Consider the following 115,343-nt stretch of genomic DNA (forward strand, 5'->3'; position numbering starts at 1 on the left):
TTCACAAGCTTGAGAAAGGCTTTATAATTTGTCGCATTCTATCAGATTTAAACAGGAAAATTTTATGAATATTGCAGAATTTCACCAAAATATAGAACAAATTTGGCAAAAAATTGAAGAAGAATTGGAAAATCAAGGTGCAGATGTAGATTGCGAAACGCAAGGTTCTGTATTTACAATCACTTTTGATAATCACACTAAAATAGTGATTAACAAACAAGAGCCACTGCTTGAGCTTTGGATTGCAAGTAAATTAGGCGGTTTCCATTTTGCATTTAAAAATGGCGACTGGGTGTCTAATGATGGAAAACGTTTTTGGGATTGTTTCGTTGAGGCCTGTGCTGCACATGGCGAGAACGTGCAGTTCTAAAATGCAGGATTCTCCTTTACCATCAAAAACAATAGAAAAACCGACCGCACTTTCTGTTTTGAAATCGGTTTTTGGTTATCAATCTTTCCGTAAAGGGCAGGAAGAAGTGATCAATGCCGCTTTAAACGGACAAGATGCTTTGGTGGTAATGGCAACGGGGAATGGTAAATCGCTTTGTTACCAAATTCCCGCCCTTTGTTTTGAGGGTTTAACGTTAGTGATTTCTCCGCTGATTTCTTTGATGAAGGATCAAGTGGATCAGCTGCAAGCTAATGGAATTGAGGCGGATTTTCTTAATTCTAGTCAGACTTTAGAACAGCAGCAACAAGTACAAAATAAGCTTATTTCTGGGCAACTTAAACTGCTTTATGTGTCGCCAGAAAAAGTGATGACGAACAGTTTCTTTCAACTTATTTCTTATAGTAAAGTCAGCTTTATTGCAATTGATGAAGCACACTGTATTTCTCAATGGGGGCATGATTTTCGCCCTGAATATACCCAGCTTGGCGGTTTAAAAGCGAGTTTCCCTGATGCGCCGATTATGGCACTTACGGCAACGGCAGATTACGCAACTCGTCAAGATATTTTGACACATCTTAATCTAGAAAATCCGCATAAATATATTGGTAGTTTTGATCGACCAAACATTCGTTATACCTTGGAAGAAAAATATAAACCAATGGAGCAATTGACACGTTTTGTGTTGGCTCAAAAGGGCAAGAGTGGGATTATTTATTGCAACAGTCGAAACAAGGTTGAGCGAATTGCGGAAAGTTTACGCAATAAAGGTGTCTCTGCTGCTGCTTATCACGCGGGAATGGAAACGGCACGGCGTGATCGTGTGCAACAGGATTTTCAGCGTGATAATGTGCAAGTAGTAGTCGCAACCATTGCTTTTGGAATGGGGATTAATAAATCCAATGTGCGGTTTGTTGCCCATTTTGATTTGCCTCGTAGCATTGAATCTTATTATCAAGAAACAGGTCGGGCAGGACGTGATGATTTACCTGCTGAGGCGGTTTTGTTTTATGAACCAGCGGATTACGCTTGGTTACAAAAAATTCTTTTAGAAAAACCAGAAACGCCACAGCGTCAGATTGAGCAGCATAAATTAGAAGCTATTGGAGAATTTGCAGAAAGCCAGACTTGTCGCCGTTTAGTTCTTCTCAATTATTTTGGTGAGCATCGACAAACACCATGCAATAACTGTGATATATGCCTTGATCCTCCTAAAAAATATGATGGATTAGTCGATGCGCAAAAAGTAATGTCTACTATTTATCGAGTGGGGCAATGTTTCGGTGCGCATTATGTGATAGTGGTGTTGCGTGGAATGCATAATCAGAAAATTATTGAACGCCAGCACGATAAACTTTCAGTGTATGGTATCGGAAAAGATAAAAGCAAAGAGCATTGGCAGTCCGTCATTCGCCAGCTTATTCATTTGGGTTTTGTGCAACAGGTCATCAGTGAATTAAATCCAACGTTGCAGCTTACCGAAAGTGCGAAAGTGATTTTGAAAGGCGAAGAACCGTTAGAATTGGCAATGCCTCGTATTTCTTCAATCAGTAAAATTGTCCGTAATCCACAACGCCAAAGTGTTGCAAATTACGATAAGGATTTATTTGCACGCTTGCGTTTCTTACGCAAACAAATTGCCGATAAAGAAAATATTCCGCCATACATTGTCTTTAATGATGCGACGTTGCAAGAAATGGCACAATATATGCCAACGAACAATATTGAAATGTTGCAAATTAATGGCGTGGGTTCAATTAAATTAGAACGCTTTGGGCTGCCTTTTATTAAACTTATTCAAGAACATAAGGCAATTTTGGCGAATGCGTAAAATAATGACTAAGTGTTAAAAGTGCGGTTAAAAATGACCGCACTTTTTGTTATACTTGCGCCAATTTTTTCAGTTCTTAGAATTTAAGGTTAAACAATGCGTACAAGTCAATATTTATTCTCCACCCTTAAAGAAACGCCAAATGATGCTCAGGTCGTGAGCCACCAATTAATGTTGCGTGCAGGTATGATTCGCCCAATGGCATCAGGTTTATATAACTGGTTACCGACGGGTATTCGCGTATTGAAAAAAGTAGAAAAGATTATTCGTGAAGAGATGAACAAAGGTGGTGCAATTGAGGTATTAATGCCTGTTGTGCAACCTGCGGAATTATGGGAAGAGTCTGGTCGCTGGGAGCAATATGGCCCTGAGCTTCTTCGTTTTGAAGACCGCGGAAACCGTAACTTTGTGTTAGGCCCAACCCACGAGGAAGTGATTACAGATTTAATACGCCGAGAAGTTTCTTCATATAAACAGCTTCCACTTAACTTATATCAAATTCAAACGAAATTCCGTGATGAAGTGCGTCCTCGTTTTGGGGTAATGCGTTCGCGTGAATTTATTATGAAAGATGCGTATTCTTTCCACACTACCCAAGAAAGTTTACAAGCAACCTATGATGTGATGTATCAAGTGTACAGTAAAATTTTTAACCGATTAGGCTTAGATTTCCGTGCGGTACAAGCGGATACGGGTTCTATTGGTGGTTCTGCTTCTCATGAGTTCCAAGTGTTAGCTTCAAGCGGTGAAGATGATGTTGTGTTCTCAACAGAATCGGATTTTGCAGCGAATATTGAGCTTGCTGAAGCGGTAGCCATCGGTGAGCGTCAAGTGCCAACTGCAGAAATGACATTGGTTGATACGCCAAATGCGAAAACTATCAATGAGCTTATAGAACAATTCAATCTGCCGATTGAAAAAACCGTGAAAACCTTGATTGTGAAAGGTGCAGATGAAAACCAACCGCTTGTTGCCTTGATTATTCGTGGCGATCACGAATTAAACGAAATCAAAGCACAAAAACACCCGTTAGTAGCAGATCCTCTTGAGTTTGCGGACGAAACTGAAATTAAAGCGAAAATTGGTGCGAGCGTGGGATCGTTAGGCGCGGTAAATCTTAATATTCCTGCAATTATTGACCGCACTGTGACGTTAATGTCTGATTTTAGTTGTGGTGCGAATATCGATGGAAAACATTACTTCAATGTGAACTGGGAACGCGATGTTGCAATGCCAGAAGTTTTTGATTTACGCAACGTAGTGGAGGGCGATCCAAGTCCAGATGGTAAAGGCACGCTTCAAATCAAACGTGGTATTGAAGTGGGACATATTTTCCAATTGGGCAAAAAATACTCTGAAGCGATGAAAGCGACCGTTCAAGGCGAAGACGGTAAACCACTTGTGATGACAATGGGTTGTTACGGTATTGGCGTAACTCGTGTGGTGGCTTCAGCAATTGAACAGCATCATGATGATCGCGGTATCATCTGGCCATCAGACGAAATCGCCCCATTCACTGTAGCGATTGTGCCGATGAATATGCACAAATCTGAAAGCGTACAAAAATACGCTGAAGAACTTTACCGCACTTTACAATCACAAGGCGTTGATGTGATTTTTGATGATCGTAAAGAACGCCCAGGCGTGATGTTTGCCGATATGGAACTTATCGGTGTGCCGCATATGGTAATAATCGGCGAGAAAAACCTAGACAATGGAGAGATTGAATACAAAAACCGCCGTACGGGTAAAAAAGAAATGATTAGTAAAGATCAGCTGCTCAGTGTTTTAAATGAAAAGTTAGGTAATCTCTAATCAGCATTTTATTTTGTATATTGTGACAAAAGAGCGGCTAGAAATAGCCGCTTTTTTGTTGATTTAATTTATATTGAAAAGAGTTTAATCCAAACTAAATGCTCGAATATAAGGAAGTTTTCCTTTTTCTAGCATTTCTTGAATGCCACTTTGATGGTCATTGCTGCCTAAACCTCTTAATTCTAAGGTTATGCCAATGCTATTATCATAAATAATTTCATTACGTGTTTGGTTTTGGTGGTTTGTGACATTGCGTTTTACACCAACACCTGCAGCCCAACAGCAACTGTTATATTGAATGCCTAGATATTGTTCTACAGGTTTGTTTAAAGCCAAATCTTGATAATAGCGTCCTACTACAGCCCAATTATTGGCAATTTCCCAGCCTACAACCAATCCCACTTGTTGGATATCTTGTTGATAAGCGTTAGCCGATTTACCCAAGTTTTGGTCAATATATTCTTGGTTAGAGTATCGATAATTTAACTGAATTAAATTATTTTTTTCAGGATTATATTCTAGTGATGTATTCGCTAATGATGTTGAATTGGTATGGGTATCAAATTGATAGCTACCACGCCAATGCCATTTATCACTAATTTTCCAATTAGATTCTAATGCCCAAGCAGATGATGAAGTCGGGGTTTTATTTGCTGGGTTTTCATCAATACGAGAATTACTTAAGTAATAAATTTGACCGGCTGATAAATTAAAGCGTTCTTCGCCATCAATATCATAAAAATGCGTTGTACCACCCAAGGTAACTTGATTCGCCGATGAAATTCGGTCTAAACCACTATAACGGTGATCGCGGAATAGCGAATAGTAATCTTGTTGTACTAATGCTGAGTCGTAACCAAATCCTAAATATTCATTATTAAGTGTTGAACCAATATTGCTTTGATTTCGGTAAGGACGATATAAATACTGTACGTGCGGTTCAAAAGTTTGTGTATAGTCTTTTAAGAACTTTGTATCACGCACTAATACGCTTTGTAAATCAACTTTAAATTGTGGAATAACTCGATTTACAGTTTTTTGTACGTCCTCTGCATTTTTTCCTGAACCTTTTTTCTGCTCGTAGCGAGTCGCATAAAGTTTCGTTTCAATATTCAAACTGCCGTATTTATTTGACATTAAAGAATTTAGGCTAGGCTCTGCATGGAAACGCCATGCAGTTGGCATCAATTCACTGTCATTATCAAAACGAACTGCTTGTGAATGTAATTTGAAATTTAACCATCCATTCGCCAAATCATATTTGTGATAGTTGAAATCTAATTGTGGTACTGCACGGTAAGGGCCGATGTTTACAATATCATCAAAAATTTGGAACTGACGTGCGGAAAGAGAAAAATTATAATTGGGTTGGTAATAGGCTATACGAGCATATTGGTTCGCATAACCATCTGTACTGCGTCCATAAATAGAATCAAAATCGTTGAAATAACGTTTATCGCTTACTCGGGTGTAATCAATATTTAGACGCCAATTTTGTAAAAAGCTAGAATTGTGATTCCAATAGAACAAATGACGTTTTCGATTATCACTAGCATATTCAGAGTAACGATCCTTACCTAAATATTCTCCTGCCACTTTACCTTCACCAATAGAGGTTAAATAGCGAAATTCCCCATTTGCTTGCCAACCACGGCGAGACATATATTTCGGGGTAAAAGTAAGATCATAATTAGGAGCGATATTCCAATAAATTGGTTGTGCATACCAAAGACCATCTCGGCTAGATGTTCCCGCGCTTGGAATCAATAAACCAGAACGACGACGATCTCCAATGGGTAATTGTAAGTAAGGGGTATAAAAGACGGGAACGCCATGCACTTTGAAACGAGCATGCCACATTTCAGCATATTCTTCTTTCACGTATTGACGGATTTCTGACGCATCTACTGCCCAAGCATTGTCACCGTGCAAACATGACGTAAAGGTGGCATTTTTCATTACTCGATAATTATTACTTAGCGTTATATTATCAGCTTTACCACGTCCTTGACGACCGACAAATTCATATTCTGAATTTGTTAAATTGCCATCGTGACTATCTAAATTAAATTCCGCATCTTTACCCAACATATTGATCTGATTATCTTTATAATCAAATCCATTGCGGACATAAGCCATACGCAAAGGCGTTGGCTGGTTTCCAGATTGTTTTACCTGCACAGATTGTGCTAACAAATGGCGATTGCCTTGTTTCAAATCTACATTACCTTGATAGGTAGCATCATTTGGCTGATTAATTTCTGCATTATCCGCTTCAATATATACAGGCAGAGAATTCACATCACCCGTCACGACTTCACCTCTAAATTTTGGCACGCCCATTAAACATTGTTCATGCAAATCCGCCAAACTTTGTTGGCTATAAAGTGCGGTCAAAATAGCAAGTGAAATTAAAGTGTGTTTTTTATTCATCGTCTTGTTTTAATTTGTCAGAAAATTGGTCAGATTATACTGGAAAAAGCGCAAGGCGAGTAATATTTTTCAAGAAGCGATTAATAGAATATCCACTGGATTATAATTAAATTTTTTGTCTATTGAACCATCAATACGCCAAGACAGCCCATATCTTCTAACATTAAATTCGATACTCCAAATAAGAATGGGTAGTTGCCAGAAGATACTTGATCAAATTTCACTAAAATTTGAGTTTTGTTTTTTACCCAAACTGTATCTTTCCAAGCTAATTCTTCTGCTTGAAATTGATGTTCTCCTTGGCTTTCCACCACAAATTTGGCACCTTGAATAGTAAATCCAACAGGTAAACTTGCATTTAAAATCCAGCGTTCAATGGTGCCTTTACGAGCCATAACATCAACCTTGCGTGGGTCAAAACGTCTTTGGTTTATTAAACCGTTTGTGACATCAATATTAAATTCTCGAGTTTGTGCAACGGCTTGTTGTAACATTGCTGGCGCATCCGTTTCGAAAGTTAGATTCGGTTGTTTATTAAATGCTGACATTTCTCCCTTGGCACGCAATTCAAGGACGGTGTTATCTGCCAGTTCATCGCCTGAGAACAACATATTTTTAATTTTGTCGTACAAGCTACGTTTACTTCCGCTAATGAGAGATACGTTGTCAATTTCATTCATATTAACGAGTATTTCTGCACGTTCTCCTGGAGAGAGAACCAAAGATTTGACCGATTTAGCTTTTGGTAAGAAACCTAAATCTTGTGCAATAAGCAGCATTTCTTGATCATTATCCAAGCGTAAATCATAAGCGCGAGCTAATGAAGCATTTAGCAAACGTAAACGAATCCAACCCCGTGCGACATCTAAATATGGTGCTTCAATACCATTCACTAATAAGCGATTGCCTACAAAGTGCGGTTGATTTTGTTTGAATAATTGGAGGCCATCATTGTTAAATTCCATATCTTGTAAAATCAATGGAATGTCATCTACGCCGTATTTATTGGGAAGATTCGCTTTTAGGCTTTGTTCATCTTCAATTAACCACATTCCAACTAAGCCACGATAGGTTTGATAGGCGGAGTTAGCTAATGTCGCAGAACGATACCAACAGCTTGCTGCGGGCTGTTCAATAGGCACGATGGGTGCCCAAGACTCGCCTTTTTTGAGAACTCGAGCTGCCCCGCCAAACAGTTCGCCTGATGCTTGTAAACCTTGAATAGATAAAGCAACTGATTGTGGCAAATTGTTATGATAGTTAAGTTTGGCAAAGCTACCTGATTTGATTTTAATGGTAGGGCCAAGATAATTACCGTTGAATCCCCATACTGTGACATTGTGTGAGCCATCTAACGGATAATTCATTTCCTGCATTGTTAATACAATCGGGCGACCTCGGCGAACTTCAATTAGTGGCGGCACAACTAGTTTTTCACGGCTTGCCGCTAACAATGGTGCGGGCACTGTGGAAAGTGCGGTAGAAATCGCAGCTGTTTTTAATAATTGACGGCGGGAAAGGCGTGGCATTTTAGTTTCCTTTTGCTATCTCTTCATCAAGTTCGGCAATGCGTTTTTCCATTAGATCATGACAATAAGCCGCAAGATCTCGAACATTGTCTTTGGTATAGCCTGAAACATCAATCGGCTCCATTATTTCGCAAATCACTTTGCCATTATCCCAACGATTTAAATTAATTTTGTTATGGGTGGTTGAACACACCACTGGAATAATCGGTACACCTGCTGAAATTGCCGCATGAAATGCACCCGTTTTAAAGGGTAATAAACTGCGGCCACGACTGCGAGTGCCTTCTGGGAACATCCAAATAGATAAATTATCTTCATTAATTCTTTGTGCGAGTTGCGACATTGTACTGTGTGCTTTTGTGCGGTTTTCTCTATCCAAGAAAATATTGCCCGTTACCCAATATAAAATGCCGAAGAAGGGGATCCAAATTAAACTTTTTTTACCCACGCTTACTGTACGAGGTTGCACCATATAAGAGATTGTCACCATATCATAATTATTTTGATGATTACCGATATAAATGGCACGGCCAATCTGCTCTTGATTTTGAGGAACACGATGTTCTACTTTTAAGCCAAAAAGTGGATATAAGCGTCCAAACCAACGTGCAACAATGCCTACGTTGCTTGGATTTTTAAAGCGGATAAAAGAATAAATCGTACCCAGTATACAAATTAGAATACAGCAGATTAATACGAGGAAAATTCGAAGTAGTTTTAACATAAGGATGCCCTATACAAAATTTCGTTAAAGTATAGCAAATTCGATCTCAATATGTGCTAATCTAAACAAAAATCGTGGAATTTTTATGAAACATAGCTATTTTATTTCTGATTTGCATTTAAGCGAAACTCAGCCAGAATTGACCGCACTTTTTGTCGATTTTATGCAGAATCTTGCACCACAGGCTGAACGGCTTTACATTTTGGGTGATCTTTTTGATTTTTGGATTGGTGATGACGAGCAGTCTACATTGATTCAACAAGTTAAAGATTTAATTAAGTCTGTAAGTAATCAAGGTGTGCAATGTTATTTTCAGCACGGCAACCGTGATTTCTTGATTGGCGAACGTTTTGCGAAAGATACAGGTGTTCAGCTTTTTCCTGATTATCAATTAATCACACTTTATGATAAAAAAATCTTACTTTGTCATGGCGATACGCTTTGTATTGATGACGTGGCTTATCAACAATTTCGCCGTAGAGTTCATCAAAAATGGCTGCAGCGTTTGTTTTTGTGCTTGCCATTAAAAGTGCGGCTGAAAATTGCGGAGAAAATTCGGGCAAAGAGTAATCAAGATAAACAAGCCAAATCGCAGGAAATTATGGATATAAATCAAGCCTTCACGACAGAAAAAGTACAAGAGTTTGGAGTGAATTTATTAATTCACGGACACACACACCGTGAGGCGATTCATCAACAAGCAGGATTTACCCGAATTGTATTAGGGGATTGGCGAAAAAATTATGCATCAATTTTAAAAATGGATGAAAGCGGAGAATTTGGTTTTATTAAAGATTAGAAGTGCGGTAAAGCAAAAACTCGTTATTTTACTTAATGATACTAGAATAATATTTATCCATAAAATCGCACCTAAAAGCTGGCGGATAAGCCCAACTTTTAGATACAGATAAAAAAGTGCGGTTAATTTAGGATTAGTTTTCTTTCGGTAAGCGAAGCAATGCGTAAATTAATCCTCCCCACAATAAGGTAAGGGCTATGATCATCATAATAATTGCGCCAGTAGTCATTTTATTCTCCTTTAGTTTCATCAATCGTTAATTTGGTTTCGCTTTTCCATTTTAAGCGAGAAAGGAAGAATGCCACGACAAGTAAGCTAATCGACATCCCCCAACCAAAGGTGTTTACAAACCAGTTTGGATAACCTTCGTAACCTTCAGAGAAGACTTTTGCCCCTTCACTGAAAAGCATAAATGCTAAAACACCACTCGTTAATACAATGCATAAACGCCAGAAGAAACCCACTTTGAAAGATGACGTTTCGTTTAAGTGATTACCCAATAAACCGAGTTTTTCATTTGCCACAATCGCAATTAAAGAAGCAAATGCTACGGCAACGATACCGAAATAGTTCACGAATTTATCGAACACATCTAACATTGGTAAGCCTGTTGTCGTGCCGAATAAGATGACAGAAACTAGCATCATTGGTACACCCACGATGAATGTTACTTTCCCACGGCTAATACGAATTTTATCCTGAATTGCAGAGATAATAACTTCAATTACTGAGATGAATGAAGTCAATGCGGCAAAGGTTAATGAACCGAAGAACAATACACCTAATACTTCACCAAATGGTGCTTTGTTGATGATTGTTGGGAACGCAAAAAATGCTAAACCAATTCCGCCTTTTGCTACTTCGCTGACTTCTTGACCTTGCGCCGTTGCAATAAAACCTAATGCTGCAAATACGCCGATACCCGCTAACACTTCAAAGCTACTGTTAGCAAAACCTACAACCAAGCCACTTCCCGTTAAATCGGATTCTTTTTTAAGATAAGAGGCGTAAGTTACCATAATCCCAAAGCCGATAGAAAGAGAGAAGAAGATTTGTCCATAAGCGGCAATCCACACACTCGGGTTGGATAATTTTGTCCAATCTGGTGTAAATAACGCATCTAAACCTTTTGCTGCACCTGGTAAGAATAAGGAATAAATCACAAGTGCCATAAACATCACAACAAGCACTGGCATTAATATAGAGGATACCTTAGCAATTCCTTTTTGGACGCCCATAGAAAGTACGCCTAAGGCAACAATCCACATCGCAATTAATGGGGCGGTTACCATACCAACAAATTCAAAGCTGATACCGTTTTTAATATCGCCCATTTTTAAAAATTCGCCGATGAAGAAATCGATTGGTTTATCGCCCCACGCGCCAGTGAAAGAAAAGTAAGTGTAGCTGGCTGCCCAGCCTAATACTACAGCGTAGTATAATCCGATGATGACATTTACCATCATTTGCCACCAGCCAAACACTTCAAAGTGCGAGCTAAAACGACGATAAGAAAGTGGCGCGCCACCACGATGACGGTGACCAATTGCATAATCTAAGAATAAAAGAGGAATCCCTGCGGTTAATAATGCAATAAGGTAAGGGATAATAAATGCGCCACCGCCATTTTCATAAGTGGTGTAAGGAAAACGCCAAATATTACCAAGACCGACGGCAGAACCAATTGCTGCCAGAATAAATGCACGACGACCAGAAAAAGTCTCACGCTTTTGTGCTTTTGGGGCTGAGTGAGCCATAAATTATCCTATGTAAAAAAATGAAAAGAGTTTCAATATAATGAAATCTAATCATCAGTCAATAAATAAGCCAAAAGAGCGGTAAAAATTAATGAATTTTTTAATAAAAAGAACATAAAACATTCAAAGCAAGCCAATTTTCACCGCACTTTTTTCGTTTTTTTTCGCGCCAAGCCCTACCAATGACTCGAAATTTCGCTACAATGCTGAACTTATCCCAAAATAAAAACAACAGGAAACAAACACAATGACAGGTGCACAACTCATCATGGAGTGCCTGAAAGCACACCATGTCACGACTCTTTTCGGCTATCCAGGCGGTGCAATCATGCCAACCTACGATGCCCTTTATGATGCAGGTTTAGATGCAATTAATCCAAATGATGATGTGTATATGGGAATGATTGGTATGCATGGTACAAAAGCTGCTAATTTTGCCGTGCAAGAAAGCGATTTATTACTTGTATGCGGTGCGCGTTTTGACGACCGTGTAACTGGTAAACTCGATACTTTTGCGCCTCATGCTAAAGTGATTCATTGTGATATTGATGCAGCAGAAATCCATAAATTACGCCGTGCAGATGTTGCATTACAAGGGGATTTAATCCAAGCACTAAATGCACTCAAACAAGATCTTGATATTGAACCTTGGCGTGAACAAATCAGAAATTTCAAAGCAAAATTAGATTTCACTTATGTTGAAAATCAAGGCAATCGCCTGATTGATCCTTGGGCATTACTCAACAGCCTATCTAATCGAAAACTAAATAATGCGGCACTCAACCGATTATTAAACAGTAAAACAGCCTATTTATTACAAGTATGTATTCCACCTGATGAATGTGTATGGCCACTTGTGCCACCGGATGCATGTAACGCGGATATGGTAGAGGATATGAATTAATGAATGAATATAAACTTGAACTCGTCGCTCGCCATCGTCCTGAAGTACTAGAACGCATTTTACGCGTAGCACGCCACCGCGGATTTACCGTTACAACAATGGACATGACACTCATTGAAACCCAAGTGCGGTTAAAAATCACTGTAAAATCTGACCGCACTTTTGATCTATTAGTGAATCAATTGGCAAAATTGCCAGATGTAAACGAAATAAAATAAGAATTAAGTGCAAGGCATTGCACGCTACTCTAACAAAATTTTACTCGGAGAGATTATTTATGCCAAAACTACGTTCAGCGACTAGTACACAAGGTCGTAATATGGCAGGCGCACGTGCCTTATGGCGTGCAACAGGAATGAAAGAAAATGACTTTGGTAAACCGATTATTGCGGTGGTGAACTCTTTCACTCAGTTCGTACCTGGGCATGTGCATTTAAAAGATATGGGACAGCTTGTTGCCGCAGAAATTGAAAAAGCAGGCGGCGTAGCAAAAGAATTTAACACCATTGCGGTGGATGATGGTATCGCGATGGGACACGGTGGAATGCTTTATTCTTTACCAAGCCGTGATTTAATTGCTGATAGCGTGGAATATATGGTCAATGCGCACTGTGCTGATGCGATGGTATGTATTTCCAACTGTGACAAAATCACTCCGGGAATGTTGATGGCAGCAATGCGCTTAAACATTCCAACTATCTTCGTTTCAGGCGGACCAATGGAGGCTGGCAAAACTAAACTTTCTGATCAATTAATCCGCTTAGATTTAGTTGATGCGATGATTGAGGCAGCCGATCCAAATGTGTCAGATGAACGTATTGATGCCATTGAACGTAGCGCTTGCCCAACTTGTGGTTCATGCTCAGGTATGTTTACCGCCAATTCCATGAACTGCTTAACTGAAGCCTTAGGTTTATCTTTACCAGGCAATGGTTCTATGTTGGCGACCCATGCTGACCGTAAAGAATTATTCTTAAAAGCAGGGCGTCAAATTGTTGAGCTTTGCAAACGTTATTACGAACAAGATGATGTAAGCGTATTGCCTCGTTCAATCGGTACTTTTAAAGCCTTTGAAAATGCTATGAGCTTAGATATCGCGATGGGTGGTTCAAGTAATACTGTTTTACACTTATTAGCGGCAGCACAAGAAGCAGGCGTAGATTTTAAAATGGAAGATATTGACCGTTTATCGCGCAAAGTGCCTTGTTTAAGCAAAATTGCACCAAACACCAATAAATACCATATGGAAGACGTACACCGTGCAGGCGGCATTATGGGATTGTTGGGTGAATTAGATCGCGCTGGATTAATTCATAAAAATACACACACCGTGCTTGGAATGAGTATGGGGGAACAACTAGACCAATACGATATTATTCGCAATCAAGATGAAGAATTACATAAATTCTTCCGTGCAGGCCCTGCTGGTATCCGTACAACTCAAGCATTCTCACAAGATTGCCGCTGGGATAGCGTCGATAATGATCGTGTAAACGGTTGTATTCGCAATAAAGAAAATGCGATTTCACAAGAAGGTGGCTTAGCCGTATTATTCGGTAATCTCGCTGAAGATGGATGTATCGTTAAAACCGCAGGCGTAGATGAATCTATTTGGAAATTCACAGGCACTGCAATCGTATTTGAAAGCCAAGAAGATGCGGTTGCAGGCATTTTGGGTGGCAAAGTTAAAGAAGGTCATATCGTTGTTATCCGTTACGAAGGCCCTAAAGGTGGACCTGGTATGCAAGAAATGTTATATCCAACCAGCTACTTAAAATCGATGGGCTTAGGTAAAAAATGTGCTTTATTAACGGATGGCCGTTTCTCTGGTGGTACATCAGGCTTGTCTATTGGACACGCTTCGCCAGAAGCTGCCTCTGGCGGTGCAATAGGCTTAGTACGCGATGGCGATATTATCAACATTGACATTCCAAACCGTGCAATTAACTTAGAAATCAGTAATGAAGAACTCGCAGCACGCAGAGCTGAACAAGATCAAAAAGGTTGGCAGCCTGCTAACCGTGAACGTGAAGTATCTTTCGCATTGAAAGTATTCGGTCACTTTGCCACCTCAGCGGACAAAGGTGCGGTACGCGATAAAACATTATTAAAATAATTTAACGGTTCCCCTTCCTTCATAAGAGGGGGATAAAACAAAGGAAAAACTAACCGCACTTCATCATCAAAACAAACACTATGAAAAACCTACTCACCAATTCTCAACCTTCTCAATCAGATTATATCAATGCCATTGTTAAACTTGGTTCACGCGTATATGAAGCAGCGCAAGTGACCCCTTTACAAAAAATGGGAAAACTTTCTGAACGACTGCACAATAATATCTGGGTCAAGCGCGAAGATCGTCAGCCAGTAAATAGCTTTAAACTACGCGGTGCTTACGCAATGATTTCTAGCCTTTCAGCAGAACAAAAAGCAGCAGGCGTAATAGCGGCATCTGCAGGTAACCATGCGCAAGGCGTGGCATTATCAGCGAAACAATTAGGCTTAAAAGCATTAATTGTTATGCCACAAAACACCCCAAGCATTAAAGTGGATGCAGTGCGTGGATTTGGTGGCGAAGTGTTGCTACACGGAGTTAATTTTGATGAAGCGAAAGCAAAAGCGATTGAGCTTTCAAAAGAAAAAAATATGACATTTATTCCTCCATTCGATCATCCATTAGTGATCGCTGGACAAGGCACTTTAGCGATGGAAATGCTACAACAAGTGGCAGATTTGGATTATGTGTTTGTACAAGTCGGCGGCGGCGGTTTAGCTGCAGGTGTGGCAATTTTGCTTAAGCAATTTATGCCAGAAATTAAAATCATCGGTGTAGAATCAAAGGATTCTGCATGCTTAAAAGCGGCTCTTGATAAAGGCGAACCAACAGATTTAACTCACGTTGGATTATTTGCCGATGGCGTTGCCGTAAAACGCATTGGCGACGAAACATTCCGCCTATGCCAACAATATCTTGATGATATGGTATTGGTCGATAGTGATGAAGTGTGTGCAGCAATGAAAGATTTGTTTGAGAACGTTCGTGCTGTTGCAGAACCATCTGGTGCATTAGGTTTAGCCGGTTTGAAAAAATATGCGAAACAAAACCATATTGAAGGCAAAAATATGGCGGCAATTTTGTCTGGCGCAAACTTGAATTTCCACACATTACGTTATGTATCTGAACGTTGTGAAATTGGCGAAAACCGAGAAGCTTTATTAGCCGTGAGCATGCCTGAACAACCCGGTAGTTTCTTAAAATTTGCTTATGTATTAGGTAACCGAGCTGTAACCGAATTCAGTTATCGTTGTGCAGATGATAAACGTGCTTGCGTGTTTGTTGGGGTAAGAACGACAAATGAGCAAGAAAAAGCAGATATTATTGCAGACCTCACTAAAAATGGTTTTGATGTTGAGGATATGTCTGATGATGATATTGCGAAAACGCATGTTCGCTATTTAATGGGTGGTCGTGCAGCCAATGATAATGAACGCTTATATACGTTCGAATTCCCAGAGCAAAAAGGTGCGTTATTAAAATTCTTGGAAACCTTGCAAAATCGTTGGAATATTTCATTATTCCATTATCGTGCCCACGGTGCGGACTATGGAAATATCCTTGCTGGTTTCCAAATTGAAGAACACGAACAAGCAGAATTTGAACAGACACTTGCCCAACTCAATTATGTTTTTGAAGATGTAACAGAAAGCAAATCTTATCGTTATTTCTTACGTTAATCTTATAAAAAAGGCGTGATATTTTTCACGCCTTTGTATTATTCAAACTCTAATTCCACCGCACTTTCGCCAAGTAAATTCACCAATTCCGTCAGAATTTCATCTGTTGGAATAATTGACCATTGCACGCCCAAACGTAACAACGCACGACCTTTCGGACTTTGATAATACACGTTAATCGGCAAGGTTCCACCACTCACTGGCTCAAGTAATGCTTTAAGTTGTTTAATGAAACTTGGTGTAATTTGATGCTCAGAAAGACTAATAGCTAAGGATTTGACATAACGAGAACGTGCTTCGTCTAAGGTCATTAACTCTCGCACCGCCATTTTTAATCCGCCAGAAAAATCATCAAAGCTCACTTGCCCTGATGCAACCACAACGGTATCTTTTTGTAACTTCTCACCAAATTGCTCTAGGCTTTCGCCAAATAATGTTAAATCTAAGCGACCAGAACGATCGTCTAATGTGGCAATGCCTAAGCGATTGCCTTTTTTTGTGATTGCAATTCGTGATGAGACCAATAATCCCGCCACAGTGCTAATTTGTCCACGGCGATTTGGTGCAAGATCTTTCAACCTTGTCGATGTGTAATGGGAAAGTTCTTTCAAATAACGGCTAACAGGATGGCTGCTTAAATAAAGCCCCAAGGTTTCTCGTTCGCCATCAAGAATTTGTTTTTCAGTGTAAGGTGGTGTATTAGCATAGGCATTTTCCACTTCTTCATGGGTTTCAGTCAGCACACCGAACATATCCGTTTGTCCCATTGCTTCATCTTTCGCATGCTGATCGGACGCTCTAAGCGCATCTTCTAAATTCTTAGAAAGTGCGGCGCGATGTGGGCCTAATTTATCAAAGGCACCCGACATAATTAGGCTTTCAAAGGTGCGGCGGTTAATTTTTTTCAAATCTACACGAGCGCATAAATCGAATAAATCTTTGAAAATACCCCCTTCATTTCTTGCCGTCACAAGTGCTTCAATCGGGCCTTCTCCTACCCCTTTAATCGCACCAATACCATACACAATTTCGCCTTGTTCATTGACGCTAAAATGATGTTTACCAATATTAATATCGGGAGGTGTCACTTTTAAGCCCATACGTAAACATTCGTCGTACAACCCTACGATTTTATCCGTATTATCCATTTCAGATGTCATCACTGCAGCCATAAATTCCGCAGGGAAATGGGTTTTGAGCCAAAGGGTTTGGTAAGATACCAAGGCATAAGCCGCAGAGTGAGATTTATTAAAACCATAGCCAGCAAATTTTTCCACCAAGTCGAAAATCTTCATAGATAGCTCGCCATCAACACCGTTTTTCTCAGCCCCCTCTTTAAATACAGAACGCTGTTTTGCCATTTCTTCTGGTTTCTTTTTACCCATCGCACGGCGTAATAAGTCAGCCCCACCCAAGGTATAGCCAGCCAATACCTGTGCAATTTGCATCACTTGTTCTTGATACAAAATAATGCCGTAAGTCGGCTCAAGAATAGGTTTCAAACTTGCATGTTGATATTTTGCGTCAGGGTAAGATACTTCTTCTCGCCCGTGTTTACGGTCGATAAAGTTATCTACCATGCCCGATTGCAACGGGCCAGGACGGAACAATGCCACCAATGCAATAATATCTTCAAAACAGTCTGGCTGCAGACGTTTGATCAAATCTTTCATACCACGCGATTCCAGCTGGAATACTGCTGTGGTTTCGGCACGTTTAAGTAATTCAAAAGATTCAGGATCATCAAGTGGAATGGCGGCAATATCTACTCGAGGCTTGCCTTCACGCACCATACGAACATTAATCATATCCAATGCCCATTTTATGATGGTGAGAGTACGCAAGCCTAAGAAGTCGAATTTCACAAGCCCCGCATATTCCACATCATTTTTATCAAAGTGAGTAACTGGATGTAAGCCTTCATTATCACAATAGAGTGGTGAAAAATCAGTAATTAAGGTTGGCGAAATGACCACGCCACCTGCATGTTTACCTGCATTACGGGTCACGCCTTCCAGTTTACGTGCCATATCAATCAACGCTTGCACTTCTTCATCACTATCGTAAGCAGTCTGTAATTGCGGCTCGGCTTCAAATGCTTTGGCAAGGGTCATACCTGGATCTGGCGGAATCAATTTCGAAATACGATCAACGAAACCATACGGATGCCCCAGCACTCGCCCTACATCTCGAATAACCGCTTTCGCCGCCATTGTACCAAAGGTAATAATTTGTGATACCGCTCCACGACCATAGGTTTCAGTAACGTGTTCAATCACGCGATCGCGACCATCCATACAGAAATCCACGTCGAAATCGGGCATAGACACACGTTCTGGATTTAAGAAACGTTCAAAAAGCAAATCAAACTCTAGCGGATCTAAATCCGTAATTTTCAGGGCATAAGCCACTAATGAACCCGCACCAGAACCACGACCTGGACCTACTGGAATATCGTTATCCTTAGACCATTGAATAAATTCCATTACGATTAAGAAATAACCTGGGAACCCCATTTGGTTAATTACATCTAGCTCAACTTGCAAGCGTTCATCATATTTTGGTCGTTTTTCTAACCGCACTTTTTCATCAGGGAATAAAAAAGCTAAACGTTCTTCCAAGCCCCCTTTGGATTTTTGTACTAAGAAATCTTCTGTACTTAAATCGCCAGTTGGGAATTGAGGTAAGAAATATTGACCAAGACGCAAAGTGACACTACAACGTTGCGCAATTAATAAAGTATTTTCAAGAGCGGAAGGAATGTCAGCAAACAGCTTACACATTTCGTCTTCGCTGCGGAAATATTGCTGTGAGGTATAATATTTCGGACGTTTAGGATCGTCTAAAGTATAGCCATCGTGAATTGCTACGCGAATTTCGTGGGCTTCAAAATCCTCTGCATTCAAAAACATCACATCATTAGTTGCGACCAGTGGTAAATTACAACGTTCTGCTAATTTCAAAGCCGCTTGAATATAACGTTCTTCATTGGGGCGACCTGTACGACTTAATGCCAAATAAAAATGATCGGCAAAAAATTCTTGATAAAAAGCGACCGCACTTTCAATTTCGGCTACGTTTTCTTTCAACAATTTTTTACCCACATCGCCTTGCATTCCCCCTGATAAAATAATCACGCCCTCACGATGTTCAATTAACCAATCTTGATCAATATAAGGTAAATCGTTATAACCTCGTTGATAAGCCTTTGATAACAATAAAGTAATATTTTTATAGCCTTCATTATTTTTAGCCAGCAAAGTAAGATCAAAGTATTCATCGCCACATAATGGGCTTTTTACTTTTACATCAGCCCCGATAATAGGCTTCATACCCGAAGAAAGCATTTCGCCATAAAAACGTACCACACCACAAAAATTAGTAAAATCCGTTAATCCCATCGCGACCATTTCATTAGCTGCACAGGCTTTCACTAAAGGTTTCACTTTGACAATACTGTCAATCATCGAAAAATCTGTGTGCGTGCGAAGATGGACGAAACGAGGTTGGGATGACATTGAAAATCCTTAAAGTGCGGTTAAATTTTGCCGTAAATATTGGGGCGATATTATAGCGAATTTTTCAAACAAATTCCTACGATACAAATAGCGTTTCCAAATTAGCTCGGATAACCGATTGCGTGAATAAAAAATGTTAAGTAGATCAAAAAATTGATAATTAGCCGTTTTCATTTTGTTAGATTTCCGCTAGTCTAAGGGCGATTTTTTTATTTATTTCAACGAATAAGGGTAACGCTATGACAACACTTTTTGAGGTTGCACAACATTGGTTAAACCAAGATCCTGACGCAGAAACTCGTGCAGAATTAATCGCACTTTTAGATGCAGCAAAAGGCGGAGATAAAGCGGCAGAAGCAGAATTACATGCGCGTTTTGATGGTCGTTTACAATTTGGTACGGCAGGTTTACGTGGCCGTTTGCAAGCTGGCTCAATGGGGATGAACCGAGTTTTAGTTTCTCAAGCTGCTGGTGGTTTAGCGGAATATTTAAAAGGTTACGATAAAGAACCATCTATCGTAATTGGTTATGATGGTCGTAAAAACTCTGATGTATTTGCTCGTGACACGGCTGAAATTATGGCGGGTGCAGGCGTAAAAGCTTATTTATTACCTCGCAAATTACCGACTCCAGTTTTAGCTTATGCGATCCAATATTTTGATACCACTGCTGGTGTAATGGTAACAGCAAGCCATAACCCACCAGAAGATAACGGCTATAAAGTGTATTTAGGTAAAGCAAATGGCGGTGGTCAAATTGTTTCGCCTGCGGATAAAGAAATTGCCGCATTAATTGATAAAGTTGCGGCTGGCAATATCCAAGATTTACCACGTAGCGATAATTATGTGGTGTTAAATGATGAAGTGGTAGATGCGTACATTGCAAAAACTGCATCATTAGCTAAAGAGCCAGCTTGCGACATTAACTATGTTTATACCGCTATGCACGGTGTTGGCTATGAAGTTTTAAGTAAAACACTAGCAAAAGCAGGCTTACCACAACCTCACGTAGTAGCAGATCAAGTTTGGCCAGATGGCACATTCCCAACCGTGAATTTCCCAAATCCAGAAGAAAAAGGTGCGTTAGATTTAGCAATTAAAGTGGCAAAAGAAAAGAATGCTGAATTTATCATTGCTAATGACCCAGATGCAGACCGTTTAGCCGTTGCGGTGCCTGATACGCAAGGCAACTGGAAATCACTACACGGCAACGTAGTAGGCTGTTTCTTAGGTTGGTACTTAGCAAAACAATATCAAGGTAAACAAGGCACATTGGCTTGCTCGCTTGTTTCTTCTCCAGCACTTGCTGAAATTGCGAAAAAATATGGTTTCCAATCAGAAGAAACCTTAACTGGTTTCAAATATATCGGTAAAGTATCTGGCTTATTGTTTGGTTTTGAAGAAGCATTAGGCTATTTAGTTGATCCAGACAAAGTACGTGATAAAGACGGTATTTCTGCGGCAATCGTGTTCTTAGATCTTGTGCGTCACTTGAAAAAACAAGGCAAAACTTTAGCAGATTATGCTGATGAATTTACCAAAGAATTTGGTGCTTATGTGAGTGGACAAATCTCTATTCGAGTAAGTGATCTTTCAGAAATCGGAAAATTAATGACCGCACTTCGTAACAATCCACCAGCAGAAATCGCTGGCGTAAAAGTGGCACAATTTATCGACCATACTAAAACAGATCGTCAAAGCGATATCCTTGTATTCAACTTGGAAAATGGCGGACGCTTAATTGCTCGTCCTTCAGGTACTGAGCCAAAAATTAAATTCTACTTGGATGCACGCGGTAAAGATCCAAAAGATGCAGATCGCGTATTAGCAGAATTTGATGAAGGTGTTCGTCACATTCTTCGCCAAGATGCTTATGGCAAACAAGCTTGCTAATTAATCGCTTCTAAAAATAAAACGCACTTTGTAGAAAGTGCGTTTTTATTACTAACTTTTTTAGGTTAATCAAGCGTCTTTCTATTTTAATAAGGAATTATCGAGTGCCAAATCTTCATTTTTATTTACCCCTATACCACGTGCGATAACATTTTTGGCAATTTCGTGTGCATCTTCTAAGGAATGTTCCGTATAGCTTCCGCATTGATAGATATTTAATTCGGGAATAGCGGTTTGATCTTGTACACCTAAAACATCTTGCATTGAAGCTAACCAAGCCTCAGACACTTGCTGTTCATTTGGTGTGCCAATCAAAGACATATAAAATCCAGTACGACATCCCATCGGAGAAATATCAATAATTTCTATGCTATCGCCATTTAAGTGATCACGCATAAATCCAGCAAACAAATGTTCAAGTGTATGAATACCTCTTGGGGAAAGAATTTCTTTGTTTGGAATACAAAAACGTAAATCAAAAACAGTAATATTATCGCCTTTTGGCGTGCGCATCGTTTTTGCAATGCGTACTGCAGGCGCGTTCATTTTTGTGTGATCCACTTTAAAACTATCAAGTAATGGCATAAATTTTCCTTGTAAATCAGTTGGTTAAGAAATAATTTGAATAAATATTTCTTTTTTACAAATTTTAATGAACTTTATAGTAAGGTTCATTGTCTTATAGAACAAGCAACTTGCAGTTGTTTTAATAAAATTGGTTCCTTAGGTTATTGCCCCACATTTATTGTGGGGTTTCTTTTATACAAAAATTTTTATTTTGAACATTTTTAAAAAACTTTGAACTTTCTTATAAAGGCTTAGTCTTATAGTGCAAGCAACTTGCAGTTGTTTTAATAAAATTGGTTCCTTAGGTTATTTTCCCCACATTTATTGTGGGGTTTTTTCTTGCGCATTTTATAATAAGAATGGCGTACTAAAAAATAATAACGCAACATAACGAACCATTTTTCCCAAAAAGATAAAGAGGCTACTCGCTACAAAATTTAATCTTAACCAACCAGCTATGGCACAAAATAAATCGCCAATGACAGGTAGCCAGCTCAAAAGTAAAGCAATCGCCCCATAACGCCGTAGCTGATTTATTGCCCATAAAGTGCGGTAATTTTTGGGATCGAATTTTGGTATCCATCGCCCAATCCCGTAAGTAGTTAAACTCCCCAATCCATTGCCAAGCGTGGCGAAAAAAACGAGTGCCAATATATCTGTACTAAATAAAGATCCCAACACTAATTTAGGTACAGCAAGCGCAACAAATATAACTTCTGAATTACCTGGTAATACTGTTGCACTCAAAAACGCGCTGATAAACATAAGGCATAAGCTATTAGCCTGCCAAAAATCAGTACTAAAAAATGAAAAAATATCCATTATCTTGGCGAAATAATTTCTCGCGTGCGAACATCAAACACATCCATCCCCGCATTTAACCCCGCTTGCACGCCTAAATCCGCATCTTCAAATACGATACAACGACTTGGATTTGCTTGAATTAATTCAGCACAGCGTAAAAAGGTTTCTGGGTGCGGTTTATGCTCTTTTACATCGTTTGCACTGACAATGGCATTAAAGTAAGGTGCAATAGCCAGTTTATCCATCAACATATCAATAATTTTACGGTGTGAGCCAGAACCTAGAGCCATTGGCTTTTTCTGATGAAAATATTTAACAATTTCAAAGGTTGGTAATAACTTTGATTGAGTTGGTATAAGTTGATAAGACAACTCACGTTTTGCAGCAAGTACATCCTCAATTCTATCTAATGGCATATTCGCCGCTTTCATCATTTCCCCTGCAATAGTTTTAACCGTCGCCCCACCGAAGTTATACATAATTTGGCAATCAAATTCATAGCCAAATCGCTCTCCCACCATCGTCCAAGCCTGTGCATGCACGGGCATTGTATCAATTAAAGTTCCATCCATATCAAAAATCAATCCTTCATATGGATTGAACATTTTGTAATCTAACATTTTTACATCCTTACAAGTTTTTTACCATTTTGCTACAAAACTGTGATCTATGCACTGTTTTATTTTAGTAAAGTGCGGTAAATTAATGAACAAATTTTGAACTAACAAAAACAAATGCGGTTATTTAAGCAATTAGAACGTTGGAAAATTCGCAAGCAAATAAATCAATCTATTATTGATGTGATATTTCGTTTACGAGCTCGTTTAGCCAATTACTGGCAAGCGGATGTGAATACGCCTCAAGTGGATTTTATGCTGCTGCATATTGCTTGCAGTTTAGGTCGGATAGAACGGGGAGGTTGCGTTTCTCCGCTTTATTCAGAAATGCTAGAAGAAATTCAAAGTGCGGTCATTTTTCCACAAGTTTTAGCTATTCATCAAGATTTACTCAAATTAATGCCATTTTCCATTCCTGAAGCAGAACAAACTTATTTTTTAGTGAACATTCATTCTTTGGTTCTTGAACAGAAGCAATTGAAGTCTTTGAAATGAATTATGCGGATGCTTATTCAATTTATGGTATAAAAATGGAGATTGATTTAGTAAATAATCCATCAAGTTACTAAAAACATTAAGGAAATCTACCGCACTTTTAAGTAAAATAGCGCAATTTTCCAAAGAGATAATAAATATGAAAGCCAAATTAGTCAGTTTACTTGTGCAAGCAAATATAAAAATAAGCGATCAACAAATTCAGCAGTTGATTGATCTGGTCAATTTACTCAATAAATGGAATAAAGCTTATAATTTGACGTCGGTTCGTGATCCACAAGAAATGTTAGTCAAACATATTTTAGATAGTCTTGTAGTAAGTCCTTATTTACAAGGTGATCGTTTTATTGATGTGGGAACTGGCCCAGGTTTGCCAGGCCTGCCTTTAGCTATTATTAATCCTTCCAAACAATTTGTTCTTCTTGATAGTTTAGGTAAGCGTATCAGCTTTATTAGAAATGCTATACGTGAGCTTAGACTTACTAATGCAACCCCTGTTTTAAGTAGAGTAGAAGAATATCAACCTGAAGATAAATTTGATGGTGTACTCAGTCGTGCTTTTGCTTCACTAAAAGATATGACAGATTGGTGTCATCATTTACCAAAAGAAAATGGATATTTTTATGCATTAAAAGGGATTTATCAGGAAGATGAAATTAATGAATTGAATAAAAAATATACTATTCAAAAAGTGATTGAATTATCTGTTCCAGAGCTTATAGGCGAACGACATTTAATCGTTTTACGTTAAATAGTTACAATTTAGTAAAAAATTTCTAAAAGTGTGATTTAGTTAACGTTTTTCAGTGCTTTTTAAGTTGAATCTAATTTGATCAAATGTATAATTAGAGCGTTTTAAGGTTTTAAAAATGTCGAGAATTGTACAACAAGCGAAAGTTCAGTATCAAAAAGCTATTTTTATTGAAATAGTCATTATGCTGCTATTGGCTTGTTTTTTTGCTTTATGGCAAATGAAAAGTGCGTTTGATTTTTTATTCGGATTTCTTTCGGCATTAATTCCTTTCGGTGTTTTTGTGTATGTGGTTTTTTATAGAAAACAACATTTAGCCACAAAATTGACCGCACTTTATAAAGGAGAAGCAATAAAATTTGTTTTAACCGTTGTTTTTATTAGTATTTCATTTAAATACTTTTCGGTTACAAATTTTATTATTTTTTTTAGTGGTTTTTTTATTGCATTAATGTTGAATAATTTAGTTCCATTTTTGCTTCGCCGAATTTGATTTTTATACTTGTACTAAGGGTTTATTATGTCTGGACAAACAACATCGGAATACATTAGCCACCATTTATCCTTTCTCAAAACAGGGGATGGGTTTTGGAATGTTCATATAGATACGTTGTTCTTTTCTATTCTTGCTGCGGTTATTTTCCTATTTGTTTTTTCTCGAGTAGGGAAAAAAGCAACAACTGGCGTTCCAGGAAAAATGCAATGCTTAGTTGAAATTGTAGTGGAATGGGTTAATGGAATCGTGAAAGAAAATTTTCATGGTCCACGTAACGTAGTTGCGCCACTTGCATTAACCATTTTCTGTTGGGTATTCATCATGAATGCTATCGACTTAATTCCTGTTGATTTCTTACCTCAATTTGCAGGTTTGTTCGGTATTCATTATCTTCGTGCAGTGCCGACAGCAGATATTAGCGCAACTTTGGGTATGTCCATTTGTGTTTTCTTTTTAATTCTTTTCTACACAATAAAATCTAAAGGATTCAAAGGTTTAGTTAAAGAATATACGCTTCATCCATTCAACCATTGGGCGTTTATTCCTGTTAACTTTATTCTTGAAACGGTGACTTTATTGGCTAAACCAATTTCACTCGCATTCCGTTTGTTTGGTAACATGTATGCAGGGGAATTGATCTTTATTCTTATCGCTGTGATGTATTCCGCTAATATGGCCATTGCAGCATTAGGGATTCCGTTACATCTTGCTTGGGCTATTTTCCATATTTTGGTTATTACCTTGCAGGCTTTCATCTTTATGATGTTGACGGTTGTTTATTTAAGTATTGCTTATAATAAAGCAGATCATTAATCATTTTTTATTAACTGGCTCTAGGGCTAAAACTTAACTTCTATTGGAGAAAATTATGGAAACTGTAATTACAGCTACAATCATCGGTGCATCAATTCTTCTTGCATTTGCTGCATTAGGTACTGCAATTGGCTTTGCTATTCTAGGTGGTAAATTCTTAGAATCATCAGCTCGCCAACCAGAATTAGCATCTAGCTTACAAACTAAAATGTTTATCGTGGCTGGTCTTTTAGATGCGATTGCAATGATTGCTGTTGGTATTTCATTACTTTTCATTTTCGCAAACCCATTCATCGGTTTATTACACTAATCACCTTATTTGCTTATCAACGTAAAACAAGCATAGTAAGGAGGACGTTGTGAATTTAAATGCAACATTGATTGGTCAACTTATCGCATTCGCACTTTTCGTGTGGTTTTGCATGAAGTTTGTTTGGCCACCAATTATTAATGCGATTGAAACACGTCAAAGCCAAATTGCGAACGCTTTAGCGTCAGCTGAAGCAGCTAAAAAAGAGCAAGCAGATACGAAAAATCTTGTTGAACAAGAACTTTCAGCTGCAAAAGTACAAGCTCAAGACATTTTAGATGCTGCGAATAAACGTCGCAATGAAGTATTAGACGAAGTGAAGGCAGAAGCCGAAGAACTAAAAGCAAAAATTATTGCTCAAGGTTATGCAGAAGTAGAAGCAGAACGTAAACGTGTTCAAGAAGAATTGCGTCTTAAAGTGGCTTCATTGGCAGTGGCTGGTGCTGAGAAAATTGTGGGTCGTTCTATTGATGAAGCGGCAAACAATGACATTATTGATAAATTAGTTGCAGAGTTATAAGAGGCTTAGCTTATGTCAGAATTAACTACAATAGCTCGCCCTTATGCAAAAGCTGCATTCGACTTTGCCATTGAACAAAGTGCGGTGGAAAAATGGACTGAAATGTTAGGTTTTGCTGCAGCCGTAGCTGAAGATGAAACGGTAAAAGCTTACTTAAGTAGTTCTCTTTCTGCACAGAAATTAGCTGATACAGTAATTTCTATTTGTGGCGAACAATTGGATCAATATGGGCAAAATCTTATTCGGTTAATGGCTGAAAATAAGCGTTTGAGTGCTATTCCTGCGGTGTTTGAAGAATTTAAACATCATGTAGAGGAGCACCAAGCTATTGCAGAAGTTGAAGTAACCTCTGCGCAACCATTGAATGCAACACAAATCGAAAAAATTGCAGCTGCAATGGAAAAAAGATTAGCTCGCAAAGTGAAATTAAATTGCAACGTGGATAATGCACTGATTGCTGGTGTGATTATTCGTACTGAAGACTTTGTGATTGATGGAAGTAGCCGTGGGCAACTTACTCGTCTCGCAAATGAGTTGCAATTATAAGAGGAATACAAGATGCAACTAAATTCAACTGAAATTAGTGAATTGATTAAAAAACGCATCGCTCAATTCGACGTGGTCAGTGAAGCGCGTAATACAGGGACAATTGTTTCTGTAAGCGATGGTATTATTCGCATCCACGGTTTAAGCGATGTGATGCAAGGTGAAATGATCGCCTTACCAGGTAATCGTTATGCGATGGCACTTAACCTTGAACGTGATTCTGTTGGTGCTGTAGTTATGGGACCTTACGCAGATTTAGCGGAAGGTATGGAAGTTCAATGTACAGGTCGTATTCTTGAAGTACCAGTTGGTCGCGGTTTATTAGGTCGTGTAGTTAATACGCTTGGTCAGCCAATCGATGGTAAAGGCGAAATTGAAAACGATGGTTTCTCACCAGTAGAAGTGATTGCGCCAGGTGTTATCGATCGTCGTTCTGTTGATCAACCTGTTCAAACTGGTTATAAAGCTGTCGATTCTATGGTGCCGATTGGTCGTGGTCAGCGTGAGTTAATCATTGGTGACCGCCAAACTGGTAAAACTGCGTTAGCAATTGACGCAATTATTAACCAACGTAATTCTGGTATTAAATGTATCTATGTTGCGATTGGTCAAAAAGCCTCTACTATCGCAAATGTTGTGCGTAAATTAGAAGAACATGGTGCGCTTGCAAATACTATCGTGGTAGCTGCATCTGCATCTGAATCAGCAGCGTTACAATATTTAGCACCTTATGCTGGTTGTGCGATGGGGGAATATTTCCGTGATCGCGGTGAAGATGCGTTAATTGTTTATGATGATTTATCAAAACAAGCTGTAGCTTATCGTCAAATTTCATTATTATTACGTCGTCCACCAGGTCGTGAAGCCTATCCAGGTGATGTATTCTATTTACATTCTCGTTTACTAGAACGTGCTTCTCGTGTAAATGAAGATTACGTAGAAAAATTCACTAAAGGCGAAGTGAAAGGAAAAACAGGTTCTTTAACCGCACTTCCTATTATTGAAACCCAAGCTGGTGACGTATCTGCATTCGTTCCAACCAACGTAATCTCTATTACCGATGGTCAGATCTTCTTAGAATCTAACTTGTTTAACTCAGGTATTCGTCCTGCGGTAAACCCAGGTATTTCGGTATCTCGTGTTGGTGGTTCAGCGCAAACTAAAGTTATTAAGAAATTAGCGGGTGGTATTCGTACCGCGCTAGCTCAATATCGTGAATTAGCAGCGTTTGCACAGTTTGCATCAGATCTTGATGATGCGACTCGTAAGCAACTTTCTCACGGTGAAAAAGTAACTGAATTATTAAAACAAAAACAATTCGCGCCATTATCTGTTGCAGAACAAGCGGTTGTATTGTTTGCTGTTGAATTTGGTTATTTGGATGACGTGGAATTATCAAAAATTGCAAGTTTTGAGACCGCACTTTTAGATTATTCTAACCGTAATCACGCTGAGTTTATGCAAGAACTTAATAAAACCGGTAACTATAATGACGAAATCAAAGATACATTAAAAGGTATTTTGGATAGTTTTAAAGCGAATAGTGCTTGGTAGTAACGGAGAGATAAGATGGCAGGTGCAAAAGAGATAAAAACCAAAATTGCCAGTGTACAAAGTACACAAAAAATCACTAAGGCAATGGAAATGGTGGCGACCTCGAAAATGCGTAAAACGCAGGATCGTATGGCTGCATCTCGTCCGTATTCTGAAACTATCCGTAACGTTATTAGTCATGTGTCTAAAGCAAGTACCGGTTATAAACATCCGTTCTTAGTTGAGCGTGAAGTAAAGAAAATCGGTATCTTGGTTATTTCAACAGATCGTGGTATGTGTGGTGGATTAAATGTTAATTTATTCAAAACCACGCTTAACCAAATCAAAAATTGGAAAGAACAAAATATTTCTACAGATTTGGGCTTAATAGGTTCAAAGGGGATTAGTTTTTTCCGTTCCTTTGGATTTAATATCAAAGGTCAGCTTTCTGGTTTAGGCGATACGCCTGCGCTAGAAGAGTTAATTGGTGTGGCAAATACAATGTTTGATGCTTATCGTAATGGTGAAATTGATGCAATTTATATTGCATACAATAAATTTGTTAATACGATGTCGCAAAAACCTGTTGTACAACAGTTAGTTCCTTTACCAGAATCTAAAGACGATCATTTAAATGAAAGACAACAGACTTGGGATTATCTTTATGAACCAGAACCAAAGGCACTTTTAGATAGCCTTTTAGTTCGTTATTTAGAATCCCAAATTTATCAAGCGGTTGTAGATAATGTAGCTTCAGAACAAGCGGCTCGAATGGTAGCAATGAAAGCAGCAACGGATAATGCAGGTAATTTAATTAATGATCTGCGGTTGGTGTACAACAAAGCTCGTCAAGCAAGTATCACAAATGAATTGAATGAAATCGTAGCCGGTGCGGCGGCGATTTAAGAAAAGAGGAACGGTAATGTCAGCAGGAAAAATTGTACAAATCATCGGGGCGGTGATTGATGTTGAATTTCCACAAGATGCGGTGCCAAAAGTTTACGATGCATTAAAAGTTGAATCAGGTTTAACACTTGAGGTGCAACAACAATTAGGTGGTGGAGTAGTTCGTTGTATTGCATTGGGTACATCCGATGGTTTAAAACGAGGCTTAAAAGTAGAAAACACAAATAACCCAATTCAAGTACCAGTAGGCACAAAAACTCTTGGTCGTATTATGAATGTATTGGGCGAACCAATTGACGAACAAGGAGCAATTGGTGAAGAAGAACGTTGGGCTATCCACCGTTCGGCACCAAGCTATGAAGAACAATCAAACAGTACGGAATTATTAGAAACTGGTATTAAAGTAATCGACTTAATTTGTCCATTTGCTAAAGGTGGTAAAGTTGGTCTATTCGGTGGTGCGGGTGTAGGTAAAACCGTAAATATGATGGAGTTGATTCGTAATATTGCGATTGAGCATTCAGGTTACTCTGTATTTGCGGGTGTGGGCGAACGTACTCGTGAAGGTAATGACTTCTATCATGAAATGAAAGATTCTAACGTATTAGATAAAGTATCTTTGGTTTATGGTCAAATGAACGAGCCACCGGGTAACCGTTTACGTGTTGCATTGACTGGTTTGACTATGGCTGAAAAATTCCGTGATGAAGGTCGAGATGTATTATTCTTTGTGGATAATATCTATCGTTATACCCTTGCGGGTACGGAAGTTTCTGCATTATTAGGTCGTATGCCATCAGCGGTAGGTTATCAACCGACATTGGCAGAAGAAATGGGTGTGTTACAAGAACGTATCACTTCAACCAAAACAGGTTCTATCACTTCTGTGCAAGCGGTGTACGTACCAGCGGATGACTTAACTGACCCATCTCCGGCAACAACTTTCGCACACTTAGACTCAACAGTTGTATTAAGTCGTAATATCGCATCTTTAGGTATTTACCCTGCGGTTGATCCATTAGATTCAACTTCACGTCAGTTGGATCCACTTGTAGTTGGTCAAGAACATTATGATGTTGCTCGTGGTGTACAAGGTATTTTACAACGTTATAAAGAATTGAAAGATATTATTGCAATTCTTGGTATGGATGAATTATCTGAAGAAGATAAACTAGTGGTAGCACGTGCACGTAAAATTGAACGTTTCTTATCACAACCATTCTTCGTTGCAGAAGTCTTTACAGGTTCACCAGGTAAATACGTGACATTAAAAGACACCATTCGTGGCTTCAAAGGTATCTTAGAGGGCGAATATGACCATATTCCTGAACAAGCGTTCTATATGGTTGGTTCAATCGATGAAGTGTTAGAAAAAGCCAAAAATATGTAATCACTTCAAGTCATTTGAAGGAGAACAAAATGGCGACATTTAATTTAACAATAGTAAGCGCAGAGCAGAAAATCTTTGAAGGTGAAGTAAAACAAATTCAGGCAACTGGTGTGGAAGGGGAGCTTGGTATTTTGCCCGGACATACGCCATTGCTAACAGCAATTAAGCCTGGGATTGTTAAATTTACCCTTCAAGATGGAAATGAAGAAGTTATCTATGTTTCCGGTGGTTTTTTAGAGGTTCAACCAAATATTGTGACAGTGTTAGCAGATGTTGCTATCCGTGGTAGTGAATTAGATGCAGATCGTATTCACGAAGCAAAACGTAAAGCAGAAGAAAATATAGTATCTCACGGATCTGATGCAGATCACGACTTACTTGTTGCAAAACTTGCTAAAGAGTTAGCAAAACTTCGAGCTTATGAACTCACTGAAAAACTATTGAAAACAAGACGATAATTGAAAGTATAATATAGATGAAGTGAACTTCATTTAGTTTAAGGGCTAAGTTCTATAATTTTAGAACTTAGCCTTTTTGTTGTATAAGATTAACGATAAGTTTTTGTCTGAACTTTTTATCTAAATTAATTAGGATAATATTTACTCTTTTTTAGATAAAAAGTGCGGTAAATTTCTAGTTTGTTTTTAACCTACTACAAATGGCAAGTAACCCGCACGAATCGCAAATGGAATAGATGTAATAGTTATGCCTAATACCAATACGATAATTAAAGTCAGATTTCCTCCCCATACTTTGTATGGTAAATTGGTGTGAGTTCGACGAGCTTTCCAAACAAGGCTAACTGGCAATACTACGGCATAGAAGGCAAACATTTGACCTGCGTAGCCTAGTGCTAAAATAAAACCTTCTGGGTAAAATAATGCAAAAACAAGTGGTGGAATAAAAGTCAGCAAACCAAGTGAAATTCTGCCTGCTGTAACGTTAAATGAACGTTTTAGTAAATCTTCAATACATTCTAACAATCCTAATCCCACGCCTAAGAAAGAAGTGATAAGTGCTAATGTAGAAAATAATTTTACCGCACTTGCGATCACATTACTTCCAGTAATGGCAAAGGTTGCTTTTACTAAGCCATTTAAGGTGGCGTCTTCTTTTAAGATTTGTAAAAATTCATTTTGTGTGAGCAAGCCGTGCGTGGACAGTTGCCATAGAATATAAGCACAAAGTGTTATGGCAGAGCCGACCAAAATGGAGAAGCGTAATGCTTTTACATTGCCGCCTAAGTATTTGTTTAAACTTGGAATGGAACCATGGAAACCAAATGCTGTAAAGAAGACAGGGCTTGCAGAGATAATTAAAGCGTTATCAATTGGTGTCGCCATTAAGTTATCAAATTTGATTTCTGGCAACATTAAGATTAACACGATTGCAAAGACTGCAAGCATCACAAAAAATAACACGCGATTAATTTTATCTACGCTATGTGTACCGATGATGATAAATGAACCGAAAATCACAGTGAATAATAAAATGCTGACTTTATCGCCAAAACTTTCTGGTAATAAATCTTTTAGTAGTGAACCGCCACCACTAACATAAGCGGCAATTAACGCGTATAAGAAAATAATTAGCACTGCCGTAGCAACAATGCGTCCTGCTTTACTAAAATATTGTTCAGCGAGTGTACCGATACCAGCATCACTTTCCGCAGTTTGATAGAGTTCAACGAATAAAAGTGCGCTAAAAGTTAATAATGCCCAAAGCCCTAACAATAAGACTAAAGTAAAGCCGAAGCCGATGCCTGCAGAAGTGAGTGGCATAGCCAACATTCCTGCTCCAATCATCGTACCAGCAACAAGAAGTGTGCTGCCAACAGTTTTGTTCATTTTTGTTTCCTTATGGTGTAATGTAAAATTTACGATGATTGTATTGTATAATTTACAGCGTGTAAACAACAGAATACAAAATATCTTTATTATTTACCGCACTTTTCTTTTCCCTTTCTGTGTTCATCTCGTTAAAATACTTAGCGAATCAACTAAGACAAAGCTAAGACAAAATAGGAGAGCTTATGATTTACAGTATGACCGCCTTTGCACGCCTTGAAGTGAAAAAAGATTGGGGTGATGCAGTATGGGAAATTCGTTCCGTCAATCAACGTTATTTAGAAAACTTTTTCCGTTTGCCAGAGCAATTTCGCGGATTAGAGAACACCTTGCGTGAGAAACTTCGTCAAAGTCTTACTCGCGGTAAAATTGAATGTTCTTTGCGTATTGAAACAAAAAAACAAACAAATGCTGAATTGAATTTAAATAAAGAACTTGCGAATCAAGTCATTCAATCTTTGCAATGGATTAAAACTCAAGCTGGAGAAGGTGAAATTAATTTGACAGATGTGTTGCGTTATCCTGGTGTGGTGGAAGCGCAAGAGCAAGATTTAGATGCGATTAGTCAAGATTTATTGACAACCTTTGATGATTTACTGACCGATTTTATTGCAATGCGTGGTCGTGAAGGGGAAAAACTGAACGATATTATTCAACAACGCTTAGATGCCATTGCAGTGGAAGCGGATAAAGTGCGGTCACAAATGCCAGCAGTTTTACAATGGCAGCGTGAACGGTTATTGCAACGTTTTGAAGATGCTCAACTTAATCTTGATCCACAGCGTGTGGAACAAGAAATGATTTTACTCGCTCAACGTGTTGATGTGGCGGAAGAACTCGATCGTTTACAAATGCACGTGAAAGAAACTACGAATATTTTGAAAAAAGGCGGTGCAGTTGGGCGTAAATTAGATTTTATGATGCAAGAATTGAATCGTGAATCGAATACCCTTGCGTCTAAATCCATTAATGCGGATATTACGGCTTCTGCGGTGGAGCTAAAAGTGCTTATCGAACAAATGCGTGAGCAAATTCAGAATTTAGAATAGGAAAGCAGAATGTCTCAATTTATTTCTCTTACTCAATATCAACTGATTGAAGTACAGGGTGCGGATGTAGAAAAATATTTGCAAGGGCAATTAACTTCTGATGTTGTGCGATTAGCGAGTGGCGCAACGACGCTTACAGCTCACTGTGACCCAAAAGGTAAAATGAATGCAATTTACCGTTTGTTTAAAGTAAGTAGTGAACAATTCTTTTTGCTCGTTAAGAAAGATATTTTGCCAAGTGCTCTGGATGCTTTGAAAAAATATGCGGTATTTTCCAAAGTGAGTTTTGATTTACGTGATTGGCAAATCATCGGCGTAATAGGTGAAAAATGTGGAAAAATTACACCGCACTTTTCATTGGAAATTGATGGACAGCGTTCAATTTTATTAAATGAAACTGAATTACCCGTGAATTTTAATGGCGATGAAAAAATTTGGGAAGTAGCCGATATTCAAGCAGGATTGCCAAATTTAAGTCCGCAAACGCAAAATGAATTTATCCCACAAGCACTAAATTTACAGGCCGTTGAGCAAGCAATTTCTTTTACCAAAGGCTGTTATATTGGGCAAGAAACCGTGGCACGTGCGAAATATCGTGGGGCAAACAAACGTGCAATGTTTATTTTTAAAGCGCAAACTCAGCAGGAAGTGGAAATTGGCAGTGAAATCGAAATGCAGCTTGAAGCCAATTGGCGTAAGACTGGCACGATTACAAGTGCGGTCAATTTAGACGGTGTTTTATGGTTGCAAGTTGTGATGAATAATGACATAGATTCAGAGCAACAATTTAGATTGCCGAGTAATGAAATACTGTTAGAGCGAGTGCAGTTACCTTATTCGATTACTGAATAAGAAAGCAAAAAAGATCAGGCATTAACCTGATCTTTTTTTGTATTTAGTAAAGTACACGCGCACGAATTGTGCCATCAATTTCCTTCAATTTTGTCAGTAATGGCGATGCATCATTCGTTTCTACATCAACGACAACATAACCAATTTTTGGGTCAGTTTGTAAATATTGCGCGGCAATATTGAGGTTGGCTTCGACGAAAATTTGGTTCAGTTTGTTCAATATACCAGGGCGATTTTCGTGAATATGCAATAAGCGTTTTGTTCCCTCGTGCTCTGGTAAAGAGACTTCTGGGAAGTTTACCGAAGAAAGGGTTGATCCGTTGTCTGAATATTTGACAAATTTGCCTGCCACTTCAAAACCGATATTTTCTTGTGCTTCCGCTGTTGAGCCACCGATATGTGGCGTTAAAATCACATTATCAAATTCACGTAACGGCGAGACAAATTCTTCATTAATTGAAGCGGGTTCAACGGGGAATACATCAATTGCCGCACCGTGAATTTTACCGTCTTTTAAGGCTTGAGCAAGAGCATCAATATCTACTACTGTGCCACGCGCAGCATTGATCAAAATAGCCCCTTGTTTTAATTGTGCGATACGCGTTGCGTTCATTAAGTTTTTGGTGGAGGGCAGTTCTGGCACGTGTAGTGAAATCACATCGCAAGAACTAAGTAATTCTTCAAGACTACGAACCTGTTTTGCATTACCAAGCGGAAGTTTATTTTCAATATCGTAGAAATACACATCCATGCCTAATGATTCAGCAATAATACTTAATTGTGAACCAATGTGGCCGTAACCAATAATGCCTAATTTTTTTCCCCGCACTTCATGAGAGCCAGTCGCGGATTTATTCCAAACACCACGATGTACTTCGGCATTAGCCTGTGGCACATTGCGCATAAGTAATAAAATCTCGCCTAATACAAGTTCTGCGACGGAACGAGTGTTTGAGAATGGCGCATTAAATACAGGAATACCACGTGCTTTTGCTGCATTTAAATCCACTTGATTTGTACCAATGCAGAAACAGCCAACTGCGATTAATTTGGGTGCGGCTTCAATCATTTCTGCGGTTAAATGGGTGCGAGAACGTAAGCCGATGAAGTGTGCATCTTTAATGGCTTCTTTTAATTCATCGCCATCCAGTGCTTTTTTATAGTAATCGATATTGCTATAGCCTGCCGCGTGGAGCGTATCAAGTGCGCTTTGATGCACACCTTCAAACAATACAAATTTAATTTTTGATTTGTCGAGTGAAACTTTGTTTGTCATATTTACTTCCTTATGATTTTTATTATGAATTAGTCAATAATTTTGGCACCTTCAGGCGTGCCGACGATTACAACATCTGCGCCACGCAATGCGAATATCCCATTAGTGACGACACCTGCAACATTGTTTAATTCTTTTTCCATTTCAACTGGATTTAAAATACTGAAGTTGTGTACATCTAAAATCACATTGCCATTATCTGTAACCACGCCTTCACGATATTCAGGCGCACCGCCAAGTGCGGCTAATTTTCTGCCCACTTGTGAACGAGCCATTGGAATAACTTCAACTGGCAATGGGAAAGTCGAACCTAACACATCCACTTGTTTACTAGAATCTACAATACAAATAAATTTTTTCGCTAATGCCGCAACGATTTTTTCACGAGTAAGTGCCGCACCGCCGCCTTTAATCATCATTTTTTGTGGATTGATTTCATCTGCACCATCCACATAAATATCTAAGCTAGAGACATCATTTGCATTAAATACTTCGATCCCTTGTTTACGTAATAATTCTTCTGATGCTTTTGAAGCCGCAACTGCGCCTTGAATTTTATTTTTGATTGTACCCAAAGCCTCAATAAAGCAGTTCACCGTGGAGCCGCTTCCCACGCCAACAATTGTGTCAGCTTTTACATATTGTAATGCGGCTTGTGCGGCGAGTTTTTTCATTTCTAATTGATTCATTTCTTTTCCTTATTTCAATAAGTAAACGATTGCGTTACTTTATTACGAGCCTATCTAATAAACAAGTGTAATTTTTTAGCGGGCGTTTTTCTCAAGCAATGTTATTTCACAACTAGGCTATTTCATGATTAGGCTATTCTTCCGTTAAAAATAATTCCAAAAGTTCATTGAGAAATAACTTGCCGTGCTCAGTGATTTGCCAAGAATCAGCGTTTTCCACAATATAGTTTTGTTGAATGGCAAAATCAATTTGATTTTTCACCGCACTTTGCGACAAGCCTGTGTAATTTTCAAATTCTTGTTTGGGAACCGCTTCTAACAAACGAAAGCGATTCATAAAAAACTCAAAAGGGCGGTCAATTTCTTGCACGTTTTTTTCTTCGTAAAGATATTCGCCACGCAAATAACCTTTCGGGTGTTTGGTTTTAGAAAAGCGAGTAATCTCGCCATTCGGAAACGTCAATTTCCCGTGTGCGCCACAGCCAATGGCTAAATAATCCCCAAACCGCCAATAATTCAAATTATGTTTACACTGAAAACCTGTTTTTGCGTAAGCTGAGGTTTCATATTGCTGGTAGCCTGCCGCCGTTAAAAGTTGGTGACCTTGCTCAAAAATATCCCAAAGCGCATCATCATCTGGCAATTTAGGTGGGCGGTAAGCAAACATCGTATTTGGCTCAATAGTGAGCTGATACCAAGAAATATGGGGAGGGGATAGCTCAATCGCTTGACGAAGATCATCTAAAGCTTCTTCCAACGTTTGGTTCGGCAAGCCGTGCATTAAATCTAAATTGAAACTTTTTAGCCCAGAAACTTTCGCTAAATTGACCGCACTTTTTGCCTCTGCTACATTATGAATTCGCCCAAGACGCCGTAATTTGTCATCATTAAAACTTTGTATTCCCATAGAAATTCGCGTAATGCCTGCAGATACGTAACCTTTAAAACGTTCAGCTTCTACCGTGCCAGGATTAGCTTCTAATGTAATTTCAATATTATCTTCAAAATCAATCTGTTTTTTTATTTCCTTTAAAAGGTGTGTAATACTTTCTGATGAAAATAAACTTGGCGTACCGCCACCAATAAAAATCGAATGGAGTTTTCGTTGTTGAATGGAATTTTTAAAGCGTTGTAAATCAGCCTGCAAATCTTGCAGAAGATGATAAATATAGTCTTGTTCTGGTATATCGCCTTTTTGTGCGTGTGAATTAAAATCACAATAAGGACATTTTTGAACGCACCAAGGAATATGTATATACAAGGAAAGTGGAGGAAGTTGTAGCATTGTGTTATTAACAAGTTTTCAATTTGGAAAAGTATAAATTAACCTTGTGTAAAGATGAAATTTTCATCTCTAAAGTCAATAAAAGGGCTTGTTTTCACAAGCCCTAAAACATTCAATTAATTGACCGCTCTTTCCGATTTACTCGTCACTTTACGGCGTGGTGCTTTAGGTTTAGCCTCCACTTTAACAAACTCAATGCCTTCTGGTGGATTTTCCAACGCAAGACCAAGCACTTCATCAATGGTTTCTACCGCATGAATTGCAAGATTTTGTTTCACGTTTTCTGGAATTTCTTCAAGATCCTTAACGTTCTCTTTTGGAATTAATACGGTTTTAATTCCGCCACGATGTGCTGCAAGAAGTTTTTCTTTTAATCCACCGATTGGTAATACTTTACCGCGTAAACTGATTTCTCCCGTCATTGCCACATCAGCACGCACAGGATTACCTGTTAAACAAGAAACTAATGCAGTACACATTGCAATACCTGCACTTGGGCCATCTTTTGGTGTTGCACCATCTGGCACGTGAATGTGAATATCGCGTTTTTCATGGAACTCAGAATTAATACCTAATTTTTCAGCACGAGCTCGTACAACTGTCATTGCCGCTTGAATGGATTCTTTCATCACATCGCCTAATGAACCAGTGAAAGAAAGTTTTCCTTTACCCACAACGGAGGCTGTTTCAATGGTGAGTAAATCGCCGCCCACTTCTGTCCAAGCTAAACCAGTTACTTCGCCAATACGGTTTTGTGTGTCAGCTTTGCCAAATTCAAAACGTTTTACGCCAAGATAATCGTGCAGATTATCTGAATTTACCGTAATAGATTTAAGTTTTGGATTTACCAATAAATTTTTCACGGCTTTACGGCAGATTTTTGAAATTTCACGTTCTAGCCCACGCACGCCCGCTTCACGTGTGTAATAGCGGATAATATCTAAAATTGCACTTTCTTCGACGGTAAGTTCGCCTTTCTTCAAACCATTACGTTCAATTTGTTTGGCTAACAAATGACGCATCGCGATATTAAGTTTTTCATCTTCGGTATAACCAGAAAGACGAATCACTTCCATACGATCCAACAATGGGCCTGGAATATTCATAGAGTTTGATGTTGCCACAAACATCACATCAGAAAGATCATAATCCACTTCTAAATAGTGATCATTAAATGTGGTGTTTTGCTCAGGGTCTAATACTTCAAGCAATGCTGAGGCAGGATCGCCTCGCATATCGGATGCCATTTTATCGATTTCATCAAGCAAGAATAATGGATTTTTAACCCCCACTTTTGCCATCTTTTGAATTAATTTACCTGGTAATGCACCAATATAGGTTTTACGGTGACCACGGATTTCTGCTTCATCGCGAACACCGCCTAATGCCATCCGCACATATTTACGACCAGTGGCATTGGCAATGGACTGACCAAGAGAGGTTTTACCTACACCCGGAGGGCCAACTAAACAAAGAATCGGGCCTTTCACTTTGTTTAAACGAGCTTGTACTGCTAAATATTCAAGAATACGTTCTTTCACACGATCTAAACCATAGTGATCGGTATCTAAAACTTGCTGTGCTTTAACAATGTCTTTTTTCACTTTAGAACGTTGATGCCAAGGCACTTGGATCATCCATTCAATATAACTGCGTATTACGGTTGCTTCAGAAGACATCGCCGACATCATTTTAAGTTTTTGTAATTCATTTTCTACTTTGTCGCGTACCTCTGCCGGCATGCCTGCCGCTTCCACCTTTTGATGCAGTTGTTCAACTTCATCAATGGTATCTTCATTTTCTCCACCATCCATTTCTTTGCGAATGGCTTTAATTTGTTCGCTTAAATAATAGTTTCGCTGGCTTTTCTCCATTTGTTTTTTGACACGACCACGAATACGTTTCTCCACTTGAAGAATATCAGCCTCTGATTCCATCATACTAAGCAAATATTCTAAACGTTCTTGCACATTAGCGAGTTTTAACGCATTTTGTTTATGGCGAATGCTTACAGGGAGATGGGCTGCCATTGTGTCAGCTAAGCGATCAACATCATCAATACGTTGAAGGGCATTGAGAATATCTGCAGGCACTTTTTTGTTGAGGGTAAGATAATTTTCAAACTCAGAAAGCACCGCACTTTTTGCCACTACTAACTCTTTTTCATCGCCATAAGTGGTTTCGATAGGGGTAATTTGGGCAGAAAAGCATTTTTCGCCGTCTTCAAGGTTGTTAATTTTCGCGCGATTTTGACCTTCAACTAGCACTTTTACTGTGCCATCAGGTAATTTTAATAACTGAATAATGTTAGCAATAGTACCCACATCAAATAAATCTTCAGGGGTCGGTTCTTCTAAATCTGCTTCTCTTTGGGATACCAAAAGAAGCTGTTTATCATCATTCATTGCTTCTTCAAGGGCATTAATGGATTTTGCACGCCCTACAAAAAGTGGCATTACCATATAAGGAAAAACGACAACATCGCGTAATGGCAATACGGGCATTGTACGTTGGATATTCTTCGCCATAATTGGTCTCTCTTATAATTTCGTTCTGATAATTTGGGTAAATATGGGGGTAGGGAAAAGGAATTCAAGGAAAAGATTATAACAAAATCTGACTTATAAAGTGGGTTTCTAACAAAAAGAATTTTGGCAAATGAAGTGATAATGGCTAGAATAACGAAAAATTTTATTAAATTGCACAAAATATTGAATTATGTCCACGAAAAATAATTTTATTTTCCCCACCTATGTTCAAATGTATCCTTATTCTAAGGATCGCCCTTTTCTCAAACAAGTGCGGGAAAAATTACGCTATTATGGCTATAAATGGTTGTATCAAAAGCAATGTAACCAATTAGTGGATTTTCTTAATAAAGAAACGCAATGGCAGCCTTTATTTACACAAGATTATTATCGTATAAATACAATTTTGACTACTTTTTGCGATAAACGCTTTTCTGCTGCAGAACGTTTAACGGCGATTACGGAGAATTTACGTTTGGCAGAAGAAAAAATAGGGCGTTTGCTTTGCCAACAATTATTAGATCAACAACATATCGTGCTAACCCAATTAACAGAGGATTTGCGTTTATCTTTGAGTATCAATCATATCGATCCCTTTGAGGGATATTTTTCTATTAATATTCGCAATCAAAATAACGAACGAGTATATGATGCGTCTTTCACTTTTTTAAGCCCGAATAAATTGCTTATCGCCTCAATTCAAGGCCCCTCAAGTGGTAATGCTCAAGAGCTTATAAAACAAGCAACAAAAGCATTGCACGGTATGCGTCCAATGTTTATGTTGGTTAATGCGTTCAAAATGCTTGCTGAAAAATGGCAATGTGAGTTAGTGGGGATTCCGCACAAAGCACAAGGAAAATATCGTCTTTCTGCACGCAGTAAGATTTTGTTTAATTACGATGAATTTTGGCAAGAAAACCAAGGGGAATATCGCCATAATTATTGGCAATTACCTTTGGATATTGAACGCAAACAGTTAGAAGATATTGCAAGTAAAAAACGTTCTATGTATCGTAAACGTTATGAAATGCTAGACCAAATGGCATTGGATATTCAGCAACTCTAACGAAGAACGTGCGGTAAAAAAGTGCGGTCAAAACTTGATATAAAAGTCTTTAGTCAATTCAATAAACGCTTCAGTGTATTGATTGTCCTTATCATAAATTACCAATTGATCTTGCATTAAAACTTGGGGTTGTTTGGCAAAGGTAAGTAGCATTCTTTGTGGCGTTTTTCCTATTTTTGTAATAACATTCGTCTGTTTTATACAAAAAAGTGCGGTGGATTTTATGAGCGTTTTCCCCGCATTATAAGGCAAAACAAAACTTATTCTCCCATTTTCCGATAAGCGTGTGGCAGCCCATTCTAACCAATTTAAATGGCTTTGCTTGGTATAACGAGCCAATGCTCTTTCTTCATTTTTGCAAGCAATACCTTGTTCAAAATAAGGTGGATTTGCCACAATTAAATCAAAGGTTTGTTCAGTGGTTTGTAAAAAATGTTGTATATCCGCTTGAATAAGTTGAATGCGATTTTTCCACACCGAATTATTGATGTTTTCTTGTGCTTGTTTTGCTGCAATGGGATCGAGTTCAACCGCTTGAATTTGACAGTTTCCTTCAGTTCGTTGTGCTAACATTAAAGCCAATAATCCTGTGCCACTGCCCATATCTAAAATATTTTTACAATGTTTTACATCAGCCCAAGCACCTAACAAAATGCCATCAGTGCCGACTTTCATGGCACAAGAATCTTGATTGATATGGAATTGTTTAAAGGTAAATCCGTTCATAAATTTTTCGTAAATTGACCGCACTTTCAGGTATAATCCCCACTAATTTTAACAAAGAACCGCACAATAATGAATTTATCCCAATTTGAACAATTTGATCTTTCTCCTGAGCTTTTAAAAGCACTTGAGAAAAAAGGTTATTCCCGCCCAACAGCTATTCAAATGGAAGCCATTCCTGCCGCAATGGAAGCGCGTGATGTATTAGGCTCTGCACCAACGGGAACTGGGAAAACTGCTGCTTTTTTATTACCTGCGCTACAACATTTATTGGATTATCCACGCCGTAAACCGGGCTCTCCGCGTATTTTGGTATTAACACCAACCCGTGAATTGGCAATGCAAGTGGCAGAACAAGCGGAAGAGTTAGCGCAGTTCACTCATTTAAATATTGCGACAATTACAGGTGGCGTGGCGTATCAAAATCACGGTGATGTGTTCAATACCAATCAAGATTTGGTGGTGGCTACGCCTGGTCGTTTATTGCAATACATTAAGGAAGAAAATTTTGATTGCCGTTCCGTTGAAATGCTTATTTTTGACGAAGCCGATAGAATGTTACAAATGGGATTTGGGCAAGATGCAGAAAAAATTGCGGCTGAAACCCGTTGGCGAAAACAAACCTTGTTGTTTTCTGCAACCTTAGAAGGAGAATTATTGGTCGATTTTGCAGAGCGTTTATTGAGTGATCCTGTGAAAGTAGATGCGGAACCAAGTCGCCGCGAAAGAAAAAAAATCAACCAATGGTATTACCATGCAGACAGCAATGAACACAAAATCAAATTGCTCGCGCGTTTTATTGAAACTGAAGAAGTGACGCGTGGAATTGTGTTTGTTCGTCGTCGTGAAGATGCACGAGAACTTTCTGAAACATTGCGTAAACGAGGCATTCGTTCTGCGTATTTAGAGGGCGAAATGGCACAAACTCAACGTAACAATGCCATTGATAAGTTGAAATCAGGTATTGTGACGGTACTAGTTGCAACCGATGTGGCTGCACGTGGTATTGATATTGACGATGTAAGCCACGTTATGAATTTTGATTTGCCCTATAGTGCGGATACTTATTTACATCGAATTGGACGTACCGCGCGAGCAGGTAAAAAAGGCACGGCAGTCTCTTTTGTCGAAGCTCATGATTATAAGTTACTAGGTAAAATCAAACGCTATACCGAGGAAATTTTAAAGGCGCGCATTTTAGAGGGTTTAGAACCTCGTACTAAGCCACCAAAAGATGGCGAAGTGAAATCGGTAAGCAAAAAACAAAAGGCACGTATTAAAGAAAAACGTGAAGAAAAGAAAAAAACAGAGGCAAAGAAAAAAGTAAAATTGCGTCATAAGGATACGAAAAATATCGGCAAACGACGCAAGCCAAGTAGCAGTAATATTTAATTAGGTATGATTTAAATTCTGTTTTATATCACACTAGCAATGTGGATTTCTTGTATTTGTATTGACTAAATTACGCATTAATAAAGCGTAATTTAAGTTAATATCTTGTGGCACATTTAAAAACACAAAATGCCCATCACCTAGTGCGGCATTAACTGCTTCATTTTTACGATTTAGCATTTTTTCAATTTTGAAATTAATATTGCCTTGTGGCGTCATCATTTCTACCTTGTCGCCAAGTAAGAATTTGTTTTTTACTGCCACTTCTGCCATACCTTGTTCGTTACGTTTACCCGTAAATTCACCGACAAATTGCTGACGATCAGAAATAGAATAGCCGTATTCGTAGTTTTGGTATTCATCATGCGTATGACGACGTAAGAAACCTTCGGTATAACCACGGTGTGCAAGGGATTCTAACGTATCCATTAAATTTTCATCAAATGGTTTGCCTGCGGCTGCATCATCAATTGCCTTGCGGTAAACTTGAGCAGTTCTTGCACAATAATAAAATGATTTTGTACGGCCTTCGATTTTTAAAGAATGCACACCAAGTGTGGTCAATTTTTCCACATGTTGTACGGCACGTAGATCTTTTGAATTCATAAAGTAGGTGCCGTGTTCATCTTCAAACGCCGTCATTTGTTCGTCAGGCTTTTGTGATTCGGTATAAAGGAAAACTTTATCTGTTACTGCACCTTCGCCTAAAGTTGGAGCTACATTTTTGACTTCAATTTGTTGAGCAGGATCGATTTTTGGCACAATGTTGCCCACTTCATCGGTGGTGCCTTCTTCCATTTTGTATTCCCAACGGCAAGCATTAGTACAAGTGCCTTGGTTTGGATCGCGTTTGTTGATATAGCCAGAAAGCAAGCAACGACCAGAATACGCCATACATAATGCACCATGTACGAAAATTTCGAGTTCAATATCTGGCACTTGTTGGCGAATTTCAGCAATTTCATCTATTGAAAGTTCGCGCGATAAAATCACACGAGTTAATCCCATTTGTTTCCAGAATTTTACCGTTGCCCAGTTTACCGCATTGGCTTGCACAGAAAGATGAATATCAATATTAGGGAAATTTTCACGCACCAACATAATTAAGCCTGGATCAGACATAATTAAAGCATCTGGTTTCATATCGATGACAGGTTGTAAATCTTTAATAAAAGTTTTGAGTTTGGAATTATGGGGCGCAATGTTTACCACTACATAGAATTTTTTGCCAAGGGAATGGGCTTCATCGATCCCGATTTTCAAATTGGCGTGATTAAATTCATTATTGCGTACACGTAAGCTATAACGAGGTTGTCCTGCATAAACCGCATCAGCACCATAAGCAAACGCATAGCGCATATTTTTAAGAGAGCCTGCAGGGGAAAGTAATTCTGGTTTGAATTGGGTTGTCATAATATTCTCTTTTGTCTGATTTCAGGTCAGGGATTTACTCAAGGTAAATCGTTAGGTGGGGTATTGTAGAGAAAATATTTGGCTTGTAAAGGAAAGTGCGGTTAAATTCTTAGTAGAATTTTATGTAAAATTTAACCGCTTAATAGATTGTATTTAATTCCTCAAATCTTAGGATAGTAATTTATCTTTCGTTTCTGAAATAAACCATAATCCAACCAAGCTCAACACAGCGTTTAGGGTTAAATAAATCCCCACACCTTTTAAGCCGTAGTGAGCATTCAGCGGTAAGGCAATGATTGCTGCAACACTTGCCCCGAATAAACCTGCAATATTATAGGTTAAAGAAGCACCTGAATAGCGGGCGTGAGTAGGGAAGAGTTCAGGTAAAAAACTCGCTAATGGCCCATAGCCCATTCCAATTAAGCCCATACCGATGATTAAAAACCAAAACAGACTAGCAGTTGTACCGTTTTCGAGAAATAACGGTAAGGATAAACTAAAAATCGCAACGCCAACAGTTGTCCAAATTAACCAAGTTCTTCGTCCGATTTTATCGATATATTTACCCGAAGCGGCAATCGTTATTGCCAAAGAAACCGCACTTGCCATCAATAAAGCGGTGAAAATTTGTGGTGAAAATCCTAATCCCATTGCATAACCAGCTTCTGATACTGTTGGGGCAGATTTTGCATAAATTTGGCTAAAGGCAATCATAATATAGAACAGCACATAGCCTGCGATGCAAACCAACATTCCTAAGAAAAACGGCTTAAAATGAGTAGTGACAACTTCCAACATTGGTAAGCGTTTTGGTTGGGGTTTGTTGAGTGCGGCGAGGAAAATCGGGGCTTCAGTTAGTTTTAGGCGAACATATAAGCCAATTGCCACTAAGATAACGGAAGATAAAAACGGTATCCTCCACGCCCATTCCGCCATAGCTTCTTGCCCGAAAATTGCCGTAATGCCTAAGAATACGCTATTTGCTAACAACAAGCCAAGCGGTGCCCCTAATTGTGGGAAAGTGCCATACCAACCTCGTTTACCTTCGGGAGCATTTTCGACCGCAACTAACGCTGCACCGCCCCACTCTCCGCCTAAACCGATACCTTGCCCGATGCGACACAAACAGAGCAAAATTGTCGCCCAAATACCGATGCTGTCATAGGTTGGCAACAAACCAATAACCACAGTGGAAACGCCCATCAACAGCAAGCTCATCACAAAGGTATTTTTCCGCCCGAAACGGTCACCGAAATGCCCGAACAATATTGCTCCCAAAGGACGAGCAATAAAAGTGAGTGCTAAAGTGGAAAGTGCCGCAATCTGCCCTGAAAGTGGATCTGCGGCATGGAAGAATTGATGGTTAAATACCAATACCGCTGCCATTGCGTAAATGTAGTTATCGAAATATTCAATTGCTGTGCCGACCATCGTTGCCGTCGCAACCTGTTTTAGACTATTTTGCGTATTCATCGCTTGCCTCCCGTAATGCTTTTGTTGCTGCTTTAACATTTTCTGCTTGGCTGATGGCTGTAATTACTGCCACACCGTCCGCACCAAATTCTCGTAAGGTTTTAACGTGAGCTAACTTCACTCCACCAATTGCCACAAGCGGTTTAGTTATGCCCGCATTTCGCAAAGTTTGAATAAACGCCATTCCTAGCGTTGGCTTCGGATTCTCTTTTGATTGCGTTGGAAAAATCGGGCCAATTCCAAAATAATCAATTTCCGCTAAATTTTCCCCAATATTCGCCTCATCTAAACGATTCACCGACCAACCAATAATCAGCGGTTTATCTGTTTTAGCTCGAATCTCTTGCACTGGCATGTCGCTTTGCCCAACGTGAATACCATCCGCCTCGATTTCCAATGCTAAATCAACATTATCATCCACAATAAACGGTACGCCATATTCACGGCACAAATCACGACAATTAATCGCCAATTCCTTCTGTACTGAAGGCGTATGTTCTAACGAAAATTTGCCTTTATCCCGAAATTGAAAGCAGGTAATCCCGCCTTCTAACGCTTGTTTTAGCACGAATAATAAATTTTCTGACAAGTTCTCGCCCAAATGACGGCAATCTTGCGTGCCTGCCACAAAGTAAAGCGGTAAGATTTTTTGAATATTTTTCATCTTTCAATCCTTAAAGGCGACTGTAAGCCCAATGATTTGTCGGTCCGTGTCCTTGACCAATATTCAACGGGTGAGAAATCGCAGCGGTAATAAAATTTTTCGCTGTTTTTACCGCACTTTGCAACGGTTCACCTTTCGCCAATTCAGCGGTTAAACAGGCAGAAAAGGTGCAGCCTGTGCCGTGCGTATGAGGCGTATCAAAACGTGGACTTTGCAAAGCGAAATATTCGCCGTTTTGTAAAAGGATCCAATCTTGGCACAGCTCACTTTGCGAATTGAGCGAATGTCCACCCTTAATAATCACATTCTTCGCTCCCTGTTTTTGCAAGGCTTTTGCGGCTTGTTGAATACTGGTGTCGTCCACAATCGCAATCCCCGTTAACGCTTCCGTTTCGGGAATGTTCGGTGTAATCACGTCTGCCAACAGCAGCAATTTTTGGCTTAACGCACTCACCGCTTGCTGTTGCAATAACGGTGCCCCACCTTTGGCGATCATCACTGGGTCTAGCACCAGCGTGCCGAATGGTTTATCAGCAAGAAAATCGGCCACGCATTCAATAATTTCTGCATTGCCTAACATACCAATTTTGCAACTTGCAATCTGGAAATCATTTTTGACCGCTTCCAGTTGCGCTTGAATTGTTTTCAGTGGAATAGGGTGAATATCAAATACGCCAAGTGTGTTTTGTGCCGTAACTGCTGTAATTACGGATGTACCAAACACGCCGCGCATTTGGAAGGTTTTAAGATCCGCTTGAATGCCTGCACCACCGCCACTGTCTGACCCTGCGATGGTTAAAACTTGTTTCACATTACTCATTAATGCGCCCTCTTTGTCCAATGGTTTCAGGGGAAAGTGCAGCAAGCTCGTCCAACAAACGGATTTGGAACTGTCCCACTTGTGTGGTTAAGCCTTGCGCCGCACACTCGCCTGCAATGGTGTATGCTACACAGGCTTCTAATGTCGCAGAAAAATAATTCCCTTCACTTACCGCTAAAAAAGCCGCACACACGGCACTCAACAGACACCCCGAAGCCGTGACTTTCGGGAACAATGGCGTGCCGTTGTGAATGGTCGCAGTTTGTGTGCCATCGCTGACAATATCCACCACTCCGCTAATCAACACCGTACAGCCATGGCGTTGAGCCACTTTCTCGGCAACGGCTTTTAAATCCACTTCGCCTTGCCCTGCATCTACACCTTTTGCCTGCCATGCTTCTCCTGCAATCGCAGCCAGTTCACCTGCATTGCCACGAATCAGAGCAAATTTTACCTCGGCTAAAAGCTCACGAATGGTCTCACGGCGATAGCTCGTTGCCCCCACACCAACAGGATCTAACACCACAGGAATCCCAACCGCATTCGCGGTTTTGCCCGCTAATAACATCGCCTCTCGCTCCTTTCCAATCAGCGTGCCGATATTAATGACCAACGCTTGACTGATTTTCGGTACTTCCTGCATTTCTTCGACATTCGCCGACATCAATGGCGAAGCCCCCAATGCTAACAAGCCATTGGCACTAAAATTCGCTGCCACAATGTTGGTGATGTTATGAATGAGCGGATTCTGCTCACGGATTTTGGATAGATAGATGGATTTCATTTTGTCTCCTGTTGTTAAGCCAAATCCAACCCCATTTGCCAGAACGCAATTTCCATTCTGGTTGCGGTGGTGAAAATCTGTTGAATCTCGGCAAGTTGGCTTGGGTTTAGCGGTTTGCAAAGTGCGGTAAGAAAATCAACGGTTTCTTGGGCGGATTGTTGAAATTCCTCGCTCGCATAGGTATCAATCCACGTTTGATAAGGATTGCTTGGTAGTTTTGGATAATTTTCTGTGATGTAGCGGGCGACTTGTGCGTAACCCAAAGCACAAGGGGTCACGGCTGCATAAAGCTCAGCTAAACCGCCCGTCATGCCGCAATCAAGCAAATAGCGGGTATAAGCAATACAAGCGGCACTTTCTTGAGTAGCAAAAATCTCTTGTTCGCTAATGCCCCATTGGCGGCAATAATTTAAATGTAGTTGAATTTCTTGGCAAAGAATCTCTAAGGTTTTGCGAGGAATTTCCATTTCCGCAAAATTTTTTGCTTTATATACACCCAAAGCAAAGGCTCGACTATAGTGGAACAGATAGAGGTAATCCTGCTTCAAATAGTGTTGAAAACAAGCTTTTGGCAGCGTACCTTTTGCGAGCTGTTGCACAAATTCATGCTCAACATATTGCTTCCAATAAGGTTGCGCTTGCTGAATTAGTTGGTTGATCATCATTTTCCCTTACTGTAATTCGACAGCATAGTCTTTCAATTCAAGTGCTTTTGGAATCAAGCCTTTTTGATGCATAAATTCCGCCATTTGTTGATAACGTTTGGCATCCAATTGACGAGGTTTATTGGCTAAGAAGGGGAGCGTGTCTTTCCACGCTAGTTGGTTTAATGGCGTGTTGAGTTCATTCGGTTTATAGCTGACAAAGGCTTGCCATGCGTCATTTGGGTTGTTTTGTAGGTAGGTTGTAGCTTGTTCAAGTGCGGTTAAAAAAGCGGAAATTTTTTTAGAGGCAATATTGTTTTTGTTCGCTACTAAAATCAATTCATCATAAGCAGGCACGCCATATTGTTCAGGGAAGAATGCGATACCTTCTTGCTTTTCTAAAGCAAGCTGATTGAGTTCAAAATTACGAAATGCACCAATCACAGCATCCACTTGTCCAGTTAAAAGGGAGGGCGAAAGGGACCAATTTACATTCACTAATTCCACATCTTTATTGCTTAAACCAATAGAATGAAGCATTGTCTCAAGCAATCCATCTTCAAAACCGCTGACAGAATACCCCACTTTTTTACCTTTTAAATCAGCAAGGGTTTTCAAATTACTCTTTTTTAGCACCACTACGCTATTTAATGGATTTGAAATCAGTGAACCCACTCGTACTAAGGGTAAGCCTTCTGCCACTTGTTGATAAAGCTGAGGCTGATAACTCACGGCTAAATCAACTTTTCCTGCCGCCGCTAATTTCGGCGGTAATGCTGGATCAGCAGGTTCAATAATATTAACCTCAAGGTTATTTTTCTCAAAAAAACCTTTCTGCTGTGCCACAATGATGGCTGCGTGATCGGGGTTTACATACCAATCTAGCATTACGCTGATTTTCTCTTTTGCAAAGCTAGGAAGCGTGAGCATTAGCCCCATTACAAAGCTGAAATAACGGATGACTGTCTTCATTTTTTTCTCCTTTAATGAAAAGTTAAACAGACCAAATAAAACGATGTAATAGCCTATCAATACTGAAATATAAACAGAGTGAAATTGACACTAAAATTAGTAAGGCAGCAAACATTAAATCGACTTGCATTCGGGCATTGGCGTGAATCATCAAATACCCCAACCCTTCAGACGAACCTACCCATTCGCCCACCACCGCACCAATCGGGGCAACCGAAACGGCAATACGCAAGCCCGAAGCAAAAGCAGGTAAAGCCGCAGGTAATCGCACTTTAAGTAATAAACGCAAGGGGGAAATGTTAAAGGTTTTCGCCAGATCGAGCCACGCTTGTGGGGTGTTGCGTAGTCCATCATAACAAGCTGCCGTGACGGGGAAGTAGATAATCAGCACCGACATCACAATTTTGGATGCCATTCCATAGCCAAACCACAACACCAACAACGGTGCGATAGCAAACACAGGAATCGCTTGCGAAATGACCAAAATCGGCAATAACACGGCAGAAATTTGACGAGAAAATGAGAGCAACAACGCCGAAATCAACCCAAACAGAAAGCCTAACAACAGTCCTAAGCAGATTTCTAACAACGTGACTTGCGTATGTTGCCAAAGCAGCTCAGCGTGTGTGAACAACTGCTGCCCTACAGCTTGCGGTGAGGGAAAAATGTAGTGTGGGAAGCTGCCCAAGGTTGCAACCATTTGCCAGAGCATCAACAACACACCTACAATTAAAAGCGGTTTAAGTAGGCGAATTTTCATTGTTCGCCCCCTAATTCTCTCAATAATTGCTGCTGCAACGCCCATAAATTGGCTTGATGCAACTCACGCGGGGCGTTACCTTCGGGCAAAATTACCGCCGATAATGCTGTTTGATGAGTTTCAGGCGAACGCAGTACAAAAATACGATGGCTTAGTCGCAACGCCTCTTGCGGATCGTGGGTTACGAGCAGCACTGATTTATCTTCGAGCAGTTCAAGGGCTAAATCTTGAAGTTGATGGCGACTGATGGCATCAAGAGCGGAAAAAGGCTCATCTAGCAAAATCAAATCTGCCTCTTGCATTAAGGTGCGTGCCAAGGCAACCCGCTGTTTTTGCCCGCCTGAAAGTTGCGAACAAGGCTTGTGCCAATGTGCTGCCATTCCCACTTTTTCAAGCAACATTTTAGCTTTTTCAGTGGTTTTTGCAGATTTTCGCCCAAATAAGACCGCTTGCAATTGCACGTTATCGACAATTGATAGCCACGGATAAAGCGTCTCTTTTTGAGGCAACCACGCAATACGAATTGTCGGTTCAACTAGGATTTTCCCCTGCACCACGCCTTGCGTTTCAATGCCCGCCAGTAGTCGCAAAAGTGTCGATTTTCCCACGCCTGAACTGCCCAACAAGCTTACCCATTCGTTCGGCAACAGGGTTAAATTAAGATGCTCAAATAACGTTTGCCCATTAAATGCAAGACTCAAATCTTGAATACGCACCATCGCTCGCCTCAATGATTAAAGGGAATGCGTAATAAAAAAGAAAGGATAAGAAATGGAATGAAAAGAAAATGGATTTATTGGCATATTAGTTTCCTACGTCAGTGCTAACTGTTTCAGGTTCACGGGTATCATCTCAGCCTTTCGGCACCCCGACTAAAAGTGGGAAAAATTCTATACTGTAATGAAAAATAAAACAAGGCTGAATTTTATTGGCTTTGGTTTATGATTTTTTAGAAAAACTAAATTTATAAAAAATGCCTTTCCTATTTATGAACAGAAAGGCATTTTTATTGAATGAATTTCAGTGCTTTTTATTACTACAACATAATATATCGCAGAAATTAACCGCACTTTTTTATCTAAATGATTATTTTACGCGAGAGACGTATTCGCCAGAGCGGGTATCAACTCTGATTACTTCGCCGATTTGAACGAAAAGAGGTACTTTTACTACTGCACCAGTGCTTAATGTTGCGGGTTTACCGCCAGTGCCTGCGGTATCGCCTTTTAAGCCTGGGTCTGTATCGACGATTTCTAATTCAACAAAGTTTGGTGGAGTAACAGTAATTGGCGCGCCATTCCATAAAGTCACGATACAATCTGCTTGGTCTAATAACCATTTTTCTGCATCGCCTACAGCTTTTGCATCTGCAGAGTACTGTTCAAATGTTTCTGGGTGCATGAAATACCAAAACGCATCGTCTTTGTATGAATAAGTTAAGTTAAGATCCATAACATCAGCCGCTTCAACTGAGGTGCCAGATTTAAAGTTTACGTCTAATACTTTGCCTGAAATTAATTTACGAATACGAGTACGAGTGAATGCTTGACCTTTACCTGGTTTTACAAATTCATTTTCAACGATTACACAAGGCTCGCCGTCTTGCATAAATTTTAGACCCGGTTTGAAATCACTGGTAGTATATGTGGCCATATTTGAAATATCCTAAAAATGAGAGATGGTTTGAAAAGTGCGTATTTTAACCCAAGAACCCGTCATTAGAGAAGAACAAAATTGGCTCACAATTCTAAAAAATGCCATTTCAGATCCTAAATTATTGCTAAAAGCCTTAAATTTACCAGAAGATGATTTTGAGCAATCTATTGCTGCGCGGAAACTTTTTTCGCTCCGCGTGCCACAACCTTTTATTGATAAAATGGAAAAAGGCAATCCGCAAGATCCCCTTTTCTTGCAAGTGATGTGCTCTGATTTAGAATTTGTGCAAGCGGAGGGATTTAGTACAGATCCCTTAGAAGAAAAAAATGCCAATGCGGTGCCAAATATTCTTCATAAATATAGAAATCGCTTGCTCTTTATGGCAAAAGGCGGTTGTGCAGTAAATTGTCGTTATTGTTTTCGCCGACATTTTCCTTACGATGAAAATCCAGGAAATAAAAAAAGCTGGCAGCTGGCATTAGATTACATTGCAGCACATTCTGAAATTGAAGAAGTGATTTTTTCAGGTGGCGATCCTTTAATGGCGAAAGATCACGAATTAGCGTGGCTAATAAAACATTTGGAAAACATACCGCACTTACAACGTTTGCGTATTCACACCCGTTTGCCTGTTGTCATTCCGCAACGAATTACTGATGAATTTTGCACTTTATTAGCAGAAACTCCTTTGCAAAAAGTGATGGTGACACACATTAATCATCCGAATGAAATTGATCAAATTTTTACTAATGCGATGCAAAAATTAAACGCCGTGAATGTCACGCTTTTGAATCAATCCGTTTTACTAAAAGGCGTGAATGATGATGCACAAATTCTAAAAATATTGAGTGATAAACTTTTCCAAACAGGCATTTTGCCTTATTACTTGCATTTGCTGGATAAAGTGCAAGGGGCGAGCCATTTTCTGATTAGCGATATTGAAGCTATGCAAATCTATAAAACCTTGCAATCTCTGACTTCTGGCTATCTTGTTCCTAAACTTGCACGAGAAATTGCGGGCGAGCCAAATAAGACTTTATACGCAGAATAAGATCCGATAAAATACGCATAATTTTTTGCCACACTTTAGTGGCTTCAATTTTCTGGTTAATCTCAATAACAGACATTATGCGTACTCTAGGGGGTTCTATGAATCAACATCAAAACGGATCGTCATCCCAAAATGAATTAGATTTAGGACTTAATCAAGCAGAGCCGATTACACCAAAGAAAGCAGTTCAGCCAAGTTCATCAATTTTAGGTAAAGCAAAAGGGTTGTTTACCAAAAAAAATCACGTGCAAACTAACTTTCAGCAACGTAAAGAACCCACTTTTGGGCATACTCCTGCTCAAGAAAGCACACCTTTTATTTCTAGCGAAACATTGAGAACGGAACAAGAGCCTGTTCTTCAAACAAATTCCACAGAAGAAAATATTTCTGCGGTTGATGAAGAAATCAATGCTGAAAATAACGCTGATGAAACCGTCGAAAAGGCTGAAAAACCTATTTTAGCTCAACCAGAAAAATGGAAAGTATTACAAGTATTGCCAGCAAAACATCGTCGTTTATTTATGGCTATTTTTGTGTTGGTTATTTTATTGATTATTTTCTTTGCATTAAAACCAAGTTCTGACACCGTTGAGTCTTTCACTCAATCTAACAGTAATGAAATTCCTGTGCAGTTCCAATCGTTAGATCAAAATCAACCAGTTGAAACCACGATTTTAGATAACCCTCCTGCACAAAATCAAATGCCAAATGAAATGGCTGCGGCATCTGTTGCACCTATGCAAGCAGCTCAAGCGGAACAGCCTCAAATGCAACCTGCACAAACGCAAACAGAACAGCCAAAACCAACTGTGCCTGTTCAGCCGATGAAAAAAGCGGTAGAGCCACAAGTTGCGCATAAAGATACCGCGAAAAAAGAAGTGAAAGTGGCGGAGAAAGCACAGGCTCCATCAAAAGCAACGGAACAAAACGTCGCTGAAACAGCAGGAAAAGCACCGATTGTTGAAGCCAAACCTGTTCAAGATAAAAAAGAAAAGAAAGTTCAAATCGTTGATGCAAAACCTGTGAGTAAATCTACAGCCTCTCGCCTTTCTGCAAAAACATTAACTGTGCCGAAAGGTGTTTCACTGATGCAAGTCTTCCGTGATAATCAACTTAATATTTCCGATGTAAACGCAATGAGCAAAGCGGCAGGGGCGGGAAATGTTTTAAGTAGCTTTAAATCTGGCGATAAAGTAACGGTATCTGTGAATAATCAAGGGCGAGTAAATGAAATGCGTTTATCCAATGGCGCGCGTTTTGTTCGTCAGTCTGATGGTTCTTATCGATATAAAAAATAATTTTTTGGGCGAGTAATCGCCTTTTTTCTTTTTAAATTCTTTTCTCAAGGTAGGATTTATGTTGAAAAAAACATCTCTTATTTTTACCGCACTTTTGCTGGCTGGCTGTACGCAAAATACGAATGTGACAACGCCCCAAGCGCAAAAAATGCAAGTAGAAAAAGTGGATAAAGCCTTACAAAAAGGCGAAGCTGACCGATATTTATGTCAAGATGATAAAGTTGTTCGAGTTGTACACGCCACGCATAAAAAATACAAAAAAAATTTGCATTATGTCACTGTCACTTTTCAAGGCGTATCAGAAAAACTCACCTTAATGATTTCTGAACGTGGTAAAAATTACGCTAATATTCGTTGGATGTGGCAAGAGCGTGATGATTTTAGTACGCTAAAAACAAATCTCGGCGAAATTTTAGCAACGCAATGTGTTTCACAAACAAGTGAACGCTTATCTGGACAATAATCGTGCAAAGCGAACTTCAACGTGGTTTTGTTTTGCATCGCCGCCCTTACAGTGAAACGAGCCTTTTAGTTGATTTATTCACTGAAGAAAGTGGGCGTTTAACAGTCATTGCAAAAGGGGCGCGCGCAAAGCGTTCATCTTGGAAATCGGTTTTGCAACCTTTCACACCTTTATTATTGCGTTGGACGGGAAAAAACGCATTGAAAACCCTTACCAAAGCTGAACCCGCCGCAATTACACTGCCTTTACAACAAATCGCCCTTTATAGTGGCTTTTATGTAAATGAATTACTCACTCGTGTTATTGAGTCTGAAACGCCAAATCCTGCGCTGTTTCAACATTATTTAAAATGCTTAACAGGCTTGGCAACGGAAACCAACGTTGAGCCAACATTGCGTCTTTTTGAATTTCAACTTTTACAAATTCTTGGTTACGGCGTGGATTTTCTGCATTGTGCAGGCTCTGGCGAGCCAGTGGATTTCTCAATGACATACCGTTATCGTGAGGAAAAAGGTTTCATTGCGTCTTTAGTGAAAGATAATCTCACGTTTTACGGTAGAGATTTGTTAGCCTTTGAAGCCCTCGATTTTTCTGATGATGCGGTACGTCAAGCAGCAAAACGCTTCACTCGTATTGCGCTGAAACCTTATCTTGGCGATAAACCGCTAAAAAGCCGAGAGTTATTTTCACAGCACATTCTCTTGTTAAAATGATTTTTTAAAAATGTAAAGCAAAAATAAAGGCAAACAATGTTTGCCTATGATGTTTATTCTAAACCGTTTTCACTTATTCCTGCTTTTGTGCTAAAAAATAATCCAGCAAAGCCGAAAACAAAGAAACTTATTGCAGAATAATATATTAACTGAATGCAATTTAAGACAGGCATATTTTCATTATTAAATGTAAGAACATCGCCTAAGGTAAAAGCATATCCAACACTTAATGACAAAAGCACAATAATTTTTCCAATTGTTCTTTCTATATTCATTACTTTTAATCCAAATAATGCAATTAAAAGTAAAACTATAAGAATTGCAGAACTGATAAATAGATCATTCATTTTACTATTTCTTAATTTCTTCTAACATTTCGCAACTATCAGATTTGCTATTTTTACAAGATTTTTGAAACCATAATATTGCTTTCTTTCTATTCTTCTTAGCTAAATAACTATAGCCGAGGACAAGTTGAGCCCCTGCAATCACAGGTTGGTTAAAGTCGTTAATAGGTGCGTTTGCTACAGATTCAGCATATTCTATAGCTTTAGAATAATTACCTGCACCCATTTCAATAGCTGCCTGAATTGCGTGCTTCGTCCTTGCATCTTCTATTTTTTGCTTGTTCAAGAGTGAATTCATAAGAGTAAGTAGATAAGCGCATTAATGATAAACCGAGTAATGCTGTAGTAACAGTTATTTTAAATTTGTTCATTTTTTATTCCTTATTATAGAAAATTTCTTAGCAAGATGTTTGTGTTATCTCTGTAAAGAGATAACACCAGTAAGTATACTTACTGGCAAATTGGCTATAAAAAGAGTATAAAAAAACAGCGATTACTGGCTTATATAAAGATGGAAATATCACTAGTGGTACAGTAAATGCTGTTGCCACCTTTGGGTTTTTACTATTTATTGTGGATCAATCAAATCTACTAATTTCATAATCACTTCATCGACTAAATAATCTTCTGCTTTTGTGGCAAATTTTGCTTGTCTCTCGTTTAAATCTAATGCACGAACTTGATGACATAAAATTACACCTGTTACTTTGCCTGATTGAGTACTATTTCCATCAATAACTACAGTGACATTTTGTGAACGAGCAAAATTCCCACCAGATGATATTGGACAACAAATAGCTGTTCCTAAAGCCTTATTAAGTAATTCATCTGAAACGACTATAAAATAATGCGGGTTACGTAATTCTTGCCCCTTAGTGGGATCTGGATCGACATACCAAATTTCGCCTTTTTTAGGCATTCGCATTACCATACCTCTTTTCCTGTTGGTTCAGATTGCGTGAAATTTGACACTGAAGCATTTAATGCTGCAATTTCTTGGCTATCAATATTTGACAATAGTTCAGCAACGGTTTTTCGTCCTCTTGCTTGACGTTTAATTGGTGTAAGCACAACGCACTCTCCCTGCGCTTCTAAGTTAATTTTATGACCAATTTGCCATCCCATTTGTTGTAAAATTGCCATCGGCACAGTTAATACGGCTGCTCCGCCTTGTTGTCTTAATGTCGCTTGCATAATATCCCTTTCTTTTTGTGTTACTTTGTGTAACATTGTGAGACTGTTTTTAGGAAATGTAAAGCAAAAATAAAATATCAATGAATAACTATTCTGCAATGTGTATACTTAACTAATTTGGCGCAATTCTTCAAACGATGGTTCTTCTTTATACCCCAAAGCAAAAAACAAAAAATGTTCAAACCATTACGGCGGATATTCTTGATTTAGATTATCAAGGTTTAGGCGTGGCGAAAATTAATGGTAAAACTTGGTTTATTGAAAATGCGCTTCCGCAGGAAAAAGTGGAATGTCGTATTTTGGAAGATAAACGACAATATGGACACGCCATTGTAAAAAAATGGCGAGTAAAAAGCCCAGAACGTTTAGCACCAAAATGTGCTTATTTTATGCGTTGTGGTGGTTGCCAAGGACAGCATATTCCCATTGAAATGCAGAGAAAAGCGAAAGAATCCGCATTGTTTAAGCGATTAAGCAAATTACAGTCAGAACCTATTTCATTCCAACCTATGATTTGTGGTGATGCTTGGGCATATCGTCGTCGTGTGCGTTTGAGTTTATGGTTTAACCCAAACACAAAACAAATCGACATGGGCTTTCGTCAGAAAAATACCAACGATTTAATACCCGTTCAATCTTGCGAAGTGGCAGAGCCTGCAATCAATCATTTACTGCCTAAATTAACCGCACTTTTAGAACAATTCTCTGCACCAAAACAGCTTGGGCATATTGAACTTGTGGCTGCCGATAATGGCGTCGCAATGTTGTTACGTTACACCAAAAACCTTGCGGAAATTGACCGCACTTTATTGCTCAAATTTGCTGAACAAGAAAAATTAATGCTGTTTTTACAAAGCGATGAAGGCATTGAACAAAACTATGGCGATTCACCTTATTATCAATTTTCTGATGGCATAAAATTACATTTTGATATTCGCGATTTTATCCAAGTAAATCGTGCATTAAATGAACGTATGGTAAATACAGCCTTGGATTGGCTTGAATTGAACCAACAGGATTGTGTGCTAGATTTATTTTGCGGCATGGGAAATTTTACGCTTCCTCTCGCCAAACGCGTGAAAAGTGCGGTAGGAATTGAAGGTGTTTTTGAAATGGTGCAAAAAGCGGCGCAAAATGCCGCAAGAAACCAAATCAAGAATATTGAATTTTTCCAAGCGGATCTTAACCAATCCTTTGTTGAACAACCTTGGGCTAAGCAGGCGTTCAATAAGATTTTGCTTGATCCTCCACGCAGCGGCGCAGCTTTCGCGTTAAATGCGTTGTGTGAGCTGAAAGCAGAGAAAATTTTATATGTGTCTTGTAATCCCGCAACATTAGTGCGTGATGCGGAAATTTTACGTGATTTTGGCTACAAGATTGAAAAAAGCTCAGTAATAGATATGTTTCCGCACACAGGGCATTTGGAATCAATAACCTTATTCACTACAAAATAACTCGGTTATTCGGTACAATCTCAACCCAAAATAAAAGTGGCAGGAAGCGACTTTCTTTTCATTAACAAGGGGGTGTTATGGTTGCTGTTCGTGGTTCTCATTTGTTAAATCCGCAGGATTTTGTGATTGAACAATGGTGTGCTGGCTTAAAACTGGCAGAACAAACAGAAAAAAGTTTGATCGATGCGTGGTATTACGCACGTGATTTAATGAATACCTATCCCGATGAAATGAAGAATGCGACCTTGATACTGCAGTCTGGCGTGGAAATGGTAGAAATTTTGCACGAACTGAATATGGATGCGGAAACCCTGCTTACTGCCATGTTGTTTCCTGTGGTTGCAAATAAATTAACAGACTGGGAAAGTCTAAAAGAAAAGTTTGGTGCGAAAATCACGAAATTGCTTAAAGGCGTGTTGGAAATGGATAATATTCGCCAACTCAATGCCAGTCATTCAGCTAATGCGTTACAAGTGGATAATGTTCGCCGTATGTTGTTGGCAATGGTGGACGATTTCCGCTGCGTAATCATTAAACTTGCTGAACGCATTACTTTCTTGCGTGATGCAGAGCATCGTTGCGCCGAAGAAGATAAAGTCCTTGCCGCCAAAGAATGTTCTAATATTTACGCCCCTCTTGCTAATCGTCTTGGGATTGGTCAGCTGAAGTGGGAGTTAGAAGATTACTGCTTCCGTTATCTCCATCCAGAACAATATCGTGCTATTGCTAAATTATTACAGGAACGTCGTCTTGATCGTGAACATTACATTGCTGATTTCGTTAGCGAGTTGAGTGGCTATTTACGTGAAAACATCGAGCAAGTGGAAGTCTATGGTCGTCCGAAACATATTTACAGCATTTGGCGAAAAATGCAGAAAAAGCATCTTGAGTTTAGCGGTTTATATGATGTCAGAGCGGTCAGAATTATCGTGCAAAAATTGCAAGATTGTTACACCGCACTAGGGATTGTTCATACTCAATTTAAACACTTACCCAAAGAATTTGACGATTATGTGGCGAACCCGAAACCGAACGGTTATCAATCTATTCATACTGTTGTTTTGGGTAAAGGCGGCAAGCCAATTGAAGTACAAATTCGAACCCAACAAATGCACGATGATGCAGAGTTGGGTGTGGCTGCACACTGGAAATATAAAGAGGGCAATACAGGCAGTATGTCTGCCTACGAAGAAAAAATTGCGTGGTTGCGTAAATTGCTAGCTTGGCAAGATGATATTACGGATTCTGGCGAAGTGATGGCTGAGTTACGCAGTCAAGTATTTGATGATCGTGTCTATGTGTTTACGCCAAAAGGCGAAGTGGTGGATTTGCCAACGGGATCTACACCATTAGATTTTGCTTATGCAATTCATAGTGAAATTGGTCATCGTTGCATCGGGGCAAAAGTAGCGGGACGTATTGTGCCATTTACCTATCAGCTACAAATGGGCGATCAAATCGATATTATTACCCAGAAAAATCCTAACCCGAGCCGTGACTGGTTAAACCCAAATTTAGGATTTACTCACACCGCAAAATCTCGAGCCAAAATTCAAGCGTGGTTTAAAAAACAAGATCGCGATAAAAATATTCCAGCGGGTAAAGAATTACTTGATAATGAATTAGCGCGTTTGAATTTAAGTATAAAGCAAGTGGAACCTTATGCGTTACCACGCTATAACTTGAAAAATTTGGACGATCTTTATGCGGGCATTGGCAGTGGCGATATTCGTTTAAATAACTTAATCAATTTCTTGCAAAGTAAATTGATTAAAGTGACCGCTGAAGAAGCTGATCAGGAAATTCTGCGTCACGTTGCTAACAAAAGTGCGGTAAATTCCCAGCAGAAATCTGAAAAGAACAATGGCTACGTAATTGTGGAGGGTGTGGGCAATCTTATGCATCATATTGCGCGTTGCTGTCAGCCGATACCAGGCGATGCGATTGTTGGCTATATTACAATGGGACGTGGTATTTCTATTCACCGAGCGGATTGTGAACAATTCTTAGATTTGCAAGCGGCTCATCCAGAACGCGTGGTGGAATCAATTTGGGGCGAAAATTACGCAAGTGGTTTCCATATTAATATCCGTATTGTGGCAGGCGATCGCAATGGCTTATTACGTGATATTACGACGGTTCTGGCAAATGAAAAAATTAGCGTGTTAGGGGTCTCAAGCCGTGCTGATACCAAAAAACAGCTTGCTACCATTGATATGGAAATTGAACTCCATAATGTCGAAAGTTTAAGTAAAATATTGGCTCGATTAGCAAAATTAGATGATGTTATCGAAGCGAAGCGTTTATAAAAATAGGAAAATTTATGTATAAAACGACGGGGCTAACCCATTTAATCAATTCCACGAAATATTCATTACAAGGCTTAAAAAGTGCGTTTAAAAATGAAACGGCTTTTCGCCACGAATGTTTTTTAGCCTGCATTTTAATTCCTCTTACTTTCTTTTTAGGCGAAACAAAAATTGAAATTATATTGATGATTTCTTCTGTTTTGCTTGTGATGGCGTTAGAACTTTTAAACAGTGCGGTAGAGGCAGTTGTTGATCGCATTGGTACAGAACGCCACGAACTTTCAGGGCGTGCGAAAGATCAAGGTTCTGCATCGGTATTTATTGCCCTTTGTATTGTCGGTATCGTTTGGGGCGGAATTTTATTCTTCTAGCCCTTCCAAAGTGCGGTAAGTTTTTACCGCATTTTTGATTTATCCAATCACGTCAAAATCATTTATAAAAATAAGGAAAAATATGACCGCACTTTTAAAAATTGGTCTGGTGTCTGTTTCTGATCGCGCATCAGCAGGCGTGTATCAAGATCAAGGTATCCCAGAATTACAGGCTTGGTTAGAACAAGCGTTAGTAGATCCTTTCCATTTAGAAACAAGATTAATCCCTGATGAACAACCGATTATTGAACAAACCTTAAAAGAGCTGGTGGATGAACAAGGTTGCCATTTAGTGCTGACAACTGGTGGAACTGGGCCAGCAAAACGCGATGTAACGCCTGATGCAACCCTTGCGGTAGCGGATCGAGAAATGCCAGGTTTTGGCGAACAAATGCGTCAAGTGAGTTTGCATTTTGTGCCTACCGCAATTTTATCTCGCCAAGTGGGTGTGATTCGTAAGGAAAGCTTGATTTTAAATCTTCCTGGGCAGCCTAAAGCGATTAAAGAAACCTTAGAGGGCGTGAAAGATAAAGAAGGAAATGTGCTTGTAAAAGGCATTTTTAGCGCAGTGCCTTATTGTTTGCAACTGATTAACGGCTTATATATTGATACCAAGCCTGAAATCATCGAAAGTTTCCGTCCTAAATCCGCAAGACGCGAAAATCTGGAGAAATAGCATGAAAAAAATCGAAGCAATGATTAAACCCTTTAAATTAGACGATGTGCGAGAAAGTCTTTCAGATATTGGTATTTCAGGTATGACAATCACGGAAGTACGCGGATTTGGTCGTCAAAAAGGTCATACAGAACTTTATCGTGGTGCGGAATATATGGTGGATTTTCTGCCGAAAGTGAAATTGGAAGTGGTAGTTCCTGATGAACTTGTGGATCAATGTATTGAAGCGATTATTGAAACGGCACAAACAGGTAAAATCGGTGACGGCAAAATTTTTGTTTATCACGTTGAGAGAGCGATCCGCATTCGCACGGGCGAAGAAAACGAGGATGCGATTTAGTGCAAAATAATTTAAATTTACACCGCACTTTGCTTGGCATTGCTGCAGTGATTATTATCTTAGCTGGCGTAAAATTGGCGGCAGAAATCGTGGTGCCATTCTTGCTATCACTCTTTATCGCGATAATTTGCTCGCCGATGATTAAGGCGATGACCCAACGCCGCGTCCCGCATTGGTTAGCCATTACTTTGCTTTTCGTCTTGATTTCTTTGGTGTTTTTCTTCTTAGCTGGGCTGATTAACAGCACTGCAAGAGAATTTACTCAATCAATTCCACAATATAAAGTTTTGCTTTCACAACGCGTGAGTGATTTAACTGGATTGTTGCAACGTTTCAATCTGCCTTTCACGCTTTCGCGTGAAACCATCCAAGAAAATTTTGACCCAAGCATCATTATGAATTTTGTGAGCCGAGTATTGCTAAATTTCTCTGGAGTGGTGAGTAATGTGTTTGTTTTAGTGTTGGTCGTGATTTTTATGCTTGCCGAAGCACCAACGATGAAACATAAATTTGCAATGGTAATTAGTTCAACCCCTCATGACGCAGCCAAAGAAGAACGCCATATTGATCGCGTTTTACAAGGTGTAATTGGTTATCTTGGAATTAAAAGCATCACGAGTTTACTGACTGGCGTCGGAGTGTTTATTTTGTTGGAAGCCTGTGGGGTTCAATATGCCATTTTGTGGGCAACCTTGAGTTTCTTGCTGAATTATATTCCCAATATTGGTTCTATCATCGCGGCTATTCCGATTATTGTGCAAGCTTTATTACTGAATGGTTTTGGCATTGGCTTTGGCGTGGCAGTCGGTGTTATTGCGATTAATATGGTTGTCGGTAACATTATTGAACCTAAAATGATGGGGCAACGATTAGGGCTTTCAACTTTAGTGGTGTTTCTTTCATTATTGTTTTGGGGATGGCTGCTTGGAACCGTGGGAATGCTACTGTCTGTTCCTTTGACGATGGCATTAAAAATTGCCTTGGAGTCCAGCCCCAATACGGCGAAATATGCCTGTCTATTGGGGGATGTCGAAGATTTCAAATAGATTTTAGAGATAAAAGTGCGGTGAATTTTCACCGCATTTTTTATGATAAGTCTTGCGGATCAACGTCCAAAATTAACCGCACTTGGCTGTTTTTTTCAAGTTCGGCTTGTTGATATTCTCTCAATGCTTTTTGCAACGTCATTCTTGACGGATGCTGCAATAATAACTGCCAGCGATATTGCCCTGCTTTTTTGCTGAACGGTGCAGGCATTGGGCCAAGCATTTGTAATCCCGCAATTTGCTTTGATTGAAAAAAATCTGCAATTTGGCTTAAGCAATTTTCTGCAAGCTCAGAATGTCTAGCCTGTGCTTTGAATAACGCCTGAAAAGTGAAAGGGGGTAATCCCATTGAATGGCGTAATTGTAAGGTTTCTTTGGCAAAAGCTTGATAACCATTTGCCAATAAGGTGGTAAGCAAAGGATGATCGGGATAATGTGTTTGTAGCACCACTTCGCCTTGTTTATCGGCACGTCCAGCTCGTCCAGCAACTTGAATATAAAGTTGAGCTAAACGTTCTTCTGCACGAAAATCCAGTGAAAATAATGCACTATCTACATTCACTAAGGCAACTAGGGTAACATTCGGAAAATGATGTCCTTTCGCCAGCATTTGTGTGCCAATCAAAATTTGACTTTTGCCTTGTTGAATATCTTCTAAATAACCTTCCAATTTTCCTTTACGCGAAGTACTATCGCGGTCGATTCGCGCTACAGAATAATTAGGGAATAGCATTTTTAAAGTTTCTTCTAATTGTTCCGTGCCGAGACCTGTGGTGACTAAATGAGTCGAGCCGCAATCGCCACATTGACGAGGAATAGTTTTTTGCGTGCCACAATGATGACAACGCAATACATTTTGATGCTGATGATAGGTATAAGGTTTTTCACAATGAGGGCATTGTGCGATCCAACCACATTCGTGGCAAAGCAATACGGGCGCAAAGCCACGACGATTTAAGAAAAGCAACACTTGATTGCCTTTTTCAAGGTGGGCTTTCATTCGTTCCAATAAGGGTTTTGAAAGCCCGTTTTGTATGTTTTGATTTTTCAAATCAATAACGAAATGACGAAGTGCGGTAGAATTTCCCGCTCTTTTTGATAAAACTAAATGTTGGTATTTGCCGTTTTGTACATTATTAATACTTTCTAAACTTGGCGTGGCGGAGCCCATTAATACCGCAATATTTAGTTTTTGAGCCAGTACAATCGCTAAGTCTCGCGCATGGTAACGCCAACTGTCTTGCTGTTTGTAAGATGAGTCGTGTTCTTCGTCTAAAATAATTGCACCAAGATTAGAAAATTGCGTGAACAATGCCGATCTCGTGCCAATAACAATGGCACTTTGTCCAGAGCGGGCGCGATCCCATACATAAAGCCGTTGCGTATCGGTTAAATTAGAATGCAGTACATCAATTTCTACATTAAAACGTGCTTTAAAACGGTGCACCGTTTGAGGTGTTAGCCCGATTTCGGGTACAAGCACTAATACTTGCTTACCCGATTTTAAAATTTCTTCAATATATTGCAGATAAATTTCTGTTTTGCCTGAACCTGTCACCCCATCGAGCAGCCATACATTGAAACCAGAATGAAAACGCAATTGACTAAACGCTAAGGCTTGTTGCTTATTTAAGGTTAAACGATTTTCAGCATTGACAATTGGGTTATCGCCTAAGCTTTGTTGCCAGCTTAGGGGCTTTGTTTGGAGAGTCATTTCCTCAATAAACCCTTTGGCTTTTAAGGCTGACCAAATCGCAGAGGAAAAATCATTATTGCCTTTTTCAAGATCAGTTTCAGATAAGCATTGTAGAGCTTTAACTTGCTTTTTCGAGCGTTTTAACAGGCCTTGTTCAAGGGCATTTTTCCCCTCATCCGTAATTCGCCAAAAAGTGCGGTCATTTTTCACCGCACTTTCGCCGTTACGTAATTTCACAGGCAAGGCTTGAAATAACACATCGCCTAATCCCGCTTGATAATAATTTGCTGCCCAATGCAGCCAATCCCAATAAATGGGCGTAAAAAGTGGTGTTAAATCCAATAGTTTAAGAATAGCTTTAAGCTTATCCTCTGGCACGTCCGATTTTGTCGGAAAATTAGCCACAATGGCGATGCGTTTTTGCGTACCAAAAGGCACAAGAACACGCATACCGATTTGTAATGAAACATCATCGGGGACGAGATAATCAAATAAACGAGGAAGCGGCACAGCCAGTGCCACTCGGACAATTTTCATAATCAACCTTGGGAAAAAATTTGCCCTATTATACGAGAAAAATTGGTATAATCGCCGCCAATTTTTTTCACGAATAACATTTTTATGACACAAACTTTTGCTGATCAAAAACGTAAAACCGTTGAAACCGCAGAATTTACCGAAGATGGCCGCTATAAACGCAAAGTCCGTAGCTTTGTGTTACGTACTGGTCGTTTGAGTGAATTTCAGAAAAACATGATGAATGATAACTGGGGAACACTTGGTTTAGATTATCAAACGGAACCTTTTGATTTTGCGAAGATTTATGGCAATGATAATCCAGTTGTATTAGAAATTGGCTTTGGGATGGGAAAATCGCTCGTGGATATGGCTTTTGCTAATCCAGACAAAAATTACCTTGGCATTGAAGTTCATACTCCAGGCGTTGGTGCTTGTATTGCTTATGCAGTGGAAAAAGGCGTCACGAATTTACGCGTGATCTGTCATGATGCAACGGAAATTTTACGTGACAGTATTGCAGATGGTGCACTTGGCGGTTTGCAATTATTTTTCCCCGATCCTTGGCATAAAGCAAAGCATCATAAACGTCGTATTGTTCAACCGCACTTTGTGACACAAGTTGTACAAAAATTAGCTGGAAATGGTTTTATCCATATGGCGACAGACTGGGAAAATTATGCAGAGCAAATGCTAGAGGTATTAAGCGCAAACACCGATTTAGTGAACACTTCGAAAAATGGCGATTATATTCCAAGACCAGATTTTAGACCTTTAACTAAATTTGAAGCCAGAGGCCACAGACTTGGACACGGTGTTTGGGATTTATATTTTGTGAAGAAATAAATCAGTTTTAGGCAAACACGATGCCTAATTGATGAATTTAATATAGAATACGCGTTTGAATATAACCTTAATAGGAGAAATATAATGTCTAAATCTTACAATCAACGCCAACGCAAAAAACTTCATTTTGCGGAATTTCAAGAACTGGGTTTTCTTGTCAATTTCCAATTTGCAGAAGGTACTGCGATTGAAACGGTAGATGAAATCGTTGATCGTTTTATTAACGAAGTGATTCAACCAAATGGATTAGCTTATGAAGGTAGCGGGTATTTACATTGGGAAGGTTTAGTTTGCCTAGAAAAAATTGGCAAATGCGATGAAAGCCATCGTGAAACTGTGAAAAAATGGTTAGAAACAAATGGTTTGCAACAAATTGAAGTAAGCGAATTATTTGATATTTGGTGGGAATATCCAGCAAAAGCAGAATAATCTAAATTGAAAGCAGCATAGCAAAAATCGCTATGCTGTTTTGTTTTAATCCCTTGCAAAATTCATTAAATCTTAGATTTTTTGATCTATAACAAATAAAGTTCAAATAATTGACAAACTACCTATTTTTGGTTGTTTTCATTTATTCATCGTAAACACATAATTCTTCGTCTACAGAAGCATTCAGAAATATTTGAAAGACATTATGACCGTTGAAAGTTTACCTCGCAGACAATTTTTACGCGGTAAATTTTCAACATTGAGCTGTTTAGAAAATAATCAAAAACAGAATTTTGTGGGTATTAGACCGCCTTGGTCTGTGGAAAATTCTATTTTTGTAGCGCAATGTACGCGCTGTGGCGACTGTCTTTCTGTCTGTGAAACCAATATTTTGGTAAAGGGCGATGCTGGTTTTCCTGAAGTGTGCTTTGATAATGGCGAATGTACTTTTTGTGGGAAATGTGTAGATGCCTGTAAACAGCCTATTTTTTATCCTCGTGACCAGTTACCTTGGTCACATAAAATCGACATTGGCGTAGCTTGTTTAACATTGCACCGTATTGAATGCCGAACTTGCCAAGATAATTGTCCAGCTAATGCGATTCGTTTCAAATTACAAATGGGTGGCGTAGCACAACCTTTAGTTAATTTTGATGCTTGTAATGGCTGTGGGGCTTGTGTACAAGGCTGCCCCGTGAATGCAATAACAATGAACGATCTAAAACAAAATGAATAATACAAATTTAATATTAGAAAATGCGAGAGATTGGCACGTTGTTGGATTGATCGTGCAAGGTAATCCAAAAAAATTATCAGCAATTCAAACCGCACTTTTAGCGATTGAGCATACTGAAATTCCGACTTTTGATGAAAAACTTGGGAAATTTGTGGTGGTAATGCAATCGCACGATCAGCATCTCTTGCTTGAAAAAATGGAAAGTGTGAAAGATATCGACGGTGTGATTAATGTATCGTTGGTGTATCACGAGCAAGATGAACAAAATAAATAATTTTAAAATCAAACGTTTAACGTGGGGGAAAACGCGATGAATTTAAGTCGTCGAGACTTTATGAAAGCCAATGCGGCTATGGCAGCCGCAACGGCAGCGGGGCTAACCATCCCAGTCAAAAATGTGGTTGCGGCTGAATCCGAAATTAAATGGGATAAAGGCGTATGTCGTTTCTGTGGTACTGGTTGTGCTGTGCTGGTTGGGACTAAAGATGGGCGTGTTGTGGCATCTCAAGGCGATCCTGATGCAGAAGTAAACCGTGGTTTAAACTGTATTAAAGGCTATTTCTTACCGAAAATTATGTACGGTAAAGATCGTTTAACGCAGCCGCTTTTACGTATGACAAACGGAAAATTTGATAAGAACGGCGATTTTGTGCCAGTTTCTTGGGATTTTGCGTTCAAAACAATGGCTGAGAAATTCAAAGAAGCGTTTAAAAAGAACGGGCAAAATGCAGTGGGTATGTTTAGTTCTGGACAATCAACCATTTGGGAAGGTTATGCGAAGAACAAACTTTGGAAAGCAGGTTTCCGTTCTAACAACGTAGACCCGAATGCACGTCACTGTATGGCGTCTGCAGCGGTTGCATTTATGCGTACTTTTGGTATGGATGAACCAATGGGTTGTTATGATGATATTGAACAGGCAGATGCTTTTGTTCTTTGGGGCTCAAATATGGCGGAAATGCACCCAATTTTGTGGTCGCGCATTACTGATCGCCGTATTTCTAATCCTGATGTTCGTGTCACTGTGCTTTCTACTTACGAACATCGTAGTTTTGAACTTGCCGATCACGGTTTGATATTTACACCGCAAACTGATTTGGCAATTATGAACTATATCATCAATTATCTTATTCAAAATAATGCGATTAATTGGGATTTTGTTAATAAACATACCAAATTTAAACGCGGAGAAACGAATATTGGCTATGGTTTGCGTCCAGAGCATCCGTTAGAAAAAGACACGAATTATAAAACAGCTGGGAAAATGCACGATTCTTCTTTTGAAGAATTAAAGCAACTTGTCTCAGAATATACTGTGGAAAAAGTGTCGAAAATGTCTGGGTTAGATAAAGTTCAGTTAGAAACTTTAGCGAAACTTTATGCCGATCCAACGAAGAAAGTGGTTTCCTACTGGACAATGGGCTTTAACCAACATACACGTGGTGTGTGGGTAAACCAATTAATCTACAATATTCATTTACTTACTGGAAAAATTTCAATTCCGGGTTGTGGGCCATTTTCATTAACTGGTCAGCCTTCTGCTTGTGGTACAGCACGTGAAGTAGGTTCATTCCCTCATCGTTTACCGGCAGACTTAGTGGTAACTAATCCTAAACACCGTGAAATTGCTGAACGTATTTGGAAATTACCAAAGGGGACGGTTTCTGAAAAAGTGGGGCTACACACAATTGCACAAGACCGTGCAATGAATGATGGCAAAATGAATGTGTTATGGCAAATGTGTAACAATAATATGCAAGCAGGGCCAAACATTAATCAAGAGCGTTTGCCAGGCTGGCGTAAAGAAGGCAACTTCGTGATTGTTTCAGATCCTTACCCAACTGTATCCGCACTTTCCGCTGACTTAATTCTTCCAACGGCAATGTGGGTAGAAAAAGAGGGGGCTTACGGTAATGCAGAACGTCGTACTCAATTCTGGCGTCAGCAAGTCAAAGCACCAGGCGAAGCAAAATCAGACTTATGGCAATTAATGGAGTTCGCAAAATACTTTACGACTGATGAAATGTGGACAGAAGAATTACTTGCACAAATGCCTGAATATAGAGGTAAAACTTTATATGAAGTGCTTTTCAAAAATGGTCAAGTAGATAAATTCCCATTGAGCGAACTTGCTGAAGGCCAATTAAACGATGAATCAGAATATTTTGGTTACTACGTTCACAAAGGTTTATTTGAAGAATACGCTGAATTTGGTCGTGGTCACGGTCACGATTTAGCTCCATTTGATATGTATCATAAAGCGCGTGGTTTACGCTGGCCAGTTGTAGAAGGTAAAGAAACCTTGTGGCGTTACCGTGAAGGCTATGATCCGTATGTTAAAGAAGGGGAAGGTGTGGCTTTCTATGGTTATCCTGATAAGAAAGCGATTATTCTAGCTGTACCTTATGAACCACCAGCTGAGTCACCAGATAATGAATACGATTTATGGTTATCAACAGGTCGTGTTCTTGAACATTGGCATACGGGTACAATGACACGCCGTGTACCAGAATTGCATCGCGCATTTCCAAATAATTTAGTATGGATGCACCCATTAGATGCACAAGCACGTGGTTTACGTCACGGCGATAAAATTAAGATTTCATCTCGTCGAGGCGAAATGATTTCTTACTTGGATACTCGCGGGCGTAATAAACCACCTCGTGGCTTAGTATTTACCACTTTCTTTGATGCAGGTCAGCTTGCAAATAATTTAACGTTAGATGCGACAGACCCAATTTCAAAAGAAACCGACTTCAAAAAATGTGCGGTAAAAGTGGAAAAGGCTGCGTAAAAACGATGTAAAAATCAACCGCACTTTATTTTCTCTCACCAATAAAAGAGGAAGATGAAAGTGCGGTTAAAATTTAAAAAGAAAATGAAGAAACCCGCTCTCAATCCTGAACGTAGAAAATTTCTCAAAGAAGCAACCCGTACTGCGGGTGGTTTAGCTGGCGTTGGGATTTTGTTGGGATTGCAGCAAAATCAAAGTCTTGCGCGCGAAGGTGTGCCATTACGTCCGCCCTTTGCTTTGCAAGATGCAAAAGCGTTTTCTGCCGCTTGTATTCGTTGTGGGCAATGTGTTCAAGCCTGCCCTTACGATATGTTGCATTTAGCATCTTTATTATCGCCAGTAGAAGCGGGAACACCGTATTTTATTGCGCGTGATAAACCTTGTGAAATGTGTCCTGATATTCCTTGTGCAAAAGCCTGTCCTAGTGGTGCATTAGATCGTCAAGCAACGGATATTAATGAATCGCGTATGGGGCTGTCAGTACTGTTAGATCACGAAACTTGCTTAAATTATCAAGGATTACGTTGCGATGTTTGTTATCGGGTTTGTCCATTAATCGATAAAGCGATTACATTGGAAAAACAACATAATCCACGTTCTGATAAGCACGCCTTATTTATTCCAACAGTACATTCTGATGCCTGTACTGGATGTGGAAAATGCGAGCAAGCTTGTGTGTTAGAAGAAGCAGCGATTAAAATTTTACCAATGGATCTGGCAAAAGGTATGTTAGGTAAACATTATCGTTTAGGTTGGGAAGAAAAAGCGAAAGCTGGCCATTCTCTTGCACCTAAAGATATGATTTCGTTACCAACTCGCACGCCAGAAAGAACAGCTGTAATTCCTGAACCAGCAGAACCCGTGCTTGCGCCTATTTTAGGGAGTGGCAAATAATGGCAAATGCACCAAAATTTGCAGGGAAAGAGGCTCGAGAAAAATGGGGCTGGTGGTATGCAAACCGCTTTTTGTTTTGGCGTCGATTAAGCCAACTCAGCATTCTTGCGATGTTTTTGAGTGGCCCTTATTTTGGCGTGTGGATTTTAAAAGGTAATTATAGTGGTAGTTTATTACTCGATACTATTCCACTAAGTGATCCTCTAATTACTGCTGAAAGCTTGGCTGCAAGACATTTACCAGATGCCCTCACTTTAATTGGTGCTGCAGTTATTGTGTTATTTTACGCAGTACTTGGTAGTAAAGTGTTTTGTGGTTGGGTATGCCCACTAAATGTTGTGACTGACTGTGCTGCGTGGCTTCGCCGTAAGTTAGGCATTCGCCAAACAGCAAAAATTTCGCGCGGTTTACGTTATGGCATTCTTGTGCTTATTTTACTAGGCAGTAGTGTCAGCGGAATGTTGCTTTGGGAATGGGTTAATCCAGTGGCTGCACTTGGTCGAGCTTTTGTATTCGGTTTTGGTGCAACGGGTTGGTTATTACTTGTTATTTTTCTTTTTGATTTATTGATTGCAGAACATGGCTGGTGTGGACATCTTTGCCCAATTGGTGCTGCTTATGGTGTGATTGGTGCAAAAAGTTTAATCCGTATTAAAGTGATTGATCGTGCTAAATGCGATAATTGTATGGATTGCTACAATGTTTGTCCCGAAGCCCAAGTGTTACGTTCGCCTTTACACGGAAAAAAAGACGAAAGCCTACTCGTGCTTTCCAAAGATTGCATCAGCTGCGGACGTTGTATTGACGTTTGCGCTGAAAAAGTTTTTAAATTTTCGACCAGATTCGATCATTCAGGGGAGTGATTAATATGACTAAACAGGTATCTAAAATTTTAGCGGGATTATTTACCGCACTTTTTGCTGGCTCACTGATGGCATCTGATGCACCAGCAGTGGGAAAAGATTTAACTCAAGCGGCTGAAAATATTGCACCCGCATTTCACAATCCACCGCGTCAAAGCGAATTACCCGCATTGAACTATGTAAATCAACCTCCAATGGTTCCACATAGTGTGGCAAACTATCAAGTGACAAAAAATGTAAATCAATGTTTAAATTGTCACAGCCCAGAAAATTCTCGTTTGAGCGGTGCAACTCGAATCAGCCCAACTCACTTTATGGATCGTGATGGAAAAGTAGGTTCAAGTTCATCGCCACGTCGTTATTTCTGTTTACAATGCCACGTTTCTCAAGCAAACGTAGATCCAATTGTTCCAAATGATTTCAAACCGATGAAAGGTTACGGAAACTAATTTAAGAGGTCTATATGTCTGAGAAAAAACCAAATATCTTAAAGCGTTTCTGGCAATGGTTTAGAAAACCAAGCCGTATGGCAATTGGTACGATTATTATCTTATCGGCTATTGGCGGTATTCTTTCTTGGGTTGGTTTTAACTATGGTTTAGAGAAAACCAACACAGAACAGTTCTGTGCAAGCTGCCATATGCAAGATGCTTATCCAGAATATTTACATAGCGTGCATTATCAAACTCGTACTGGCGTGGGGGCAAGTTGTCCAGATTGTCACGTACCACACGAATTTGGTGCAAAAATGAAACGTAAAATTATAGCGGCTAAAGAAGTATATGCTCACTATACTGGAAAAGTGGATACCTTAGAAAAATTCAATGCGCATCGTTTAGAAATGGCTCAAAATGAATGGGCTCGTATGAAAGCTAACGATTCTAAAGAATGTCGTAATTGCCATAATGTGGATCGAATGAATTTCAATGATCAACGTTCTGTGGCAGCACGTATGCACCAAAAAATGAAAACTGAAGGTAAAACTTGTATCGACTGTCACAAAGGTATTGCACACCAATTACCTGATATGAGTGGCGTTGAGTCAGGCTTCAAAGACGAGAAGTGATTTTCTAAAAATAGGCTGAAAAAATACCGCACTTTTTTCAGCCTATTATAAATTTAGGTAGTTTATAAAAAATCTGCACTTTAATTCGCTGATTTATTTAGCCTTTAAGGTGCAGCTTAATTATATTTTCTAAAGTGCGGTTAATTTTTTGATTATTTTTAGCCTAAAATTTTATCTAACTCTTGGCTAACTTCTTCCACTTTTTGTGTACCGTCTAAACGGAAATATTGAGTATTGCCCGCTTTTGCTTCTGCTTGGTAATAATCAATTAATGGGCTGGTTTGTTTATGATATACGGCTAAACGATCTAACACAGTTTCTGGTTTATCGTCTGCACGAATAATTAAATCTTCGCCAGTTACATCATCTTTACCTTCCACTTTCGGTGGATTATAAACGATGTGGTAAGAACGACCAGATGCTTGGTGTACACGGCGACCGCTCATACGTTCAACAATCACTTCGTCTGGTACATCAAATTCTAAAACAAAATCAATTTTAACACCTGAATCTTTTAGAGCATCCGCTTGTGGAATGGTACGAGGGAAACCATCTAACAAGAAACCATTTGCGCAGTCAGGTTGTGCAATACGATCTTTTACAAGCGCAACGGTTAATTCATCTGGTACTAATTTACCTTCATCCATTAATGCTTTAGCTTGTTTGCCAAGTTCAGTCCCCGCTTTGATTGCAGCACGGAACATATCACCAGTTGAAATTTGTGGGATACCAAATTTGTTCATAATAAATTGTGCTTGAGTGCCTTTACCTGCACCCGGCGCACCTAAAAGAATAATTTTCATAAAAATCTCCATTAATAAAAAACGTGATTAAGATACTGATAAAGCATAGTGCGGTCAAATTTTTTATAATTTTTACCGCACTTTTATACAGAGCTGGTCTTATGATTTTGTTGATTCCAAGGTGCTACCCAAAATAAACAAAGCATGCCTGGAATCGCTAAAAATAAACAAAACCAAAAATACTGATAATACCCCACTGCTCCCACTACATAACCAGAAAGCATACCTAAAACTTTACTAGGCAAAGCTGAAAGGCTTGTAAAAAGTGCAAGTTGCGTTGCAGTATAAAGAGGATTACTCTCACGCGCCATAAAAGCCACAAAAGCCGCGGTGCCAAGTCCAACGCCAATATATTCTGCGGCAATCACAACACCTAGTTTCCATAACTCGGCTGATGTAATAACATCAAAATGACCGAAAGCAGACAACCAAATAAACCCACCAATTGTTACCATTTGTACAAGCCCAAATAGCCACAATGCACGGTTAATACCCAGTTTTAGCATTATCATACCACCAGCAAGCCCAGATAAAATACTTGACCAAAGTGCGGTACTTTTTACAACAATTGCTATATCCTCTTTGCTAAAGCCCATATCATAAATAAATTTGGTTTGTAGCGTTGTGGCAAAAGAATCCCCGAACTTATACAAAAACAAAAACAGTAAAAAACCGATAGCCTGAATAACGCCCTTACGCTGGAAAAATTCTTGTAATGGAATCCAAAATGCTTGATAGAACGGCTGATTAGATTGCTGCATGTCTATTTTTGGCTCTTTGGCTAAAAATAACGTCATAAAGATGCCCACTAACATACAAAGTGCGGTCCATAAAAAGACGGTTTCCCAAGGATAAATCGCCGCCAAATAGAGCGATAATCCACCCGGAATTAATCCTGCAATTCGATAAGCATTAATATGAATAGTGTTTCCCAAACCTAATTCATGATCAGTCAAAATTTCACGACGATACGCATCCAACACGATATCTTGTGTGGCTGAAAAAAAGGCGATAAGCAACGCAATATTTGCCACCACGCTCAGTTGTGTGAGCGGATCAAACAGGCTAATTATGTAAAGTAAAATCAATAATGCCACTTGTGAAAGCAGCATCCAGCTACGACGACGCCCTAAAAAACTCGGGAAATAACGATCCAATAATGGTGCCCACAAAAATTTTAATCCATAAGGCAACATCACACCGGTTACCGCACCAATAAGCTCAATTGAGAGATGCTTATCCGTCAGCCAAACAGGCAACATTTGCAATAACACAAATAATGGCAAACCAGAATTAAAACCTGTGAATACGCAAATCAACATTTTGCGCGTAAAAATTTGGGAAGAAAGGGAATTTGACATAAAGTGCGGTTAATTTTGGTTGTATTTTAGAAACTTCGCCTTTCAATTAAAGGATAAGTGTAAAAATTAGGGGATTTTTAATCATTCCCCCAATGTTTAGCATTCTTCTTCCTAAAAAAGAAAAACAAATATTAGAGAATATTAATCTCTATACCCTTTTGGATTATTTTTCTGCCAGTTCCACGTGTCTTGCATCATTTTTTCAAGACCACGTTCTGCCACCCAACCAAGCTCTTTTGCAGCTAAACTAGGATCAGAATAACAAGTGGCAATATCGCCAGCGCGGCGTTCTACAAGTTTATATGCAATTGTAATATCGTTGGCTTTTTCAAAGGCTTTTACCATATCTAATACGGAATAACCATGACCTGTACCAAGGTTATAAATATGTAAACCAGCATCATTTTCATGACGTTGAAGTGCTTTTAAATGCCCAACGGCTAAATCAACTACATGAATATAATCACGCACCCCAGTTCCATCGTGAGTGTCATAATCACTACCAAATACAGAAAGCTGTGCTAATTTTCCAATAGCGACTTGGCTAATATAAGGTAATAAATTATTTGGAATACCATTTGGATCTTCACCAATTAAGCCACTTTCATGCGCCCCAACTGGATTAAAATAACGCAAGATAGTCATACTAAATTTGGGTTCCGCTTTTGCTGTATCGCGTAAAATCTGTTCAACCATATATTTAGAGGTACCATAAGGGTTGGTTGTACCGCCCACTTCGCAATCTTCTGTAATTGGAATAATTTTTGGATCACCGTAAACTGTTGCAGATGAGCTAAATACAAAGTTCCAAACACCCGCTTTTTTCATTTCTTGAATTAATACAAGGGTGCCAGCGACATTGTTCATGTAATATTCTGTCGGCTTTTGAACACTTTCCCCTACGGCTTTTAACCCTGCAAAGTGAATAACAGAGCTAATCTCATTTTCTGCAAAAATTTTTTGTAACAAAGTACGATCTAAAATATCGCCTTCATAAAACTTTGCGTCTTTGCCCGTAATTTGTTTTACGCGTTCAAGGGATTTTGGCGATGAATTGCAAAGATTATCTAATACCACCACCTCTTTGCCAGCATTTAATAATTCTACAACTGTGTGAGAACCGATATAACCGGTACCACCTGTCACTAAAATGGCCACAATGATCTCCTTATTAATTATTGAGACTAAAAAAATTATATCACTATTTTGTGTGATAAGAACGATGTCTTGTATGCCCTTGCGGTGGTACCGCACGTTTTAAACGATATGGTTTCGGCAGTTCAAGCAAGGCTTCTGTTTCATATTGGCTCACAGGGATAGAATGGCCAATATATTCTTCAATTGCCGGTAAATTCATCGCATATTCTTCGCAAGCAAAACTAATAGAAACGCCACTTTCCCCTGCTCGTCCAGTACGGCCAATTCGATGAACGTAATCTTCTCGATCATCGGGTAAATCATAATTGAAAACATGCGTCACATCAGAAATATGCAAGCCACGAGCAGCCACATCTGTTGCTACTAAAATATCTAAATTACCATCAGTAAATTGTTTTAATAAGGACAAACGTTTTTTCTGTGCTACATCGCCAGTCAGTAAGCCAACACGATGCCCATCAGCAGCCAAATAACCCCAAATTTCTTCACAACGATGTTTCGTATTCGCAAACACAATACAACGCTCAGGCCATTCATCTTCCATTAAGGTTAAGAGAAGTGCCATTTTATCCTGATTAGATGGATAAAAAAGTTCTTCTTTAATGCGATGACCTGTTTTTTGTTCCGGTTCTATTTCAATATATTCAGGGTCATTCATATCCTCGAATGCTAATTCACGCACTTTATAAGAAAGCGTCGCTGAAAATAACATCGTTAAACGAGATTGCGGAACGGGGCATTTACGCAATAAATAACGAATATCACGGATAAATCCAAGATCGAACATTCGATCCGCCTCATCTAGCACGACAACTTGAATTTCATCTAAACCAATTACGCCTTGTTTTACATAATCAATGACTCGCCCCGTCGTACCAATCAAAATATCGACGCCACGCTCAATCGCTTGTAGTTGTTTATCATAACCATCGCCACCATAGGCAAGTGCGGTCTTTAATTCACAGGCTTTTGCAAGAAATTCTGCGTCATTACTAATCTGCACCGCTAATTCTCGAGTAGGTGCTAAAATCAAAGCTCTTGGGTGAGGATATTCAAGATTAGGATCTTGGTGAGTTAAAAGATGGTGAAAAGTAGCCGTTAAAAAAGCCATTGTCTTGCCTGTACCAGTTTGAGCTTGTCCTGCGACATCTCGTCCATTTAAACTGATAGGCAAGGATAAAGCCTGAATTGGGGTACAAAAATCAAAGCCTTTTTTTGCCAAAGCACCTCGCACAATCGGATGTAGAGGAAGAGCGGAGAATCGTTGTTGGCTTAAATAATCTTGTTGCATAAAAATCACATTTTAGAATAATAAAATTACGTTTAGCATAGCATGCTTAGGGAAAATCCTCAAAAAAGGAGTGCACTTATAAAAATTAACCGATAGGGTTTCCTATCGGTTAATCTCTATTTAATGCTCCATTCGTCACTCACATTTGGATCCATTGCAAAATCAGCAGTATCACTTGGAATCGCTTTTTCTTCAGCCGCCCATTCGCCAAGATCGATTAATTGGCAACGTTTGCTACAAAAAGGTCGAAAAGTACTTTCATTTGTCCAAGGCACCGATTTTTGGCAAATCGGACAAGGTACTTCAATTATTTCGTCAGACATTTTTATTTTCCGCTTGTTGTAAATAAAACTGGTGCAATTCTAGCACCTTTTGCTGCAAGTGCGGTAAGTTTTGAGCCAGTTCAGCATCATTGTTAATCACATCATCTGCCCATTTTAAACGCGCTTGTTGAGAAACTTGAGAATTCATAATCCGTTGAATTTGTTCAAAATTATTGTTATCTCGTTGAGCTGAACGAGCAAGTTGAGTTTGTGGACTCACATCCACCACCAAAATACGATCACAAAGTGCGGTCAATTTATTTTCTATTAATAAAGGGACGACAAATAATGTGTAAGGCGCAGTTTGTTCAGAAAGTTGTTGTTTCATTCGTTCACGAATAGCGGGATGTAAGAGATTATTTAACCACTGTTTTTCTTCATCATGATGAAACACTATTTCACGTAAAGCTGCACGATTAAGCTCGCCTTGATCCGTTAAAATTTGAGTACCAAAATGTTCAACAATTTTTGACAATAAGGGAGAATCTTTCTCGACGACTTCTCTAGCAACCACATCCGCATCCACTAGAGGTACGCCAAGATCAGCAAATAAATTAGCAATCGTTGTTTTACCACTACCAATGCCACCAGTTAAGCCAACAATATAAGTCATATAATTTCCCATAAAAAATAAGCGGCGATATTAATCGCCGCTAACCATATAATCAACGAAAGAAAATAAATCATTTCGGATAAACTGGAAGACGTTTACAAATTGCTAATACTTTTTCTTTAGTTTCAGCAATCACTTGTTCTTCATTTTCTTTGCCTAAAGCATCTAAAACATCACACATCCAGCCTGCTAATTCACGAACATCATTTTCATTGAAACCACGGCGAGTCACGGATGGTGTGCCTACACGGATACCTGAAGTAACAAATGGTTTTTGCGGATCGTTTGGCACAGCATTTTTATTCACGGTAATATTTGCTTTGCCTAATGCCGCATCAGCTGCTTTACCTGTTAATCCTTGTTTAATGAAACTTACTAAGAACAAGTGGTTTTCAGTACCATTTGATACAACGTCATAACCACGTTGTTTAAATACATCAACCATTGCTTTCGCATTTTTGATTACATTTGCTTGGTATTCTTTATATTGAGGCTCTAATGCTTCTTTAAAGCAAACTGCTTTTGCCGCAATAATATGAACTAATGGACCACCTTGATTTGCAGGGAATACGGATGATTGTAATTTTTTGTAGATTTCTTCATCGCCACAAGATGAAAGAATTAAACCACCACGTGGGCCGCCTAATGTTTTGTGGGTGGTAGTGGTTACAACATGTGCGTGCGGAAGTGGATTTGGATATAAACCCGCTGCAATTAATCCTGCTACGTGTGCCATATCCACAAATAAATACGCACCAACTTCATCTGCGATTTCACGCATTTTCGCCCAATCCACAACTTGTGAATAAGCCGAGAAACCAGCAACGATAAGTTTTGGTTTACATTCTAATGCTTTTTGACGAACATCTTCATAATCAATTAAGCCATCCGCAGTGATTCCATAAAGCACAGAGTTATAAATCTTGCCAGAGAAACTGACTTTTGCACCGTGAGTTAAGTGACCACCGTGAGCCAAATCCATACCTAAAATAGTATCGCCTGCATTAATCAACGCACCATACACTGCAGCGTTTGCTTGTGAACCAGAGTGCGGTTGAACATTCACGTAATCTGCACCAAATAATTCTTTCGCACGATCAATGGCTAACTGCTCCACAATGTCTGCATACTCACAACCACCGTAATAACGTTTACCTGGATAGCCTTCAGCGTATTTATTAGTGAATTGTGAACCTTGAGCTTCCATCACACGTGGACTCGCATAGTTTTCAGATGCAATGAGTTCGATATGCTCTTCTTGACGACGATTTTCATCTTGGATCGCTTGCCACAATACTGGATCGTAATCAGCAATAGTCATATTTCTTGTAAACATTGTGTTCTCCTGTTATATAATTTATGGCAGATAGTTTAACTGTTTATGGATAAAAACTTAATTAAAATTTCATTCCTAAATTTTCATTACTTAAATGAAATTAATTCATCATAATGATATGAATTATTTTTGCAACTCTCGTTCCACAGCCCTATAACCAATATCTCGACGATAAAAACGCCCTGTCCATTGAATCTGCTCAGCCAATTTTAAGGCTTTCTGTTGTGCCTCAAATACGCTTTCACCTAATGCCGTAGCACAAAGCACACGACCGCCATTTGTAACTAATTTGCCTTCTTGTTCTGAGACACCCGCTAAGAAAACTTTCTCGTTTTTGACCGCACTTTTAGGCAATCCGCTTATTTCATCGCCTCTGCGATAATCTTTTGGGTATCCCTCTGCAGCCAATACGATACCTAAAGAAGCCTGTGGATTCCACTGTGATGTTACTTCATCTAATTTGCCGTCACATGCTTTAAGACAGAGTTCAACAAGGTCTGATTTGAGACGTAGCATTATTGGCTGGGTTTCTGGATCGCCAAAACGGCAGTTAAATTCGATCACTTTCGGCTGACCGTTTGGCATAATCATTAATCCTGCATACAGAAAACCGGTGTAAACATTGCCTTCTTCCGCCATGCCATTAACCGTCGGATAAATCACTTCCCGCATAATGCGACTATAAATTTCGGGTGTTACCACAGGTGCAGGCGAATACGCGCCCATACCGCCTGTATTTAATCCCGTATCATTTTCGCCAACACGTTTATGATCTTGGCTAGTCGCCATAGGCTCAACATTTTTACCGTCTACCATTACGATAAAACTGGCTTCTTCGCCATCTAGAAACTCTTCAATTACTACTTGGCTCCCCGCTTCGCCAAAGGCATTGCCAGAAAGCATATCATGCACAGCGTTTTCCGCCTCTTGCAAGGTCATCGCAACGATTACGCCTTTACCCGCAGCTAAACCATCTGCTTTAACGACAATTGGTGCGCCTTTCTCACGCAAGTAAGCCAATGCTGGTTCGACTTCGGTAAAGTTTTGATATTCCGCTGTTGGAATTTTATGACGAGCAAGAAAATCTTTAGTAAATGCTTTGGAACCTTCCAATTGCGCCGCTGCTTGAGTTGGGCCAAAAATTTTCAATCCTGCCTTGCGAAATGTATCAACAACACCAATTACTAACGGAGCTTCAGGGCCAACAATGGTTAATCCAATTTGTTTATCTTGAGCACATTTCACTAAGGCTGGAATATCTGTCGCAGAAATATTCACGTTTTCTACTTTGTGTTCCAATGCAGTGCCAGCGTTACCCGGTGCGACAAAAACTTTATCTGCTAATGGAGATTGTGCAGCTTTCCAAGCCAGAGCGTGTTCACGACCGCCGTTTCCGATGATAAGAATGTTCATAATAATCCTTGCGTTTGTGAATCACCGAGGGTAAGTATACCCACGGTTAAGCATAATTGTTCCCCTTTGGGGAACATTACTCTTGCCCTTTAGGGCAAAATTATAACTAACCTAGGGTAACTTGTTACCCTAGGTCCCTCCTGCAATATTTAATGTCTAAAATGTCGCATCCCAGTTAATACCATGACCATATTATGTTCATCTGCAGCATCGATGACTTCTTGATCGCGCATTGATCCACCTGGATGAATAACACATTGAATACCTACTTTCGCCGCTGCATCAATACCGTCACGGAATGGGAAGAATGCATCAGAAGCCATTACACAACCGGCTACGGTTAAACCTTCATCTTTCGCTTTAATACCTGCAATCTTCGCAGAATATACGCGACTCATTTGACCTGCACCAATGCCAACAGTTTGATTATCTTTAGCGTAAACAATAGCATTAGATTTCACAAATTTTGCTACTTTCCAGCAGAATAATAAGTCTTTTAATTCTTGTTCAGTTGGCTGACGTTTACTCACCACTTTTAAATCATCCAAACCAACCATACCTAAATCAGCATCTTGTACTAATAAACCACCATTTACACGTTTGAAATCTAAACGTTCAGAACGTGAGGTCAATCCTCCACATTCAAGCAAACGGACATTTTTCTTGCGTTTCATTACTTCTTGCGCTTCAGCAGAAACTTTCGGTGCAATAATCACTTCGACGAATTGGCGTTCCACAATTTCATTTGCTGTTTTTTCATCTAATTCACGGTTAAAAGCAAGAATTCCGCCAAATGCAGACGTTGGATCGGTTTGGTAAGCGCGATGATAAGCGTCTAAAATATCCTTACCTAACGCCACACCACAGGGATTAGCGTGTTTAACGATAACACAAGCTGGCTCGTCAAATTCTTTCACGCATTCAAGTGCTGCATCAGTGTCGGCAATATTATTGTAAGACAAGGCTTTACCTTGCAGTTGATTAGCTGTAGCCACGCTCGCTTCTTGCACATTTAAATCAACATAGAAGGCGGCATTTTGATGGGAATTTTCGCCATAACGCATGGTTTGTTTACGCACGAAATTAAGATTTAAAGTGCGTGGAAATTGACCGCACTTCGCATTCGCCTCTTCTTCCTCTGCAATATGATAAGGTTTTACTAACTGACCGAAATAGTTGGCAATCATAGAATCATATTGAGCGGTATGTTCAAATGCTTTAATCGCAAGGTCAAAACGAGTTTCAAAAGTTAGGCTGTTTTGGTGTTTATCCATTTCTGTAAGAATGGCGTTAAAATCATTATTATTAACTACGATTGCTACATCTTTGTGGTTTTTCGCCGCAGAACGCACCATTGTTGGCCCCCCAATATCGATATTTTCTACTGCATCAGTCAAGGTGCAATCTGGTTTAGCAACTGTAGCTGCAAAGGGATATAAATTCACAACAACCATATCAATGCCTTCAATACTATGTTGTTGCATAATGGCATCGTCCGTACCACGACGACCAAGAATCCCGCCGTGTATTTTTGGATGTAAGGTTTTTACTCGACTGTCCATCATTTCAGGAAAACCTGTGTAATCAGACACTTCAATTACAGGTAAACCATTTTGTGCTAAAAGTTTTGCCGTTCCGCCTGTTGAAAGTAGTTTTACACCGCGTTTAACTAAACCTTGAGCAAACTCTACAATACCCGTTTTATCAGACACACTCAGTAAAGCCTGACGAATTGGACGATCTGCCATTGTATTTTCCTTTCATTAAATAGTTAAAAATAAGCGATGAGAATTATAACGCAAACGTTTGCTTAAATATAGAAAAGATTAAATATAATTTCTTAAAGTGCGGTAAAAATACGATAAATTTCAGGCATAAAAAAGCCCACATAAATGTGGGCAAAAATAAGGATAAAATTATGAAACTACAACTAAACTACTTTTTAAAAAACTTATTATCTAAAGCACAAGCACCTGCGCCAGAAAATACAAAATATAGAAAGAGAAGTGAGTAAAGTAATGCAAGTTCGCCGCCATTTGCAATTGGGAAAAATAGATTTCCTTTTCCTGCTACGTGCATAAAGAAATAGGCATATGCCATTTCCCCTGACAAAATAAACGCAGCTTGGCGTGTAAATAAACCTAAGATTAATAAAATGGAACCAACAATTTCAATTACGCCTGCCACTAGTAGCATTGGATCGCCTACTGCACCATTTCCTCCAGTCATAGAAATTGGAAATTCCAAAAATTTTGCCGTGCCGTGTAAAATAAACATATAAGCGACAACGATACGTAAAAATGCCAAGAAATACGGGCGATATTTTTCAAGATTGTTCATTTTGCTTTCCTTTTGTTTAAAGATGAATTAAAACGGCGTCATATTAATCTTTAACGGATAGTCAAACAATAATTAAAATTGAAAAATACTTTTTACCAAAAGTAAAAAATAACTAAAGTAGCTTTTCAATCCAATTAGAAAAAGCATCAGCATCCATAAAGCCCGTTACTCTACTTCCTTTAATTTCATTATTTTGCTGATCAAAAAATAAAATCGTAGGCAATCCCATCACATTAAAGCGTTCCATTAATGCTTTATTTTCTGGGCTATTCTTTGTCATATTCACTTGTAACAATAAGATATTTTGAAATTGCTGTTGCACTTGTGGATCTGAAAACGTCAGCTTTTCAAATTCTTTACAAGCAACACACCAATCCGCGTATAAATCCAACATAGCAATTGAATGCGGATTTTCCGCTAAAGTGCGGTCAAGTTCTTCAGTATTTTTAATTTGCTTAAATTTAACTTGAGAAACAGGCATATTTTCTACCGCACTTTGTGTTGTAGTTTGAGTTTGCCAAATCCAATTTTGCAGGGGTTGTACAGTAACCATAGCCAACGCAAAACTAATAATTTTAATAGCATAGCCAAAACCGTTCTTAGACATCTGCAACGCAAACCAAATAAAAAATACTGTCGCTAACCCAGCCCATAAGCGAGGTTCCCATACTTCAGGCAAAATACGAGAAAGTAAAAACACAGGTAACGCCAACATAACAAAGCCGAATGTTTGTTTTACGGTATTCATCCATTCGCCTGATTTTGGCAAAATTTTATTACCAAACAATGTGATTAACATTAGCGGCACGCCCATACCCAGTGCAAGTAAATAAAGGGTTGCTGCACCTGTGAATAAATCGCCACTTTGTGCCACATAAAGTAAAGCGCCAGAAAGAGGTGCAGATGTGCAAGGTGATGCCACAAGCCCAGCAATCATTCCCATTGCAAAGGCACCGCCAAAAGCACCCGATGTTTGTTTTTGGCTCCACGTATTTAGTTTATTTTGTAAGCTATTTGGCAATTGAATAGTAAATAAGCCAAACATTGAAAGGGCAAGCACAACAAATAAAATAGAAAGCCCAATCATCACATAAGGATGTTGCAAAGCAATTTGGAACGGCAAACCGATGGCTGCCACTGCAAGCCCTAACAAAGTGTAAGTCAGTGCCATACCTTGAACGTAAAGAAAAGCTAAACTAAACGCACGCATCATATTTGGACGTTGTTGCTGACCGATAACAATAGCAGAAAGCAACGGTAACATTGGCAATACGCAAGGCGTAAAAGCCAGTCCCAATCCCAATAAAAAGAAACCGAAAATTGCCCATTTACTATGGAATAAACCATCAGCTAAACGATCTTGTTCAGATAAAAGTGCGGTATTTTTTTCAACTGTTTTTTCGACAATTTGCTCTTGAGAAAGAGCTAAATCGCCAATTCGCAATACTTTAGTTTCAGGCGGATAGCAAAAACCTTCGGTACATCCTTGATAAGTAATTTCAACCTTATCATCAGCATTATTAAATGTTCCGCTAAATATTCCATCAATTGAGTGAGTAAAAACTTGCACTTCGCCAAAATAAGGATCTTGATGTAATTCCGCTGCCTGTTGGGTATGTAAAGAGAGAGAATTTGATTTACCGACTAACTCAGCACTAATTTTATCTTGATACAAATAATAGCCATCGGCAATATCCCAATGGGCTTGTAACTGGCTTTTATCTGTAGATAAAGTAGCAGAAAAAGCAAAAGCATCATCTACTTTTAAAAAGGTTTGTTTTTTATCGAATAAACCTGAATTAGCCGCAAAAGCAGTGAAAATCAGCGTAAAAAAAAGAAAGAGTTTTTTCATAGAATTGAGTGTAAAAATATAGATGCTCGAAATTCTATCACAAAGAAAGTTGAATACCTAAAACTATGATTTAGATCACAAAAAGGAAAATCAGGTAAAAAAAATACCGCACTTTTTTATTGTTACAATAATTTTGCACAGCTAGAATGATAGCTTTGATAGCATACGCCAAAATAAGTATAAGGATGGAAAATGGCTACTCCAAAAATTCTCGTTGTTGAAGATGAAATCGTCACTCGAAATACGCTTAAAGGGATTTTTGAAGCGGAAGGATATGATGTATTTGAAGCAGAAAATGGTGTTGAAATGCATCATATATTGACAAATCATAATATTAATTTGGTTGTGATGGATATTAATTTACCAGGTAAAAACGGCTTATTATTGGCAAGAGAACTCCGTGAAGAATTAAGCTTACCTCTTATTTTTTTAACTGGTCGAGATAATGAAGTGGATAAAATTTTAGGTCTGGAAATTGGTGCCGACGATTATTTAACCAAACCTTTTAACCCTAGAGAACTGACTATCCGCGCACGTAATCTATTGCATCGTACAATGCCACATCAAGAAAAAGAAAATACATTTGGTCGAGAATTCTATCGTTTTAATGGTTGGAAATTAGACCTAAATAGCCACAGTTTAATTACACCAGAAGGACAAGAATTCAAACTTCCTCGCAGTGAATTCCGTGCAATGTTACATTTCTGTGAAAATCCAGGAAAATTGCAAACGCGCGAAGAATTGCTGAAAAAAATGACGGGACGAGAGTTAAAACCTCAGGATCGTACCGTAGATGTCACAATTCGACGTATCAGAAAACATTTTGAAGATCATCCAAATACTCCAAATATCATTATGACTATACATGGAGAAGGCTATCGTTTTTGCGGAGATATTGAATAAAGTGATTTTTCTACATAAAAATTCCTTTTTGAAATTCATTTCCTATTTTGTTAGAATTCGCACACTTTTCAGTATCTAATGGAAAGTGAGTTCGGATGAAGGTAGCTGGAGAGTGGGGAATTGACCCCACACCGACGATGTAAAATCTTTCAGGTGCGATGGCAGGGACTGTTACTGGACGAACCCTTGGAGAGATCCATTTTAGAAATGGACGCCGAAGGCGCAAAAGAGCGGTTAATTTTTCAATCGTTTTTCAAACGCTCAGGCAAAAGGACAGGGGCAAAAGACAATCTATCGTAAGTGTGGAAATTATCTATTTTTCACCGCACTTTCTTTTCCATTGTATCTTTTCGTCTTCTTGTCGTGTTTATTTTTGATTTAAACGACGAGGAATCACATGACAATTGAGTCAATTCTTTCAGCTATTGATAGCTTTATTTGGGGTGCACCGCTACTTATATTATTATCTGGTACAGGACTCTATTTAACGTTACGCTTAGGCTTTATTCAAATTCGCTACTTACCACGCGCACTAGGTTATTTGTTCAAAAAAGATAAAGGTGGAAAAGGAGATGTTTCCTCTTTTGCCGCACTTTGTACTGCATTAGCAGCAACAATTGGAACGGGTAATATTGTGGGCGTGGCAACTGCGGTACAAGCAGGTGGGCCAGGGGCTATTTTTTGGATGTGGCTGGTTGCTTTGTTAGGAATGGCAACAAAATATGCCGAATGTTTACTCGCAGTTAAATATCGTGTTCGTGATAAAAATGGCTTTATGGCTGGCGGCCCGATGTATTACATTGAACGCGGACTAGGTATTAAATGGCTGGCAAAATTATTTGCATTATTTGGTGTAATGGTTGCCTTTTTCGGGATTGGTACATTCCCACAAGTCAATGCAATAACTCACGCGATGCAAGACACTTTTAACATTCCCATTTTAGTTACAGCAATTATTGTTACACTTTTAGTCGGCTTAATCATTCTTGGCGGAGTTAAACGTATCGCAACCGCATCATCAGTAATTGTGCCGTTTATGGCGATTTTATACGTCACGACTTCACTGGTTATTATCCTTTTGAATATAGAAAAAGTACCAGATGCGATTTTATTGATTATTGATAGTGCTTTTGATCCGCAAGCTGCATTAGGCGGTGCCGTAGGGCTTACTGTAATGAAAGCGATTCAATCAGGCGTTGCGCGCGGCATTTTCTCCAATGAATCTGGTTTAGGAAGCGCACCAATTGCAGCCGCAGCGGCACAAACTCGTGAGCCTGTTCGTCAAGGTTTAATTTCTATGACAGGAACATTCTTGGATACCATTATTGTTTGTACAATGACAGGTATTGTATTGGTATTAACGGGAGCGTGGAACAATCCTGAATTAGCAGGTGCTACCGTCACAAACTATGCCTTTGTGCAAGGTTTAGGTACTTCAATTGGCGCAACGATTGTAACAGTCGGCTTATTATTTTTTGCATTCACGACTATTTTAGGTTGGTGTTATTACGGGGAACGTTGTTTCGTTTATCTTGTGGGTATTCGTGGCGTAAAACTATATCGTCTAGCTTATATTATGTTGGTTGGTTTAGGGGCATTCTTACACTTAAATTTAATCTGGATTATCGCCGATATTGTAAATGGTTTGATGGCTTTCCCAAATCTTATCGCGCTTATTGGATTGCGAAAAGTGATCGTTGAAGAAACAAAAGATTATTTTCAACGTTTAAAAATTAATCATTATGATCAAGATGAAGTGATAAAATAGTTAAATAAAAGGTGCTGTTCAGCAAATTCTGTGAAACAGCACCTTTATTTTTCTATTTTTAATCAGCACTATAATATAATTTTCCGATTTCAATTTTTTGACGACCCGTATCTTCTCGCCATTTATTACTATCACGTAAAGAATACACACAACCGCAATATTCTTGTTGATAGAATCGCTCACGCTTACTAATCTCAATCATACGCTGTGAACCACCTTCCTTGCGCCAATTATAATCCCAATAAACTACATTATCATATTTTTCCGCCGCACGATGTCCACAGCCATTGATTTGATTCATATCTTTCCAGCGAGAAATTCCCAAGCAACTAGTAAATACAGGGAAACCGTGTTTATGTGCATATTCAGCCGTTTTTTCAAAACGCATATCAAAACACATTGTGCAGCGAATACCTCTTTCAGGCTCCCACTCCATTCCTTTGGCACGATCAAACCAATTTTGACGATCGTAATCAGCATCAATAAATGGAATACCAAATTTTTTTGCAAAACGGATATTTTCTTCTTTACGAATCAAATATTCTTTGAGTGGATGAATGTTTGGATTATAAAAATAAATTGTAAATTCAATGCCTGATGCAATAATTGCTTCCATCACTTCGCCAGAGCAAGGCGCACAACAAGAATGCAAAAGGAGCTTATTGTGTCCATCTGGCAACTCAAGTTTTTCACGAATAAAAGGTGCGTTAGGATCCTTACGGATTTTTTGTTTTCGCGGTTTAGCTTGAAAATTGACCGCACTTATTTCTAGTTTAGGTTGAAGTTCTGTATTCATAAAGTTTAATTAAAATTAATGGGTTCAAGTATATAAGCTAAATTATGGACTAATAATTTCTATCCACAGACAAATATGCCAATGAAATCAAGGCTTGTTTGTATTCACTTTCTGGCAAAATTTCGATTGTATCTACTGCTTTTTGAGCCTCTTCTTTTGCACGATTCATCGCATAATCTAAAGACTTATGCTCAGCCATAATAGCTAATACTTCATCAATAGCTTCACGTTTACCGCCTTGCTCAATCGCTTCGCGAATTAAAGCTGCCTGTTGAGCATTACCATGACGCATAGCATGTAGCAGAGGAAGGGTTGGTTTTCCTTCAGCTAAATCATCGCCTACATTTTTACCCAGAGCTTGTGCATTTGCACTATAATCCAATACATCATCCACAAGCTGAAATGCAGTTCCAAGATAACGCCCATAATCTTGTAAAGCCTTTTCTTGAGCTTCTGTTCCACCGGCGACAATTGCCGCAGCCTGTCCAGCCACTTCAAACAAACGCGCAGTTTTACTATAAATTACACGCATATAATTAGCTTCACTCGTTTCAGGATCATTAACATTCATTAACTGCTGAACTTCGCCTTCCGCTAAAACGTTAGTCGCATCCGCCATAATACTTAAAATTTTCAATGATTCTAATTTTGCAACTAATTGAAATGCACGCGTATAAATAAAATCGCCTACCAACACACTCGCCGCATTGCCAAATTCAGCATTCGCCGTAGCACGCCCACGACGCATATCAGATTCATCTACTACATCATCGTGTAATAAAGAAGCGGTATGAATAAATTCAACAAAAGTAGCACAAGTAATTGAATTAGATCCTTCGAACCCTAAAGATCGAGCTGCAAGCACTGCGATCAACGGGCGTATCCGCTTACCGCCACCTTGAACAATATAAAAACCTAACTGTCCTATTAGCGGTACATCTGAATTAAGCTGAGCAAGAATATTTTGATTAACTTTGTGCATATCGGGATCTGCAAGTTTCTGGATCGCGTCTATGCTCATAAGATCTTGTTTCTTCATTTTTTCATCAATTATTAGTCAAAAGTGCGGTGCATTTTACCCGAATTTTCAGACTTTCTGAAATCAATCCGCAAATGAAGGGAATTTTTTTATTTTATTGTAAATAAATTCTTGCCATAGGTAGGATTTTTCCGTAGAATTTGCCACCTATTTTATATGAATTTTTAAGTGTGGACTGCTAAAGAGCAGAGAAACACAATTAAGCGGAGTATTTATGTACGCAGTTTTCCAAAGTGGCGGTAAACAACACCGTGTGAGCGAAGGTCAAGTTGTTCGTTTAGAAAAACTTGAACTTGCAACTGGCGAAACAGTTGAGTTCGATTCTGTGTTGATGGTCGTTAATGGTGAAGATGTTAAAATTGGTGCACCAGTAGTTGCTGGTGCAAAAGTAGTGGCTGAAGTTGTTGCACAAGGTCGTGGCGAGAAAGTTAAAATCGTTAAATTCCGTCGTCGTAAACACAGCCGTAAACAACAAGGTCATCGTCAGTGGTTCACAGAAGTGAAAATCACTGGGATTCAAGCATAATTTCAGAGGAGATCAAGTAGATGGCAACTAAAAAAGCTGGTGGTTCAACTCGTAACGGTCGCGATTCTGAAGCTAAACGCCTTGGTGTTAAACGTTTCGGTGGCGAGTCTGTATTAGCAGGTAGTATTATTGTTCGCCAACGTGGTACTAAATTCCACGCAGGTAACAACGTAGGAATGGGAAGAGATCACACCTTATTTGCAACCGCAGATGGCAAAGTTAAATTTGAAGTAAAAGGCGAGAAAAGCCGTAAATACGTAAGTATTGTTACTGAATAATTTAAAATCTATTCCATTGAAACGCCCTACAATTTTGTGGGGCGTTTTGTCTTTTTCTTAATTTCACATAAGTGAGAACGCAATGAAACAACAACCTTTACTAGGCTTTACCTTTGCACTTATTGCTGCAATGGCTTGGGGGTCATTGCCTATTGCTTTGAAACAAGTTTTGTCTGTAATGAATGCGCAAACTATCGTATGGTATCGTTTCATTATTGCTGCAGTTTCATTATTGGCTTTACTTGCTTATAAAAAACAATTACCTGAATTAATGAAAGTTCGTCAATATGCGTGGATTATGCTTATTGGAGTAATTGGTCTTACCGGCAATTTTCTATTATTTAGTAGCTCGCTGAATTACATTGAACCGTCAGTTGCACAAATTTTTATTCATTTATCCTCTTTTGGAATGCTCATCTGCGGTGTACTGATCTTCAAAGAAAAATTAGGGTTGCACCAAAAGATCGGGCTTTTCTTATTGTTAATTGGTCTAAGTTTATTCTTTAATGATCGTTTTGCTGTATTTTCTGGACTAAATCAGTATTCAACAGGTGTCATTTTAAGTATAGGGGGCGCTCTTATTTGGGTCGCTTATGGAATGGCGCAAAAATTAATGTTACGTAAATTTAATTCACAACAAATCTTGCTAATGATGTATTTAGGTTGTGCCATAGTCTTTATGCCGATGGCTGAATTCTCGCAAGTGCAAGAACTCACACCTTTAGCTCTGATTTGTTTTATTTACTGCTGTTTAAATACCTTAATTGGATACGGCTCTTATGCGGAAGCTCTTAATCGTTGGGATGTATCAAAAGTCAGCGTTGTTATCACTCTTGTACCTCTTTTCACAATCCTATTTTCCCATATTGCCCATTATTTTAGCCCATCAGATTTTGCACCCCCAGAATTGAATAATATTAGCTATATTGGCGCATTTGTTGTAGTATGCGGGGCAATTTTATCCGCAATTGGACATAAATTATTACCGCATAGAACTCATTAAAGTGCGGTTTATTTTGGAGAAGTTTTAATGAAATTTATTGATGAATCCCTTATTCAAATTGAGGCTGGGGATGGTGGTAACGGTTGCGTAAGTTTCCGTCGAGAGAAATTTATTCCGAAAGGCGGCCCTGATGGTGGCGACGGTGGCGATGGTGGCGATGTCTATTTACAAGCCGATGAAAACCTCAATACCTTAATCGATTATCGCTTTAATAAACGCTTTGCCGCAGAGCGTGGAGAGAATGGACGGAGTTCAGATTGTACAGGACGTCGCGGTAAAGATATTATTTTACCTGTTCCCGTGGGAACTCGTGCTATTGATAACGACACCAAAGAAACCTTGGGGGATTTAACCCAACATGGTCAAAAAATGTTGGTAGCTAAAGGCGGTTATCATGGCTTAGGGAATACCCGTTTCAAATCATCGGTAAACCGTGCACCGCGTCAAAAAACAATGGGAACACCGGGCGAAAAACGCGATTTATTATTGGAATTAATGCTACTTGCTGATGTGGGAATGCTCGGTTTACCTAATGCTGGTAAATCCACTTTTATTCGTGCCGTTTCAGCAGCCAAACCAAAAGTTGCAGATTATCCATTTACTACCTTAGTACCAAGTCTCGGTGTTGTGAAAGTGGATGACTCACACAGTTTCGTAGTCGCTGATATTCCCGGATTAATTGAGGGCGCAGCAGATGGTGCTGGGTTAGGAATTCGTTTTTTAAAACATCTAGAACGTTGTAGAGTGCTTATTCATTTAGTCGATATTGCTCCAATTGATGGATCTAATCCAGCAGATAACATAGCTATTATTGAATCTGAACTTTTCCAATACAGTGAAAAACTATCAGAAAAACCGCGTTGGTTGGTATTCAATAAAATTGATACGATGAGCGATGAAGAAGCTGAAGAGCGAGCCAGAGAAATTGCTGAACAATTAGGTTGGGAAGAAGATTATTACTTCATTTCAGCGGCAACAGGGAAAAATGTTTCTCCACTTTGTCGTGATATTATGGACTTTATCATAGCGAATCCACGCGAAGCTGAAATACAGCAAGTTGCACCTGAAGAAGTAAAATTCAAATGGGAGGATTATCATCAAGAACAACTAGCAGAGCATCAATTTGATGATGACGAAGATTGGGATGATGATTGGAGCGAAGAAGACGATGAAGGAATTGAGTTCATCTATAAACCTTAAGAAAGTCTAATTTTGTAAGCATTAAAAATTTAAAAGCACCTAAAACTTTTAGGTGCTTTTTGCTATCAATTAACGCTCAGAAATTTCAGAATCAGTAAAGAAATAAGCAATTTCACGATTTGCACTTTCTATACTATCTGATCCGTGAACTGAGTTTTCACGCTGACTTAATGCAAAATCTTTACGAATTGTACCTTCTGCTGCAGTTTCTGGATTCGTTGTACCAATCAAAGTGCGGTAATCTTTCACTGCATTTTCTTTTTCAAGAACAGAAACCACTATCGGTGAAGACATCATATAATCGACCAAAGGAGCAAAAAATTCTTTGCCTTGATGTTCTGCATAAAAGCCTTCAGCCTGCTCACGAGTTAAGCGTACCATTTTAGAGGCTATGATTTTAAAGCCATTTTGCTCAAAACGAGTTAAGATCGCCCCAATTAGATTACGCTTTACCGCATCAGGTTTAATGATCGAAAAAGTTCTTTCTGTCATCACATCTCCTTACTTCAATGATCTTGATAACATTAAATTTGCTAAAGTTTGCACACCAATTCCTGTTGCCCCAACAGCCCATAAATCACTACCAGATTTACGATAAGTCGCGGAGCAATCAATATGCAACCAATTTTGTTTATAATTTTTTACAAAATACGATAAAAATGCCGTTGCTGTGCTTGCCCCAGCTCCAACTGGAACCGAACCAATATTAGCAATATCGGCAAAAGATGAATTAATTTGTGAACGATGAAAATCTTCAAATGGTAAACGCCAGAAAGGTTCATTTTCCTCTTGTGCTGATTGGAAAAGATTCTTCACGAGATCATCATCCATAGATAATACAGAATGATAGTCATTTCCTACCGCCACTTTTGCTGCGCCAGTTAAAGTCGCACAATCAATAATAAAATCTGGATTTTGACTATCCGCTTCAATTAATCCATCAGCTAACACCAAACGACCTTCCGCATCAGTATTCAGCACTTCTGTGCTCACGCCATTTTTATAAGTAATAATATCGCCTAGCTTAAAGGCATTATTGCTTATCAAATTCTCTGCACAACATAAATACAATTTAACACGTTGATTTAATCCACGAGCGATAGCGAAACCTAAAGCCCCTGTTAATAATGCTGCCCCGCCCATATCAGTTCGCATTGTACTCATTCCATCACTTGGTTTAATGCTGTAGCCGCCACTGTCAAAGGTAATCCCCTTGCCAACTAAACAAGCTAACACGGGCGCATTCGGATCTTGTGTTGGATTAAAATCAAGTTGCAACATAGCGGGCAAGTTAGCAGAGCCTTTCCCTACTGTCCAAATTCCGTAATAACCTTGTTGCTCAAGTTCCTCTCCAGAAATAATCTTAAAACTTACCGCACTTTTTTCATTATAAATGTCCGCTTGGTTTAAGATAAATTCAGCCGCACGCTCCGCTAATTTAACTGGCGTTAGACTTTGTGCTGGTTCATTAATAATTCCACGCACAAAATCGCCACATTCAATACGTGCTAACAATTCATCTTGCGGTTCATCATCTAAATGTGGAAACTCAATCGCGTAATCTTGTTTTGCGGTATAAAAACCTTGATAAAACGCCCAGCAAAATTCTAAATCCCATCCTTCACCGACTAATTCCACATCTTTAATCCCCTGCCCACGTAATTTACGAGCAACTTGTTGAACTAAAGTGCGGTCATTTTTTTCATTATTTTTTAAATGAATCGTAGCTTTATTAGAGTCAAAGCTCAAAATCGCATTTTTTCCCCAAGCGTCATTCGCTAAGGTATTTGAAAGTGTAATTTGCATATTTATTCCCCCATATATAAACAAAATAAATTTAGAAACTATACCAGCTTTATTTCTGATAGTTAATTATTTGGCATTATTCACTCACTTTTTGACACCAATCTTGATGATTTAAATACCAAATTACCGTTTTTCTTAATCCAGATTCAAAAGTCTCTTTAGGCACCCAACCTAACTTATCATTGATTTTACTTGTATCAAGCGCATAACGAAGATCGTGACCTGGTCTATCTTGCACATAGCAAATTAAATCTTCATATTTATCAATAGGTTTTGGTTTATTAGGTAAAAATTCTTCCAATAAAGAACAAATAGAACGCACCACTTCAATGTTGGACTTTTCATTATTTCCGCCAATATTATAGGTTTCCCCAATAGTTCCTTTCGTCAAAACGTTATATAGTGCATCAATATGATCTTCAACAAATAACCAATCTCTAATTTGTAAACCATCACCATAAATAGGCAGTGTTTTTCCCTCTATCGCATTTAAAATCATCAATGGAATTAATTTTTCAGGATACTGATACGGGCCATAATTATTTGAACTATGTGTAATGATTGTCGGTAACCCATATGTTCTATACCAAGCCTGCACAAGATGATCGCTTGCCGCCTTTGAAGCAGAATAAGGGCTACTAGGTTTATAAGCTGATGTTTCAGTAAATAAACCTTTATTACTTTTTAAATCGCCATAAACTTCATCGGTGGAAATATGTAGAAATCGAAATCTGGATTTTTTTTGATTATCTAAACGCTGCCAATAGTTTAGAGTCGATTCAAGTAGGCTGTAAGTGCCTACAATGTTAGTTTGTATAAACGCTGAAGAAGCGTTTATAGAACGATCAACATGGCTTTCAGCGGCAAGATGGATAACGGCATCAGGTTGATATTGTGCAAAAATATAAGACAACGCCTTAGTATCACAAATATCTGCTTGTACAAAAGCATAACGTGGATGGTTTTCTACAGTTTTAAGTGAGGATAAATTTCCTGCATAAGTCAGCTTATCAACATTTACGATCTTATTATGTGTCTTTTCAAGAAGATAACGGACAAGCGCAGAACCAATAAAACCCGCTCCACCAGTGACTAGAATTGTTCTATTTGTATTCGACATTTTTACCCGAGTCTCGTTATAAACAATTTCAAACGAAAAGTGCGGTAAATTCTACCGCACTTTTAAAAATGATTTCATCAATGATTACGCATAATACATCTCAAACTCAACTGGATGTGGTGCCATATTTAAACGTTCCACTTCTTTACGTTTGATACCGATAAACGCATCAATAAAATCTTTAGCAAATACGCCACCTTGTGTTAAAAATTCATAGTCTTTTTCTAATGAATTCAATGCTTCTTCTAACGAGCTTGCCACTGCTGGAATATCTTTTAATTCTTCTGGAGGAAGATCATAAAGGTTTTTATCCATTGCATCGCCTGGGTGGATTTTGTTTACTACACCATCAAGACCAGCCATCAATAATGCAGCAAATGCTAAATATGGGTTTGCTAAAGGATCTGGGAAACGCGCTTCTATGCGAATCGCTTTTGGATTGGTTACAGCAGGGATACGAATTGAGGCAGAACGATTACTTGCAGAATAAGCCAACAATACAGGTGCTTCATAACCCGGCACTAAACGTTTATATGAATTAGTACTTGAATTAGTGAACGCATTTAAGGCTTTAGCGTGCTTAATGATACCGCCGATGTAGTAAAGTGCGGTTTCAGAAAGACCTGCATATTTATCGCCTTGGAAAATGTTTTTACCGTCTTTACTTAACGACATATTACAGTGCATACCCGAACCATTATCTCCAGTAATTGGTTTTGGCATAAAACATGCTGTTTTGCCATGCTCCAATGCCACATTTTGCACCACATATTTATAGATTTGGGTTTCATCCGCTTTTAAAGTCAGTGTATTGAACTTAGTCGCAATTTCATTCTGCCCTGCAGTCGCCACTTCATGATGATGGGCTTCGATGACTAATCCCATTTCTTCTAAAATCAAGCACATTTCAGAACGAATATCGTGCGCACTATCAATTGGTGCAACGGCACAATATCCGCCTTTTTTCAATGGACGATAAGCATTATTACTTTCTTCATATTTTTTATTCGTGTTCCAAGCAGCTTCTATATCATCAATAGAAAAAGACGCTTTGTTCATTGATACATTAAAACGCACATCATCAAATAAGAAGAATTCAGGCTCTGGGCCGAAAAAAGCTTGATCCGCAATGCCAGTTGAACGCATATAATTTTCTGCACGAATTGCAATAGAGCGCGGATCGCGATCATAGCTTTGCATTGTCGTTGGTTCATAAACACTACAACGAATAGAAAGCGTTGGAATTTGCGCGAATGGATCGACAACTGCGGTTTCAGCCATTGGCATAAGCAACATATCGGCTTTATTAATGGTTTTCCATCCTTCTACAGAGGAACCATCAAACATCTTGCCGTCTTCAAACATATCTTCATCAACAAGGCTAACTGGGATAGAAACACCATGTTCTTTACCTTTAATGTCAGTAAAACGAAGCAATACAAACCTAATATCATTCTCTTCGATCAATTTAAACACGGAAGCAATGGCATCTGACATAGTAGATCCTCTTTCTATATAAAAAATTAAGTAAGCATTATAGTCTAATCAAATCTGACTTTCATTAGATTTGTTGTGGCGTTATAGTAAAAAGCACGGAAAGCCTGTATAATAGCTGCTATTAAAAATAAGTTGTATTTTATTCAATGAACGGTACAATATGCCCAATCAATCAATCAATCAATCAATCAATCAATCAATCAATCAATCAATCAATCAATCAATCAATCAATCAATCAATCAATCAATCAATCAATCAATCAATCAATCAATCAATCAAAGTCTGTCATTATTGCAGGTAATGGAACAAGTTTAAAATCAATTGACTATAGTTTATTACCTAAAGATTATGATGTTTTCCGTTGCAATCAATTTTATTTTGAAGATCATTATTTTCTTGGTAAGAAAATAAAAAAGGTATTTTTTAATTTTTCTGTAATTTTTGAACAATACTATACGTTTCTGCAATTAATTAAAAATAATGAATATGAATATGCTGATATTATTTTGTCATCTTTTCTGAATTTAGGGGATTCAGAATTAAAGATAATCCAGCGTTTAGAAAAATTATTACCACAAATTGATCTTGGTCATAACTATTTAAAAAAACTACGAGCTTTTGATGCTCATTTACAATATCACGAACTATATGAGAATAAGAGGATTACATCAGGCGTCTATATGTGTGCAGTGGCAACTGCTATGGGTTATAAAGATCTTTATTTGACAGGCATTGATTTTTATCAAGAAAAAGGGAATCCTTACGCATTTCATCATCAAAAAGAAAATATTATTAAATTATTACCTTCTTTTTCACAAAATAAAAGTCAAAATGATATCCATTCTATGGAATATGATTTAAATGCACTTTATTTCTTACAAAAACATTATGGTGTAAATATTTACTGTATTTCGCCAGAAAGTCCTCTATGTAATTATTTTCCTTTATCACCACTGAATAACCCATTTACTTTTATTCCTGAAGAAAAGAAAAATTACACGCAAGATATTTTAATTCCGCCGAAGTTTGTATATAAAAAAATTGGTATATATTCCAAACCAAGAATTTACCAAAATCTGGTTTTTCGGTTGATCTGGGATATATTACGTTTACCTAATGATATAAAAAAAGCTTTGAAAGCAAAGAAAATGAGACTACGCAAATAAACCTGAGGTATAATGCCTCGTTTTCTTCAACATAAGACAACAACCTATATTAGGATTAGGTGCAGTAAATTGCACCTTTTTTATAAAATCATATACCGTGCAAAATTGCACCTTACTCGAAGCATTAGATAATGAAAAACGAAATTGATATTAAAAAACTCCGTAACATCGCAATTATTGCGCACGTAGACCATGGTAAAACCACTCTTGTAGATAAACTTCTGCAACAATCTGGTACTTTTGAATCTGCACGTGGTGATGTAGATGAACGCGTTATGGACTCAAATGATCTTGAAAAAGAACGTGGCATTACAATTCTTGCAAAAAATACCGCGATTAACTGGAATGACTACCGTATTAACATCGTGGATACTCCAGGACACGCCGACTTCGGTGGCGAAGTTGAACGTGTGCTTTCTATGGTAGATTCTGTTCTATTAGTTGTTGATGCGTTTGATGGCCCAATGCCACAAACGCGTTTCGTGACTCAAAAAGCATTTGCTCACGGATTAAAACCAATCGTGGTCATCAATAAAGTTGATCGCCCTGGTGCGCGTCCTGACTGGGTTGTAGATCAAGTATTCGACTTATTTGTCAATCTTGGTGCAAGCGATGAACAGTTAGACTTCCCAATTATCTATGCTTCAGCATTAAATGGTGTTGCAGGTCTTGAACACGAAGATTTAGCGGAAGATATGACGCCATTATTTGAAGCCATTGTGAAATATGTAGAACCGCCCAAAGTAGAACTTGATGCGCCATTCCAAATGCAAATTTCACAATTAGACTACAACAACTATGTAGGCGTTATCGGCATTGGTCGTATTAAGCGTGGTTCAATTAAACCAAATCAACCTGTTACTATCATCAATAGTGAAGGAAAAACTCGTCAAGGTCGTATCGGTCAAGTACTTGGTCATCTTGGTTTACAACGTTATGAAGAAGACGTTGCTTATGCAGGCGATATTGTTGCGATCACGGGTTTAGGAGAATTAAATATTTCAGATACGATTTGTGATATTAACGCAGTTGAAGCACTGCCATCATTAACTGTTGATGAACCAACAGTAACCATGTTCTTCTGTGTAAACACCTCTCCATTTGCAGGGCAAGAAGGAAAATATGTCACATCACGTCAAATTCTTGAACGTTTAAATAAAGAATTGGTTCACAACGTGGCATTACGCGTAGAAGAAACCCCAAACCCAGATGAATTCCGTGTTTCTGGTCGTGGGGAATTACATCTTTCTGTATTAATTGAAAATATGCGTCGTGAAGGTTATGAACTTGCCGTTTCTCGTCCTAAAGTAATCTATCGTGATATTGACGGTAAAAAACAAGAGCCATACGAACAAGTAACTATCGATGTGGAAGAACAGCATCAAGGTTCAGTGATGGAAGCATTGGGTATCCGTAAAGGTGAAGTTCGAGACATGTTGCCTGACGGTAAAGGCCGCGTTCGCTTAGAATATATCATTCCTAGCCGCGGATTAATTGGTTTCCGTGGCGATTTTATGACCATGACTTCTGGCACAGGCTTACTTTACTCAAGCTTTAGCCACTATGATGAAATCAAAGGTGGAGATATTGGCCAACGTAAAAATGGTGTATTAATCTCAAACGCAACAGGTAAAGCACTGGGTTACGCATTATTTGGCTTACAAGAACGTGGTAAGTTAATGATTGATGCAAACGTGGAAGTTTATGAAGGGCAAATTATCGGTATTCATAGTCGTTCAAACGACTTAACTGTAAACTGCTTACAAGGTAAAAAACTGACCAATATGCGTGCGTCAGGTAAAGACGATGCGATTGTGCTGACTACACCTGTAAAATTCAGTCTTGAACAAGCCATTGAATTTATCGATGACGATGAATTAGTGGAAGTGACACCTGAATCGATTCGTATCCGTAAAAAACTTTTAACGGAAAACGATCGTAAACGGGCAAATCGTACAACGACAAGTACTAGCACGCATTAATAAACAACTTTAGCACGAAAATTTGTAAAAAAATTAACCGCACTTTGGGGATACAACTAAAGTGCGGTTATTTTTATGCTCAATTTACTAAGGCGAAAGTCTTTCTCTAATCCAATTATCGCTTTCTTTACGATAACGAATGCGATCATGTAAACGGCTTGGTCGCCCTTGCCAAAATTCCACGGTTTCTGGCACGACTAAATAGCCGCCCCAATAATCTGGTCGAGGCACGTTTAACGGATGTTTAGCAACAACCAATGCGGCTTTTGCTAGTAAAGATTTATAATTAGAAATCACCGCACTTTGTTCACTTGCCCAAGCACCTATACGACTGGTGTAAGGTCGGGTAGCAAAATATTTATCGGATTGTTCTGCTGAAATTTTAACCGCCTTACCTTCAATCCGCACTTGGCGTTCCAATTCAGGCCAAAAGAAAGTCAGCGCGACATAAGGATTACTCTCAATACAGCTGCCTTTTCGGCTAAGATAATTGGTAAAAAAGACAAAACCTTGTTCAGTGACTTCTTTTAGCAAAACCATTCGGCTATTTGGGCGACCTTGTTCATCAACAGTCGCAATATTCATTGCGGTAGGCTCATTAACTTGCGCATGAATTGCCTCTTTCTGCCACTGTTCAAATTGCGAAATTGGATTTTCATAGCAATCATTTTGTGAAAGCACGCGTTTAGTATATTCATCACGAATATTGTGTAATTCCATTTTCTCTCCTTTCAAATTTGATGAAAAATGCAAGTAGAATAAAGACCCTAAAAGCATTCGTCAATTACCATAAAATATAAAACGCAAATGTAATCAACTCTTGCAATTATTAGAAATATGCGTATCATCTAGCCCCCTATATTCAACCTCGGGTTCCCTAACCCCGATTTATTTAAACTAAAAAGGTACAACATGAAATTAAACTCTCCGATCTTTAATGATCAACAAAAACGTCGTGCAATCATCTGGCTCAGCTTTTTCCACATATTCATCATTGCCGCAAGCAATTACTTTGTTCAAATCCCTTTTGAAATCACGCTAAAATTGACCGCACTTGGTGCAGCAAACGATTTTTCCTTCCACAGCACTTGGGGAACGCTCACATTCCCATTTATCTTTTTAGCTACCGATTTAACTGTACGTATTTTCGGTGCGGAAGATGCGAGAAAAATCATCTTCGTGGTGATGTTTCCTGCACTTATTGTAAGTTACGTCATATCGGTTTTATTCTCTGAAAGCAAATTCCAAGGTTTTGAATCATTAACGCATTTTGATCTGTTTGTATTCCGTATTGCTATTGCGAGCTTTGCCGCTTACGTGGTAGGACAATTACTGGATGTGATCGTATTTAACCGCTTACGCCAGTTAAAAACTTGGTGGGTGGCGCCAACTAGCTCAATGACATTTGGCTCAATGGCGGATACGTTTGTTTTCTTCAGTGTAGCCTTCTATCAAAGTGCCGATCCGTTCATGGCTGAACACTGGGTACAACTCGGCTTTGTAGATTACCTGTTTAAGCTATTTGTCGGCATTATATTATTCGTACCAGCCTATGGCGTAGTATTAAATGTTATTTTACGAAAACTACAAATGCTCGTAACAGAACGCGTTCCTGCATAAACTAAATTTCTGGCGCATATAAAACAATTAACCCCGCTCTTTTGAGTGGGATTAATTGTTTTTGAAATACTGCAAATAAAAATTAAATTAATTTAACAGGTACTTTTACGACTAATTTTTTTATTTTTTCTGTTTTTCCATTCACTACACAGCAAGGTTTATGCGGTTCGTAAGGATAGAATACAGCGAACATTTTTGGTTTCATTGTAACGGTGAATTTATCATCAATATCTGCACAAAGTTGATAATCATCCGCTTCGTTATAAGATTCATATTTAGACAAATCAGGATAATTAGCGCCAACTTCTATATTTTCCATACCGCGGATTAACACCTGAACATCTAAGTATTCATGATGTAACTCTGCTTTTTTACTGCTTGGTTCTGCTGTTTCTGGTTCCATTACGTTCATATAAATTTGATCGTTAATATCATGGCGACCATTTTCTAACGCATTCAAATCTAACGTATTCAAATAATCACATACTTCAGCAATCGCTTTTGGTAAACCAACTTTAAAATTTGGGCTGGTTAAGCTGCTAATAATCATAGAATTTTCCTTATAGTGGATAAAAGTTATCCTATGATACCAAGTCGGTTAAATGAAATAAAGTTACCAATCACACAAAAACCTCTGTATAATGCTTAGGCTTTATTTTCTACATTAGCGTGCGGCTATCAAAAGAAATTTTTAAACGCTCAAAGTGCGGTCATTTTTTCGAGAGATTTCTTTTGCTAGTCGCAATCTGGAAAATAAGGCATTGTTTTTAATATAAATTTTAAGGAAAACATTGTGAATCCAATTGTTAAACAATTTAAATACGGTCAGCATACCGTTACTCTAGAAACCGGTGCGATTGCACGTCAAGCAACGGCTGCGGTTATGGCAAGCATGGACGATACCACGGTATTCGTGACTGTTGTTGCTAAAAAAGATGTGAAAGAAGGTCAAGACTTCTTCCCATTAACCGTAAACTACCAAGAGCGTACTTATGCGGCGGGTAAAATCCCGGGTGGTTTCTTCAAGCGTGAAGGTCGTCCATCTGAAGGCGAAACTTTAATTGCACGTTTAATCGACCGTCCAATTCGTCCATTATTCCCTGAAGGTTTCTTCAACGAAATTCAAGTTGTAGCAACCGTGGTTTCTGTAAACCCACAAATCAGCCCTGACTTAGTGGCAATGATTGGTGCTTCTGCAGCATTAACCTTATCTGGTGTGCCTTTCAACGGCCCTATCGGTGCAGCACGTGTTGGTTTCATCGACAACCAATTCGTATTAAACCCAACTATGGCAGAACAAAAACAAAGCCGTTTGGACTTAGTGGTTGCAGGTACTGACAAAGCCGTATTAATGGTTGAATCTGAAGCAGACGTTTTAACTGAAGAACAAATGTTAGCAGCGGTAGTATTCGGTCATCAACAACAACAAGTTGTGATTGAAGCAATCAAAGAATTTGCAAAAGAAGCTGGCAAACCACGTTGGGATTGGGTTGCACCACAACCAAACACAGATTTAATCAACAAAGTAAAAGCGATTGCTGAAGCACGTTTAGGCGATGCATACCGCATTACTGAAAAACAATTACGTTACGAACAAATCGATGCGATTAAAGCTGATGTAATTGCACAAATCACAGCTGAAGATGAAGAGATCAGCGAAGGTAAAATCGTGGATATTTTTACCGCACTTGAAAGCCAAATCGTGCGTGGGCGTATCATTGCAGGCGAACCACGTATTGATGGTCGTACCGTTGATACTGTTCGTGCATTAGATATTTGCACTGGTGTATTACCACGTACTCACGGTTCTGCGATTTTTACTCGTGGCGAAACGCAAGCATTAGCTGTTGCAACCTTAGGTACCGAACGTGATGCACAAATCATTGATGAATTAACCGGTGAACGTCAAGATCACTTCTTATTCCATTATAATTTCCCTCCATATTCTGTAGGTGAAACAGGTATGATCGGCTCACCAAAACGTCGTGAGATCGGTCACGGTCGTTTAGCAAAGCGTGGTGTAGCAGCGGTTATGCCAAGCCTTGCAGAATTCCCGTATGTTGTGCGTGTAGTATCTGAAATCACTGAATCTAACGGTTCTTCTTCTATGGCATCTGTATGTGGTGCATCTTTAGCATTAATGGATGCAGGTGTTCCAATCAAAGCTGCTGTTGCAGGTATCGCAATGGGCTTAGTGAAAGAAGAAGAGAAATTCGTGGTGCTTTCAGATATCTTAGGTGATGAAGACCACCTAGGTGATATGGACTTTAAAGTGGCTGGTACACGCGAAGGTGTAACAGCACTTCAAATGGACATCAAAATTGAAGGTATCACCCCTGAAATTATGCAAATTGCATTAAACCAAGCGAAAAGTGCACGTATGCACATTCTTGGTGTCATGGAACAAGCAATTCCTGCTCCACGTGCTGATATTTCTGACTACGCACCGCGCATCTATACAATGAAAATCGATCCTAAGAAAATCAAAGATGTGATTGGTAAAGGTGGTGCAACAATCCGTTCACTAACTGAAGAAACTGGTACATCAATTGATATTGATGACGATGGTACAGTGAAAATTGCCGCAGTAGATAGCAATGCAGCGAAAAACGTAATGGGACGTATTGAGGAAATCGTTGCAGAAGTTGAAGCTGGCGCAATTTACAAAGGTAAAGTCACTCGTCTTGCTGATTTTGGTGCATTCGTCGCAATCGTTGGAAATAAAGAAGGTTTAGTTCATATTTCTCAAATTGCTGAAGAGCGCGTAGAAAAAGTTAGCGATTACCTTCAAGTGGGGCAAGAAGTAAACGTAAAAGTTGTTGAAATCGATCGTCAAGGTCGTATTCGTTTAACAATGAAAGACTTGGCTCCAAAACAAGAAACTGAAATTAACCAAGAAGATCCTGTCGAAGAACAGGAATAATCTTGGAATATAGAATCAAAACTTGGTAGCACTCGCTGCCAAGTTTTGTTGTTTTCCAACTTTTAGGCATAAAGAAAGCAAATGCGGTGTTTTCGCTTATCTCGCCATTTTATAGTCTATTTATTTAGCTTATGTGCGATCTTACTCCTTACTGGCTGTGTTCAGTCTAGGGGCGGTTTTGTGTCTAAAAATCATGTCGTGTTGGCTGAACAAAACCCGAATACTCACTTTGAACAAGAAGTGATGATCGTGCGATTAAGCCAAGTACTACTGGTTGGAAAAATGAGTAATGAAGAACGTGCATCGCTACATTTTGAACGTGGCGTACTCTATGATTCTCTTGGATTATGGGGACTTGCTCGTTATGATCTTACTCAAGCCCTTGCATTACAGCCGAAAATGGCATCTGTGTATAATTACTTAGGGCTTTATTTATTGCTTGAAGAAGATTACGACGGCGCATTGGATGCTTTCAATACGGTGTTTGAATTAGATTCAGGTTATGACTATACCCACCTTAATCGTGGTTTAAATTTTTATTATGTAGGGCGCTACCATCTTGCTCAGCAAGATTTCTTACAGTTCTACCAAGCCGATAAAAAAGATCCCTATCGTGTCTTATGGCTATATTTGAACGAACAAAAATTAAAACCACAAGAAGCCCAAACAAACCTTGTTGAACGAGCAAAAGGGCTATCAGAGGACTTCTGGGGTACACACATCGTTCAATATTACTTAGGGCACATCTCTGTAGAAGAATTACAACAACGTGCAAGTGAATTTGCCGAAAATTCACAACAATATGCTGAAATTCTCACAGAAACCTATTTTTATCTAGCAAAACAAAAACTCAATGTAGGGCTAGTAGATGAAGCAGCAGCTTTATTTAAACTAGCTATGGCAAATCAGGTTTATAACTTTGTTGAGTATCGTTTTGCCGCGTTTGAACTCATGAAATTAAAACCGGTTCAAACAGAAGACGAAAAAGAAGAGAAAAGTGCGGTGGCAAAAGCGATTGTTTTCTAAAAATCAATCCAAAACTTACCGCTCTTTGCAGTAGAACGAATAGAAAAATTCATTCGCTCTGCTCAACTTAATAAACCGAAAGCCCGTTGAGCTTTCCTTATTTATATTCGAGTATTTTAATGACTGACAAAATTACTTTTAATGACTTAGGCTTACCTGAGTTCATCTTAAAAGCTGTTTCTGACTTAGGTTTTGAAACACCTTCTCCAATTCAACAATCTTGTATCCCACATTTGCTCAGTGGCAATGATGTGCTAGGTATGGCACAAACGGGTAGTGGTAAAACCGCTGCCTTTGCACTGCCTTTACTCGCGCAAATCGATCCAAGTGAAAAACATCCACAAATGTTAGTGATGGCACCTACACGCGAACTTGCTATTCAAGTTGCCGATGCGTGCGAACTATTTGTTAAATATGCACAGGGTACTCGCATTGTTACCTTATATGGTGGCCAACGTTATGACATCCAACTTCGTGCATTAAAACAAGGCGCACAAGTGGTTGTGGGTACACCAGGTCGTATTCTTGACCATATTCGTCGCGGAACATTAAATCTTTCTGAACTTCGTTTTATCGTATTAGATGAAGCCGATGAAATGCTACGCATGGGTTTCATTGATGATGTAGAAACCGTCATGGCAGAATTACCAGAAAATCATCAAACTGCGTTATTCTCTGCAACAATGCCTGAACCGATCCGTCGTATTACGAAACGTTTTATGAATGATCCACAAGAAGTGAAGATCAAAGTGAATAACGAAAATGCCCCAGATATCGACCAAAGTTGTTGGTATGTACACGGCGTGCGTAAAAACGAAGCCCTTCTTCGTTTCTTAGAAGTGGAAGATTTTGATGCAGCGATTATTTTTGCTCGCACTAAAACTGGCACGTTAGACATTACAGAACTACTTGAAAAAAATGGTTTCCGTTCTGCCGCACTTAATGGTGATATGACACAACAATTACGCGAACAAACCCTCGATCGCTTACGTAACGGCAGTTTAGATATTGTTGTGGCAACCGATGTGGCTGCACGCGGTATTGATATTGAACGTATCAGCCTTGTGGTGAACTACGACATTCCGCTTGATGCAGAATCTTATGTACACCGAATTGGGCGTACTGGTCGTGCAGGTCGTTCTGGCCGTGCTTTATTATTTGTTGAACCTCGCGAGCGTCGTTTACTTCGTAATATTGAACACCTAATGAAAAAAGGTATCAATGAAGTAGAATTGCCAAATCATCTTGTGTTACAAGAATGCCGCCGCAAAAAATTTGTCGCCAAAATTACGAAACAACTCGAGCATCACGATTTAGAGCAATATCGTAGTTTATTAGAAGACTTATTCACAGCCGATCAGGATCAAGAAAATATTGCTGCAGCAATGTTGATGCTGCTTCAAGGCAAACAAAAACTCATTCTTCCACCTGATCCACCAATGGAAAAACGTCGTCGTGAACGTAATGATCGCGGTGATCGCCGTGAAAATCCACGTTCAGCTGAACGTCGTGGCGAACGTAAAGGCTATGGAAATCCACAACCAATGGATTTATATCGTATCGAAGTCGGTCGTGCAGATGGTGTAGAAGTCCGCCATATCGTTGGTGCGATTGCTAACGAAGGCGATATTAACAGCCGTTATATTGGTCATATCAAACTTTATGATGATTACACTACCGTTGAATTGCCACAAGGTATGCCGAAAGAATTATTGCAACAATTCGGAAAAACACGAGTATTGAATAAACAAATGCAAATGTCTTTCTTAGGTGCAGTAAAATCCGATAATTCCCGTGGCAGCGATGATTTTAACGGTAAACGTAAAGGTCGTGGTGGCGATTTCCGTGGAGAGCGCGGACGTGAACGCGGCAATGATAATCGTGGAAATCGTAAATTTAATGAAAAAAGTAACCGCACTTTTAGCGATAAACCACGCCGTGATCGTAGATCATCATTCTAAAAATAAATCGTCTGATATTTTAGATACACTTAGCCCCTTGAACCTCAAGGGGGCTTTTTATTGTCTATAGTGAAAGTTTTGGCTACAATCCCATAACTTTTTTATATAGGAAAAATCATTGAAAGGTCTTTTTTTACGTATTATTACTGCTCTAGCGTTATTATTTTGGGCTATTGATATGGTGTTCCCATGGCAATTTTTACGTCATACTGAAGAAAATCATTATACTGCAATTCAAGCTAGGGGATCACTTTATGTAGGAACAATAAATAACCAGATTTCTTATTTTATTAATAAAGATAGCGAACGAGGCTTTGAATATGAATTAGCCAAAGCATTTGCCGATACTTTAGGCGTAGAACTCGAAATGAAAATTTTCGATAATCAAGAGCAGTTATTTGATGAACTTAATAAACACAATATTGATTTAGCTGCCGCCCACCTTTTATACCATCCTAAAAATGCGGAACGTTTCCAAATAGGTCCTGCATATCATTCTGCTTCATGGCAATTAGCTTATCGAAAAAATGAAAATCGTCCTAAAAATTTAGGTAACGTAAAGAAAGATATTTATATCTCAAATAATTTAGCATTAGAAGAAACGCTAAAAGAATTACAAAAACAATATCCACAATTAATTTGGAAAATAAATCAAGCACTTACTCAAGAAGAACTATTACTACAACTGGCTGAAGGCAAAATTCCTTACGTTATTGCAAATTCTATTGATATTGCTGCAATTCAACAAATCAAACCAGAATTAGCCATTGCCTTTGATATTACTGATGAAGCAAACGTTCACTGGTATTTACCCAATAGCCCCTACCGCGATCTACAAACGGCTTTACTCAATTTTATGAATAATGCCGAAGAAACGGGACTTTTAGATAATTTAAAAGAAAAATATTTAGGACATATTTCACAATTTGATTACGTGGATATGCGCTCTTATATGAACGCAATTGAAAATACCCTGCCACAATTCTCACCGCTCTTTGAAAAATACAAAGGTGAATTAGATTGGCGACTACTCGCAGCAGTGGCTTATCAAGAATCTCATTGGAATCCTGACGCAACATCGCCAACTGGAGTACGTGGCATAATGATGCTCACCAAAAATACCGCACAACATATGAAAATCAGCGATAGAACAGATCCTGAACAAAGTATTAAAGCTGGTTCAGAATATTTACACTGGTTGATTAGTCAGCTTCCTGAAAGCATTGAAAAGGAAGAAAGAATTTGGTTTGCCTTAGTTGCCTATAACATAGGACTCGGTCACTTAATTGATGCACGCCGTTTAACTCAAAATCTTGGAGGAAATCCAGATAATTGGCTCGATGTGAAAAAAAATCTGCCTTTATTAGCAGAAAAACGCTATTATTCCCAACTGAAATACGGCTATGCGCGAGGCTATGAAGCCCATCAATATGTAGAAAATATTCGCCGCTATATGAATAGCATAGTGAATTATCATCGAGTCCAAGAAAATCAAACAACGAATGATAATGCCAACAACGAAAGTGCGGTTAAAAATTTAGAAGAAATAAAAGAAAATAAGGATTAATAAAATGTTAAAACGTAAAACTTTTCTTAAAAAGAAAGCTAATTTACAACAAAGTTCTTTATCACGTAATCTACGTTTAAGACGTTTAAAACACCGCAAACAACAACAATTTTCGAGACATTCATTACAATTTGTCGTACAAGAAATTTGTTGCTAAGTAATCCATTTTTCTTATCAAAATAAAGAAAAAATAACCGCACTTTTTTATGTAATTTATATCATTAAAGTGCGATCTTTGTTTTACAATAATCGTAAAATATAGTGTGAAATTTTATAGATTAATCAATATTTTATTCTGATTTTATCCCTAAGTTTCCAATTTTCACACCGACTAGACCAATCGAGACGGGATCAAAATAACCCCCTAAAAATTTGAACAATTCATTTAACTCTGTAAAAGAACGCTGAATTTTTATTTGATCCTCCACTTTACGCACAAATTCATAGCGTATGTTATTTTCTTCAAAATAAGCTGTTAGAGTTAAATAAATCGTTTCAAAGAAATGGCTTTTTGCCCCCTCCTCTCCGGGATCACTAATACGCACATTCCACGTATTATTAAGTAGAATTTGAGGCTGTTTTGACATATTTTACTCCTTATTATTTTAACCTAAGAAAAACCCGATTATAAAGTCTCTGTAATCAAAAAATTTATAATCGGGCTTTTCAAACATTTTCCCTGGGTGTTTCGCCTTACGTTGGTAACTGCCTTTCCCTTTACGTTTTTTCTCAACACGCTGACGAAATAATTTATCGCCTAGCAATGCCATCACTGCATTATTTTTTATCACGCCTCGAGTGTGCAAATAAACGGTTTCATTTTCAACCGCACTTTTTTGTTTCTTTCTCATAAATTTTCCTTAAAAAAGCCGCGGAAGGATTTCCACGGCTGGTGTATTATACATGCAAACGTTTAAATTACAAAATCTCAAGTACAGTTTCTGGCGGACGCCCGATTTTAGCTTTATCGCCATTAATAACAATTGGGCGTTCAATAAGTGCTGAATGTTCACTCATGGTTTTTAATAATTCAGCTTGAGAGAGCTCTAAATTATCTAAATTTAAGCTTTTATATAAATCATCTTTCGTTCGCATCATTTGACGAACATCATCAATGCCTAATTTTTTGGCAATGCTTTGTAATTCATTAACGGAATATTGCTTTTGTAAATACAGTTCAATTATTGGCTGAACACCTTGATTTTCTAATAATGCTAGCGTTTCACGGCTTTTTGAGCAATGTGGGTTGTGATAAATAATAACAGACATAGGATTTCCTTTTAGTAGCTATAAACACTGTAAATTTTAACTTATAATGGCGAAAAATACTTATAGGAAAAGAAATTATGCTAGAAATGTTAAAAAGCTGGTACTCGCGCCGTTTAAGTGATCCGCAAGCGATGGGACTATTAGCAATATTATTATTTGGCTTTATCTCCATTTATTTTTTTGGAGATTTAATCGCACCTTTGTTAATTGCTCTAGTACTATCCTATTTACTAGAAATGCCAATCAATTTTTTAAATCAATATTTAAAATGCCCAAGAATGTTAGCGACAATTCTTATTTTCGGTAGTTTTATTGGTCTAGCAGCAATTTTCTTTTTGGTATTGGTGCCAATGTTATGGAATCAAACTATTTCCTTATTAAGTGATTTGCCCGCTATGTTTAATAAATCTAATGAATGGCTACTCAATTTACCCGAAAATTATCCTGAACTTATTGATTATTCAATGGTTGATTCTATTTTCAATTCTGTACGAGAAAAAATCCTTGGTTTTGGTGAATCAGCTGTAAAACTTTCTTTAGCCTCCATCATGAACTTGGTTTCTTTAGGAATTTATGCCTTTTTAGTACCATTAATGATGTTTTTTATGTTGAAGGATAAATCAGAACTTTTACAAGGCGTGAGCCGTTTCTTACCGAAAAATAGAAACTTAGCCTTCAAAGTATGGAAAGAAATGCAACAGCAAATTTCTAATTACATTCACGGAAAATTATTAGAAATACTGATTGTTACTTTAATCACTTATATTATTTTCTTAATTTTCGGGCTAAATTATTCGCTCTTATTGGCTTTTGCGGTGGGCCTTTCAGTTCTCGTCCCTTATATTGGCGCAGTTATTGTCACTATTCCTGTTGCATTGGTTGCTTTATTCCAGTTTGGAATCAGCCCAACATTTTGGTACATCATTATTGCTTTTGCTGTAAGCCAACTTTTAGATGGAAATCTCCTTGTGCCTTATTTATTTTCTGAAGCCGTGAATTTACATCCATTAATTATTATCATTTCAGTATTAATTTTTGGCGGTTTATGGGGATTTTGGGGCGTATTTTTTGCCATTCCTTTAGCCACTTTAGTAAAAGCCGTAATAAATGCCTTACCTCAAGATTAAATAATTTTTGAATTTTAAGTACTCTTAGAGGTTTTTATATAAATAAAAAATAGTTAATCGTAAATTTTCGATTAACTATTTTTTTAATTTATTCTAAACGTAAATTAACTAAGGTAATTCATCAATTCCTTTATCTACTTTAGGTGGGATCATATGCTCACGACGTAAACCAACATCGTATGCAATGGCGATGGCAACAAAAATTGAAGAATAAGTACCAAATCCAATACCTACAAGTAACGCCAAAGAGAAGTTATGAATTGATGGACCGCCAAAGAAGAACAATGCGATCACAACAACTAATGTGGTAACCGAAGTAATGATAGTTCTTGATAAAGTTTGCGTTAAAGAAATATCAATAATATCAATCGTATCTAATCGTCTAATTTTTCGGAAATTTTCACGAACTCTGTCAAATACCACAATACTATCGTTAATAGAGTAACCCACCACAGATAAAATCGCGGCGACAAAAGTGAGATCAATTTCAATTTGTAATGCAGAGAATACCCCTAGCGTAATAATTACGTCGTGCGCAAGAGAAGCTATACCACCAAAACCTAAACGCCATTCAAAACGTGACCCCACATAAATAAGCACCATTGCTAATGTCGCTAAAGTTGCATATACCGCACCTTGTGCTAATTCTTCGCCAACGTTTGGGCCAACAAATTCAATACTGCGAATTTGAATGTCTTTATCTACATTCTGTAGCATATTTTTGACGTGTTCACCAATGGTAGAATCATTATTACTTGCAGGTAAACGAATCATTACATCTTGAACCGATCCTGTGGTTTGAACAACTGGGCTTTCAATTCCATTTTCGTGAAGTTTATTACGGATTTGTTCAAGATTAGCGGATTGCGAGAAGTGGGTATCAAATACCACTCCACCAGTAAAATCTAAGCCCCAGTTAAATCCTTTGGTAATAATAAAAAATAGAGAAATTACCATTAAAAGTGCGGATAATATATAACCCAATTTACGCACTTTCATAAATTCAGTCAATGGGAACGGGAGCTTGATCCCATTGATTTCACGGATAAAATGTCCGCCTTTATCTTTTGTAAAAAGTTTCATCATTTCCCACCTAAATTAATAATTTTTTAAGTTGTTTACCGCCGTAAAGGGCATTAACTAATGCGCGAGTACCTGTAATCGCGGTAAACATAGAAATCGCAACACCAAGTGAAAGCGTAATCGCAAAACCTTGAATTGGGCCTGTTCCTACCGCGTATAGAATAATTGCGGTTAAGATTGTGGTTAAGTTTGCGTCAAAAATAGAAGTAAATGCGCCGTTATAACCTTCATTAATCGCTTGCTGAATTGAACGACCATTACGAATTTCTTCTTTAATACGTTCAAAAATTAATACGTTCGCATCTACTGACATACCTAAAGTTAAAACGATACCCGCAATACCTGGCATTGAAAGCGTCGCTCCGGGTAAAATAGACATTAATCCCATAAGTAATACGATATTAATAACAAGTGCAAAACTTGCAATCACACCAAACATTTTGTAGTAAAACAACATAAAAGCAATAACCGCAACTAATCCCCAAAGGCTCGCATTAATCCCTTGTTCTACATTTTGCGCACCTAATGATGGGCCAATTGTTCGTTCTTCAACAATTTGAATTGGTGCAATTAATGCGCCAGATTTCAACAAGGTAGAAAGATTATGCGCTTCGGCAATACTATCAACACCAGTAATTTGGAAATTAGAACCAAAACGCCCTTGAATTGTTGCAACATTAATGACTTCTTCATGCTTTTCTAAAATGGTTTTGCCATTTTCATCTTTTTTACCGTTATCTTTATATTCAACATAAAGCGTTGCCATTGGTTTTTTGTAATATTTTTTAGTGGTCTGAGACATAATCTCGCCACCTTCGCTATCCAAGGTTACACTTACTTGCGGCGTACTTGAATGCTGATCTAAACCAGAGCTTGAATTAATAATATGCTCCCCACCTAATACGGCACGTTTAAATAATGCTACAGGATGACCTTGGCGATCATATTTAACTTCCGAATCAGCTGGTAACATATTACGAGAAATAGCATCGGCTGTAACATTTTGATTTACGATACGAAACTCAAGTGTTGCCGTTGCCCCTAAAATTTCTTTTGCACGTGCAGTGTCTTGAACACCTGGTAATTCAATCACAATACGCTCCGCACCTTGACGTTGAATT

General features: G+C 38.8%; 113 protein-coding genes and 2 riboswitches (1 of these 115 cut by a window edge). Of the genes, 59 read left to right on the forward strand and 54 right to left on the reverse strand.

Annotation, left to right across the window (positions count from 1 at the left end; translation table 11 throughout):
• Positions 1-64 precede the first annotated feature (64 nt).
• From cyaY to proS, 3 genes are all read left to right on the forward strand, one after another.
• Positions 65-370 (forward strand): iron donor protein CyaY, encoded by a 306-nt coding sequence (gene cyaY / locus ACPT9C_RS02310; protein ID WP_005629875.1) that lies wholly within the window; start codon positions 65-67, stop codon positions 368-370.
• Position 371: 1 nt separating this feature from the next.
• Positions 372-2,219: a DNA helicase RecQ gene (recQ, locus tag ACPT9C_RS02315; protein WP_061832737.1), complete on the forward strand. Its 1,848-nt coding sequence runs from the start codon at positions 372-374 to the stop codon at positions 2,217-2,219.
• Positions 2,220-2,315: 96 nt separating this feature from the next.
• The gene (proS, locus tag ACPT9C_RS02320; RefSeq protein WP_050948795.1) at positions 2,316-4,034 is read left to right on the forward strand and encodes a proline--tRNA ligase; all 1,719 of its coding nucleotides are present in this window, start codon (positions 2,316-2,318) and stop codon (positions 4,032-4,034) included.
• Positions 4,035-4,118: 84 nt separating this feature from the next.
• Here the strand turns inward: proS and lptD are convergent, their stop codons facing one another.
• The 3 genes from lptD to ACPT9C_RS02335 all read right to left on the reverse strand — a co-directional run bounded on the left by lptD (position 4,119) and on the right by ACPT9C_RS02335 (position 8,720).
• Positions 4,119-6,467, reverse strand: coding sequence for an LPS assembly protein LptD (lptD, locus tag ACPT9C_RS02325; protein ID WP_118879891.1), 2,349 nt, complete (start codon positions 6,465-6,467; stop codon positions 4,119-4,121).
• Positions 6,468-6,586: 119 nt separating this feature from the next.
• On the reverse strand, positions 6,587-7,996 hold the full coding sequence (locus ACPT9C_RS02330) for a multicopper oxidase domain-containing protein (RefSeq protein ID WP_038440220.1): 1,410 nt from the start codon (positions 7,994-7,996) through the stop codon (positions 6,587-6,589).
• A 1-nt stretch (position 7,997) separates the two neighbouring features.
• Entirely contained in the window at positions 7,998-8,720 is a 723-nt protein-coding gene (locus tag ACPT9C_RS02335) for a 1-acylglycerol-3-phosphate O-acyltransferase (RefSeq protein ID WP_118879890.1), read from the reverse strand.
• 85 nt (positions 8,721-8,805) lie between these two features.
• On the opposite strand from ACPT9C_RS02335, the gene lpxH reads away from it, so the two are divergent.
• Positions 8,806-9,519 (forward strand): UDP-2,3-diacylglucosamine diphosphatase, encoded by a 714-nt coding sequence (gene lpxH / locus ACPT9C_RS02340; RefSeq protein WP_032824348.1) that lies wholly within the window; start codon positions 8,806-8,808, stop codon positions 9,517-9,519.
• A 133-nt stretch (positions 9,520-9,652) separates the two neighbouring features.
• Here the strand turns inward: lpxH and ACPT9C_RS02345 are convergent, their stop codons facing one another.
• Both ACPT9C_RS02345 and ACPT9C_RS02350 read right to left on the reverse strand, forming a co-directional pair.
• Complete coding sequence (locus ACPT9C_RS02345) at positions 9,653-9,748, reverse strand: methionine/alanine import family NSS transporter small subunit (protein ID WP_005648534.1); 96 nt, start codon at positions 9,746-9,748, stop codon at positions 9,653-9,655.
• 1 nt (position 9,749) lies between these two features.
• On the reverse strand, positions 9,750-11,276 hold the full coding sequence (locus tag ACPT9C_RS02350; RefSeq protein ID WP_118879889.1) for a sodium-dependent transporter: 1,527 nt from the start codon (positions 11,274-11,276) through the stop codon (positions 9,750-9,752).
• A gap of 247 nt (positions 11,277-11,523) precedes the next feature.
• Here ACPT9C_RS02350 and ACPT9C_RS02355 point away from each other — a divergent pair, with 247 nt between their 5' ends.
• The 4 genes from ACPT9C_RS02355 (at position 11,524) to ilvA (ending at position 15,918) form a co-directional block, all read left to right on the forward strand.
• Positions 11,524-12,180: a thiamine pyrophosphate-binding protein gene (locus tag ACPT9C_RS02355; protein WP_050948800.1), complete on the forward strand. Its 657-nt coding sequence runs from the start codon at positions 11,524-11,526 to the stop codon at positions 12,178-12,180.
• Positions 12,180-12,398, forward strand: a complete 219-nt coding sequence (ilvM, locus tag ACPT9C_RS02360) for an acetolactate synthase 2 small subunit (RefSeq protein ID WP_050948801.1) — start codon at positions 12,180-12,182, stop codon at positions 12,396-12,398. Before ACPT9C_RS02355 ends, ilvM begins: the two co-directional genes overlap by 1 nt.
• Before the next feature lie 59 nt (positions 12,399-12,457).
• Positions 12,458-14,296: a dihydroxy-acid dehydratase gene (ilvD, locus tag ACPT9C_RS02365; RefSeq protein ID WP_050948802.1), complete on the forward strand. Its 1,839-nt coding sequence runs from the start codon at positions 12,458-12,460 to the stop codon at positions 14,294-14,296.
• Positions 14,297-14,376: 80 nt separating this feature from the next.
• Complete coding sequence (gene ilvA / locus ACPT9C_RS02370) at positions 14,377-15,918, forward strand: threonine ammonia-lyase, biosynthetic (RefSeq protein WP_050948803.1); 1,542 nt, start codon at positions 14,377-14,379, stop codon at positions 15,916-15,918.
• A gap of 38 nt (positions 15,919-15,956) precedes the next feature.
• Here ilvA and dnaE read toward each other — a convergent pair whose 3' ends face one another.
• Complete coding sequence (dnaE, locus tag ACPT9C_RS02375) at positions 15,957-19,436, reverse strand: DNA polymerase III subunit alpha (protein ID WP_050948804.1); 3,480 nt, start codon at positions 19,434-19,436, stop codon at positions 15,957-15,959.
• Between the two features lie 239 nt (positions 19,437-19,675).
• On the opposite strand from dnaE, the gene ACPT9C_RS02380 reads away from it, so the two are divergent.
• Positions 19,676-21,328, forward strand: a complete 1,653-nt coding sequence (locus ACPT9C_RS02380; protein ID WP_050948805.1) for a phospho-sugar mutase — start codon at positions 19,676-19,678, stop codon at positions 21,326-21,328.
• 81 nt (positions 21,329-21,409) lie between these two features.
• Here the strand turns inward: ACPT9C_RS02380 and luxS are convergent, their stop codons facing one another.
• From luxS to ACPT9C_RS02395, 3 genes are all read right to left on the reverse strand, one after another.
• Positions 21,410-21,913, reverse strand: a complete 504-nt coding sequence (gene luxS, locus ACPT9C_RS02385) for an S-ribosylhomocysteine lyase (RefSeq protein WP_050948806.1) — start codon at positions 21,911-21,913, stop codon at positions 21,410-21,412.
• A gap of 330 nt (positions 21,914-22,243) precedes the next feature.
• Positions 22,244-22,717: a YqaA family protein gene (locus ACPT9C_RS02390; protein WP_050848076.1), complete on the reverse strand. Its 474-nt coding sequence runs from the start codon at positions 22,715-22,717 to the stop codon at positions 22,244-22,246.
• Positions 22,717-23,319: a beta-phosphoglucomutase family hydrolase gene (locus tag ACPT9C_RS02395; RefSeq protein ID WP_005666454.1), complete on the reverse strand. Its 603-nt coding sequence runs from the start codon at positions 23,317-23,319 to the stop codon at positions 22,717-22,719. The genes ACPT9C_RS02390 and ACPT9C_RS02395 overlap by 1 nt, the downstream gene beginning before the upstream one ends.
• Positions 23,320-23,433: 114 nt before the next feature.
• Here ACPT9C_RS02395 and ACPT9C_RS02400 point away from each other — a divergent pair, with 114 nt between their 5' ends.
• The 11 genes from ACPT9C_RS02400 (at position 23,434) to ACPT9C_RS02450 (ending at position 31,534) form a co-directional block, all read left to right on the forward strand.
• Complete coding sequence (locus tag ACPT9C_RS02400) at positions 23,434-23,811, forward strand: PRD domain-containing protein (RefSeq protein WP_048946801.1); 378 nt, start codon at positions 23,434-23,436, stop codon at positions 23,809-23,811.
• Between the two features lie 139 nt (positions 23,812-23,950).
• Positions 23,951-24,562, forward strand: a complete 612-nt coding sequence (rsmG, locus tag ACPT9C_RS02405; protein ID WP_021034464.1) for a 16S rRNA (guanine(527)-N(7))-methyltransferase RsmG — start codon at positions 23,951-23,953, stop codon at positions 24,560-24,562.
• Between the two features lie 118 nt (positions 24,563-24,680).
• Positions 24,681-25,055, forward strand: coding sequence for an ATP synthase subunit I (locus ACPT9C_RS02410; protein ID WP_050848074.1), 375 nt, complete (start codon positions 24,681-24,683; stop codon positions 25,053-25,055).
• Between the two features lie 27 nt (positions 25,056-25,082).
• Positions 25,083-25,871, forward strand: coding sequence for a F0F1 ATP synthase subunit A (gene atpB / locus ACPT9C_RS02415; protein ID WP_005629251.1), 789 nt, complete (start codon positions 25,083-25,085; stop codon positions 25,869-25,871).
• A gap of 55 nt (positions 25,872-25,926) precedes the next feature.
• The gene (gene atpE, locus ACPT9C_RS02420; RefSeq protein WP_005629249.1) at positions 25,927-26,181 is read left to right on the forward strand and encodes a F0F1 ATP synthase subunit C; all 255 of its coding nucleotides are present in this window, start codon (positions 25,927-25,929) and stop codon (positions 26,179-26,181) included.
• 49 nt (positions 26,182-26,230) lie between these two features.
• The gene (gene atpF, locus ACPT9C_RS02425; RefSeq protein ID WP_005649414.1) at positions 26,231-26,701 is read left to right on the forward strand and encodes a F0F1 ATP synthase subunit B; all 471 of its coding nucleotides are present in this window, start codon (positions 26,231-26,233) and stop codon (positions 26,699-26,701) included.
• Between the two features lie 12 nt (positions 26,702-26,713).
• Positions 26,714-27,247 (forward strand): F0F1 ATP synthase subunit delta, encoded by a 534-nt coding sequence (atpH, locus tag ACPT9C_RS02430; protein WP_005649413.1) that lies wholly within the window; start codon positions 26,714-26,716, stop codon positions 27,245-27,247.
• A 12-nt stretch (positions 27,248-27,259) separates the two neighbouring features.
• Positions 27,260-28,801 (forward strand): F0F1 ATP synthase subunit alpha, encoded by a 1,542-nt coding sequence (gene atpA / locus ACPT9C_RS02435; protein WP_005686966.1) that lies wholly within the window; start codon positions 27,260-27,262, stop codon positions 28,799-28,801.
• A 15-nt stretch (positions 28,802-28,816) separates the two neighbouring features.
• Positions 28,817-29,686: a F0F1 ATP synthase subunit gamma gene (gene atpG / locus ACPT9C_RS02440; RefSeq protein ID WP_050848073.1), complete on the forward strand. Its 870-nt coding sequence runs from the start codon at positions 28,817-28,819 to the stop codon at positions 29,684-29,686.
• A 16-nt stretch (positions 29,687-29,702) separates the two neighbouring features.
• Complete coding sequence (atpD, locus tag ACPT9C_RS02445) at positions 29,703-31,076, forward strand: F0F1 ATP synthase subunit beta (RefSeq protein ID WP_021034460.1); 1,374 nt, start codon at positions 29,703-29,705, stop codon at positions 31,074-31,076.
• A gap of 29 nt (positions 31,077-31,105) precedes the next feature.
• Positions 31,106-31,534 (forward strand): F0F1 ATP synthase subunit epsilon, encoded by a 429-nt coding sequence (locus ACPT9C_RS02450; protein WP_050847423.1) that lies wholly within the window; start codon positions 31,106-31,108, stop codon positions 31,532-31,534.
• A gap of 186 nt (positions 31,535-31,720) precedes the next feature.
• Here ACPT9C_RS02450 and ACPT9C_RS02455 read toward each other — a convergent pair whose 3' ends face one another.
• Entirely contained in the window at positions 31,721-32,923 is a 1,203-nt protein-coding gene (locus ACPT9C_RS02455; RefSeq protein WP_050848072.1) for an aromatic amino acid transporter, read from the reverse strand.
• A 185-nt stretch (positions 32,924-33,108) separates the two neighbouring features.
• Between ACPT9C_RS02455 and ACPT9C_RS02460 the strand changes: the two genes are divergently transcribed.
• Complete coding sequence (locus tag ACPT9C_RS02460) at positions 33,109-33,972, forward strand: YicC/YloC family endoribonuclease (protein ID WP_050948808.1); 864 nt, start codon at positions 33,109-33,111, stop codon at positions 33,970-33,972.
• 9 nt (positions 33,973-33,981) lie between these two features.
• Positions 33,982-34,824: a YgfZ/GcvT domain-containing protein gene (locus tag ACPT9C_RS02465; protein ID WP_050948809.1), complete on the forward strand. Its 843-nt coding sequence runs from the start codon at positions 33,982-33,984 to the stop codon at positions 34,822-34,824.
• 43 nt (positions 34,825-34,867) lie between these two features.
• Here ACPT9C_RS02465 and serA read toward each other — a convergent pair whose 3' ends face one another.
• The 4 genes from serA to lon all read right to left on the reverse strand — a co-directional run bounded on the left by serA (position 34,868) and on the right by lon (position 40,602).
• Entirely contained in the window at positions 34,868-36,100 is a 1,233-nt protein-coding gene (gene serA / locus ACPT9C_RS02470; protein WP_050847421.1) for a phosphoglycerate dehydrogenase, read from the reverse strand.
• A gap of 29 nt (positions 36,101-36,129) precedes the next feature.
• A complete protein-coding gene (gene rpiA / locus ACPT9C_RS02475; RefSeq protein ID WP_050848068.1) occupies positions 36,130-36,789 on the reverse strand; it encodes a ribose-5-phosphate isomerase RpiA in 660 nt (219 codons plus the stop codon).
• Positions 36,790-36,922: 133 nt separating this feature from the next.
• Positions 36,923-38,074, reverse strand: a complete 1,152-nt coding sequence (gene hemW / locus ACPT9C_RS02480) for a radical SAM family heme chaperone HemW (protein ID WP_423717185.1) — start codon at positions 38,072-38,074, stop codon at positions 36,923-36,925.
• A 116-nt stretch (positions 38,075-38,190) separates the two neighbouring features.
• A complete protein-coding gene (gene lon, locus ACPT9C_RS02485) occupies positions 38,191-40,602 on the reverse strand; it encodes an endopeptidase La (protein ID WP_050948811.1) in 2,412 nt (803 codons plus the stop codon).
• 190 nt (positions 40,603-40,792) lie between these two features.
• Here lon and ACPT9C_RS02490 point away from each other — a divergent pair, with 190 nt between their 5' ends.
• On the forward strand, positions 40,793-41,668 hold the full coding sequence (locus ACPT9C_RS02490; RefSeq protein ID WP_050948812.1) for a VirK/YbjX family protein: 876 nt from the start codon (positions 40,793-40,795) through the stop codon (positions 41,666-41,668).
• 27 nt (positions 41,669-41,695) lie between these two features.
• On the opposite strand, the gene ACPT9C_RS02495 is transcribed toward ACPT9C_RS02490, so the two are convergent.
• Positions 41,696-42,394 (reverse strand): tRNA1(Val) (adenine(37)-N6)-methyltransferase, encoded by a 699-nt coding sequence (locus ACPT9C_RS02495; protein WP_050948813.1) that lies wholly within the window; start codon positions 42,392-42,394, stop codon positions 41,696-41,698.
• 69 nt (positions 42,395-42,463) lie between these two features.
• Here ACPT9C_RS02495 and srmB point away from each other — a divergent pair, with 69 nt between their 5' ends.
• A complete protein-coding gene (gene srmB / locus ACPT9C_RS02500; protein ID WP_050948814.1) occupies positions 42,464-43,783 on the forward strand; it encodes an ATP-dependent RNA helicase SrmB in 1,320 nt (439 codons plus the stop codon).
• A gap of 33 nt (positions 43,784-43,816) precedes the next feature.
• Here the strand turns inward: srmB and yegQ are convergent, their stop codons facing one another.
• From yegQ to efp, 10 genes are all read right to left on the reverse strand, one after another.
• Positions 43,817-45,196 carry a tRNA 5-hydroxyuridine modification protein YegQ gene (yegQ, locus tag ACPT9C_RS02505; protein ID WP_050948815.1) on the reverse strand — a complete coding sequence of 460 codons (1,380 nt, stop codon included), beginning with the start codon at positions 45,194-45,196 and terminating at the stop codon, positions 43,817-43,819.
• 168 nt (positions 45,197-45,364) lie between these two features.
• Complete coding sequence (locus ACPT9C_RS02510; RefSeq protein WP_118879887.1) at positions 45,365-46,669, reverse strand: MFS transporter; 1,305 nt, start codon at positions 46,667-46,669, stop codon at positions 45,365-45,367.
• A complete protein-coding gene (gene thiE, locus ACPT9C_RS02515; protein WP_050948817.1) occupies positions 46,653-47,333 on the reverse strand; it encodes a thiamine phosphate synthase in 681 nt (226 codons plus the stop codon). The genes ACPT9C_RS02510 and thiE overlap by 17 nt, the downstream gene beginning before the upstream one ends.
• A 10-nt stretch (positions 47,334-47,343) precedes the next feature.
• Positions 47,344-48,153: a bifunctional hydroxymethylpyrimidine kinase/phosphomethylpyrimidine kinase gene (gene thiD, locus ACPT9C_RS02520; RefSeq protein ID WP_050948818.1), complete on the reverse strand. Its 810-nt coding sequence runs from the start codon at positions 48,151-48,153 to the stop codon at positions 47,344-47,346.
• Positions 48,146-48,937: a hydroxyethylthiazole kinase gene (gene thiM / locus ACPT9C_RS02525; RefSeq protein ID WP_050948819.1), complete on the reverse strand. Its 792-nt coding sequence runs from the start codon at positions 48,935-48,937 to the stop codon at positions 48,146-48,148. Before thiM ends, thiD begins: the two co-directional genes overlap by 8 nt.
• A 14-nt stretch (positions 48,938-48,951) precedes the next feature.
• On the reverse strand, positions 48,952-49,599 hold the full coding sequence (gene tenA, locus ACPT9C_RS02530; RefSeq protein ID WP_050948820.1) for a thiaminase II: 648 nt from the start codon (positions 49,597-49,599) through the stop codon (positions 48,952-48,954).
• A gap of 9 nt (positions 49,600-49,608) precedes the next feature.
• Positions 49,609-50,553, reverse strand: a complete 945-nt coding sequence (locus ACPT9C_RS02535) for an ABC transporter substrate-binding protein (RefSeq protein ID WP_050948821.1) — start codon at positions 50,551-50,553, stop codon at positions 49,609-49,611.
• A gap of 22 nt (positions 50,554-50,575) precedes the next feature.
• Complete coding sequence (locus ACPT9C_RS02540; RefSeq protein WP_050948822.1) at positions 50,576-51,313, reverse strand: ABC transporter permease; 738 nt, start codon at positions 51,311-51,313, stop codon at positions 50,576-50,578.
• Entirely contained in the window at positions 51,310-52,032 is a 723-nt protein-coding gene (locus tag ACPT9C_RS02545; protein ID WP_050948823.1) for an ABC transporter ATP-binding protein, read from the reverse strand. Before ACPT9C_RS02545 ends, ACPT9C_RS02540 begins: the two co-directional genes overlap by 4 nt.
• Before the next feature lie 73 nt (positions 52,033-52,105).
• Positions 52,106-52,194: riboswitch (TPP riboswitch) on the reverse strand.
• A 205-nt stretch (positions 52,195-52,399) separates the two neighbouring features.
• The gene (gene efp / locus ACPT9C_RS02550) at positions 52,400-52,966 is read right to left on the reverse strand and encodes an elongation factor P (RefSeq protein WP_005544066.1); all 567 of its coding nucleotides are present in this window, start codon (positions 52,964-52,966) and stop codon (positions 52,400-52,402) included.
• A 37-nt stretch (positions 52,967-53,003) separates the two neighbouring features.
• On the opposite strand from efp, the gene epmB reads away from it, so the two are divergent.
• From epmB to recO, 4 genes are all read left to right on the forward strand, one after another.
• Positions 53,004-54,020, forward strand: coding sequence for an EF-P beta-lysylation protein EpmB (gene epmB, locus ACPT9C_RS02555; protein ID WP_050948824.1), 1,017 nt, complete (start codon positions 53,004-53,006; stop codon positions 54,018-54,020).
• A gap of 98 nt (positions 54,021-54,118) precedes the next feature.
• Positions 54,119-55,318, forward strand: coding sequence for an opacity-associated protein OapA (gene oapA / locus ACPT9C_RS02560; RefSeq protein WP_050948825.1), 1,200 nt, complete (start codon positions 54,119-54,121; stop codon positions 55,316-55,318).
• A 58-nt stretch (positions 55,319-55,376) separates the two neighbouring features.
• Positions 55,377-55,781 carry an MliC family protein gene (locus ACPT9C_RS02565; protein ID WP_050948826.1) on the forward strand — a complete coding sequence of 135 codons (405 nt, stop codon included), beginning with the start codon at positions 55,377-55,379 and terminating at the stop codon, positions 55,779-55,781.
• Positions 55,782-55,783: 2 nt separating this feature from the next.
• Positions 55,784-56,494, forward strand: a complete 711-nt coding sequence (recO, locus tag ACPT9C_RS02570; RefSeq protein ID WP_050948827.1) for a DNA repair protein RecO — start codon at positions 55,784-55,786, stop codon at positions 56,492-56,494.
• A gap of 53 nt (positions 56,495-56,547) precedes the next feature.
• Here the strand turns inward: recO and ACPT9C_RS02575 are convergent, their stop codons facing one another.
• The 4 genes from ACPT9C_RS02575 to ACPT9C_RS02590 form a co-directional block, all read right to left on the reverse strand.
• Entirely contained in the window at positions 56,548-56,841 is a 294-nt protein-coding gene (locus ACPT9C_RS02575) for a hypothetical protein (RefSeq protein WP_050948828.1), read from the reverse strand.
• Positions 56,842-56,845: 4 nt separating this feature from the next.
• Complete coding sequence (locus tag ACPT9C_RS02580; protein ID WP_230304890.1) at positions 56,846-57,127, reverse strand: hypothetical protein; 282 nt, start codon at positions 57,125-57,127, stop codon at positions 56,846-56,848.
• A gap of 282 nt (positions 57,128-57,409) precedes the next feature.
• The gene (locus tag ACPT9C_RS02585) at positions 57,410-57,766 is read right to left on the reverse strand and encodes a type II toxin-antitoxin system PemK/MazF family toxin (protein WP_230304889.1); all 357 of its coding nucleotides are present in this window, start codon (positions 57,764-57,766) and stop codon (positions 57,410-57,412) included.
• Positions 57,766-58,035 (reverse strand): AbrB/MazE/SpoVT family DNA-binding domain-containing protein, encoded by a 270-nt coding sequence (locus tag ACPT9C_RS02590; RefSeq protein ID WP_050948831.1) that lies wholly within the window; start codon positions 58,033-58,035, stop codon positions 57,766-57,768. The genes ACPT9C_RS02585 and ACPT9C_RS02590 overlap by 1 nt, the downstream gene beginning before the upstream one ends.
• Before the next feature lie 137 nt (positions 58,036-58,172).
• Here ACPT9C_RS02590 and rlmD point away from each other — a divergent pair, with 137 nt between their 5' ends.
• From rlmD to ACPT9C_RS02620, 6 genes are all read left to right on the forward strand, one after another.
• Positions 58,173-59,489: a 23S rRNA (uracil(1939)-C(5))-methyltransferase RlmD gene (gene rlmD, locus ACPT9C_RS02595; RefSeq protein WP_061671316.1), complete on the forward strand. Its 1,317-nt coding sequence runs from the start codon at positions 58,173-58,175 to the stop codon at positions 59,487-59,489.
• 77 nt (positions 59,490-59,566) lie between these two features.
• A complete protein-coding gene (gene relA, locus ACPT9C_RS02600) occupies positions 59,567-61,798 on the forward strand; it encodes a GTP diphosphokinase (protein ID WP_423717181.1) in 2,232 nt (743 codons plus the stop codon).
• Between the two features lie 14 nt (positions 61,799-61,812).
• Positions 61,813-62,169: a diacylglycerol kinase gene (locus ACPT9C_RS02605; protein WP_005632174.1), complete on the forward strand. Its 357-nt coding sequence runs from the start codon at positions 61,813-61,815 to the stop codon at positions 62,167-62,169.
• A gap of 82 nt (positions 62,170-62,251) precedes the next feature.
• Complete coding sequence (gene mog / locus ACPT9C_RS02610; RefSeq protein WP_005635167.1) at positions 62,252-62,845, forward strand: molybdopterin adenylyltransferase; 594 nt, start codon at positions 62,252-62,254, stop codon at positions 62,843-62,845.
• Between the two features lies 1 nt (position 62,846).
• Positions 62,847-63,185, forward strand: a complete 339-nt coding sequence (gene glnB, locus ACPT9C_RS02615) for a nitrogen regulatory protein P-II (protein WP_005654045.1) — start codon at positions 62,847-62,849, stop codon at positions 63,183-63,185.
• Positions 63,185-64,231 (forward strand): AI-2E family transporter, encoded by a 1,047-nt coding sequence (locus ACPT9C_RS02620; protein WP_116941685.1) that lies wholly within the window; start codon positions 63,185-63,187, stop codon positions 64,229-64,231. The genes glnB and ACPT9C_RS02620 overlap by 1 nt, the downstream gene beginning before the upstream one ends.
• Positions 64,232-64,271: 40 nt before the next feature.
• On the opposite strand, the gene priA is transcribed toward ACPT9C_RS02620, so the two are convergent.
• Entirely contained in the window at positions 64,272-66,464 is a 2,193-nt protein-coding gene (gene priA, locus ACPT9C_RS02625; protein WP_114934772.1) for a primosomal protein N', read from the reverse strand.
• 84 nt (positions 66,465-66,548) lie between these two features.
• On the opposite strand from priA, the gene trmB reads away from it, so the two are divergent.
• The 9 genes from trmB (at position 66,549) to ACPT9C_RS02670 (ending at position 74,071) form a co-directional block, all read left to right on the forward strand.
• Positions 66,549-67,289, forward strand: a complete 741-nt coding sequence (trmB, locus tag ACPT9C_RS02630; protein ID WP_050948836.1) for a tRNA (guanosine(46)-N7)-methyltransferase TrmB — start codon at positions 66,549-66,551, stop codon at positions 67,287-67,289.
• 84 nt (positions 67,290-67,373) lie between these two features.
• Entirely contained in the window at positions 67,374-67,718 is a 345-nt protein-coding gene (locus tag ACPT9C_RS02635) for a YggL family protein (RefSeq protein WP_044345390.1), read from the forward strand.
• Between the two features lie 205 nt (positions 67,719-67,923).
• On the forward strand, positions 67,924-68,454 hold the full coding sequence (napF, locus tag ACPT9C_RS02640) for a ferredoxin-type protein NapF (RefSeq protein WP_044345389.1): 531 nt from the start codon (positions 67,924-67,926) through the stop codon (positions 68,452-68,454).
• Entirely contained in the window at positions 68,447-68,728 is a 282-nt protein-coding gene (locus ACPT9C_RS02645) for a chaperone NapD (protein ID WP_005654036.1), read from the forward strand. The genes napF and ACPT9C_RS02645 overlap by 8 nt, the downstream gene beginning before the upstream one ends.
• A 36-nt stretch (positions 68,729-68,764) precedes the next feature.
• On the forward strand, positions 68,765-71,248 hold the full coding sequence (gene napA, locus ACPT9C_RS02650) for a nitrate reductase catalytic subunit NapA (protein WP_044345386.1): 2,484 nt from the start codon (positions 68,765-68,767) through the stop codon (positions 71,246-71,248).
• A 54-nt stretch (positions 71,249-71,302) separates the two neighbouring features.
• A complete protein-coding gene (gene napG / locus ACPT9C_RS02655) occupies positions 71,303-72,142 on the forward strand; it encodes a ferredoxin-type protein NapG (RefSeq protein WP_050948837.1) in 840 nt (279 codons plus the stop codon).
• Positions 72,142-73,005 (forward strand): quinol dehydrogenase ferredoxin subunit NapH, encoded by an 864-nt coding sequence (gene napH, locus ACPT9C_RS02660; RefSeq protein ID WP_050948838.1) that lies wholly within the window; start codon positions 72,142-72,144, stop codon positions 73,003-73,005. Before napG ends, napH begins: the two co-directional genes overlap by 1 nt.
• 5 nt (positions 73,006-73,010) lie before the next feature.
• The gene (locus ACPT9C_RS02665; protein ID WP_005659933.1) at positions 73,011-73,454 is read left to right on the forward strand and encodes a nitrate reductase cytochrome c-type subunit; all 444 of its coding nucleotides are present in this window, start codon (positions 73,011-73,013) and stop codon (positions 73,452-73,454) included.
• 14 nt (positions 73,455-73,468) lie between these two features.
• Positions 73,469-74,071: a cytochrome c3 family protein gene (locus tag ACPT9C_RS02670; RefSeq protein WP_005649107.1), complete on the forward strand. Its 603-nt coding sequence runs from the start codon at positions 73,469-73,471 to the stop codon at positions 74,069-74,071.
• Positions 74,072-74,229: 158 nt separating this feature from the next.
• Here the strand turns inward: ACPT9C_RS02670 and adk are convergent, their stop codons facing one another.
• The 11 genes from adk to ACPT9C_RS02725 all read right to left on the reverse strand — a co-directional run bounded on the left by adk (position 74,230) and on the right by ACPT9C_RS02725 (position 86,561).
• Positions 74,230-74,874, reverse strand: coding sequence for an adenylate kinase (adk, locus tag ACPT9C_RS02675; RefSeq protein WP_005631284.1), 645 nt, complete (start codon positions 74,872-74,874; stop codon positions 74,230-74,232).
• A gap of 83 nt (positions 74,875-74,957) precedes the next feature.
• Entirely contained in the window at positions 74,958-76,235 is a 1,278-nt protein-coding gene (locus ACPT9C_RS02680; protein ID WP_076773429.1) for an MFS transporter, read from the reverse strand.
• Between the two features lie 141 nt (positions 76,236-76,376).
• Positions 76,377-77,393, reverse strand: a complete 1,017-nt coding sequence (gene galE, locus ACPT9C_RS02685) for a UDP-glucose 4-epimerase GalE (protein ID WP_050948840.1) — start codon at positions 77,391-77,393, stop codon at positions 76,377-76,379.
• Positions 77,394-77,436: 43 nt separating this feature from the next.
• Positions 77,437-78,684 carry an ATP-dependent RNA helicase RhlB gene (gene rhlB, locus ACPT9C_RS02690; RefSeq protein ID WP_162790736.1) on the reverse strand — a complete coding sequence of 416 codons (1,248 nt, stop codon included), beginning with the start codon at positions 78,682-78,684 and terminating at the stop codon, positions 77,437-77,439.
• 116 nt (positions 78,685-78,800) lie between these two features.
• Positions 78,801-79,007 carry a DNA gyrase inhibitor YacG gene (yacG, locus tag ACPT9C_RS02695; RefSeq protein ID WP_005645697.1) on the reverse strand — a complete coding sequence of 69 codons (207 nt, stop codon included), beginning with the start codon at positions 79,005-79,007 and terminating at the stop codon, positions 78,801-78,803.
• On the reverse strand, positions 79,000-79,620 hold the full coding sequence (gene coaE, locus ACPT9C_RS02700; RefSeq protein ID WP_050948842.1) for a dephospho-CoA kinase: 621 nt from the start codon (positions 79,618-79,620) through the stop codon (positions 79,000-79,002). Before coaE ends, yacG begins: the two co-directional genes overlap by 8 nt.
• 70 nt (positions 79,621-79,690) lie before the next feature.
• Positions 79,691-80,956 carry a serine hydroxymethyltransferase gene (gene glyA, locus ACPT9C_RS02705; protein ID WP_050948843.1) on the reverse strand — a complete coding sequence of 422 codons (1,266 nt, stop codon included), beginning with the start codon at positions 80,954-80,956 and terminating at the stop codon, positions 79,691-79,693.
• Between the two features lie 123 nt (positions 80,957-81,079).
• Positions 81,080-82,369 (reverse strand): phosphoribosylamine--glycine ligase, encoded by a 1,290-nt coding sequence (purD, locus tag ACPT9C_RS02710; RefSeq protein ID WP_050948844.1) that lies wholly within the window; start codon positions 82,367-82,369, stop codon positions 81,080-81,082.
• A gap of 149 nt (positions 82,370-82,518) precedes the next feature.
• Entirely contained in the window at positions 82,519-84,117 is a 1,599-nt protein-coding gene (purH, locus tag ACPT9C_RS02715; RefSeq protein WP_050948845.1) for a bifunctional phosphoribosylaminoimidazolecarboxamide formyltransferase/IMP cyclohydrolase, read from the reverse strand.
• 187 nt (positions 84,118-84,304) lie between these two features.
• A complete protein-coding gene (locus ACPT9C_RS02720) occupies positions 84,305-84,709 on the reverse strand; it encodes a DoxX family protein (protein ID WP_005655793.1) in 405 nt (134 codons plus the stop codon).
• Between the two features lie 112 nt (positions 84,710-84,821).
• The gene (locus ACPT9C_RS02725) at positions 84,822-86,561 is read right to left on the reverse strand and encodes a protein-disulfide reductase DsbD (protein ID WP_111688857.1); all 1,740 of its coding nucleotides are present in this window, start codon (positions 86,559-86,561) and stop codon (positions 84,822-84,824) included.
• A gap of 192 nt (positions 86,562-86,753) precedes the next feature.
• Between ACPT9C_RS02725 and arcA the strand changes: the two genes are divergently transcribed.
• Positions 86,754-87,464 carry a two-component system response regulator ArcA gene (gene arcA / locus ACPT9C_RS02730; RefSeq protein WP_005655790.1) on the forward strand — a complete coding sequence of 237 codons (711 nt, stop codon included), beginning with the start codon at positions 86,754-86,756 and terminating at the stop codon, positions 87,462-87,464.
• Positions 87,465-87,640: 176 nt separating this feature from the next.
• Positions 87,641-87,751: riboswitch (glycine riboswitch) on the forward strand.
• Between the two features lie 110 nt (positions 87,752-87,861).
• A complete protein-coding gene (locus ACPT9C_RS02735; protein WP_050948847.1) occupies positions 87,862-89,232 on the forward strand; it encodes an alanine/glycine:cation symporter family protein in 1,371 nt (456 codons plus the stop codon).
• Positions 89,233-89,290: 58 nt separating this feature from the next.
• Here the strand turns inward: ACPT9C_RS02735 and ACPT9C_RS02740 are convergent, their stop codons facing one another.
• Positions 89,291-90,028 carry an epoxyqueuosine reductase QueH gene (locus ACPT9C_RS02740; RefSeq protein ID WP_050948848.1) on the reverse strand — a complete coding sequence of 246 codons (738 nt, stop codon included), beginning with the start codon at positions 90,026-90,028 and terminating at the stop codon, positions 89,291-89,293.
• A 49-nt stretch (positions 90,029-90,077) separates the two neighbouring features.
• Complete coding sequence (gene ispB / locus ACPT9C_RS02745) at positions 90,078-91,067, reverse strand: octaprenyl diphosphate synthase (protein ID WP_111688858.1); 990 nt, start codon at positions 91,065-91,067, stop codon at positions 90,078-90,080.
• A gap of 214 nt (positions 91,068-91,281) precedes the next feature.
• Between ispB and rplU the strand changes: the two genes are divergently transcribed.
• The 4 genes from rplU to cgtA all read left to right on the forward strand — a co-directional run bounded on the left by rplU (position 91,282) and on the right by cgtA (position 94,074).
• Positions 91,282-91,593: a 50S ribosomal protein L21 gene (gene rplU / locus ACPT9C_RS02750; RefSeq protein ID WP_005655781.1), complete on the forward strand. Its 312-nt coding sequence runs from the start codon at positions 91,282-91,284 to the stop codon at positions 91,591-91,593.
• Positions 91,594-91,613: 20 nt separating this feature from the next.
• On the forward strand, positions 91,614-91,871 hold the full coding sequence (rpmA, locus tag ACPT9C_RS02755; RefSeq protein WP_005539872.1) for a 50S ribosomal protein L27: 258 nt from the start codon (positions 91,614-91,616) through the stop codon (positions 91,869-91,871).
• Positions 91,872-91,953: 82 nt separating this feature from the next.
• A complete protein-coding gene (locus tag ACPT9C_RS02760; protein ID WP_050948850.1) occupies positions 91,954-92,874 on the forward strand; it encodes a DMT family transporter in 921 nt (306 codons plus the stop codon).
• Between the two features lie 27 nt (positions 92,875-92,901).
• Complete coding sequence (gene cgtA, locus ACPT9C_RS02765) at positions 92,902-94,074, forward strand: Obg family GTPase CgtA (RefSeq protein WP_425622435.1); 1,173 nt, start codon at positions 92,902-92,904, stop codon at positions 94,072-94,074.
• Positions 94,075-94,143: 69 nt separating this feature from the next.
• Here the strand turns inward: cgtA and ndk are convergent, their stop codons facing one another.
• The 4 genes from ndk to glnA all read right to left on the reverse strand — a co-directional run bounded on the left by ndk (position 94,144) and on the right by glnA (position 98,497).
• Entirely contained in the window at positions 94,144-94,566 is a 423-nt protein-coding gene (gene ndk, locus ACPT9C_RS02770) for a nucleoside-diphosphate kinase (protein WP_050948852.1), read from the reverse strand.
• A 9-nt stretch (positions 94,567-94,575) separates the two neighbouring features.
• On the reverse strand, positions 94,576-95,880 hold the full coding sequence (gene pepB / locus ACPT9C_RS02775) for an aminopeptidase PepB (RefSeq protein ID WP_423717175.1): 1,305 nt from the start codon (positions 95,878-95,880) through the stop codon (positions 94,576-94,578).
• Between the two features lie 76 nt (positions 95,881-95,956).
• Positions 95,957-97,000 carry a dTDP-glucose 4,6-dehydratase gene (gene rfbB / locus ACPT9C_RS02780; RefSeq protein WP_050948854.1) on the reverse strand — a complete coding sequence of 348 codons (1,044 nt, stop codon included), beginning with the start codon at positions 96,998-97,000 and terminating at the stop codon, positions 95,957-95,959.
• Between the two features lie 84 nt (positions 97,001-97,084).
• On the reverse strand, positions 97,085-98,497 hold the full coding sequence (gene glnA, locus ACPT9C_RS02785) for a type I glutamate--ammonia ligase (protein WP_005666098.1): 1,413 nt from the start codon (positions 98,495-98,497) through the stop codon (positions 97,085-97,087).
• Between the two features lie 160 nt (positions 98,498-98,657).
• On the opposite strand from glnA, the gene ACPT9C_RS02790 reads away from it, so the two are divergent.
• The 3 genes from ACPT9C_RS02790 (at position 98,658) to typA (ending at position 101,646) form a co-directional block, all read left to right on the forward strand.
• A complete protein-coding gene (locus ACPT9C_RS02790; RefSeq protein WP_227990535.1) occupies positions 98,658-98,813 on the forward strand; it encodes a hypothetical protein in 156 nt (51 codons plus the stop codon).
• A complete protein-coding gene (locus tag ACPT9C_RS02795) occupies positions 98,741-99,664 on the forward strand; it encodes an alpha-2,3-sialyltransferase (RefSeq protein ID WP_080452593.1) in 924 nt (307 codons plus the stop codon). Before ACPT9C_RS02790 ends, ACPT9C_RS02795 begins: the two co-directional genes overlap by 73 nt.
• Before the next feature lie 131 nt (positions 99,665-99,795).
• The gene (gene typA, locus ACPT9C_RS02800) at positions 99,796-101,646 is read left to right on the forward strand and encodes a translational GTPase TypA (RefSeq protein WP_005666104.1); all 1,851 of its coding nucleotides are present in this window, start codon (positions 99,796-99,798) and stop codon (positions 101,644-101,646) included.
• Between the two features lie 87 nt (positions 101,647-101,733).
• Here the strand turns inward: typA and pdxH are convergent, their stop codons facing one another.
• Positions 101,734-102,366 (reverse strand): pyridoxamine 5'-phosphate oxidase, encoded by a 633-nt coding sequence (gene pdxH / locus ACPT9C_RS02805; RefSeq protein WP_005666106.1) that lies wholly within the window; start codon positions 102,364-102,366, stop codon positions 101,734-101,736.
• A 192-nt stretch (positions 102,367-102,558) separates the two neighbouring features.
• Between pdxH and ACPT9C_RS02810 the strand changes: the two genes are divergently transcribed.
• On the forward strand, positions 102,559-103,266 hold the full coding sequence (locus tag ACPT9C_RS02810; protein WP_050948856.1) for a 7-cyano-7-deazaguanine/7-aminomethyl-7-deazaguanine transporter: 708 nt from the start codon (positions 102,559-102,561) through the stop codon (positions 103,264-103,266).
• Between the two features lie 82 nt (positions 103,267-103,348).
• Here ACPT9C_RS02810 and nanQ read toward each other — a convergent pair whose 3' ends face one another.
• Positions 103,349-103,816, reverse strand: a complete 468-nt coding sequence (nanQ, locus tag ACPT9C_RS02815; RefSeq protein WP_021034404.1) for an N-acetylneuraminate anomerase — start codon at positions 103,814-103,816, stop codon at positions 103,349-103,351.
• Positions 103,817-104,059: 243 nt separating this feature from the next.
• Here nanQ and pnp point away from each other — a divergent pair, with 243 nt between their 5' ends.
• The 5 genes from pnp to ACPT9C_RS02840 all read left to right on the forward strand — a co-directional run bounded on the left by pnp (position 104,060) and on the right by ACPT9C_RS02840 (position 110,900).
• The gene (pnp, locus tag ACPT9C_RS02820) at positions 104,060-106,189 is read left to right on the forward strand and encodes a polyribonucleotide nucleotidyltransferase (RefSeq protein ID WP_005668813.1); all 2,130 of its coding nucleotides are present in this window, start codon (positions 104,060-104,062) and stop codon (positions 106,187-106,189) included.
• Between the two features lie 81 nt (positions 106,190-106,270).
• A complete protein-coding gene (nlpI, locus tag ACPT9C_RS02825; protein ID WP_110437650.1) occupies positions 106,271-107,215 on the forward strand; it encodes a lipoprotein NlpI in 945 nt (314 codons plus the stop codon).
• A gap of 119 nt (positions 107,216-107,334) precedes the next feature.
• The gene (locus ACPT9C_RS02830) at positions 107,335-109,176 is read left to right on the forward strand and encodes a DEAD/DEAH box helicase (RefSeq protein WP_110437651.1); all 1,842 of its coding nucleotides are present in this window, start codon (positions 107,335-107,337) and stop codon (positions 109,174-109,176) included.
• A gap of 118 nt (positions 109,177-109,294) precedes the next feature.
• The gene (gene mltF, locus ACPT9C_RS02835; protein ID WP_050838799.1) at positions 109,295-110,743 is read left to right on the forward strand and encodes a membrane-bound lytic murein transglycosylase MltF; all 1,449 of its coding nucleotides are present in this window, start codon (positions 109,295-109,297) and stop codon (positions 110,741-110,743) included.
• 4 nt (positions 110,744-110,747) lie between these two features.
• Positions 110,748-110,900: a hypothetical protein gene (locus ACPT9C_RS02840; RefSeq protein WP_005648810.1), complete on the forward strand. Its 153-nt coding sequence runs from the start codon at positions 110,748-110,750 to the stop codon at positions 110,898-110,900.
• 133 nt (positions 110,901-111,033) lie between these two features.
• Here ACPT9C_RS02840 and ACPT9C_RS02845 read toward each other — a convergent pair whose 3' ends face one another.
• From ACPT9C_RS02845 to arsC, 3 genes are all read right to left on the reverse strand, one after another.
• The gene (locus tag ACPT9C_RS02845; protein ID WP_005664102.1) at positions 111,034-111,330 is read right to left on the reverse strand and encodes a DUF5377 family protein; all 297 of its coding nucleotides are present in this window, start codon (positions 111,328-111,330) and stop codon (positions 111,034-111,036) included.
• A gap of 18 nt (positions 111,331-111,348) precedes the next feature.
• A complete protein-coding gene (locus tag ACPT9C_RS02850; protein WP_118879884.1) occupies positions 111,349-111,594 on the reverse strand; it encodes an alternative ribosome-rescue factor A in 246 nt (81 codons plus the stop codon).
• 67 nt (positions 111,595-111,661) lie between these two features.
• Entirely contained in the window at positions 111,662-112,012 is a 351-nt protein-coding gene (gene arsC / locus ACPT9C_RS02855; RefSeq protein ID WP_118879883.1) for an arsenate reductase (glutaredoxin), read from the reverse strand.
• A gap of 77 nt (positions 112,013-112,089) precedes the next feature.
• On the opposite strand from arsC, the gene ACPT9C_RS02860 reads away from it, so the two are divergent.
• Complete coding sequence (locus ACPT9C_RS02860) at positions 112,090-113,139, forward strand: AI-2E family transporter (RefSeq protein ID WP_050848128.1); 1,050 nt, start codon at positions 112,090-112,092, stop codon at positions 113,137-113,139.
• 108 nt (positions 113,140-113,247) lie between these two features.
• Here the strand turns inward: ACPT9C_RS02860 and secF are convergent, their stop codons facing one another.
• Both secF and secD read right to left on the reverse strand, forming a co-directional pair.
• Positions 113,248-114,222: a protein translocase subunit SecF gene (gene secF, locus ACPT9C_RS02865; RefSeq protein ID WP_050848127.1), complete on the reverse strand. Its 975-nt coding sequence runs from the start codon at positions 114,220-114,222 to the stop codon at positions 113,248-113,250.
• Positions 114,223-114,232: 10 nt separating this feature from the next.
• Positions 114,233-115,343, reverse strand: partial view of a protein translocase subunit SecD gene (gene secD, locus ACPT9C_RS02870; protein ID WP_050948862.1) — the 3' portion only. 740 nt of this gene lie beyond the right edge of the window; the window shows 1,111 of its 1,851 coding nt (coding positions 741-1,851); the start codon falls outside the window, past its right edge — the gene reads right to left on this strand; its stop codon occupies positions 114,233-114,235.

This window comes from Haemophilus sp. HN_Hi16 (assembly GCF_049823435.1).
GTDB classification, from domain to species: domain Bacteria; phylum Pseudomonadota; class Gammaproteobacteria; order Enterobacterales; family Pasteurellaceae; genus Haemophilus; species Haemophilus influenzae_D.

Bases quoted from the DNA above. Each gene is read 5' to 3' on its own strand.
- mog (WP_005635167.1), top strand. From the start codon at position 62,252: ATGACCGCACTTTTAAAAATTGGTCTGGTGTCTGTTTCTGATCGCGCA.
- serA (WP_050847421.1), bottom strand. From the start codon at position 36,100: ATGACAAACAAAGTTTCACTCGACAAATCAAAAATTAAATTTGTATTG.
- recQ (WP_061832737.1), top strand. From the start codon at position 372: ATGCAGGATTCTCCTTTACCATCAAAAACAATAGAAAAACCGACCGCA.
- coaE (WP_050948842.1), bottom strand. From the start codon at position 79,620: ATGACTTATATTGTTGGCTTAACTGGTGGCATTGGTAGTGGTAAAACA.
- yegQ (WP_050948815.1), bottom strand. From the start codon at position 45,196: ATGACAACCCAATTCAAACCAGAATTACTTTCCCCTGCAGGCTCTCTT.
- rfbB (WP_050948854.1), bottom strand. From the start codon at position 97,000: ATGTCGAATACAAATAGAACAATTCTAGTCACTGGTGGAGCGGGTTTT.
- ACPT9C_RS02645 (WP_005654036.1), top strand. From the start codon at position 68,447: ATGAATAATACAAATTTAATATTAGAAAATGCGAGAGATTGGCACGTT.
- ACPT9C_RS02850 (WP_118879884.1), bottom strand. From the start codon at position 111,594: ATGAGAAAGAAACAAAAAAGTGCGGTTGAAAATGAAACCGTTTATTTG.
- dnaE (WP_050948804.1), bottom strand. From the start codon at position 19,436: ATGTCATCCCAACCTCGTTTCGTCCATCTTCGCACGCACACAGATTTT.
- srmB (WP_050948814.1), top strand. From the start codon at position 42,464: ATGAATTTATCCCAATTTGAACAATTTGATCTTTCTCCTGAGCTTTTA.
- ACPT9C_RS02535 (WP_050948821.1), bottom strand. From the start codon at position 50,553: ATGAAGACAGTCATCCGTTATTTCAGCTTTGTAATGGGGCTAATGCTC.
- relA (WP_423717181.1), top strand. From the start codon at position 59,567: ATGGTTGCTGTTCGTGGTTCTCATTTGTTAAATCCGCAGGATTTTGTG.
- glnA (WP_005666098.1), bottom strand. From the start codon at position 98,497: ATGTCAGATGCCATTGCTTCCGTGTTTAAATTGATCGAAGAGAATGAT.
- thiE (WP_050948817.1), bottom strand. From the start codon at position 47,333: ATGAAAAATATTCAAAAAATCTTACCGCTTTACTTTGTGGCAGGCACG.
- glyA (WP_050948843.1), bottom strand. From the start codon at position 80,956: ATGTTTACAAGAAATATGACTATTGCTGATTACGATCCAGTATTGTGG.
- rpmA (WP_005539872.1), top strand. From the start codon at position 91,614: ATGGCAACTAAAAAAGCTGGTGGTTCAACTCGTAACGGTCGCGATTCT.
- ACPT9C_RS02790 (WP_227990535.1), top strand. From the start codon at position 98,658: ATGCCCAATCAATCAATCAATCAATCAATCAATCAATCAATCAATCAA.
- ACPT9C_RS02740 (WP_050948848.1), bottom strand. From the start codon at position 90,028: ATGAATACAGAACTTCAACCTAAACTAGAAATAAGTGCGGTCAATTTT.
- purD (WP_050948844.1), bottom strand. From the start codon at position 82,369: ATGAACATTCTTATCATCGGAAACGGCGGTCGTGAACACGCTCTGGCT.
- arcA (WP_005655790.1), top strand. From the start codon at position 86,754: ATGGCTACTCCAAAAATTCTCGTTGTTGAAGATGAAATCGTCACTCGA.
- ACPT9C_RS02455 (WP_050848072.1), bottom strand. From the start codon at position 32,923: ATGAACAAAACTGTTGGCAGCACACTTCTTGTTGCTGGTACGATGATT.
- ACPT9C_RS02575 (WP_050948828.1), bottom strand. From the start codon at position 56,841: ATGAATGATCTATTTATCAGTTCTGCAATTCTTATAGTTTTACTTTTA.
- ACPT9C_RS02395 (WP_005666454.1), bottom strand. From the start codon at position 23,319: ATGTTAGATTACAAAATGTTCAATCCATATGAAGGATTGATTTTTGAT.
- ACPT9C_RS02400 (WP_048946801.1), top strand. From the start codon at position 23,434: ATGCGGTTATTTAAGCAATTAGAACGTTGGAAAATTCGCAAGCAAATA.
- napG (WP_050948837.1), top strand. From the start codon at position 71,303: ATGAAAGTGCGGTTAAAATTTAAAAAGAAAATGAAGAAACCCGCTCTC.
- ACPT9C_RS02605 (WP_005632174.1), top strand. From the start codon at position 61,813: ATGTATAAAACGACGGGGCTAACCCATTTAATCAATTCCACGAAATAT.
- ACPT9C_RS02665 (WP_005659933.1), top strand. From the start codon at position 73,011: ATGACTAAACAGGTATCTAAAATTTTAGCGGGATTATTTACCGCACTT.
- rhlB (WP_162790736.1), bottom strand. From the start codon at position 78,684: ATGCAACAAGATTATTTAAGCCAACAACGATTCTCCGCTCTTCCTCTA.
- ACPT9C_RS02830 (WP_110437651.1), top strand. From the start codon at position 107,335: ATGACTGACAAAATTACTTTTAATGACTTAGGCTTACCTGAGTTCATC.
- ACPT9C_RS02465 (WP_050948809.1), top strand. From the start codon at position 33,982: ATGTCTCAATTTATTTCTCTTACTCAATATCAACTGATTGAAGTACAG.
- pepB (WP_423717175.1), bottom strand. From the start codon at position 95,880: ATGCAAATTACACTTTCAAATACCTTAGCGAATGACGCTTGGGGAAAA.
- glnB (WP_005654045.1), top strand. From the start codon at position 62,847: ATGAAAAAAATCGAAGCAATGATTAAACCCTTTAAATTAGACGATGTG.
- ACPT9C_RS02860 (WP_050848128.1), top strand. From the start codon at position 112,090: ATGCTAGAAATGTTAAAAAGCTGGTACTCGCGCCGTTTAAGTGATCCG.
- ACPT9C_RS02725 (WP_111688857.1), bottom strand. From the start codon at position 86,561: ATGAAAAAACTCTTTCTTTTTTTTACGCTGATTTTCACTGCTTTTGCG.
- ACPT9C_RS02510 (WP_118879887.1), bottom strand. From the start codon at position 46,669: ATGAATACGCAAAATAGTCTAAAACAGGTTGCGACGGCAACGATGGTC.
- ACPT9C_RS02635 (WP_044345390.1), top strand. From the start codon at position 67,374: ATGTCTAAATCTTACAATCAACGCCAACGCAAAAAACTTCATTTTGCG.
- ACPT9C_RS02680 (WP_076773429.1), bottom strand. From the start codon at position 76,235: ATGTCAAATTCCCTTTCTTCCCAAATTTTTACGCGCAAAATGTTGATT.
- ACPT9C_RS02585 (WP_230304889.1), bottom strand. From the start codon at position 57,766: ATGCGAATGCCTAAAAAAGGCGAAATTTGGTATGTCGATCCAGATCCC.
- atpD (WP_021034460.1), top strand. From the start codon at position 29,703: ATGTCAGCAGGAAAAATTGTACAAATCATCGGGGCGGTGATTGATGTT.
- ACPT9C_RS02590 (WP_050948831.1), bottom strand. From the start codon at position 58,035: ATGCAAGCGACATTAAGACAACAAGGCGGAGCAGCCGTATTAACTGTG.
- secF (WP_050848127.1), bottom strand. From the start codon at position 114,222: ATGAAACTTTTTACAAAAGATAAAGGCGGACATTTTATCCGTGAAATC.
- ACPT9C_RS02565 (WP_050948826.1), top strand. From the start codon at position 55,377: ATGTTGAAAAAAACATCTCTTATTTTTACCGCACTTTTGCTGGCTGGC.
- atpA (WP_005686966.1), top strand. From the start codon at position 27,260: ATGCAACTAAATTCAACTGAAATTAGTGAATTGATTAAAAAACGCATC.
- ilvM (WP_050948801.1), top strand. From the start codon at position 12,180: ATGAATGAATATAAACTTGAACTCGTCGCTCGCCATCGTCCTGAAGTA.
- pdxH (WP_005666106.1), bottom strand. From the start codon at position 102,366: ATGGAATTACACAATATTCGTGATGAATATACTAAACGCGTGCTTTCA.
- lon (WP_050948811.1), bottom strand. From the start codon at position 40,602: ATGGCGAAGAATATCCAACGTACAATGCCCGTATTGCCATTACGCGAT.
- lptD (WP_118879891.1), bottom strand. From the start codon at position 6,467: ATGAATAAAAAACACACTTTAATTTCACTTGCTATTTTGACCGCACTT.
- purH (WP_050948845.1), bottom strand. From the start codon at position 84,117: ATGGCAGATCGTCCAATTCGTCAGGCTTTACTGAGTGTGTCTGATAAA.
- ACPT9C_RS02495 (WP_050948813.1), bottom strand. From the start codon at position 42,394: ATGAACGGATTTACCTTTAAACAATTCCATATCAATCAAGATTCTTGT.
- ACPT9C_RS02355 (WP_050948800.1), top strand. From the start codon at position 11,524: ATGACAGGTGCACAACTCATCATGGAGTGCCTGAAAGCACACCATGTC.
- lpxH (WP_032824348.1), top strand. From the start codon at position 8,806: ATGAAACATAGCTATTTTATTTCTGATTTGCATTTAAGCGAAACTCAG.
- ACPT9C_RS02390 (WP_050848076.1), bottom strand. From the start codon at position 22,717: ATGGATATTTTTTCATTTTTTAGTACTGATTTTTGGCAGGCTAATAGC.
- ACPT9C_RS02735 (WP_050948847.1), top strand. From the start codon at position 87,862: ATGACAATTGAGTCAATTCTTTCAGCTATTGATAGCTTTATTTGGGGT.
- ACPT9C_RS02380 (WP_050948805.1), top strand. From the start codon at position 19,676: ATGACAACACTTTTTGAGGTTGCACAACATTGGTTAAACCAAGATCCT.
- thiD (WP_050948818.1), bottom strand. From the start codon at position 48,153: ATGAGTAATGTGAAACAAGTTTTAACCATCGCAGGGTCAGACAGTGGC.
- cgtA (WP_425622435.1), top strand. From the start codon at position 92,902: ATGAAATTTATTGATGAATCCCTTATTCAAATTGAGGCTGGGGATGGT.
- ACPT9C_RS02810 (WP_050948856.1), top strand. From the start codon at position 102,559: ATGAAATTAAACTCTCCGATCTTTAATGATCAACAAAAACGTCGTGCA.
- ilvA (WP_050948803.1), top strand. From the start codon at position 14,377: ATGAAAAACCTACTCACCAATTCTCAACCTTCTCAATCAGATTATATC.
- atpE (WP_005629249.1), top strand. From the start codon at position 25,927: ATGGAAACTGTAATTACAGCTACAATCATCGGTGCATCAATTCTTCTT.
- ACPT9C_RS02345 (WP_005648534.1), bottom strand. From the start codon at position 9,748: ATGACTACTGGCGCAATTATTATGATGATCATAGCCCTTACCTTATTG.
- ACPT9C_RS02460 (WP_050948808.1), top strand. From the start codon at position 33,109: ATGATTTACAGTATGACCGCCTTTGCACGCCTTGAAGTGAAAAAAGAT.
- trmB (WP_050948836.1), top strand. From the start codon at position 66,549: ATGACACAAACTTTTGCTGATCAAAAACGTAAAACCGTTGAAACCGCA.
- hemW (WP_423717185.1), bottom strand. From the start codon at position 38,074: ATGCTACAACTTCCTCCACTTTCCTTGTATATACATATTCCTTGGTGC.
- ACPT9C_RS02490 (WP_050948812.1), top strand. From the start codon at position 40,793: ATGTCCACGAAAAATAATTTTATTTTCCCCACCTATGTTCAAATGTAT.
- rpiA (WP_050848068.1), bottom strand. From the start codon at position 36,789: ATGAATCAATTAGAAATGAAAAAACTCGCCGCACAAGCCGCATTACAA.
- ACPT9C_RS02545 (WP_050948823.1), bottom strand. From the start codon at position 52,032: ATGGTGCGTATTCAAGATTTGAGTCTTGCATTTAATGGGCAAACGTTA.
- arsC (WP_118879883.1), bottom strand. From the start codon at position 112,012: ATGTCTGTTATTATTTATCACAACCCACATTGCTCAAAAAGCCGTGAA.
- atpH (WP_005649413.1), top strand. From the start codon at position 26,714: ATGTCAGAATTAACTACAATAGCTCGCCCTTATGCAAAAGCTGCATTC.
- ACPT9C_RS02670 (WP_005649107.1), top strand. From the start codon at position 73,469: ATGTCTGAGAAAAAACCAAATATCTTAAAGCGTTTCTGGCAATGGTTT.
- ACPT9C_RS02330 (WP_038440220.1), bottom strand. From the start codon at position 7,996: ATGCCACGCCTTTCCCGCCGTCAATTATTAAAAACAGCTGCGATTTCT.
- typA (WP_005666104.1), top strand. From the start codon at position 99,796: ATGAAAAACGAAATTGATATTAAAAAACTCCGTAACATCGCAATTATT.
- ACPT9C_RS02540 (WP_050948822.1), bottom strand. From the start codon at position 51,313: ATGAAAATTCGCCTACTTAAACCGCTTTTAATTGTAGGTGTGTTGTTG.
- ACPT9C_RS02450 (WP_050847423.1), top strand. From the start codon at position 31,106: ATGGCGACATTTAATTTAACAATAGTAAGCGCAGAGCAGAAAATCTTT.
- ACPT9C_RS02410 (WP_050848074.1), top strand. From the start codon at position 24,681: ATGTCGAGAATTGTACAACAAGCGAAAGTTCAGTATCAAAAAGCTATT.
- ACPT9C_RS02840 (WP_005648810.1), top strand. From the start codon at position 110,748: ATGTTAAAACGTAAAACTTTTCTTAAAAAGAAAGCTAATTTACAACAA.
- napH (WP_050948838.1), top strand. From the start codon at position 72,142: ATGGCAAATGCACCAAAATTTGCAGGGAAAGAGGCTCGAGAAAAATGG.
- ilvD (WP_050948802.1), top strand. From the start codon at position 12,458: ATGCCAAAACTACGTTCAGCGACTAGTACACAAGGTCGTAATATGGCA.
- tenA (WP_050948820.1), bottom strand. From the start codon at position 49,599: ATGATCAACCAACTAATTCAGCAAGCGCAACCTTATTGGAAGCAATAT.
- ACPT9C_RS02760 (WP_050948850.1), top strand. From the start codon at position 91,954: ATGAAACAACAACCTTTACTAGGCTTTACCTTTGCACTTATTGCTGCA.
- ACPT9C_RS02350 (WP_118879889.1), bottom strand. From the start codon at position 11,276: ATGGCTCACTCAGCCCCAAAAGCACAAAAGCGTGAGACTTTTTCTGGT.
- ispB (WP_111688858.1), bottom strand. From the start codon at position 91,067: ATGAAGAAACAAGATCTTATGAGCATAGACGCGATCCAGAAACTTGCA.
- atpG (WP_050848073.1), top strand. From the start codon at position 28,817: ATGGCAGGTGCAAAAGAGATAAAAACCAAAATTGCCAGTGTACAAAGT.
- yacG (WP_005645697.1), bottom strand. From the start codon at position 79,007: ATGTCTGACGAAATAATTGAAGTACCTTGTCCGATTTGCCAAAAATCG.
- ndk (WP_050948852.1), bottom strand. From the start codon at position 94,566: ATGACAGAAAGAACTTTTTCGATCATTAAACCTGATGCGGTAAAGCGT.
- nanQ (WP_021034404.1), bottom strand. From the start codon at position 103,816: ATGATTATTAGCAGCTTAACCAGCCCAAATTTTAAAGTTGGTTTACCA.
- rplU (WP_005655781.1), top strand. From the start codon at position 91,282: ATGTACGCAGTTTTCCAAAGTGGCGGTAAACAACACCGTGTGAGCGAA.
- rsmG (WP_021034464.1), top strand. From the start codon at position 23,951: ATGAAAGCCAAATTAGTCAGTTTACTTGTGCAAGCAAATATAAAAATA.
- cyaY (WP_005629875.1), top strand. From the start codon at position 65: ATGAATATTGCAGAATTTCACCAAAATATAGAACAAATTTGGCAAAAA.
- adk (WP_005631284.1), bottom strand. From the start codon at position 74,874: ATGAAAATTATTCTTTTAGGTGCGCCGGGTGCAGGTAAAGGCACTCAA.
- atpB (WP_005629251.1), top strand. From the start codon at position 25,083: ATGTCTGGACAAACAACATCGGAATACATTAGCCACCATTTATCCTTT.
- priA (WP_114934772.1), bottom strand. From the start codon at position 66,464: ATGAAAATTGTCCGAGTGGCACTGGCTGTGCCGCTTCCTCGTTTATTT.
- rlmD (WP_061671316.1), top strand. From the start codon at position 58,173: ATGGTTCTTCTTTATACCCCAAAGCAAAAAACAAAAAATGTTCAAACC.
- napA (WP_044345386.1), top strand. From the start codon at position 68,765: ATGAATTTAAGTCGTCGAGACTTTATGAAAGCCAATGCGGCTATGGCA.
- luxS (WP_050948806.1), bottom strand. From the start codon at position 21,913: ATGCCATTACTTGATAGTTTTAAAGTGGATCACACAAAAATGAACGCG.
- nlpI (WP_110437650.1), top strand. From the start codon at position 106,271: ATGCGGTGTTTTCGCTTATCTCGCCATTTTATAGTCTATTTATTTAGC.
- ACPT9C_RS02845 (WP_005664102.1), bottom strand. From the start codon at position 111,330: ATGTCAAAACAGCCTCAAATTCTACTTAATAATACGTGGAATGTGCGT.
- ACPT9C_RS02720 (WP_005655793.1), bottom strand. From the start codon at position 84,709: ATGAACAATCTTGAAAAATATCGCCCGTATTTCTTGGCATTTTTACGT.
- thiM (WP_050948819.1), bottom strand. From the start codon at position 48,937: ATGAAATCCATCTATCTATCCAAAATCCGTGAGCAGAATCCGCTCATT.
- ACPT9C_RS02335 (WP_118879890.1), bottom strand. From the start codon at position 8,720: ATGTTAAAACTACTTCGAATTTTCCTCGTATTAATCTGCTGTATTCTA.
- efp (WP_005544066.1), bottom strand. From the start codon at position 52,966: ATGGCCACATATACTACCAGTGATTTCAAACCGGGTCTAAAATTTATG.
- oapA (WP_050948825.1), top strand. From the start codon at position 54,119: ATGAATCAACATCAAAACGGATCGTCATCCCAAAATGAATTAGATTTA.
- proS (WP_050948795.1), top strand. From the start codon at position 2,316: ATGCGTACAAGTCAATATTTATTCTCCACCCTTAAAGAAACGCCAAAT.
- napF (WP_044345389.1), top strand. From the start codon at position 67,924: ATGACCGTTGAAAGTTTACCTCGCAGACAATTTTTACGCGGTAAATTT.